At 62.9% G+C, this 97687-nt stretch carries 87 protein-coding genes, 1 tRNA gene and 1 pseudogene; 48 read left to right on the plus strand and 41 right to left on the minus strand.

The window, feature by feature from the left end; translation table 11 throughout:
• On the plus strand, positions 1-258 hold a 258-nt coding region (locus ABE493_RS08865; protein WP_430980739.1), incomplete at its 5' end, for a hypothetical protein.
• A gap of 154 nt (positions 259-412) precedes the next feature.
• On the opposite strand, the gene ABE493_RS08870 is transcribed toward ABE493_RS08865, so the two are convergent.
• The 6 genes from ABE493_RS08870 to ykgO all read right to left on the minus strand — a co-directional run bounded on the left by ABE493_RS08870 (position 413) and on the right by ykgO (position 5229).
• Complete coding sequence (locus ABE493_RS08870) at positions 413-1645, minus strand: TraB/GumN family protein (RefSeq protein WP_430980740.1); 1233 nt, start codon at positions 1643-1645, stop codon at positions 413-415.
• Positions 1638-2168, minus strand: coding sequence for a GNAT family N-acetyltransferase (locus ABE493_RS08875; protein ID WP_346498572.1), 531 nt, complete (start codon positions 2166-2168; stop codon positions 1638-1640). The genes ABE493_RS08870 and ABE493_RS08875 overlap by 8 nt, the downstream gene beginning before the upstream one ends.
• An 11-nt stretch (positions 2169-2179) precedes the next feature.
• Positions 2180-3067 carry a carbon-nitrogen hydrolase gene (locus ABE493_RS08880; RefSeq protein WP_346498573.1) on the minus strand — a complete coding sequence of 296 codons (888 nt, stop codon included), beginning with the start codon at positions 3065-3067 and terminating at the stop codon, positions 2180-2182.
• A gap of 401 nt (positions 3068-3468) precedes the next feature.
• On the minus strand, positions 3469-4506 hold the full coding sequence (locus tag ABE493_RS08885; RefSeq protein ID WP_346498574.1) for an agmatine deiminase family protein: 1038 nt from the start codon (positions 4504-4506) through the stop codon (positions 3469-3471).
• 69 nt (positions 4507-4575) lie between these two features.
• On the minus strand, positions 4576-4905 hold the full coding sequence (locus tag ABE493_RS08890) for a hypothetical protein (RefSeq protein ID WP_346498575.1): 330 nt from the start codon (positions 4903-4905) through the stop codon (positions 4576-4578).
• 198 nt (positions 4906-5103) lie between these two features.
• Complete coding sequence (ykgO, locus tag ABE493_RS08895) at positions 5104-5229, minus strand: type B 50S ribosomal protein L36 (protein ID WP_057628212.1); 126 nt, start codon at positions 5227-5229, stop codon at positions 5104-5106.
• Between the two features lie 192 nt (positions 5230-5421).
• Between ykgO and cmk the strand changes: the two genes are divergently transcribed.
• The 8 genes from cmk to galU all read left to right on the plus strand — a co-directional run bounded on the left by cmk (position 5422) and on the right by galU (position 13735).
• Positions 5422-6096 (plus strand): (d)CMP kinase, encoded by a 675-nt coding sequence (cmk, locus tag ABE493_RS08900; RefSeq protein WP_346498576.1) that lies wholly within the window; start codon positions 5422-5424, stop codon positions 6094-6096.
• 192 nt (positions 6097-6288) lie between these two features.
• Complete coding sequence (rpsA, locus tag ABE493_RS08905; protein ID WP_346498577.1) at positions 6289-7974, plus strand: 30S ribosomal protein S1; 1686 nt, start codon at positions 6289-6291, stop codon at positions 7972-7974.
• Between the two features lie 89 nt (positions 7975-8063).
• On the plus strand, positions 8064-8369 hold the full coding sequence (locus ABE493_RS08910; protein ID WP_057628209.1) for an integration host factor subunit beta: 306 nt from the start codon (positions 8064-8066) through the stop codon (positions 8367-8369).
• Positions 8370-8466: 97 nt separating this feature from the next.
• Positions 8467-8766 (plus strand): hypothetical protein, encoded by a 300-nt coding sequence (locus ABE493_RS08915; protein ID WP_346498578.1) that lies wholly within the window; start codon positions 8467-8469, stop codon positions 8764-8766.
• Between the two features lie 6 nt (positions 8767-8772).
• The gene (gene lapB / locus ABE493_RS08920) at positions 8773-9951 is read left to right on the plus strand and encodes a lipopolysaccharide assembly protein LapB (RefSeq protein ID WP_346498579.1); all 1179 of its coding nucleotides are present in this window, start codon (positions 8773-8775) and stop codon (positions 9949-9951) included.
• Positions 9952-10926, plus strand: a complete 975-nt coding sequence (locus ABE493_RS08925) for a lipopolysaccharide biosynthesis protein (protein WP_346498580.1) — start codon at positions 9952-9954, stop codon at positions 10924-10926.
• Positions 10927-10940: 14 nt separating this feature from the next.
• Positions 10941-12857, plus strand: a complete 1917-nt coding sequence (locus ABE493_RS08930; protein WP_346498581.1) for a polysaccharide biosynthesis protein — start codon at positions 10941-10943, stop codon at positions 12855-12857.
• Positions 12857-13735 carry a UTP--glucose-1-phosphate uridylyltransferase GalU gene (gene galU, locus ABE493_RS08935; protein WP_346498582.1) on the plus strand — a complete coding sequence of 293 codons (879 nt, stop codon included), beginning with the start codon at positions 12857-12859 and terminating at the stop codon, positions 13733-13735. The genes ABE493_RS08930 and galU overlap by 1 nt, the downstream gene beginning before the upstream one ends.
• Before the next feature lie 357 nt (positions 13736-14092).
• Here galU and ABE493_RS08940 read toward each other — a convergent pair whose 3' ends face one another.
• The 3 genes from ABE493_RS08940 to ABE493_RS08950 all read right to left on the minus strand — a co-directional run bounded on the left by ABE493_RS08940 (position 14093) and on the right by ABE493_RS08950 (position 18441).
• Positions 14093-15301, minus strand: coding sequence for an acetyl-CoA C-acyltransferase (locus tag ABE493_RS08940; protein ID WP_346498583.1), 1209 nt, complete (start codon positions 15299-15301; stop codon positions 14093-14095).
• Positions 15302-15380: 79 nt separating this feature from the next.
• A complete protein-coding gene (locus tag ABE493_RS08945; protein ID WP_346498584.1) occupies positions 15381-17753 on the minus strand; it encodes a 3-hydroxyacyl-CoA dehydrogenase/enoyl-CoA hydratase family protein in 2373 nt (790 codons plus the stop codon).
• A gap of 34 nt (positions 17754-17787) precedes the next feature.
• Positions 17788-18441, minus strand: a complete 654-nt coding sequence (locus ABE493_RS08950; protein ID WP_313317469.1) for a TetR/AcrR family transcriptional regulator — start codon at positions 18439-18441, stop codon at positions 17788-17790.
• Between the two features lie 210 nt (positions 18442-18651).
• Between ABE493_RS08950 and ndk the strand changes: the two genes are divergently transcribed.
• The 12 genes from ndk (at position 18652) to guaA (ending at position 32862) form a co-directional block, all read left to right on the plus strand.
• Positions 18652-19077, plus strand: coding sequence for a nucleoside-diphosphate kinase (gene ndk / locus ABE493_RS08955; RefSeq protein ID WP_057628193.1), 426 nt, complete (start codon positions 18652-18654; stop codon positions 19075-19077).
• Positions 19078-19092: 15 nt separating this feature from the next.
• The gene (rlmN, locus tag ABE493_RS08960; RefSeq protein ID WP_346498585.1) at positions 19093-20298 is read left to right on the plus strand and encodes a 23S rRNA (adenine(2503)-C(2))-methyltransferase RlmN; all 1206 of its coding nucleotides are present in this window, start codon (positions 19093-19095) and stop codon (positions 20296-20298) included.
• Positions 20299-20308: 10 nt separating this feature from the next.
• A complete protein-coding gene (gene pilW / locus ABE493_RS08965; protein WP_430980743.1) occupies positions 20309-21076 on the plus strand; it encodes a type IV pilus biogenesis/stability protein PilW in 768 nt (255 codons plus the stop codon).
• Positions 21077-21082: 6 nt separating this feature from the next.
• Positions 21083-21922 (plus strand): helix-turn-helix domain-containing protein, encoded by an 840-nt coding sequence (locus ABE493_RS08970; protein ID WP_346498586.1) that lies wholly within the window; start codon positions 21083-21085, stop codon positions 21920-21922.
• Between the two features lie 55 nt (positions 21923-21977).
• The gene (locus ABE493_RS08975; protein ID WP_346498587.1) at positions 21978-22619 is read left to right on the plus strand and encodes a YfgM family protein; all 642 of its coding nucleotides are present in this window, start codon (positions 21978-21980) and stop codon (positions 22617-22619) included.
• The gene (bamB, locus tag ABE493_RS08980; protein ID WP_346498588.1) at positions 22619-23815 is read left to right on the plus strand and encodes an outer membrane protein assembly factor BamB; all 1197 of its coding nucleotides are present in this window, start codon (positions 22619-22621) and stop codon (positions 23813-23815) included. Before ABE493_RS08975 ends, bamB begins: the two co-directional genes overlap by 1 nt.
• 12 nt (positions 23816-23827) lie before the next feature.
• The gene (der, locus tag ABE493_RS08985) at positions 23828-25228 is read left to right on the plus strand and encodes a ribosome biogenesis GTPase Der (RefSeq protein WP_346498589.1); all 1401 of its coding nucleotides are present in this window, start codon (positions 23828-23830) and stop codon (positions 25226-25228) included.
• Positions 25229-25441: 213 nt separating this feature from the next.
• Complete coding sequence (gene moeB, locus ABE493_RS08990) at positions 25442-26581, plus strand: molybdopterin-synthase adenylyltransferase MoeB (RefSeq protein ID WP_346498590.1); 1140 nt, start codon at positions 25442-25444, stop codon at positions 26579-26581.
• Between the two features lie 77 nt (positions 26582-26658).
• A complete protein-coding gene (locus ABE493_RS08995; RefSeq protein ID WP_346498591.1) occupies positions 26659-28518 on the plus strand; it encodes a monovalent cation:proton antiporter-2 (CPA2) family protein in 1860 nt (619 codons plus the stop codon).
• Between the two features lie 62 nt (positions 28519-28580).
• The gene (folD, locus tag ABE493_RS09000; protein WP_346498592.1) at positions 28581-29480 is read left to right on the plus strand and encodes a bifunctional methylenetetrahydrofolate dehydrogenase/methenyltetrahydrofolate cyclohydrolase FolD; all 900 of its coding nucleotides are present in this window, start codon (positions 28581-28583) and stop codon (positions 29478-29480) included.
• A 238-nt stretch (positions 29481-29718) separates the two neighbouring features.
• The gene (gene guaB / locus ABE493_RS09005; protein ID WP_346498593.1) at positions 29719-31176 is read left to right on the plus strand and encodes an IMP dehydrogenase; all 1458 of its coding nucleotides are present in this window, start codon (positions 29719-29721) and stop codon (positions 31174-31176) included.
• Positions 31177-31296: 120 nt separating this feature from the next.
• Positions 31297-32862 (plus strand): glutamine-hydrolyzing GMP synthase, encoded by a 1566-nt coding sequence (guaA, locus tag ABE493_RS09010; protein WP_346498594.1) that lies wholly within the window; start codon positions 31297-31299, stop codon positions 32860-32862.
• Positions 32863-33157: 295 nt separating this feature from the next.
• Here guaA and ABE493_RS09015 read toward each other — a convergent pair whose 3' ends face one another.
• Complete coding sequence (locus ABE493_RS09015; protein WP_346498595.1) at positions 33158-33955, minus strand: class I SAM-dependent methyltransferase; 798 nt, start codon at positions 33953-33955, stop codon at positions 33158-33160.
• 1 nt (position 33956) lies between these two features.
• Positions 33957-34433 (minus strand): DUF2938 domain-containing protein, encoded by a 477-nt coding sequence (locus tag ABE493_RS09020; protein ID WP_346498596.1) that lies wholly within the window; start codon positions 34431-34433, stop codon positions 33957-33959.
• 94 nt (positions 34434-34527) lie between these two features.
• On the opposite strand from ABE493_RS09020, the gene ABE493_RS09025 reads away from it, so the two are divergent.
• Positions 34528-34971, plus strand: coding sequence for a helix-turn-helix domain-containing protein (locus ABE493_RS09025; protein ID WP_346498597.1), 444 nt, complete (start codon positions 34528-34530; stop codon positions 34969-34971).
• Between the two features lie 117 nt (positions 34972-35088).
• Here the strand turns inward: ABE493_RS09025 and ABE493_RS09030 are convergent, their stop codons facing one another.
• From ABE493_RS09030 to ABE493_RS09040, 3 genes are all read right to left on the minus strand, one after another.
• On the minus strand, positions 35089-35445 hold the full coding sequence (locus tag ABE493_RS09030; protein WP_346498598.1) for a GIY-YIG nuclease family protein: 357 nt from the start codon (positions 35443-35445) through the stop codon (positions 35089-35091).
• Positions 35381-36784 (minus strand): MATE family efflux transporter, encoded by a 1404-nt coding sequence (locus ABE493_RS09035; RefSeq protein WP_346498599.1) that lies wholly within the window; start codon positions 36782-36784, stop codon positions 35381-35383. The genes ABE493_RS09030 and ABE493_RS09035 overlap by 65 nt, the downstream gene beginning before the upstream one ends.
• A gap of 92 nt (positions 36785-36876) precedes the next feature.
• Positions 36877-37449: a DUF2239 family protein gene (locus ABE493_RS09040; protein WP_346498600.1), complete on the minus strand. Its 573-nt coding sequence runs from the start codon at positions 37447-37449 to the stop codon at positions 36877-36879.
• A gap of 374 nt (positions 37450-37823) precedes the next feature.
• Between ABE493_RS09040 and ABE493_RS09045 the strand changes: the two genes are divergently transcribed.
• From ABE493_RS09045 to ABE493_RS09055, 3 genes and pseudogenes are all read left to right on the plus strand, one after another.
• On the plus strand, positions 37824-38645 hold the full coding sequence (locus tag ABE493_RS09045; RefSeq protein WP_346498601.1) for an AraC family transcriptional regulator: 822 nt from the start codon (positions 37824-37826) through the stop codon (positions 38643-38645).
• An 80-nt stretch (positions 38646-38725) separates the two neighbouring features.
• Positions 38726-39382 carry a LysE family translocator gene (locus ABE493_RS09050; protein WP_346498602.1) on the plus strand — a complete coding sequence of 219 codons (657 nt, stop codon included), beginning with the start codon at positions 38726-38728 and terminating at the stop codon, positions 39380-39382.
• Positions 39383-39390: 8 nt separating this feature from the next.
• Positions 39391-39600, plus strand: a pseudogene (locus ABE493_RS09055) (glutamine-hydrolyzing GMP synthase); the annotation flags it as partial.
• Positions 39601-39886: 286 nt separating this feature from the next.
• Here ABE493_RS09055 and ABE493_RS09060 read toward each other — a convergent pair.
• The 5 genes from ABE493_RS09060 to ABE493_RS09080 all read right to left on the minus strand — a co-directional run bounded on the left by ABE493_RS09060 (position 39887) and on the right by ABE493_RS09080 (position 46346).
• Positions 39887-40939, minus strand: coding sequence for a fimbrial protein (locus ABE493_RS09060; RefSeq protein ID WP_346498603.1), 1053 nt, complete (start codon positions 40937-40939; stop codon positions 39887-39889).
• Positions 40936-43545, minus strand: a complete 2610-nt coding sequence (locus ABE493_RS09065) for a fimbria/pilus outer membrane usher protein (protein WP_346498604.1) — start codon at positions 43543-43545, stop codon at positions 40936-40938. The genes ABE493_RS09060 and ABE493_RS09065 overlap by 4 nt, the downstream gene beginning before the upstream one ends.
• Before the next feature lie 59 nt (positions 43546-43604).
• The gene (locus ABE493_RS09070; protein WP_346498605.1) at positions 43605-44339 is read right to left on the minus strand and encodes a fimbrial biogenesis chaperone; all 735 of its coding nucleotides are present in this window, start codon (positions 44337-44339) and stop codon (positions 43605-43607) included.
• A 71-nt stretch (positions 44340-44410) separates the two neighbouring features.
• Positions 44411-44941: a fimbrial protein gene (locus ABE493_RS09075; RefSeq protein WP_346498606.1), complete on the minus strand. Its 531-nt coding sequence runs from the start codon at positions 44939-44941 to the stop codon at positions 44411-44413.
• 508 nt (positions 44942-45449) lie between these two features.
• Positions 45450-46346 (minus strand): LysR family transcriptional regulator, encoded by an 897-nt coding sequence (locus ABE493_RS09080; protein WP_346498607.1) that lies wholly within the window; start codon positions 46344-46346, stop codon positions 45450-45452.
• A 70-nt stretch (positions 46347-46416) separates the two neighbouring features.
• Here ABE493_RS09080 and ABE493_RS09085 point away from each other — a divergent pair, with 70 nt between their 5' ends.
• Together ABE493_RS09085 and ABE493_RS09090 are read left to right on the plus strand one after the other, a co-directional pair.
• A complete protein-coding gene (locus ABE493_RS09085; RefSeq protein ID WP_346498608.1) occupies positions 46417-46836 on the plus strand; it encodes a CidA/LrgA family protein in 420 nt (139 codons plus the stop codon).
• Positions 46826-47539, plus strand: a complete 714-nt coding sequence (locus ABE493_RS09090) for an LrgB family protein (RefSeq protein ID WP_346498609.1) — start codon at positions 46826-46828, stop codon at positions 47537-47539. Before ABE493_RS09085 ends, ABE493_RS09090 begins: the two co-directional genes overlap by 11 nt.
• An 8-nt stretch (positions 47540-47547) precedes the next feature.
• Here the strand turns inward: ABE493_RS09090 and ABE493_RS09095 are convergent, their stop codons facing one another.
• The 6 genes from ABE493_RS09095 to amaB form a co-directional block, all read right to left on the minus strand.
• On the minus strand, positions 47548-48435 hold the full coding sequence (locus tag ABE493_RS09095; protein ID WP_346498651.1) for a DMT family transporter: 888 nt from the start codon (positions 48433-48435) through the stop codon (positions 47548-47550).
• A 32-nt stretch (positions 48436-48467) separates the two neighbouring features.
• Entirely contained in the window at positions 48468-49511 is a 1044-nt protein-coding gene (gene murB / locus ABE493_RS09100; RefSeq protein WP_346498610.1) for a UDP-N-acetylmuramate dehydrogenase, read from the minus strand.
• Positions 49508-50563 (minus strand): quinone-dependent dihydroorotate dehydrogenase, encoded by a 1056-nt coding sequence (locus tag ABE493_RS09105; RefSeq protein WP_346498611.1) that lies wholly within the window; start codon positions 50561-50563, stop codon positions 49508-49510. The genes murB and ABE493_RS09105 overlap by 4 nt, the downstream gene beginning before the upstream one ends.
• Positions 50564-50567: 4 nt before the next feature.
• A complete protein-coding gene (locus ABE493_RS09110) occupies positions 50568-51338 on the minus strand; it encodes a class I SAM-dependent methyltransferase (protein ID WP_346498612.1) in 771 nt (256 codons plus the stop codon).
• A 7-nt stretch (positions 51339-51345) separates the two neighbouring features.
• Positions 51346-51642, minus strand: coding sequence for a DUF4190 domain-containing protein (locus ABE493_RS09115; RefSeq protein WP_346498613.1), 297 nt, complete (start codon positions 51640-51642; stop codon positions 51346-51348).
• A 126-nt stretch (positions 51643-51768) separates the two neighbouring features.
• Positions 51769-53301 carry an L-piperidine-6-carboxylate dehydrogenase gene (gene amaB, locus ABE493_RS09120; RefSeq protein ID WP_346498614.1) on the minus strand — a complete coding sequence of 511 codons (1533 nt, stop codon included), beginning with the start codon at positions 53299-53301 and terminating at the stop codon, positions 51769-51771.
• A gap of 256 nt (positions 53302-53557) precedes the next feature.
• On the opposite strand from amaB, the gene kdsA reads away from it, so the two are divergent.
• Complete coding sequence (kdsA, locus tag ABE493_RS09125) at positions 53558-54403, plus strand: 3-deoxy-8-phosphooctulonate synthase (protein WP_346498615.1); 846 nt, start codon at positions 53558-53560, stop codon at positions 54401-54403.
• A gap of 245 nt (positions 54404-54648) precedes the next feature.
• On the opposite strand, the gene galE is transcribed toward kdsA, so the two are convergent.
• The 8 genes from galE to ABE493_RS09165 all read right to left on the minus strand — a co-directional run bounded on the left by galE (position 54649) and on the right by ABE493_RS09165 (position 63589).
• Positions 54649-55650 carry a UDP-glucose 4-epimerase GalE gene (gene galE / locus ABE493_RS09130; RefSeq protein ID WP_346498616.1) on the minus strand — a complete coding sequence of 334 codons (1002 nt, stop codon included), beginning with the start codon at positions 55648-55650 and terminating at the stop codon, positions 54649-54651.
• Between the two features lie 9 nt (positions 55651-55659).
• Positions 55660-56826, minus strand: coding sequence for a glycosyltransferase family 4 protein (locus ABE493_RS09135; protein ID WP_346498617.1), 1167 nt, complete (start codon positions 56824-56826; stop codon positions 55660-55662).
• Positions 56823-58025, minus strand: coding sequence for a glycosyltransferase (locus tag ABE493_RS09140; protein WP_346498618.1), 1203 nt, complete (start codon positions 58023-58025; stop codon positions 56823-56825). Before ABE493_RS09140 ends, ABE493_RS09135 begins: the two co-directional genes overlap by 4 nt.
• Complete coding sequence (locus ABE493_RS09145; protein WP_346498619.1) at positions 58022-59341, minus strand: hypothetical protein; 1320 nt, start codon at positions 59339-59341, stop codon at positions 58022-58024. The genes ABE493_RS09140 and ABE493_RS09145 overlap by 4 nt, the downstream gene beginning before the upstream one ends.
• Positions 59338-60420 (minus strand): hypothetical protein, encoded by a 1083-nt coding sequence (locus ABE493_RS09150; RefSeq protein WP_346498620.1) that lies wholly within the window; start codon positions 60418-60420, stop codon positions 59338-59340. Before ABE493_RS09150 ends, ABE493_RS09145 begins: the two co-directional genes overlap by 4 nt.
• Entirely contained in the window at positions 60404-60871 is a 468-nt protein-coding gene (locus ABE493_RS09155) for a serine O-acetyltransferase (RefSeq protein ID WP_346498621.1), read from the minus strand. The genes ABE493_RS09150 and ABE493_RS09155 overlap by 17 nt, the downstream gene beginning before the upstream one ends.
• A gap of 78 nt (positions 60872-60949) precedes the next feature.
• Complete coding sequence (locus ABE493_RS09160; protein ID WP_346498652.1) at positions 60950-62113, minus strand: nucleotide sugar dehydrogenase; 1164 nt, start codon at positions 62111-62113, stop codon at positions 60950-60952.
• Positions 62114-62164: 51 nt separating this feature from the next.
• Positions 62165-63589 carry an undecaprenyl-phosphate glucose phosphotransferase gene (locus tag ABE493_RS09165; protein ID WP_346498622.1) on the minus strand — a complete coding sequence of 475 codons (1425 nt, stop codon included), beginning with the start codon at positions 63587-63589 and terminating at the stop codon, positions 62165-62167.
• 301 nt (positions 63590-63890) lie between these two features.
• On the opposite strand from ABE493_RS09165, the gene ABE493_RS09170 reads away from it, so the two are divergent.
• The gene (locus ABE493_RS09170; protein WP_346498623.1) at positions 63891-64328 is read left to right on the plus strand and encodes a low molecular weight protein-tyrosine-phosphatase; all 438 of its coding nucleotides are present in this window, start codon (positions 63891-63893) and stop codon (positions 64326-64328) included.
• Positions 64329-64365: 37 nt separating this feature from the next.
• Positions 64366-66597 carry a polysaccharide biosynthesis tyrosine autokinase gene (locus ABE493_RS09175; protein WP_346498624.1) on the plus strand — a complete coding sequence of 744 codons (2232 nt, stop codon included), beginning with the start codon at positions 64366-64368 and terminating at the stop codon, positions 66595-66597.
• A gap of 77 nt (positions 66598-66674) precedes the next feature.
• Here the strand turns inward: ABE493_RS09175 and ABE493_RS09180 are convergent, their stop codons facing one another.
• The 5 genes from ABE493_RS09180 to ABE493_RS09200 form a co-directional block, all read right to left on the minus strand.
• A complete protein-coding gene (locus tag ABE493_RS09180; protein WP_346498625.1) occupies positions 66675-68816 on the minus strand; it encodes a YjbH domain-containing protein in 2142 nt (713 codons plus the stop codon).
• Positions 68813-69583, minus strand: coding sequence for a capsule biosynthesis GfcC family protein (locus ABE493_RS09185; protein WP_346498626.1), 771 nt, complete (start codon positions 69581-69583; stop codon positions 68813-68815). Before ABE493_RS09185 ends, ABE493_RS09180 begins: the two co-directional genes overlap by 4 nt.
• A complete protein-coding gene (locus ABE493_RS09190) occupies positions 69583-70323 on the minus strand; it encodes a YjbF family lipoprotein (protein WP_346498627.1) in 741 nt (246 codons plus the stop codon). The genes ABE493_RS09185 and ABE493_RS09190 overlap by 1 nt, the downstream gene beginning before the upstream one ends.
• Positions 70286-71389 (minus strand): polysaccharide biosynthesis/export family protein, encoded by a 1104-nt coding sequence (locus tag ABE493_RS09195; RefSeq protein WP_346498628.1) that lies wholly within the window; start codon positions 71387-71389, stop codon positions 70286-70288. The genes ABE493_RS09190 and ABE493_RS09195 overlap by 38 nt, the downstream gene beginning before the upstream one ends.
• Before the next feature lie 88 nt (positions 71390-71477).
• Positions 71478-71966 (minus strand): hypothetical protein, encoded by a 489-nt coding sequence (locus tag ABE493_RS09200; RefSeq protein WP_346498629.1) that lies wholly within the window; start codon positions 71964-71966, stop codon positions 71478-71480.
• Between the two features lie 419 nt (positions 71967-72385).
• Here ABE493_RS09200 and ABE493_RS09205 point away from each other — a divergent pair.
• From ABE493_RS09205 to thrC, 6 genes are all read left to right on the plus strand, one after another.
• A tRNA-Arg gene (locus tag ABE493_RS09205) sits at positions 72386-72462 on the plus strand.
• Between the two features lie 60 nt (positions 72463-72522).
• Positions 72523-73269, plus strand: coding sequence for an AraC family transcriptional regulator (locus ABE493_RS09210; RefSeq protein WP_346498630.1), 747 nt, complete (start codon positions 72523-72525; stop codon positions 73267-73269).
• An 87-nt stretch (positions 73270-73356) separates the two neighbouring features.
• Complete coding sequence (locus ABE493_RS09215) at positions 73357-74301, plus strand: DMT family transporter (protein ID WP_346498631.1); 945 nt, start codon at positions 73357-73359, stop codon at positions 74299-74301.
• Between the two features lie 492 nt (positions 74302-74793).
• Complete coding sequence (gene thrA / locus ABE493_RS09220; RefSeq protein WP_346498632.1) at positions 74794-77298, plus strand: bifunctional aspartate kinase/homoserine dehydrogenase I; 2505 nt, start codon at positions 74794-74796, stop codon at positions 77296-77298.
• Entirely contained in the window at positions 77295-78239 is a 945-nt protein-coding gene (locus tag ABE493_RS09225) for a homoserine kinase (RefSeq protein ID WP_346498633.1), read from the plus strand. The genes thrA and ABE493_RS09225 overlap by 4 nt, the downstream gene beginning before the upstream one ends.
• A 79-nt stretch (positions 78240-78318) precedes the next feature.
• The gene (thrC, locus tag ABE493_RS09230) at positions 78319-79614 is read left to right on the plus strand and encodes a threonine synthase (RefSeq protein WP_346498634.1); all 1296 of its coding nucleotides are present in this window, start codon (positions 78319-78321) and stop codon (positions 79612-79614) included.
• 268 nt (positions 79615-79882) lie between these two features.
• Here the strand turns inward: thrC and ABE493_RS09235 are convergent, their stop codons facing one another.
• A complete protein-coding gene (locus ABE493_RS09235) occupies positions 79883-80641 on the minus strand; it encodes a Crp/Fnr family transcriptional regulator (protein ID WP_346498635.1) in 759 nt (252 codons plus the stop codon).
• A gap of 110 nt (positions 80642-80751) precedes the next feature.
• Between ABE493_RS09235 and hisS the strand changes: the two genes are divergently transcribed.
• The 11 genes from hisS (at position 80752) to ABE493_RS09290 (ending at position 91780) form a co-directional block, all read left to right on the plus strand.
• Complete coding sequence (gene hisS / locus ABE493_RS09240; RefSeq protein WP_346498636.1) at positions 80752-82161, plus strand: histidine--tRNA ligase; 1410 nt, start codon at positions 80752-80754, stop codon at positions 82159-82161.
• 471 nt (positions 82162-82632) lie between these two features.
• On the plus strand, positions 82633-82959 hold the full coding sequence (locus tag ABE493_RS09245; protein ID WP_346498637.1) for a YerC/YecD family TrpR-related protein: 327 nt from the start codon (positions 82633-82635) through the stop codon (positions 82957-82959).
• A gap of 9 nt (positions 82960-82968) precedes the next feature.
• A complete protein-coding gene (gene hisG / locus ABE493_RS09250; RefSeq protein ID WP_346498638.1) occupies positions 82969-83880 on the plus strand; it encodes an ATP phosphoribosyltransferase in 912 nt (303 codons plus the stop codon).
• Positions 83877-85172, plus strand: a complete 1296-nt coding sequence (hisD, locus tag ABE493_RS09255) for a histidinol dehydrogenase (protein ID WP_346498639.1) — start codon at positions 83877-83879, stop codon at positions 85170-85172. The genes hisG and hisD overlap by 4 nt, the downstream gene beginning before the upstream one ends.
• The gene (hisC, locus tag ABE493_RS09260; protein ID WP_346498640.1) at positions 85169-86251 is read left to right on the plus strand and encodes a histidinol-phosphate transaminase; all 1083 of its coding nucleotides are present in this window, start codon (positions 85169-85171) and stop codon (positions 86249-86251) included. Before hisD ends, hisC begins: the two co-directional genes overlap by 4 nt.
• Positions 86248-87321 (plus strand): bifunctional histidinol-phosphatase/imidazoleglycerol-phosphate dehydratase HisB, encoded by a 1074-nt coding sequence (gene hisB, locus ABE493_RS09265; protein WP_346498641.1) that lies wholly within the window; start codon positions 86248-86250, stop codon positions 87319-87321. The genes hisC and hisB overlap by 4 nt, the downstream gene beginning before the upstream one ends.
• Positions 87318-87917, plus strand: coding sequence for an imidazole glycerol phosphate synthase subunit HisH (hisH, locus tag ABE493_RS09270; protein WP_346498642.1), 600 nt, complete (start codon positions 87318-87320; stop codon positions 87915-87917). The genes hisB and hisH overlap by 4 nt, the downstream gene beginning before the upstream one ends.
• Positions 87914-88648, plus strand: coding sequence for a 1-(5-phosphoribosyl)-5-[(5-phosphoribosylamino)methylideneamino]imidazole-4-carboxamide isomerase (gene hisA / locus ABE493_RS09275; RefSeq protein ID WP_346498643.1), 735 nt, complete (start codon positions 87914-87916; stop codon positions 88646-88648). The genes hisH and hisA overlap by 4 nt, the downstream gene beginning before the upstream one ends.
• Positions 88642-89418 (plus strand): imidazole glycerol phosphate synthase subunit HisF, encoded by a 777-nt coding sequence (hisF, locus tag ABE493_RS09280; RefSeq protein WP_346498644.1) that lies wholly within the window; start codon positions 88642-88644, stop codon positions 89416-89418. The genes hisA and hisF overlap by 7 nt, the downstream gene beginning before the upstream one ends.
• Complete coding sequence (hisIE, locus tag ABE493_RS09285; RefSeq protein ID WP_346498645.1) at positions 89408-90046, plus strand: bifunctional phosphoribosyl-AMP cyclohydrolase/phosphoribosyl-ATP diphosphatase HisIE; 639 nt, start codon at positions 89408-89410, stop codon at positions 90044-90046. Before hisF ends, hisIE begins: the two co-directional genes overlap by 11 nt.
• Positions 90047-90256: 210 nt before the next feature.
• Positions 90257-91780, plus strand: a complete 1524-nt coding sequence (locus ABE493_RS09290) for a calcineurin-like phosphoesterase C-terminal domain-containing protein (protein ID WP_346498646.1) — start codon at positions 90257-90259, stop codon at positions 91778-91780.
• A 331-nt stretch (positions 91781-92111) separates the two neighbouring features.
• On the opposite strand, the gene ABE493_RS09295 is transcribed toward ABE493_RS09290, so the two are convergent.
• Positions 92112-93794 (minus strand): long-chain fatty acid--CoA ligase, encoded by a 1683-nt coding sequence (locus ABE493_RS09295; RefSeq protein WP_346498647.1) that lies wholly within the window; start codon positions 93792-93794, stop codon positions 92112-92114.
• A 105-nt stretch (positions 93795-93899) separates the two neighbouring features.
• On the opposite strand from ABE493_RS09295, the gene ABE493_RS09300 reads away from it, so the two are divergent.
• Entirely contained in the window at positions 93900-94349 is a 450-nt protein-coding gene (locus ABE493_RS09300; protein WP_346498648.1) for a nuclear transport factor 2 family protein, read from the plus strand.
• 253 nt (positions 94350-94602) lie between these two features.
• On the opposite strand, the gene acnA is transcribed toward ABE493_RS09300, so the two are convergent.
• The gene (gene acnA, locus ABE493_RS09305; RefSeq protein WP_346498649.1) at positions 94603-97368 is read right to left on the minus strand and encodes an aconitate hydratase AcnA; all 2766 of its coding nucleotides are present in this window, start codon (positions 97366-97368) and stop codon (positions 94603-94605) included.
• Between the last annotated feature and the right edge of the window lie 319 nt (positions 97369-97687).

Below are 97687 nucleotides of genomic sequence, written 5' to 3' on the forward strand. Positions count from 1 at the left end.
AGCAAAGCCCAAGCAAAGCCCAAGCAAAGCCCAAGCAAAGCCCAAGCAAAGCCCAAGCAAAGCCCAAGCAAAGCCCAAGCAAAGCCCAAGCAAAAGCCTGAAGTTTTTTGCGGCCGTGAGCCGAGGTGCAGCGGCAGACGCAGAAGAGTGAAAGCTAAAGCTGCGAAGCCCAAGCCCAAGCCCAAGCCCAAGCCCAAGGCCAAGCCCAAGGCCAAGGCCAAGGCCAAGCAAAAGCCTGAAGTCTTTTTGCGGCCGTAAGCCGAGGTGCCGCAGCAGACGCAGCAGAGTGAGAGCTAATCCCCTCTCCCGCGTGCGGGAGAGGGGTAGGGGTGAGGGGAGCTCTTAAGCCTCTAGAGCTTTTACAGCTTCCAAAGCTTTCGAGGCCTTTACAGCTTCAAAAGCCTCAACTCCATCACCCAGCCAACTTTCCATAAACACTGAAACCCGTGAGCCACAGCCCCAGCATGCTGCCCAGGTTGGTCAGCATGAAGGTCAGCACGATGCGCGTGACCCGGTTGCGATACCAGCCCTTGGCGCTCTGCGCATCATCACGCAGCTGCAGGAAATCCTGGTAGGTCGGCTTGCGCAGGCGGGTTTCCACCAACGCCGCAAACGCGCCAGTAGGAATGCTCAAGCGGAAAGGCTTGAACGGTGCGACAACAATCGCGGTCAAGATGCTCAACGGATGGCTGGCAGCCAACAAGGCCCCCAAACCCGCCAAACCGCCGGTATACATTGCCCAGGTCATCAGCATGTCGGCGCCCATGCCCATGCCGCCCTTCCAGAAACCAAAGCCAATGCCGCCCAGCACGATGGCCAGAATGCCCAGCGTGATCCACGGGACGTTGCGCTTCTTCGGCACCGACTCCAACTGCTCGCGCAGCGAGCCGGGCGCGTCGGTATCGGTTTCCAGGTAACGGGCCAACCCGGCCAGATGGCCTGCGCCAACCACCGCCAACACATTGCGCTGTTCACTGTTGTGTTCTTCGCGCAGGCGCGTGGCCATGTAGCGGTCGCGCTCGCCGATGATGGCCTGGTACAGCGCCGGGCTTTCATTGGCGAACTCGCCAAAGCTCGACTCCAGCATGTCGCCTTGCTTGAGTTTTTCGATCTCGTCTTCGCCGACATCCTCGGAAGAAAACAGCCCCGCACCCAGGCCCATAACCAGCTTGATCTTGCCGAAGAAGCCCAGGCTCTGCGAGGCGCGGCGGAAAGTCAGGCCAACGTCGCGGTCGATCAGGTGCACCGGCAGGTTGTTGGCCTTGGCCAGTTCCACCGCGCGCTTGAGCTCGGCACCGGGCTCGATGCCGAGCTGCTCGGCCAGGCGCCGCTGATATGCGGCTAGTGCCAGGTTGGCGGCAAACAGCGCCACGCGCCCTTTGCGGATTACTTCAACCAGATCCAGCTGCGCCAGGGCGTTGGGATTGGTCAGCGCCTGCAGGCGCTGCGGGTCCAGTTCCACCGCAACGGCGTCGTACTGGCCGGAGGCAATCGCCTGCTCAACGGCCAACACGCTGGCAGCAGAGACGTGGGCGGTGCCCAGCAGGGTGTAGCGCACGCCGTCGCGTTCAACCACGCGCACAGGCTGGCCAGCCAGCAGTTCGCCGGTGGATTCAACAGAGGAGTCAGTCATTGCTTCATTCATTGGAAGGGGCGCTGTCGGCACCGTCGCCGAGTGCGCGTTGCATCTGCACCGTATCCAACCAGCGCCCGTGCTTGCGGCCAAGGCCGCGGAAGATGCCGATCAGCTCGAAGCCGAAGCGTTCGTGCAGCTTGATCGATGCGGTATTGGTCGGCTCGCCGATCACCGCGATCATCTGCCGGAAGCCGCGAGCGGTGCATTCGTCGATCAGCGCCTGCATCAAGGCGCGGCCAACGCCTTGGCCCTGGAAGCGGCCATCCACGTAGACCGAGTTCTCCACGGTCCACTGGTAGGCAATACGCGCACGGTAGCTGTTGGCGTAGGCATAGCCGGCCACCTCGCCGTCAACAGTGGCGACGAGGTAGGGGAAGCCGCGCGTGGTGATGTCCTGCATGCGCTGCGCCATTTCCGCTTCGCTGGGCACCTCGTATTCGTAGGTGTTGACCAGTTCGCGGACTTCCACCGCGTAGATCGCGGTGATGGCCGGGATGTCGGCCGGTGTTGCTTGACGCAGTTGCAGGCTCATCGCAGGTCCAATCAGTCGATGTAACGCTTGAGCAGATCGCCGTAGGCATCGATGCGGCGATCACGCAGGAACGGCCAGATGCGGCGCACGTGCTCGCTGCGCTGCAGGTCGACTTCGCAGACCAGCAGGGTTGCATCGGTACCGGCTTCGGCAATGAACTCACCCTGCGGCCCCAGCACATGGCTGTTGCCCCAGAAGTTGATGCCCGATGCGCCCAGCGGGGAGGCTTCGTGGCCGACGCGGTTGCAGCTCAGTACCGGCACGCCGTTGGCCACGGCGTGGCCGCGATGGCTGAGCACCCAAGCATCGCGCTGGCGATTCTTCTCGTCCTGCATGTCGTCCGGATCCCAGCCGATGGCGGTGGGGTAGAGCAGCAGTTCGGCACCGGCCAGCGCCATCAGGCGCGCGGCTTCCGGATACCACTGGTCCCAGCAGACAAGCACGCCGAGGCGACCCACCGAGGTGTCGATCGGCTTGAAGCCGATGTCGCCCGGGGTGAAGTAGAACTTCTCGTAGAAGCCCGGGTCGTCGGGGATGTGCATCTTGCGGTACTTGCCCAGCAGGGTGCCATCCTTCTCGAATACCACGGCGGTGTTGTGGTACAGGCCGGCGGCACGGCGTTCGAACAGCGAGCCGACGATCACCACGCCATGCTTCCTGGCCAGTGCGCCGAGGTGTTCGGTGCTCGGGCCCGGAATCGGTTCGGCCAGATCGAATTCGTCCACCGACTCGTGCTGGCAGAAGTAAGGGCCGTTATGCAGTTCCTGCAGCAGCACCAGTTTGGCGCCCTGCGCAGCAGCCTCGGCCACACGTGCGTCGATCACCGCCAGATTGGCGGCGGCATCACCGTGGTTACGCTCCTGGACCAGAGCGACGGTAAGGGGGCTGCGCGAGTTCATGCTGCGATCCTGCGGGGGAAAACGCGCATGTTAGCGCGGATGCGCCTCTTCAATGTGGCCAGGGCTGAACAGATGGCGATGCAGGGCGCGTAGGCGCTTCGTGCCGCCTTTGGGTAGAGCCGAGCCATGCTCGGCTGAACATGTATGCGACGGATCCGGTTTGCATGCTGCTGGATCGAAATGCAGCCGGACGTGATTCGGTGCTATGGCTTGAACCCCTCTTCTACTGGCGGAAGAGGGATTGGACTGCGGCGGCTATTTTCGCCGGTGAAGCCACTGCCGAGCATGGCTCGGCACTACGCTTTGAGCCCCTCTCCCGTTTGCGGGAGAGGGGTTGGGGTGAGGGCGGCTTTTCGCTGGTGAAGCCTCTGCCGAGCATGGCTCGGCACTACAGGTGCCGCTTAGTTCTTCAGCAGGCCGGCCGGCAGTTGCATGGTGATGCAGTGCAGGCTGCCGTTCTGCCAGATCAGCGAGCGGCAGGGCACCTGCACGATTTCACGATCCGGGAAGGCCTGGGCCAGAACATCGCGCGCTGCGTCGTCTGCAACGTCACCGTAGGCGGGCATCAGCACCGCGCCGTTGACGATCAGGAAGTTTGCGTAGGACGCGGCCAGGCGGCGGCCTTCGTCCAGCACCGGTTCTGCCCACGGCAGGGGGAACAGGCGGTACGGTTTGCCGTCGCGGGTGCGCAGTGCAGCCAGTTCGGCGCCCATGGCCTGCAGCTCGGCGTAGTGCGAGTCCTGCGGGTCATCGCAGTTCTGGTAGACGATGCTGTCGACCGAGGCGAAACGGGCGAGGGTATCGATGTGGGCGTCGGTGTCGTCGCCTTCCAGGTAACCGTGGTCCAGCCACAGCACGCGTTCCTGCTGCATCCATGCCGCCATGTCGGCGCTCAGCGAGGCGCGGTCACGGTCCGGGTGGCGTTCGTGCAGGCACTTCCAGGTGGTCAGCAAGGTGCCGGCGCCGTCGGTATCGATGGCGCCACCTTCCAGTGCGAACGGAATGCTGCGCACCTGTGCGTTGTTGAACACCTGGGCCTGGTCCAGTACGCCGACCAGTTGGTCGTCGAGGCTGGCTTCGAATTTGCCACCCCAGCCGGTGAAGCGGAAATCCAGCAGCTGGAAGCTGCCGTCGGCGCGCTTGAGGGTGATCGGGCCGGAATCGCGCAGCCAGGTGTCGTCGTAGGCTGCGGTGACGAAACGCACGCGATCCATCTCCACGCGGTTGGAGCGCAGGCGCATTTCCGCGTAGGTCTCGATGTCGTCATCGGCCACGCAGATCAGCACTGGCTGGAAACGGGTGATGGCGCTGACCAGCGCGATGTAGGTTTCCTCGACCTCGGCCAAGCGCTCGGCCCAGTCGGTGTCGGCGTTCGGCCAGGCGATCAATACGCCGGACTGGGTTTCCCATTCGGCTGGAAAGCGGAGCGTTTCGTTCATTCTTCTCGGATGCAGTCGGCCCGGTCGGGCGTTGGGGGCGACAGGCCGGGCCTGCCGCCGGGAAAGGGTTCAGCGGATGGGTGGCTTCGGGCCGACTTCGTCAGGGCTGGCCTGGCGGGCCACCACGTCGATCACGCGCTGCCGTTCGAAGTACACGGTGAATGCAGGGTAGACCCAGCGGTTGATGGTCGGCCACTGGCGCTTCTGGCCGCCGCGCGGATCCATGCGCTCGCTGGGCGCACCGAAACGGGCTTCCACCTGGGCCATGCTCTGGCCGCGGGCGGGGATCGCTTCGGCAGGTTTTTCCTGCGCGCGCTCGATCAACAAGGTGTCGGCCAGTGCTGCCGGTGTGGCAGCCAGTGCGGCGATCAGGCCGAGAATCGTCAAGGTTTGCTTCATTGGTCACATCTCCCCAGAGGACAGGCTGCGATTACAGCAAAAAACGAAGCCGAAAGTACGGGTTCATGTCGTTTTTAGTGAGCACGCTCAGCATTGCGTCAGCGCTGTGTTCGGCCCGGTACGCAAAAAGCCGCCCGAGGGCGGCTTTTTGACGTTGCCCAACCCCTGCGGGTCAGGCGCTGGCTTGCGCCAGTTTGCTCAGCGCTGGCGAGCCTTGAAGCGCGGGTTCGACTTGCAGATCACGAAGATCTTGCCGCGACGGCGCACAACCTTGCAATCACGGTGACGGGTCTTCGCCGACTTCAGGGAGGACAGAACTTTCATGACATACCTCGGCGGATAACTAGTAAGGAGATCTTAGGAGCGTGGCCGCGGATATGCAGGATAACGCCCGTTCAAGCCCGCCATTCTACCGGGTAATTCCACGCCGGTTCAAGTGCTTGCGTGCAAACACCTGCCGGGATGGCGGTGCGGGGCGCTAGAATAGCCTGATTCTCGCTCCAGACAGGCCTCCAGATGAGCCAATTGCCCCCCGTTCTTACCATTGATGGCCCGTCCGGGGCCGGCAAGGGTACTGTCAGTCGCATCGTTGCCCGCCAGCTGGGCTGGCACTATCTGGACTCCGGTGCGCTTTACCGCGCGGTGGGCGTGGCCGCCAGCTGGGCGGATATCGACACTTCCGATGCGTCGGCGCTGGTGCGCTGTACCTTTGATACCAAGGTGCAGTTCGTGGAGCAGGGCGAAAACCTGCGGGTGCTGGTCAATGGTACCGATGCAACCGACGAGCTGCGGCTGGAAACCACCGGGGCGCTGGCCTCGGCCATTGCCGCCATTCCGGAGGTGCGCGCAGCGCTGAAGGAGCGTCAGCGCGCATTCAGGATTTTGCCCGGGTTGGTGGCTGATGGCCGGGACATGGGAACCGTCATCTTTCCCGACGCCCCATTCAAGGTTTTCCTGACTGCCAGCGCCGAGGAACGCGCCCAAAGGCGGCATAAACAGTTGAAAGAGAAAGGGGTTTCGGTTAACTTTGAAGACCTCCTGCGTGAGATCATGGCCCGCGACGCCCGTGATGCACAGCGCGCAGTGGCGCCCCTGAGGCCGGCCGAAGACGCCGTTCTCATCGACACCAGCGGAATTGGCATCGACGACGTCGTTGCCAAGGTGCTGGGTCTGGTTTCCAAGGAAGCCTGACCCTGGCTGCGTTGAGTGCGATCAGTTGACCGATTGCAGTCGCACCAAAGGTGTTGCAACAACCCGCTGCGCAATGGTGCGTGGTGGGCTTTTTCATTCACATGCGGCTGCCTTCATGGAGTCGTTCAACAGGCTGGACAGTACGGGTTTTCGCAACAGATCCGCTGTCCATATGTTCAACTGAGAAATCTAATGACCGAATCATTTGCAGAACTGTTTGAAGCCAGTCAGGCCAATCTGGCCAAGCTGAAGCCCGGTGCCATCGTTATCGGTACCGTCGTTGAGGTCCGCGGCGACGTGGTGATCATCAACGCCGGCCTGAAGTCCGAAGGCATCGTGCCGATCGAACAGTTCCGTAACGACGCTGGTGAGATCGACGTGGGCGTGGGCGACCAGGTGAAGGTTGCCCTCGACTCGATCGAGAACGGCTTCGGCGAAACCGTCCTGTCGCGCGAGAAAGCAAAGCGCGCCATGGTGTGGGACGAGCTGGAAGAAGCGTTGGAAAAGAACGAAACCATCACCGGCCGCATCAGCGGCAAGGTCAAGGGTGGTTTCACCGTGGACATCAAGGATGTCCGCGCATTCCTGCCCGGTTCGCTGGTCGATGTGCGCCCCGTGCGCGACCCGGCCTACCTGGAAGGCAAGGAGCTGGAATTCAAGCTCATCAAGCTGGACCGCAAGCGTAACAACGTGGTCGTGTCGCGTCGTGCAGTTGTCGAGAGCGAGCATTCGGAAGAGCGCGAGCAGCTGATGGACAAGCTGCAGGAAGGCGCCATCCTGAAGGGTGTCGTCAAGAACCTGACCGATTACGGCGCATTCGTGGACCTGGGCGGTATCGACGGCCTGCTGCACATCACCGACATGGCATGGAAGCGCGTGCGCCATCCGTCCGAAGTCGTGAACGTCGGCGACGAGCTGGACGTGCGCGTGCTGAAGTTCGACCGCGAGCGCAACCGCGTTTCGCTGGGCCTGAAGCAGCTGGGCGAAGATCCGTGGGACAACATCGCACGTCGTTACCCGGCCAACAGCCGCGTGTTCGGCAAGGTCTCCAACGTGACCGATTACGGCGCGTTCGTTGAGATCGAGCCGGGCGTTGAAGGCCTGGTGCACGTCTCCGAGATGGATTGGACCAACAAGAACGTCAACCCGTCCAAGGTTGTCCAGGTTGGTGATGAAGTCGAAGTGATGGTGCTGGACGTTGATGAAGAGCGTCGTCGTATCTCGCTGGGCATGAAGCAGGTTGCTGCCAACCCGTGGGAAACCTTCGCCGCCATCTTCAAGAAGGGCGACAAGGTTTCCGGCCAGATCAAGTCGATCACCGATTTCGGTATCTTCATCGGTCTGGACGGCGGCATCGACGGCCTGGTTCACCTGTCGGACATCAGCTGGAACACCACCGGCGAAGACGTCGTTCGCAACTTCAAGAAGGGCGACACCCTGGACGCAGTGGTCCTGGCCGTCGATCCGGAGCGCGAGCGCATCTCGCTGGGCGTCAAGCAGCTTGAGCAGGATCCGTTCGGTCAGTACATGGCTGCCAACCCGAAGGGTTCGAAGGTCGAAGGCGTTGTCAAGGAAGTTGATGCCAAGGGCGCAACCATCGAGCTGGCTGACGGCATCGAAGGTTATGTCTCGGCACGTGACGTCGCCAACGAGCGCGTTGATGACGCGACCCAGTTCCTGAAGGTCGGCGACAAGGTTGAAGCCAAGTTCGTGGGCATGGACCGTAAGGGCCGCACCCTGCAACTGTCGATCAAGGCCAAGGACGATGCCGAAATGCGCGAAGTGCTGGAGGAATACCAGTCCTCTTCGGCATCCAGCGGCACCACCCAGCTGGGCGCGCTGCTGCGTGCACAGCTGAACGGCAACAAGTCCGAGTAATCGGCCTGCTGTAAGTAGTTGTGACCTGAGCGGCCCGGACATCAGTCCGGGCCGCTTCAGGGTAAGACCCTGCCATTGACGAGTACGCAATGACCAAATCCGAATTGATCGAAATCCTCGCGCGCCACCAGGCGCACCTGAAGGCCGATGATGTCGATCTGGCGGTCAAGTCATTGCTGGAAATGATGGGTGGGGCGTTGTCCTCCGGGGATCGCATAGAGATCCGCGGTTTCGGTAGTTTCTCCCTGCATTACCGCCCGCCGCGCCTGGGCCGCAACCCGAAGACGGGTGAGTCGGTCGCGTTGCCGGGCAAGCATGTGCCGCATTTCAAGCCGGGCAAGGAGCTACGCGAGCGCGTCAGTTCGGTGGTGCCGCTGGAAAGCGACCCTGCCTGAGCGAGCTTGCGTGAAGTATCTCGCGGCAGATTGAATGCTGCGAATTCATGCGCTGAACGGTAAGCTACGGGCTCTTGTTACAGGAGTAAGCCGGCGCATGAAGATCGTTCGATTAGTGATCCTGCTGGCGGTGTTGATAGGTGGCCTGGTGATCGGCTCGCTCAACTCCCAGGCCATCGAAATCAGCCTTGCGTTCTGGGTGCTCAAAACCACGTCGGGTATCGCGATCATCGCCTCGCTGCTGCTGGGTGCATTGGTGGGCGGCGGCATGGTGATGGCCGGCCTGGTCGTGCCGATGTACGCCAAACTGCGGCGCGCCAACAAGGCCGCTGCCACCGCAGCGCCCGAACCCGCCACGCCTGCCGCGCAGGCACCTTCTCCCTTTGACGGACGCTGAGTAACGATGGCCTTCATCAGTGAATGGTTCTGGTTTTTCCTGTTCCTGCCGATCGCCGCGCTGGGCGGCTGGGTAATTGGGCGCCGTGGCGGCCAACGCCATAGCGAAAACCAGGTCAGCCGTCTTTCCAGCACCTATTTCCGTGGCTTGAACTATCTGCTCAACGAGCAGCCGGACAAGGCCATCGAGTTGTTCCTGCATATCGCCGAACTGGACAAGGAGACCTTCGAGACGCAGGTCGCCTTGGGTCATCTGTTCCGCCGTCGTGGCGAAGTGGATCGTGCGATCCGCCTGCACCAGGGGCTGGTCAACCGTAATGATCTGAGCGATGCGCAGCGCGTGCAGGCGCTGCTGGCGCTGGGCGAGGACTATATGAAGTCCGGCCTGCTGGACCGTGCCGAAACCGTGTTCACCGAGCTGGCCCAGCTGGACCAGCGTGCGCCGCAGGCCCTGAAGCACCTGATCAGCATCTACCAGGCCGAACGTGACTGGGAAAAGGCGATCGAGAACGCCACCCGCTATGAAGCGGTGACCGATGAGCCGATGGGCAAGTTGATTGGTCAGTTCGAATGCGAGCTGGCGGAGCGCTATCGCGCGGCAGGGCGTCTGGATGATGCCCGTGCGGCCATCAACCGGGCCAATGTGGCCGATGCGATGAGCGTGCGCGCGGGCATCATCGAAGGGCGCCTGGAAAGTGATTTCGGCAATGACGAGGCCGCTGTAAGGGCCTTCGAGCGGGCCGCGCGCAACGACCCGGACTATCTGCCGGAAATCCTGCCGCAGCTGATGAAGAACTACCGCAATGTGGGTGATCTGGCAGGCGCGCGTGCGTTTCTGGCGGAGATGACCGAGCACTATCGTGGGATCGCGCCGGTGCTGGCGCTGACCCATTTGATGGAAGAGCAGGAAGGGACGGCCCCGGCGCGTGCCTATCTTGGGCGCCAGCTCAAGGACCGGCCATCGGTGCGCGGCGAGTCCGCCCTGATCGACCTGACCCTGGCCGAAGGCGCCGATCCGGTTGCGACCTTGCAGGACCTGAAGCACATCACCGACCAGCTGCTGGTACGCAACCCGGCGTATCGCTGCACGCGTTGTGGGTTTGGCGCACGTACCCATCATTGGCAGTGCCCGAGCTGCAAGGAATGGGGCACGGTAAAGCCGCTATTGAACTACGCGGTGCTCTGAGTGCCGGTACTGCATTACTGGCTGTTGCTGTGGGTGTTGATCACCGCAGCCACGGTAACCTGGTTGGCAATCCGCTACGCGCATTGGCGGCGCCTGATCGACCAGCCCGGGGAGCGGCGCAGCCACAACGTATCCACGCCACGCGGCGGCGGTATCGGCATCGTTGTCTCGCAGTTGCTGGCCTGTGTGCTTGGGGCGGTGCTATTGCCGGACTATTCGGCAGCGCTGCTGGTATTCGCGCTGGGACTGCTGCTGGTTGCAGGTATCGGATGGTGGGATGACCACCGCTCTCTGCCGGCGCTGCCGCGCCTGTGTGTGCACCTGCTGGCTGGCCTGCTGCTAGGCGGAATTGTCTGGTTCGGCACTGGGAGTCTGCTCAAGGCCGTGTTCTGCTTTGGCTTGGCGGTGTCGTTGGTGAACATCTGGAATTTCATGGATGGGATCAACGGTCTGGCGACCACCCAGGCGATTCTGGTCGGGGTGGGCGCTGGCTTGCTGTTGCCTGGCAGCTATTCCTTGGCCGGCTGGGCATTGGCGGCGGGGTGTGCGGGTTTTCTGCCTTTCAACTTCCCCCGTGCCCGCATTTTCATGGGCGACGTTGGCAGCGGCGCGCTGGGTTATCTGGTGGCCGGCCTGCTGGCGTTGGGCCTGGGTGTTACCGAGACAGCGCCGGTGTTGTGGTTGGTACTGCCGGCGGTATTTTTGGCTGATGCAGGCTTCACACTTTTATCACGCATGCTCAAAGGGGAGCGCTGGATGCAACCGCATACCCAGCACCTGTATCAAGGTTTCGTGAAGCGTGAATACAGTCACACGGCTGTTACGTTGGGTTATGCCCTCTTCACCCTTGTGGGGCTTACACTTGCAGCGCAATTTTCAAGGCTTCCCCTAGGTTGGGGGTGGGCAGGGGGCGTTACCTGGCTGGCTGTTACGGCAGCGGTGTGGGCGTTCCTGCGTGCCACGGCACTTAAATAAGGACAAGGTTTTCTATGGCTTCTTGGCACGAGCGCTTTGCAGGCGGTGGCCCGCGTTACGCGGTGATGCTGCATGACCTGATGATGGTGTGGCTGTGTTGGCAGTTGTTGCTGATGGCCCGCTTCGCGCTGCTCGACGCCGGCCCTGTGCATCCATGGTTCACGCTGGACGTACTGATCGTCGTCGGCATCCAGGCGGTGGCGTTCTGGAAGGTTGGCCTGTATCGCGGTCTTTGGCGTTTTGCCTCCGTCGCTGATCTGATAAACATCTTCAAAGCCTCATTCATAGGCTTGCTGGCGATTGTGGTTGTGTTCTCCTATCGCCGCCTGGAAGGCATCCCCATCTCGGTGTTGGTGGTTTATCCATTTGCGCTGTCCGCGCTGCTGGGTGGGCCGCGCCTGCTGTACCGCGCCTGGAAGGATTATCAGGCCATGCATTCGGATGCCAGTGCGCGGCGCGTGCTGGTGCTTGGCGCAGGCCAGGCCGCCGAGTCCCTGATAAAGGACCTGCGTCGGTCCGGTGACTATGAGCCGGTGGGGTTGCTGGACGATTCGCCGCACCTGCAGGGCGCCTGGGTACACGGTGCCGCGATTCTGGGAACCTTGGACGAGGTCGCGCTGGTGGCCAAGGAAACCAGTGCCAAGTTGCTGGTGATTGCCATTCCGACGCTGGACGCCGCTGGCATGCAGCGAGTTGTGGGCTTGTGCGAAAGCACGGGTCTGCCGTTCCGTACCGTACCTCGACTTACGGATGTGCTTGAGGGCAGTTCGCTGCCCGGCCAACTCAAGGAAGTGGCCATCGAAGACCTGCTCGGGCGCAAGCCGATCCTGCCGGATTGGGAACTGCTGCGCAGCTGGTTGCGTGGGCGCACGGTGCTGGTTACCGGTGGTGGCGGCTCCATTGGTTCGGAACTGTGCAGGCAGTGTGCACGGCATGGCATATCGCGCATCGTGGTGCTGGAAATCAGCGAACTGCTGATGATCAACATCCAAGCCGAGCTGCGCAGGAGTTTCCCGGACCTGGAAGTGCATGGCGTGCTGGGTGACTGCGGTGATCCGGCCGTCATCCGTCATGCGTTGCGCAGCTACAACCCCGATACGGTGTTCCACGCGGCGGCTTACAAGCAGGTGCCGCTGCTTGAGGCGCAGCTGCGTGAAGCGGTGCGCAACAACACCTTGTCAACAGAGTGCGTCGCCTCGGCTTGCATTGAAGCCAAAGTCGAGAATTTTGTTTTCATCTCAACCGACAAGGCCGTGGATCCGGCCAACGCGCTGGGCGCGACCAAGCGCTACGCCGAGATGATCTGCCAAAGCTTGAACAAGCGCGCACCGCATACGCGCTTCGTCACAGTGCGCTTCGGCAACGTGCTCGGTTCGGTGGGCAGTGTGGTGCCCATGTTCCGCGAGCAGATCCGCAAGGGTGGCCCGATCACCGTCACCCATCCGGATGTAAGCCGCTACTTCATGACCATTCCCGAGGCTTGCCTGCTGATTCTGCAGGCAGCCGCGTCGTCATCGCGCGGGGCCATCTACATGCTGGATATGGGCGAGCCGGTGTTCATCCGCCATCTTGCCGAGCAGATGATCCGCTTGGCAGGCAAGCAGCCGGGGGTCGATATTCCGATCATCTATACCGGCTTGCGGCCCGGTGAAAAGCTGCACGAAAGCCTGTTCTATGAAGATGAGAACTGCCAGCCCACAGCCCACCCCAAGGTGATGGCTGCAGGTGTGCGCGAGTTTTCGCCCGAACTGGTATTGAACAATGTGACCGCGCTACGGAAGGCGGTTGCTGCCTACGATATCGAGGCGATGAGGCATATTCTGGGCACCACCATTCCCGAGTTCATGCCGGCCGATGATGTTGGCGCGCAGACGGGTACTGCCAATGTAGTGCCATTCCCCACCTCCAAAGAAGTCGGAAGAAACCACTGATGCAAGGTCGTATTAAAAAAGCAGTGTTTCCTGTTGCCGGGCTTGGGACGCGTTTCCTTCCTGCAACCAAGACCGTGCCGAAGGAGATGCTGCCGATCATCGATCGGCCGCTGATCCAGTACGCGGTCGATGAAGCCATCGAGGCGGGTTGTGACACCCTGATCTTCATCACCAACCGCTACAAGCATGCGGTGGCGGACTATTTCGACAAGGCCTACGAGCTGGAACAGAAGCTCGAGCGTGCCGGCAAGCACGAGCAGCTGGAGCTGATCCGTCACGTGCTGCCCAAGGGCGTGCGGGCTGTATTTGTAACCCAGACCGAAGCGTTGGGCCTGGGTCACGCAGTGCTCTGCGCAAAGGCGATTGTCGGTGACGAGCCGTTTGCGGTTCTGCTGCCCGATGACCTGATCTGGAACCGTGGCGAAGGTGCGTTGAAGCAGATGGCTGACCTCAACGAGATCAGCGGCGCCAGCGTCATTGCGGTGGAAGACGTGCCGCACGACAAGACTGGCAGCTACGGCATCGTAGCTACCGACAAGTTTGATGGTCGCAAGGGGCATATCACCCAGATCGTCGAGAAGCCCAAGCCGGAAGATGCCCCCAGTGATCTGGCCGTGGTGGGGCGTTACGTGCTCAGCCCGAAGATCTTCGGCCTGCTGGAGGCCACTGGCACCGGTGCAGGCGGCGAGATCCAGTTGACCGATGCGATCGCGCAGCTGCTCAAGACCGAGCAGGTGGATGCGTATCGTTTTGAAGGTACGCGTTTTGACTGCGGTACCCATCTGGGCTTGGTTGAGGCCACGGTGCGCTTTGCGTTGGAAAACGAGAAGCTGGCAGGCCCTGCGCGCGAGATGATGCAGAAGATGCTGGCGGAGTAAGTGCCGCGAAGCAATCTGGAAGCTGGCATTGATGCCTGCTTGGTGGAGTTGAAGGGCAGCCGAAAGGCTGCCTTTCTGCTTTTTTGCGTGGTGCCGCCGTCTTTGGTAGAGCGCAGCGATGCTGCGCTGGGGTTTTATCGGGAAGGCCTCTGTCGAGCATGGCTCGGCACTACGCGGGAAGGCCTCTGCCGAGCATGGCTCGGCACTACGCGGGAAGGCCTTTGCCGAGCATGGCTCGGCACTACGCGGGAAGGCCTTTGCCGAGCATGGCTCGGCAATACATGCTCCTGTTGGGATTGAGTAACAAAGAAGGCGGCCTTGCGGCCGCCTTCTTGAATCAACGTTGCAGCAAACCGCTTACAGCGATTCGAAGATACCCGCAGCGCCCATGCCGGTACCGATGCACATGGTGACCATGCCGTACTTCTGCTGGCGACGGCGCAGGCCGTGCAGCAGGGTGGCGGTACGGATCGCGCCGGTGGCACCCAGCGGATGGCCCAGGGCAATGGCGCCGCCCAGCGGGTTGACCTTGGACGGGTCCAGGCCGCAGTCACGGATGACCGCCAGCGACTGCGCGGCAAAGGCTTCGTTGAGTTCGATCCAATCCAGCTGGTCCTGAGTCAGGCCGGCCTGCTTCAAGGCCTTGGGAATAGCTGCGATCGGGCCGATGCCCATCACTTCCGGGCGCACACCGGCGACCGAGAAGCTGACGAAGCGGGCCAGCGGGGTCAGGCCGTAATCCTTGATCGCCTGCTCCGATGCCAGCAGCACCGCACCGGCACCATCGCTCATCTGCGAGGAGTTGCCGGCGGTAACCGAGCCGCCGAACTGACCGTTGCGAAACACCGGGCGCAGCTTGGCCAGGCCTTCAGCCGAAGAGTCCAGACGCGGGCCTTCATCGGTATCGGCCAGCTTGTTGCGGGTGATGATGCGCTTGCCGTCGGCCAGGTCAGGCAGGTGCGAGACGATGTCGTAGGGACTGATCTCGTCCTTGAACTCGCCGTTCTGGATTGCGGCAATGGCCTTCTGGTGCGAAGCCAGGGCAAAGGCGTCCTGTTCCTCGCGCGAGACCTTCCATTCTTCGGCGACCTTCTCGGCGGTGATGCCCATGCCGTAGGCAATGGCGACGTGGTCGTTGTCGAACACGCTCGGTGCCATCGCGATCTTGTTGCCCATCATCGGCACCATCGACATCGACTCGGTACCGCCGGCCAGCATCAGGTCGCTGTTGCCCAGACGGATCTGGTCAGCGGCCATCGCCACGGCCTGCAGGCCGGACGAGCAGAAGCGGTTCACCGTCTGCGCGGCGATGGTGTTCGGCAGGCCAGCCAGCAGCACGCCGATGCGCGCCACGTTCATGCCTTGCTCTGCTTCTGGCATGGCGCAGCCGATGATGGCGTCGTCGATGCGGTTGACGTCCACGCCCGGAGCCTGCGCGACCACGGAGCGGAGCACGTGGGCGAGCATGTCGTCCGGACGGGTGTTGCGGAACATGCCCTTGGGCGCCTTGCCAACCGGGGTGCGGGTGGCGGCGACGATGTAGGCGTCCTGGATTTGCTTGGTCATTGCAGTGATCTCTTCAATAGGTGTGAGCGTGAGGGCGGGCGAGGGTGGCGCTGGCAGCGCCACCCCGAAGCACGCTCACTCAGTTCCGCAGCGGCTTGCCGGTGGTCAGCATGTGCGCGATGCGGGCCTGGGTCTTTTCCTGCTGGGCCAGTTCAACGAAGTGCTTGCGCTCCAAGGTCAGCAGCCACTCCTCGTCGACCACGGTGTTGCGGTCGACCTTGCCGCCGCACAACACGGTGGCGATGCGCTCGGCAATCTCGTAGTCGTAAGGGCTGATGAAGCGGCCTTCCAACATGTTGACCAGCATCATCTTGAAGGTGGCGATGCCGACGTCGCCGGCCACACGGATGCGGCGTGCCGGCATCGGCGGACGGTAGCCGCCTTCGGCAAGTGCGGTGACTTCGGCCTTGGCGATGTGCAGCAGCTCGAAGCTGTTGAACACGACCTTGTCGGTGCCGCGCATCAGGCCCAGTTCCTTGGCGTTGACCGCCGAGTTGGAGACCTTGGCCATGGCCACGGTTTCGAAGGTCTTCTTCAGCTCGGCGAACACGTCGCCGTCCGGGCCAGCCGCCTGCGAGGCGCGCACGGCGATTTCCTTCAGGCCGCCACCGGCGGGCAGCAGGCCGACGCCGGCTTCCACCAGGCCGATATAGCTTTCCAGCGCAGCAACCGACTTGGCCGCGTGCATCTGGAACTCGCAACCGCCGCCCAGCGCCAGACCGCGGACCGCGGTGACAACCGGAACGGTGGCGTACTTGATGCGCTGGCTGGTGCGCTGGAAGTTGGCCACCATCGCCTCGAACTCGGCGAACTTGCCAGCCTTCAACGCGCCCAGCGCGCCGGACAGATCAGCACCGGCAGAGAAGGGCTCCTTGTTCTGCCAGATGACCACACCCTTGAACTGCTTTTCGGACAGGGCAATCGCGTGCTGGATGCCGTCCAACACCTGGTCGGACACGGTGTTCATCTTGGTCTTGAAGCTGATGACACCGATGCCGTCGCCGTCGGTCCACAGACGGATGCCGTCGTTTTCGAACACGGTTTCGCCCTGCGCGAACTTCTCGCCCAGCAGTGCGTCCGGGAAGCGCTGGCGCTGGTACACCGGCAGCGACGAGCGCGGCACCAGTGCATTCTGCGTCGGGCTGTAGCTACCCTCGGCGGCATGCACGCCGTCACGGCCGTCCAGCACCCAGGCCGGCAGCGGTGCATTGCTCATGCTCTTGCCAGCGGCGATGTCGTCGGCAATCCACTGCGCAACCTGCTTCCAGCCGGCGGCCTGCCAGGTCTCGAACGGGCCCAGCGACCAGCCGTAGCCCCAGCGGATGGCAAGGTCCACGTCGCGCGCGGTTTCTGCGATGTCGGCCAGGTGGTAGGCGCTGTAATGGAACAGGTCGCGGAAGGTCGCCCACAGGAACTGCGCATGCGGGTGCTGGCTCTCGCGCAGCTTGGCGAACTTTTCGGCCGGGTTCTTGATCTTCAGGATCTCGACCACTTCCGGCGCGGCAACGCGATCCGCCGGACGGTAGTCCTGCTTCTCAAGGTCGATGACCATGATGTCCTTGCCGACCTTGCGGAAGATGCCGGCGCCGGTCTTCTGGCCCAGTGCACCCTTGCCGATCAGCGCGCCCAGCCATGCCGGGGCGTTGAAATACTTGTGCCACGGGTCGTCAGGCAGGGTGTCGCCCATGGTCTTGATGACGTGGGCCATGGTGTCCAGGCCAACCACGTCGGAGGTGCGGTAGGTCGCCGACTTGGGGCGGCCGACCAGCGGGCCGGTCAGTCCGTCCACTTCATCAAAGCCCAGGCCGAACTGCTGGGTGTGGTGAATGGTGGACAGGATCGAGAACACGCCGATGCGGTTGCCGATGAAGTTCGGGGTGTCCTTGGCGTAGACCACACCCTTGCCCAGATTGGTGGTCAGGAAGGTTTCCAGGCCTTCCAGCACGGCCTTGTCGGTGGCCTTGGCCGGGATCAGCTCGGCCAGGTGCATGTAGCGCGGCGGGTTGAAGAAATGCACGCCGGTGAAGCGATGGCGCAGTTCTTCCGGCAGCACGTCGGCGAGCTTGTTGATGCCCAGGCCCGAAGTGTTGGAGGCCAGTACCGCGTGTTCGTTCACGAACGGCGCGATCTTCTTGTACAGGTCCTGCTTCCAATCCATGCGTTCAGCGATGGCTTCGATGATCAGGTCGCAGTCGCGCAGCTGCTCCAGGCCGGAGTCGTAGTTGGCCGGGGTGATGGCCTCGGCCAGCGCCTTGCTGGCCAGCGGTGCCGGGCTCAGCTTGCCCAGGTTGGCAATGGCCTTGAGCACGATGCCGTCGGCAGGACCTTCCTTGGCGGCCAGGTCGAACAACACCGTGTCGACGCCGGCATTGGTCAGGTGGGCGGCGATCTGCGCACCCATGACGCCTGCGCCAAGGACGGCGGCGCGGCGGACAAGCAGGGAATTGGACATATCGATAAACCTTTGGTCTGCGATGATGGTTGGATCAGGAAACGGCGGGGGAGGCCGGGTTGCGCACGCTGGCGCGGAAACCGGCTTCGGCGAAATGGATCAGTTCCTGCGCGGCCTTGCTGCGGTGCTCGGCCTCGCTGATGTTGGCTGGGCGCTTGATCAGCCCGAAATCGGCCATGGCGTAGGTCAGGGAACCGGCCAAAAAGTCCAGGCGCCAGTACAGCTCTTCCTTGCTAAGGCCCGGTACGCATGCGCCGATGGCCTTGCCGAACTCGCGCAATACATGGCCGTAGTGGTCGGACAGGAACTTGCGCAGGTTGTCGTTCTTCTCGGCGTAGGCGCGGGCGATGACGCGGACGAAAGCGCCGCCGCTCTGGCGGTCCTGGGCCAAGGCCAGGGCCGGCTCGACGAAGGCGGCCAATACCGCGCGCAAGTCGCCCGGATGGGCGCTGCGGGCCTGTTCCAGCTGGCCCAGGCGGGCGGCGGTCATCTCGTCCATGCGGCGGCGGAACACTTCATTGACCAGGTTGTCCTTGGACCCGAAGTGGTAGTTGACCGCAGCAATGTTTACATCGGCGTGACTGGTCACCTGGCGCAGCGAGGTGCCGGCGAAGCCGTACTGGGCGAACAGTTCCTCGGCCGCGCCGAGGATGCGGTCCTTGGTGGAGAAGCTGGCGGGTTTGCCCATGGCTGGCTCAATCAATCAAACGATTGTTTGGATCCTACGCCCGCCGGCTCGTTCAGGTCATGCTGCGGTGCAGCATCATTCATCTGCCGCTGTGCAAAGGGCAGGGGACACCGGTAGAATTAGCCACCGCAATTCAGGCTAAGCCCGCGTCCGCACGCGGGTTTTTTTAATGTACCCTCGGGCCGACCGGCCCAATATCGGAGAATTCCCATGGCGCTGGAGCGCACTCTTTCCATCATCAAGCCCGACGCCGTTGCCAAGAACGTGATCGGCGAAATCTACGCCCGCTTCGAAAAGGCCGGCCTGAAGGTGGTTGCTGCCAAGTACAAGCAGCTGTCGCGCCGTGAAGCCGAAGGCTTCTACGCCGTGCACCGCGAGCGTCCGTTCTTCAACGCGCTGGTCGAGTTCATGATCTCCGGCCCGGTGATGATCCAGGCCCTGGAAGGCGAGAACGCCGTCCTGGCCCACCGCGACCTGCTGGGCGCCACCAATCCGAAGGACGCAGCGCCGGGCACCATCCGCGCTGATTTCGCTGATTCGATCGATGCCAACGCCGCTCACGGTTCGGATTCGGTCGAGAACGCAGCCAACGAAGTGGCTTACTTCTTTGCTGCTACCGAAGTTGTTTCGCGTTAATTAGAGGTTGAAGTCGTGAACGAGGTCGTACAGACACCCGCCATCCAGCCGTTGCCGAAAACGGCAGCCAAAGCTGGCAAGCAGAACCTGCTCGACCTTGATCGCGCGGGCCTGGAGCATTTCTTCGTCGATATCCTTGGCGAAAAGAAGTTCCGTGCCCATCAGGTGATGAAGTGGATCCACCATCGCTACGTCACCGATTTCGACCAGATGACCGACCTCGGCAAGTCGCTGCGCGCCAAGCTGCAGCAGCATGCCGAGGTCGTCGTCCCGAACATCGTGTTCGACAAGCCCTCCACCGATGGCACCCACAAGTGGTTGCTGGCGATGGGCGTGGATGGCAAGAATGCCATCGAAACCGTCTACATCCCCGACAAAACCCGCGGCACGCTATGCGTGTCCTCGCAGGTTGGTTGTGCGTTGAACTGCACGTTCTGCTCAACCGCTACCCAGGGTTTCAACCGCAACCTCAGCACTGCCGAGATCATCGGCCAGGTGTGGATTGCTGCGCGTCACCTGGGCAATGTGCCGCACCAGATGCGCCGCCTCACCAACGTGGTGATGATGGGCATGGGCGAGCCGTTGATGAATTTCGACAACGTCATCCGCGCGATGAGCATCATGCGCGATGACCTTGGTTATGGCCTGGCCAACAAGCGCGTGACCTTGTCCACCTCGGGCCTGGTGCCGCAGATCGATCGTCTCTCGGTCGAGAGCGATGTGTCGCTGGCGGTGTCGTTGCATGCGCCGAACGACGAGCTGCGCGAAACGCTGGTGCCGCTCAACAAGAAATACCCGATCGCCGAGTTGATGGCTTCCTGCGCGCGCTATCTGCGCGGCAACAAGAAACGTGACTCGGTGACTTTCGAATACACCTTGATGAAGGGCATCAACGATCAGCCCGAGCATGCGCGCCAGCTGGCCCGCTTGATGCGCCAGTTCGACAACGCGGTGCAGGCCAAGGATTCGGGCAAGGTCAATCTGATTCCGTTCAACCCGTTCCCGGGTACCCGCTACGAGCGTTCGGACGAAGAGCAGATCCGCGCCTTCCAGAAGATCCTGCTCGATTCGCAGGTGCTGACCATGGTGCGCCGCACCCGTGGCGATGACATCGATGCCGCCTGCGGCCAGCTCAAGGGCCAGGTGATGGATCGCACGCGTCGCCAGGCTGAGTTCAACCGTCTGCTGCAGGAACAGGAAGGCGGGGATGCGGTCGCCTGATCGCTGGGTATTGTTGCTGGTTCTGGTCGCGCTCACTGCAGCGTGCGGGCGCGGCGATCTCAAGTTGGGCCGGCCGCAGATCGTGGCGCCGGACTACAGCGTCAAGCAGGACAAGGCCGCGCACAAGCGCATGCGCTATCAGGAGTTCCTGCGCCTGTCCGGCGATCGCTTTGGTCGCGGCCAGCTGGACGAGGCGCTGCAGTTCGCGCGCTCGGCGCAGAAGCTGGAGCCCGCTTCGCCTGATGCCTACACCATGCAGGCCGTGATCGAAGGGCATAGTGGCCAGGCCGAGGCGGCCGGTGCGCTTTATCGCAAGGCTGCCGAATTGGCGCCGCAGCAGGGCGATGTACTCAATAATTACGGCGCCTGGCTGTGCGGTAACGGCCACCCCGCAGAGGCGCTGGTCTGGTTTGATCGCGCCTTGGCCGACCCGAACTACGCTGGGCGTGCCGATGCCTTGGCCAATGCCGGCGGCTGCGCACTGGATGCCGGTCAGCGCGAGCGCGCCGAAGAGAATCTTCGTCAGGCCCTGGCCTTGGCCCCGACCAACGCCTATGCGCTGGAGGCGATGACCCGCAATGAAGTGTTGAACGGTCGTTATTTTGAGGCCAGAGCCTTCTACCAGCGGCGTTTGGCGGCTGCGCCGGCCACGGTTTCCGTGTTACAACTTGCCATTCAGATTGAAGAGCGACTCGGCGACAGGATGGCGGCCGGTCGGTTCCAACAGCGGTTGCGCGAAGAGTTTCCTTCAGCGGCAACCTCGAATCCCCAAGGCTGACGCATTGTGATCAATGATCCGGGTGTAAATGCTTTAGAAGGTGTACTGGGTTGCGGTGAGCAGCTTCGCAAGGCGCGAGAGGCCGCCGGTTTGTCGCTGGATCAGGTGGGCGGGCAGTTGCGCATGCCGGTGCAGGTGGTGGCGGCGCTTGAAGCTGAGCAGTGGTCGCGGCTGGGCGCTCCGGTATTCGTGCGCGGCCAGCTGCGCAGTTATGCGCGTCTGTTGAAGGTCGACCTGGGTGGTTTGCTGGAGCAGGCGAAGATCGCGCCGGTCGAGCCGCCCAAGCTGGTCAGTCATACCCATACCCCGCGGCTGCGGCGTGCGGCCGAGAACATCGGCCGGCGCGCGGTCTACGTGGTGATCACCGCCGTCCTGGCCGTGCCGGTCTGGTACGTGATCAGCGGCAATTCCAATAGTGCCCCGCCAAGTACCGCGTCGTTGGACGTGGTACCGGCCACGGATGCTGGTGGCCAGCTGGCTGCGCCCGTCCAGGCGCCGGCGGCGGTGCCGGTCCCGGCGGCTGACAGCGGCCCCTATATCGCCTCGATGGCACCGCTGGCACGGCCCGCGGCGGCTGCACCGTCGGCGCTGACGCTGAATTTCAAGGGCGACAGCTGGGTGGATATTTCGGCCCCGGACGGTGCCACGGTCGAAAAGGCCCTGGTGCGGGCCGGTGAAAGGCGCAGCTTTGCCGCCGGCCAGGTAGGTCGCATGGTGCTGGGTAATGCGGCCGAGGTTGAGGTTCAGCAGGCGGCGGGTAACGTCGACCTGGCTCCGTACAAGCGCGGTAATGTGGCCCGCTTTACGGTATCCTCTGACGGCTCCGTGGCGCCGGTTTCACACTGAAACCAGGCGTCTAACAAAACAACAAGGCTCCCCGCCAGGGTGAGCGAGAGTACGCATGGCGATTGACGACCTGCTCGACGAGCACGAACAAAGCGAACGTGTCCGCACGTGGCTGCGCAAGAATGGCGCCGGGATTATCGGCGGAGTAGTTCTCGGTATTGGCGCTATTGCCGGCTGGCAGTGGTGGCAGAAAGAGCAGGTCGGCAAGCTGGCCGACGCCAATGTCCGTTATGAAGCCGTGTCGCGCAGCCTGCAATCCAAGAACCTGGACGAGGCGGCCAAAGAGGTAGCGGCGCTGGGCGGTGGCAAGGCGGGCATCTATGCCGACCTGGCTTCGCTGGAGCTGGCCAAGGCCCAGGTCGAGGCGGGCAAGAGCGAGGACGCGATCAAGACGCTGCGCGCGCTCAAGGTCGAGGGGGAGTTCAAGACCCTGATCGACCAGCGCATCGCGCGGCTGCTGATTGAAACCGGCAAGCCCCAGGACGCTGCGACCCTGCTGGGTGCGGCCGACGACAGCTCCGGTCTTGAAATCCGTGGTGATGCCTTGATCGCGCAGGGCAAGCGTGATGAAGCGCGTGATCTGTACACCCAAGCGCTGGCCAAGCTGGACGTGGCTGCACCGCAGCGCCGCTTGCTGGAAACCAAATTGATGGACGCCGGCGGCACCGTGGCTGATCCTGCAGCGGAGAAGAATTGATGAAGTTCAAGCATGTTGCAGGCATTGCCTTGATGGCAGTGGCGTTGACCGGTTGTTCAACGGTGAAGGGTTGGTTTGCCGGGAAGGACGCTGCGGCCAAGAAGGCGCTGGAGCCGGCCGAGCTGACCAAGTTCGAGCAGACCGCGCGGGTCGACAAGATCTGGTCGGCCAACGTCGGCAAGGGCGAGGGTCGTATCGGCCTGCGTCAGGGCCCGGTGGTTGCCGATGGCCGCGTCTACGCGGCAGCGGTGCAGGGCGGCGTGCATGCGCTGGACCTGCAGACCGGCAAGGAAGTCTGGGAATACAGCCCGGCCAAGGAAAAGAAGAAGCCCAAGCTGCGTCTTTCCGGTGGTCCGGGCGTTGGCGATGGCCTGGTGGTCATCGGCACGCTGGATGGGCAGGTGATTGCACTGGACGCGGCCAATGGCAGCGAAAAGTGGAAGTCCAAGGTCACCGGCGAAGTGATTGCCGCGCCGGCCGTGGCCCAGGGCCTGGTGTTCGTGCGCAGCAATGATGGCCGCACCACCGCGCTGGATGCCGCCACCGGCGAACAGCGCTGGTTCAATGCGCAGGAACTGCCTTCGCTGACCGTGCGTGGCAACGCGCCGGTGGTGACCGGCCCGGGCGTGCTGTTCATCGGCAACGACGACGGTACCGTCGCCGCGCTGTCGATGCAGGATGGTCGCCCGCTGTGGGAACAGATGGTGGGTACGCCGGAAGGCCGTACCGAGCTGGAGCGCATGGCTGATATTGACGGCGCCCCGGTGCTGGAAGGTAATACGCTGTATGTGACCAGCTTCAAGAACCAGACCATGGCCATCGAAGGCCCGACCGGTCGCCCGATGTGGTCGCGTGACCATGGCGGTGGCGGCGGTGTTGCGGTGTCCTCGGGCAATGTCGTGGTCACCGACGGCAAGGGTTCTGTATACGGGCTGGACAAGAATTCCGGCTCGGCAATGTGGTCACAGCAGGCGCTGGCGCGCCGCTCGCTGACCGGTGCCGCCATCCAGGGTGACTATGCCGTGGTGGGGGATTACAAGGGATATCTGCACTGGCTGCGGTTGAGCGATGGTGAATTGGCTGCGCGTGAGAAGAGCGGTGGTGATGCTCTGCTGGCGCAGCCGGTCGTCGCTGACGGCATCCTGCTGGCGCAGAACGTTGATGGAAAGCTGACCGCATTCCGGTTGGCCCAATAAGGAGTTATAGCGATGCTGCCTTTGGTCGCCCTGGTTGGACGACCGAACGTCGGTAAGTCCACTATTTTCAATCTGTTGACCCGTACGCGCGATGCGCTGGTCCATGACCAGCCGGGTGTTACCCGCGATCGCAATTACGGTGTCTGCCGTCTTGATGAGGACAATCCCTTCCTGATCGTCGATACCGGTGGTATCGCCGGTGAAGAGGAAGGGCTGGCTGGCGCCACCGCGCGCCAAGCCCGAGCCGCCGCCGGTGAGGCGGATCTGATCGTATTTGTTGTTGACGCGCGTGATGGCACGTCGGCCCTGGATGACGAGATCCTGTCTTGGCTGCGCAAACTTGCGCGGCCTACGTTGCTGTTGATCAACAAGATCGACGGCACGGACGAACATTCCGTTCGTTCGGAGTTTTCCCGTTATGGCTTCAGCGAGATGCTGACGGTCTCTGCCGCGCACCGGCAGGGCATCGACGATCTGGTTGAGGAAATTGTCGAGCGCATGCCCGAAGAAGGCACCGCCGAGACCCTCGACAACGATCCGGATCGCATCCGCATTGCCTTCGTTGGCCGCCCGAACGTGGGCAAGTCGACGCTGGTAAACCGCATCCTCGGCGAGGAGCGGATGATTGCGTCCGAAGTGCCCGGTACCACCCGTGACTCGATTGCGGTGGATCTGGAGCGCGAGGGCCAGCTGTACCGCCTGATCGACACCGCCGGTCTGCGTCGCAAGGCGCGGGTCGAGGAAGTGGTCGAGAAGTTCAGCGTGGTCAAAACGCTGCGCTCGATCGAGCAGTGCCAGGTGGCGGTGCTGATGCTGGACGCCCACGAGGGCGTGACCGATCAGGACGCCAGCGTGCTGGGCGCGGTGCTGGATGCCGGCCGTGCGTTGGTCATTGCGATCAACAAGTGGGACGGCTTGAGCGAGTACGACAAGCAGCAGGCTGAAACCCTGTTGTCGCTGAAGCTCGGCTTCGTGCCGTGGGCCGAGAACGTGCGGATTTCCGCACTGCACGGCTCCGGTCTGCGCGAGTTGTTCAAGGCGATTCACCGGGCGCACGCCTCGGCGACGCATGAGTTCAGCACGGCCGAGGTCAACAAGGCGCTGGAAGTGGCCTATGAGGCCAATCCGCCGCCGAGCATCCGTGGCCATGTTTCCAAGCTGCGTTACGTGCACCCGGGTGGCAGCAATCCGCCGACCTTCATCGTGCACGGTACGCGCCTGAAGGAGCTGCCGGATTCGTACAAGCGTTACCTGGAGAACTTCTTCCGCAAGCGCTTCAAGCTGGTGGGTACGCCGGTGACCTTCCTGTTCCGTGAGGGTGCCAACCCGTACGAGGGCAAGAAGAACGTATTGACCGACCGCCAGGTCAAGGCCAAGCGGCGCTTGATGAAGCACGTCAAGGGCAGGAAGTGATTCGCACCCGGGACGCGGTTCAAGTTCCCGGGGCGATGTAGACGAAAGCGGCCGAAAGGCCGCTTTTGTTTTTTGCCGCTTGGCTGTTGCGCGCGGATGGGGCGGCGTTTGCGCCGCTTGATGTCGTCGTCGCATTCGCGGGGTTTGGCGCATACAGGCGGCCCCGGCGCGGTTCGTTTCCGCTGCCCGCTGCGTTTGGCCGATAATCCAGTCATGAGCATCCGCGAACTGACACCACAACAGGCCCGGGCCTGCCACGCCAATGGCGCATTGTTGATCGACGTGCGGGAAGCGCATGAGCGCGCAGGAGGCATGGCTGAAGGTGCGGTCGGTATCGCCAAGGCCGACCTGCTTGCTGCGCCTGCGCAGCACCTGCCAGCGCTGGACCGGGACATCCTGCTCATCTGCCAAAGCGGCAAGCGCTCAGCTGACGCGGCGCAGGCGTTGCTGGGTGCCGGCTACACAAACCTGTCCTCGGTAAGCGGCGGCACCGTCGCCTGGCGCGCGCAGGGTTTGCCGCTGGTGCAGCCGTTGCTGGATGCAGGCGAGCGCGACTTCTACGATCGCTATTCGCGCCATCTGTTGCTGCCGCAGGTCGGCGAAGCGGGCCAGCGTCGCTTGCAGCAGTCCACGGTCCTGGTGTTGGGCGCCGGTGGCCTGGGCTCGCCTGCGGCCTTCTACCTGGCCGCAGCCGGCGTAGGGCGCTTGCGCATCGTCGACGACGATGTGGTCGAACGCAGCAACCTGCAGCGGCAGATCGTCCATACCGAAACGTCGTTGGGTACAGCCAAGGTGGATTCCGCGCGACAGCGGCTGCTGGCGCTGAACCCGCACATCAAGGTGGAGGCGGTCGCCGAGCGTGTGACGTCGGCCAATATCGATGTGCTGTTGCAGGACGTGGACGTGGTGCTGGATGGCTCGGACAATTTTCCGCTGCGATATCTGCTCAATGATGCCTGCATCAAGCACGCCAGACCGCTGGTCTATGCGGCTATCGAGCGTTTTGACGGGCAGGTGAGCGTGTTTGATGCCGGCCGTCAGCGCGGTGTCGCCCCGTGTTATCGCTGTCTGTTCCCGGAGCCGCCGCCGCCTGAATTCGCACCCAACTGTTCCGAGGCGGGTGTGCTTGGTGTGCTGCCCGGCCTGGCCGGGATCATGCAGGCAACCGAAGTGCTCAAGCTGTTGCTGGATATCGGCGAGCCGCTGGTGGGGCGCCTGCTGCGCTTTGATGCGTTGCAGATGCGTTTCCGCGAAACCCGCATACCTGCAGATCCCGCATGCCCGGTGTGTGCTCCTGGTACTCCGTTCCCCGGCTATATCGATTACGCCGCCTTCTGCGCGCACACCGTTTGAACTGAGCGGCGGGCAGTGACCGGATCTGCACGGTTTTTGCTTTATCGTGCGCCTACTCGATTACAAGGCGATGCGGCATGGCAGCGGAATCCTCAGCGGAACTGGTAAAGATAGTCGCCCTGCTCGGCGCAGCGGTGGTGGCCGTGCCTCTGTTCCGGCGGCTGGGGCTGGGTTCCGTGCTGGGCTACTTCGTTGCCGGTCTGGCAATCGGTCCGTTTGGTTTTGGTTGGTTCTCCGATCCGCAGGCCATCCTGCACGTGGCCGAGCTGGGCGTGGTGATGTTCCTGTTCGTGATCGGCCTGGAGATGCGGCCTTCGCATCTGTGGAGCCTGCGCGGGGAGATCTTCGGCCTGGGTACGGCGCAGATTGTTACCTGCGCGCTGGTGCTCACCGGCGTGGCGATCCTGTTTGGTTATCGCCCGCAGATTGCCTTCATCGCTGCCGCTGGTTTCGTGCTGACCTCCACGGCGGTGGTGATGCAGTTGCTTGGCGAGCGTGGTGACCTGACCCTGCCGTCCGGGCAGAAGATCGTTTCCATCCTGCTGTTCGAGGATCTGCTGATCGTGCCGCTGCTGGCGGTTGTCGCATGGATGGCGCCGGTGCAGGCGGGTGCGCACGAGGGTTCGCGCTGGTTGAGCATCGCCATCGGTGCGGGTGCGATCGTTGGCCTGGTATTGGTCGGCCGCTACCTGCTCAATCCCTTGTTCCGCATCCTCGCTGCGGCCAAGGCGCGCGAGGTGATGACGGCGGCTGCCTTGCTGGTGGTGCTGGGCGCGGCGCTGCTGATGCAACTGGGCGGGCTGTCGATGGCGATGGGCGCGTTCCTGGCAGGCGTGCTGCTGTCCGAATCGACTTTCCGGCACCAGATCGAGGCCGATATCGAACCCTTCCGCGGCATCCTGCTCGGCCTGTTCTTCCTCAGCGTGGGCATGGCGCTGGACCTGTCGGTGGTGGCATCGAACTGGAAGGTGATTGCGCTGCTGGTGCCGGCGATGATGCTGGCAAAGGCGCTGTGCATCTACGGTGTGGCGCGGGTAATGGGCAGTGATCACCGCCAGGCATTGGACCGTGGCGTGCTGATGGCCCAGGGCGGCGAGTTTGCCTTTGTGCTGTTTGCCGCTGCTGCGACAACGGGCGTGATCGACGCAAACGTCAACGCCAACCTGACCGCGGTGGTGGTGTTGTCGATGGCGCTGACACCTCTGTGCATGCTGGTGTATCGCCTGCTGGTAAAAGAAGGGCAGGTCTCCACTGAAGGCGTGGATGCGGCCGATGGGCTGACCGGTAGCGTGCTGGTAATTGGGTTTGGTCGCTTCGGTCAGGTGTCCAGCCAATCGCTGCTTGCGCGCGATGTGGACGTGACCATCATCGACAACGATATCGAGATGATCCGCAGTGCTGGCCGTTTCGGCTTCAAGATCTATTACGGTGACGGCACCCGGCTGGACGTGCTGCGCGCTTCTGGCGCCGAAACCGCGCGTGCGATTGCGGTCTGCGTGGATGACCGGGTTGCTGCCGACCGCATCGTCGAGCTGGTAAGGCATGAGTTTCCGCTGGCCAAGCTGCTGGTGCGCTCGTTCGACCGCGAGCATTCGCTGTCGCTGATACATGCCGGTGTTGATTTCCAGATCCGCGAAACCTTCGAGTCGGCGGTGGAGTTTGGCCGTGTGGCACTGATGCAGCTGGGTGTGGATGAAGACGAGGCCGACGTTGTCGCGCGCGAAATCCGCCGCCGTGACGCTGAGCGCTTCGAGCTGGAAATGGCCGGTGGCGGGCTGCAGGCCGACACCGGTCTGATGTACCGCAATACCCCCGGAGCGCCGACACCGACGCCGTTCACCCCGCCGCGGCGTGAGTCGCGCCCCCTCAACCCGGACGCGATTGCCGGGGCAGGGGAGGAGCCGGTTTCCGATTCAGGCGCCACGCCAGGACCATGACAAGGTGTGGCGCTGGCCGTAATCAGGGACAATAGCCGCCCCCGTGTTCATCGCCATGCCCCATGACTGTCCTCGCCGACGCCTCCCCGCAGACCTCCCGCATCCTTGATGGCCGCCGTATCGCCGAGGAACTGCTCGACGATTTGAAGGTGCGCGTCGACGCCCGTCTGGCGGCCGGTGGCACCCGTCCGGGGCTGGCCGTGGTGCTGGTGGGCGGCGACCCCGCCTCATCGGTGTATGTGCGCAACAAGCGTCGCGCCGCCGAGAAGGTCGGCATCGAGGCCTTTGATTACGACCTGCCCGAGGGCACCAGCGAGGCTGAGCTGCTGGATCTGATCGACCAGCTCAATGCCGACCCGAAGATCCACGGCATCCTGATCCAGCTGCCGCTGCCGGGCATTCCCGATGCCAACCGTCTTATCCAGCGCATCGACCCGCGCAAGGATGTGGATGGCTTCCACCCGCAGAACGTAGGCCACCTGGTGCTGCGCGAGTTCGGCCTGCGCCCCTGTACGCCGCGCGGCATCACCACGCTGCTCGGCCACACCGATCAGCCGGTGCGTGGCCGCAACGCCACCATTGTTGGCGTCAGCAATCACGTCGGCCGGCCGATGGGCCTGGAACTGCTGATCGCCGGCTGCACCGTGACCAGCTGCCACAAGTTCACGCCCAAGGACGTGTTGGAGCAGGCCGTGCGCAACGCCGACATCCTGGTGGTGGCGGTGGGTATCCCGCAGCTGATCCCGGGTGAATGGGTGAAGCCGGGCGCGGTGGTGATCGATGTCGGCATCAATCGGCTTGAGGATGGCCGGCTGGTCGGCGATGTCGGTTTCGAGGCCGCAGCCCAGCGCGCCAGCTGGATCACCCCGGTACCGGGCGGTGTCGGTCCGATGACTGTGGCCACGCTGATGCAGAACACGATCGAGGCGGCCGAGGCCAGCGCTGAAGGCTTGAAGTTCTGAAGCCGCGCAGTGCCGAGCCACGCTCGGCAGAGGCAGCATCACTGTAGTGCCGAGCCATGCTCGGCAGAGGCTTTCCTCGTACAGCATCACTGTAGTGCCGAGCATGGCGCGGCACTACATGGCATCCAATCCCTGAACACGTCCCCGCCAGCGCGACACTGCGTCGCACCTGCCCCCTGCCATCGGCGGCCAAATAAGGGTAAAATGTCGCGCTTCCCCACATCTACCGGGCACGCCGATGCTGCGCATCCAGGCTGAAGCACTAACGTACGATGACGTTTCTCTCGTCCCCGCTCACTCCATCGTTCTGCCTAAGGACGTTGACCTCGGCACGCGGCTGACGCGCGACCTGCGGTTGAAGTTGCCGATTGTCTCGGCTGCCATGGATACCGTTACCGAAGCACGTCTTGCCATTGCCATGGCGCAGATCGGCGGCATCGGCATCCTGCACAAGAACCTGAGCGTCGAGCAGCAGGCGGCCGAAGTGGCCAAGGTCAAGAAGTTCGAGTCCGGCGTGATCCGCGACCCGATCACCGTTGGCCCGGAAACCACGATCCGCGACGTACTGGCACTGACGCAGGCGCACAACATCTCCGGCGTGCCGGTGGTGGGCAGCGACGGCCAGCTGGCCGGCATCGTCACCCACCGTGACATGCGCTTTGAAACCGAGCTGGACGATCCGGTCCGCCACATCATGACCAAGAAGGATCGCCTGATCACGGTCAAGGAAGGCGCTGCCTCGGACGAAGTGCTGCAGCTGCTGCACCGCAACCGCATCGAAAAAGTGCTGGTGGTCAATGACGCGTTCGAACTGCGCGGCCTGATCACGGTCAAGGACATCCAGAAGAAGACCGACAACCCCAACGCTGCCAAGGACGCCGCAACGCGTCTGCTGGTGGGTGCTGCGGTTGGCGTGGGTGGCGATACCGATCGTCGCGTCGAAGCGCTGGTTGCTGCCGGTGTTGACGTGTTGGTGGTGGACACCGCGCACGGCCATTCGCAGGGCGTGCTGGACCGCGTGCGCTGGGTGAAGAAGAACTTCCCGAACGTACAGGTCGTCGGCGGCAACATCTGCACCGGCGAAGCCGCTCTGGCACTGCTCGATTGCGGTGCCGATGCGGTCAAGGTCGGCATCGGCCCGGGCTCGATCTGCACCACCCGCGTGGTTGCCGGTGTCGGCGTGCCGCAGATCACCGCGATCGACCTGGTTGCCGAAGCGCTGCAGGATCGCATCCCACTGATCGCTGACGGTGGCATCCGTTATTCCGGTGACATCGGCAAGGCGCTTGCCGCCGGTGCATCGACGGTGATGATCGGCGGCCTGCTGGCCGGTACCGAAGAATCGCCGGGCGAAACCGAACTGTTCCAGGGCCGCTCCTACAAGAGCTACCGTGGCATGGGTTCGCTGGCGGCAATGGAGAAGGGGTCCAAGGACCGCTACTTCCAGGACGCGGCTACCGCTGACAAGCTGGTGCCCGAAGGCATTGAAGGCCGCGTGCCGTATCGCGGCCCGGTCGGTGGCATCATCCATCAGCTCATCGGTGGCCTGCGCGCGACCATGGGTTATGTGGGCTGCGCCACCATCGAAGAAATGCGCACCAAGCCGAACTTCGTGAAAATCAGCGGTGCCGGCCAGCGTGAGAGCCACGTCCACGACGTGCAGATCACCAAAGAGCCGCCGAACTACCGCGCTTGAAGCGGGAGTGAGTGAAGAGGAGTGAGGAGCGAGATCAAGCTCCAAGCTCCTCTTCTTCTATACAGCGCCGGCGATGCCGCCTTTTCTCACTTCTCACTCCTATCTACTTACTTCTCGCTCATGACCAACATCCATAACGACAAGATCCTCATCCTCGATTTCGGCGCACAGTACACGCAGCTGATCGCGCGCCGCATCCGCGAATTTGGCGTGTATTGCGAAATCTGGGCGTGGGACCATGATCCGGCCGAGATCGCCGCCTTTGGTGCCAAGGGCATCATCCTGTCCGGCGGCCCGGAAACCACCACGCTGCCCGGCGCACCCGCCGCGCCGCAGGAAGTGTTCGACAGCGGCCTGCCGCTGCTGGGCATCTGCTACGGCTTGCAGACCATGGCCAAGCAGCTGGGCGGCGGTACCGAAGCCGCTGACCAGCGCGAGTTCGGCCATGCCGAAGTGAAACTGCAGGGCAACGATGCGCTGCTGGGTGGTCTGTCCGACCACAACGGCGAGCCGCGCCTGGATGTGTGGATGAGCCATGGCGACCACGTCACCCACGTGCCGCCGGGCTTCACCATTACTGCCGTTACCGACCGCATTCCGGTCGCCGCGATGGCCAATGAAGACAAGCGCTGGTACGGCGTGCAGTTCCATCCGGAAGTGACCCACACCAAGCAGGGCTCAGCGCTGCTGAAGCGTTTTGTCACCGACATCTGCGGCTGCGCCACCTTGTGGACCGCCGCCAACATCATCGACGACCAGATCGCCCGCGTGCGCGAGCAGGTTGGCAGCGATGAGGTGATCCTGGGCCTGTCCGGCGGCGTTGATTCCTCGGTGGTTGCTGCGCTGCTGCACAAGGCCATCGGTGACAAGCTGACCTGCGTGTTTGTCGACACCGGCCTGCTGCGCTTCCAGGAAGGCGACCAGGTCATGCAGATGATGGCCGACAACATGGGCGTCAAGGTCGTGCGCGTGAACGCTGCCGACCGTTATTTCAAGGCACTGGAAGGCGTCAGCGATCCGGAAGCCAAGCGCAAGGTGATCGGCAACCTGTTCGTCGAGATCTTCGACGAAGAGTCGAACAAGCTCAGCAATGCCAAGTGGCTGGCGCAGGGCACCATCTATCCGGACGTGATCGAGTCGGCCGGCAGCAAGACCGGCAAGGCACACGTCATCAAGAGCCACCACAACGTGGGTGGCCTGCCGGAAGACATGAAGCTCAAGCTTGTCGAACCACTGCGCGAGCTGTTCAAGGACGAAGTGCGTCGCCTCGGCGTCGAGCTTGGCCTGCCGCGTGCAATGGTCTATCGCCATCCGTTCCCGGGCCCGGGCCTGGGTGTGCGCATCCTCGGCGAAGTGAAGCGTGAGTACGCCGAGCTGCTGGGCAAGGCCGACGCGATCTTCATCGAAGAACTGCGCGCCGCTGACCTGTACGACAAGACCAGCCAGGCGTTCGCCGTGTTCCTGCCGGTCAAGTCGGTTGGCGTGGTGGGCGATGCGCGTGCGTATGAGTGGGTGATCGCGCTGCGTGCGGTTGAGACCATCGACTTCATGACCGCGCATTGGGCGCACCTGCCGTACGATTTCCTCGGCCGCGTTTCCAACCGCATCATCAACGAACTGCGCGGCGTCTCGCGCGTGGTCTACGACATCTCCGGCAAGCCGCCGGCGACGATCGAGTGGGAGTGATCGGGCATCTGGTGCCTCCCGGTAGCTGGCAGCAACAAGCCAACCGGCCGCGTAGTGCTTAATGCTGTTCATTTGGTCGATAGTGCGTGACCCAGAATCCGATGCCAGTCCTCTGGCATCGGATTTTGTCTTTTGTAGGAGCGGCGTAAGCCGCGAAGCTCGTACATCCTCGAATGACATGGCTGCTGAGCGGGTAATTGAGCAACGCCAGCTTCGCGGCTGACGCCGCTCCCACAGACAAGCGCCGGGCCAGCGCAGTGAGCTTCGCTACGCGCATTGCAGAAATTCGCCTCACTCAGGGCGCCGGGTTCGCTCTGCGACCTTTCACTGCATTGGCACGGGCGCGACAAGTGATTTGCCCTTCGGCATCCACCGGCAACAGGGCACTGATCCTGGCCTTGAGCAGCGTGTGCTCATCCGCCGCCATCGCGGCAAGCGTTGAACCGACGCTCGGTGCGCCGAGCGCTGTCGACCAGAAGTCCTCAAAATCAGCGAACGTGCGGCTCACTTCGATTGCGCGGGTTTCAATCGCCTCCAAACCAGCGTCGCTCCACAACTCCCGCAATGCCTCAGTGCGTGAAGCCTCCGGGCTGGGCGGCGAGGGGACTGCGTGGCCAAGCCCACGCATCTGTGCCAGCAACATTTCATAGGGAAATCCGCCACCCAGCATGTCCCAGGCGTACGCGGCGACGCTGCCACCGGGACGAACCACGCGCGCCATCTCGGCTACGCCGCGAGCGGGCTCGGGGACAAAGAAAATCACCAGCGGCATCACTGCAATATCGAAGGCAGCGTCCTCGTAGGGCAATGCCATCGCATCGCCTTCGTCAAATACTGCCGCCTGCAGTGCTGGCTGCGCTCGTGCATAGGCCAGCTGTTGCTGGGATGGATCCACACCATGCATCGAGCTTGGCGCGCAGCGCGCGATCACCCTCTCGGTGAAGGCGCCATTACCGCAGCCTACGTCCAGCCAGCGTTGGCCGGCTGCTGGCGCCAGCCAATCGAGAAACACCTCGCCGGCAAGCTGGCTCCAGATTCCCATGTAGCGCTCATAGGCGAGGCCATCGCGAAAGCGGATTTCATTGGTCTTCATATCAAGCCTCACAGAACCTGATCAGCGTAGCCGAAAGATAGAGCCCCAGCCCGAACACGGCATGCGTCGCCAAGCTGCGCAGGCAGTTCTTCAACGGCGTTGCCGTCTTCGATGCCATGAAGCCCGCGCCCATGGCCGGCTGCATGACGAACAGAGGTGCGGCAACGGTTGCCATGCCTACGGCCAAGGCGGGCATCAGCGACGGATCGCCAAGCCATGGCCAGCCTGCAACCGCCACCAATAAAGCCGCGAACGCGATGCCAATGGCGTAATGCATGGTCCAGCCAAGCAGCTGCTCGCCCGGTATCGGCGCGGCCTGTCCGATGTTGGCATGTGCGAATCTGCCCTTGGCCAGGTGTGCTGCCCAGCGCCCAAGCAATGCGTAGTCGAGCGTGGCAACGCCCAGTTGCTTGAGGGCCTGGGTCCACAGATCCATCACCAATGTCGCGCCAATTCCAACCAGCAGCACCCGCGCCATATCCATCCACGTCATAACGCCTCCTTTGCAGTCGATTCATCTGCACACGCGGGCATGGTAAAAGTTGAAGTCAACTTCAAGTCAAGAGACTGCGATGGACATTGCCGAAGTCGCCAGACGAACCGGGCTGCCGTCCTCCACGCTGCGGTATTACGAAAACAAGGGATTGATCACGGCCAGCCGCGCCGCTGGTGGCCGGCGCCACTTTGCGGCCGACGTGCTCGACCAGCTGAGCTTGATCGCGTTGGGCCAGGCCGGCGGGCTGTCGTTGGACGAGATCCGCAGCATGCTCTCGCCGCATGGCGCGCCGAACGTGGATCGGGCACTGCTGCTGAGCAAGGCCGAGGAGATCGACGCGACCATAAAACGCCTGCGGGCCATGAGCGATGGCCTGCGCCACGCCGCCGCATGCCCAGCTGACAATCATCTTCAGTGTCCGACCTTCCAGCGCCTGCTGAAGGCCGCAGCCACCGGCCGGTTGAAGCCGGACGCCGCCCGCTTGACGCCGGGCAAGCGCAGTACACGGGCTGACGTCTGAGCGGATGCGCGTCGAGACGAAGTGGCCTGCGAGGGATGCGGATGGTTGCCTGTTGGTCGTCGAACACGAACACTGAGGCCGCGCGCGTCGACGGCCTCCTCAGGCAAACGGGATGGTTCATCGCTGCAAGCCCTCCAGCTCGCGGTAGCACTGCTCCAGCGCTTTCAGTTCAGCCGCGTAATCGAAGTTTGCGTCTTCGCGCTCCTTCACCAGTTCCAGTACGTCGAAGCGCAGCCCGTCCGCGCCGCTGCGGTTCCACGCGGCTTGCAGCACGCGGTCTGCATACTTGCCCATGCCCAGCTCGAAGCGCGCGCGATTCAACGCCGCGTGCACATTGCGACTCGCGCCGAGCATGCGATATCCGCTTGCCCGGTCGTCAATGGCATAGATGCCCATTGGCGGGAAGGCGTCACGCGCCAGGCGAGCGGCCGCCCGCCGCGCTTGGCGCGATGTCTGGTTGAGGGATGCGTCCATCTTTTTTCTCCTTGTGACGGTAATAGAAGCTGTGCAGCACCAGCATGGTCAGGAATGCAGCGGGGCAGGCCCAGAACACGCCAGTGGGGCCGAAGCGGGCTTCCAGCGCCATCGCAAGCGGCCATTCGACGGCAAGGATTGCAGCCATGCTCAGCAGCGCCGGCACCAACGCGGCACCACTCGCGCGCATTGAGCCGACCAGGATGTTGCTCCAACCAAGCAACACCACGCTCCAGGCAACGGTGCGCACGATGGCGACCGACAGCTCCAGCACTGGCCCGGGCTCCAGGAAAACGCGCAGCGCGAAGGGCGCGAGCAGATGCGCAGCCAGCACGAACAGCACGGTGATTACTGCGTTCAAACGCACTCCCATCGCCACGATTGCCGGCAGCCTTTCACATCGACCCGCGCCTACCGCATGCGCGCTGAAGATGGCTGCGGCAATACCAAAGCTCATCGCCGGGAACTGCACCCAGCTCAAAAGTTGCGTCGCCGCGCCATAGGCGGCGGTCGCTGCCGACCCGTGACGGTTCACCAAGCCGAGCAACACGATCTCGGCAAGCGCCATGGCCAGCATCTGCAGTGCAGCCGGCAGGCCGATGCGCAGCATGCGGTTGGCGGTGGCCGCACTGGGTCTGCAGCCGCGCCAGCCAGCACCTGCAGCCAGCGGATGGCCGCCATGCCGCCAGCGCCGGATCAAAACAGTGAGCGCAGCCAGCTGTGCGCAGAGCGTAGAGGCGGCAACGCCAGCCGCGCCCAACGATATGCCTGCTACGAACAACGGCGTGCACACCGCACCCACCAGCGTCGCCACCAGCAAGGCCCACATCGGCGACTGCACGTCGCCGCTGCCACGGCTCAGCGACAGGCCAGCCCAGGTGACAAACACGAAGGGCATCACCAGCAACATCGCGCGTGCATACAGCACCGCGGCCGGCAGAATGTCCGGCGGCGTGCCCAGCGCCTGCATCAGCCACGGCGCAGCCCATGCCCCGGCCACCGCCACTACAAGCCCGACGCCAAGTGCAGCCACAACAGCCGTCGCAGCCACGCGCCGCAGCTGTGCGGCATCACCGGCGCCCCATGCCTGTCCGGCAAGAATGGTCGCACCGGCGCCCAGCCCGATGATCAGCGACAGCAGCAGGAAGAACACAGGAAAGAACGATGCGGCTGTCGCGATGCCGTGCACGCCCAGCAGGCTCCCCAGCCAGAAGCCATCGAGCAGCCCTCCCGCACTTTGCAGCGCGTGGGTCAGGATCAAGGGCGTCAGCAGTGCCAGATAGTGCATGCGCAGGGTTCGCGCCGGCTTGGAAGAGGAGGGGGTGTCTGGCGTGCTCATGTACGTTCTCGTGGATCGCGGGCATAGCCGTACCCGCAACGCTGCAGCCGGAGCCGCGCGCGGTTTGCAAGATCAGCAGGAAGAGGCCGGGCTTAGCCGGGCGCAGGTTCGGCGAGTTGCAGTACGTAGGCCTGTATGTCTTGCGGCCATGCGGCCATCTGCGCCAGCAGACGCTGCTGGTCGCCGGCGAACAACGCCCGCGCGGCTTCCTCGAAGCCGGCCAGGTCACCGGCCAGCGTGGACATGGCGTTGTAGGCGCGGTCGCGCGCCTGCCGTAGCTGGTCCGCGCCGCTGTCCTTGCGCCGCGCTTCGTGCACGAGCTTGCGCAAGGCTACGGATGCACCGCCGGCCTGCGCCGCCAACCAGTCCCAATGCTCGGGTAGCAGCGTTACTTCCCGCGCGGTCACACCGAGTTTGGGGCGGCCGCGCCCTTTGGGGGGTTGTGCCGGCGCAGCACGTGTGTAGCGCGCAGCGACAGCTTCCTCATCACCGCGCAGATCGAGGTCAGCAGACTGGCCGGTGGCATTGTTGAAAACCAACGGGTTCTCATCAGGCTGCGACTGCTGCGCACGCAGCACCGCCACGGCGACCTCATGCAAAGGACCGGTGGCGAGGCGCTGCCCTTTCAGGAAAGCGGTATAGGTGAGTGCAGGGTTCTGGTCCATGTGGCGAATATTATCCGGGTTAAATTGTCTGGTCAATAATATCCGGGTAAAATAGGGCGGCCGGCGTTGGCCTTTCCGGCAACGTAAGGCAGGTGCTGTCTTCACGCAGCCCGGTAGCCAGTTTGTCGTTGACGTCCATGGCCACTGCGATCCCATCGCATCGATGGTGCTCGCCCATGCGATGGCGCACTGCTCGCCAGGCGCAGGCATTGCTTGGCCGCATGTGAGGCGCTGCTCGCCTGCTTTGGAAAATTGAAAAGACATCTGCTGGCGAAGCTGCGCTTTTGAGATCGCAGCGTCTCCAAGCGAACACCCATCCGCCGCAGTTCGCGATAGATTGGCTGGATTGTGAAACAGGATCCGTTGGAACTGTCTTGAGTGAAGCCGTGAATTCAACCCGCTTCTGGCGCGATCCGGCCATGCCCTTTGTTGAGAGCAGGCGGGCCTGTGACAGCCGCGCCTGCTACCGGGCACATAGCCATCCGACCTTTTCCATCGGTGCGGTGGACAAGGGGGCAAGTGTGTTCACTGGGGCCGCTGGCGGCGCGGTTGCGCTACAGCCTGGATCATTGGTGTTCGTGCCGCCAATGCGCGTGCATGCATGCAATCCAGAAGCGGGCAGCGCCTGGAGTTACCAGATGCTGCATCTGGATGCGCAGTGGCTGACGACGGTGCGGGAAGAGAGCGGTGTTCAGTGGGGTGAGGTGGCAACAGAAACGGTTCGGATCACTCGCCAGCCCGTGCTCTACGCCCGCTTCTGCAGGCTCAACGCGTTGTTGTTCTCCGAGGCCTGCGCCGATGACAAGGAAGCTGCGCTGATCGAATTCATCGGTGATTGCGACAGTGCCGACGCTCAGGTAATTGCCGCAGCATCCAATGCAGCAGCGTACTTGCAGCTGCTGCAGCCATTGCTGGACATGCTGCGCCACGAGGGCGGCGCGGTGCGGCCACTGGCTGAACTCGCGCAGATGGCCGGCATGGGCCGCTATCAGCTGATCCGCGCTTTTCGTGCGGTTACTGGTATGACCCCGCACGCATGGCAGTTGAATCAGCGCATCAACCTCGCACGTGAACAATTACAGCGCGGGGCTGATCTGGCGGAAGTTGCGCTGCGTCTTGGCTTTGCCGACCAGAGTCATTTTCAACGCGTGTTCAAGGCTCACGCGGGTACGACGCCGGGGCGTTACCGCGCCTAGCCGCGCGCAATTTTGTTCAATACACAACGCGGCGATAGCAACACACTTCGCGGAGCCAACATCCCGAGAAGCAAGCTTGCATGCAGCAGTTCCTGTTGATCGCCACCGCGCACTTCCTGGCGCTGCTGTCGCCCGGCCCCGATTTCTTCCTGATCGCACGCAGCTCTGCATCGTCAGGTTGGCGCATTGCCAGCGGAGCATGCCTGGGCATCGCCTTGGCAAATGGGGTGTTCATCGTTGCTGCGTTCGTGGGCTTCTCTGCGTTGAGTGCAGGAAGCCCGTCATTCATCGCCCTGCAGCTTGCCGGTTGCCTTTACCTGCTCTACCTGGGCTGGTTGTTCTTTCGCCATGCGGGCAGTAATTCCCTGCAGTTCGCCCCCGGTGCTGATGTGCAGCGCAGGGAAAGCGTCGCTGCCGTGTTCTGGTTGCGTGCTGCGGGTATGGGCTTCCTGTCGGGGATCCTCAATCCAAAGAACGCGTTGTTCTACGCCAGTTTGGCAGCGATGCTCACCGGTGCCAATGCAGGCACGGGTTGGAAGGCGATCTATGGAATTTGGATGTTCACCGTGGTGCTGTTATGGGATCTGCTGGTAGCGGTGCTGATTGGCAATAAAGCCGTGCTGCGGCGCTTTTCCAACGCACTATCTTGGCTGGAAAGGTTTTCCGGCGTGGTGCTTATCCTGCTGGCCGCAGGCGTCATCACGACGCTGGCGCTGGACTATGGAACGTCACGTTGACTCTGGGGATAGGCGTGGTTGGCGATGCGCGTTCGTATGAGTGGGTGATCGCGCTGCGTGCAGTTGAGACCATCGATTTCATGACCGCGCATTGGGCGCACATGCCGTACGATTTCCTCGGCCGCGTTTCCAACCGCATCATCAACGAATTGCGCGGCGCCTCGCGCGTGGTCTACGACATCTCCGGTAAGCCGCCGGCGACGATCGAGTGGGAGTGAGTCCGCTGCGGCGGTACGGTTCACTGCTGCGCTGAAACAAGGAGCCCACGTCCTGCGTGGGCTCTTTGTTTGTGTGGCGGCACTGGGCTGGCCTGTCAGGGCGCCAGCAAACGCAGCCGCGATCAACGCGCGAGAAGGTCTGTAGTGCCGAGCCATGCTCGGCAAGGTTTTTACCCAGCCATGCTGAGCGAGGTTTTTACCCGTGAACCCCTGCCGAGCATGGCTCGGCACTACATGGATCTGCCGGTTGAACCATCGTCCGTAAGCGGAGCGTTGGTCGCGCGCATCAGCGGAAAGTGACAGTCACCGTGGCTGTCGCCGAGAACGGCCCCCACGCTGGTTTCTCATCCATCCAGAACAGCGCCGTCCTGAATTCGTGACGGTTAATGCCGTGGTTCACCGTGCCGAGGGGGATGGTCTTCTTCATCTGAATATAGCGCTCGCTGCTCGCGGGGTCGGACAACACGATGCCAAAGTTGCCGTTGCTGCGCGGCAGGATGATAGTGCCTTCGTGCACCCCGTTCGCGGTGTCGAAGGTGGCCATCAACATCTTTTGGCTGCATTGGCCGCCGGCGTTCGGGTGGGTCATGTCCACTTCAATCCAGAACGACATCTTGTGGGTCTCGCCTATATGGATGCTGGACGAGGGGATCCGGCCGAAGTCGACGGTGCTGCCGGAATTGGCCACGATCCGGATTTCGGGGTTGCAGGCAATGAAGCGAATGCGGCCCAGCCCGCCGATACCCGCGCGGAAGTTGGAGCCGGGGCTGGTATTCAAGCCGCCATCGCCGTCTACCTGGAACAGATCTAAACTGCGGCTGTTGTTGATCAGGCCATTGGCGGGCGGGGGGAATCCGGTTGCCTTGATGTAGATCGAGAAAGTGACACTCAGCACGTTGGATGTGGCGCAGCGTTCAGCCTTGGAAAGGTTCCAGTGCTTTTTGCAGTTGGCCCGGTTTGCCATAGGCATGGTGCCTGCGCCGACCAGCAGGCGCGCGGCCCCGCCGTTGATGCGGTAGTCGGTATTGGCGATGGTTACCCCGACCTCGATGGAGGGATGGAGCTGCGCGATGGTGTTGTCCGGGTCCCAATAGAAGAACGCGTACTCACCATCGGGCGCGGACTGTGCATCCAGGCAGCGGAAGCTGATGCTGAACTCCTCCGAGCGCCACAACAGCCTGCCGCGCACGGCATCGCCGCGGGAGATGACGATGTCGTTGAGCAGGTTGATCTGTTGATGGACTGTTTCGGAAAACGTTTCCTTGCAGGACATGGCCACCGCTGCCTGCGGTAGAAGCAACACGAGCAGCAGGCACAGGTTTCGAATCAGGTAAGTCATGGTCGATCTCGGGGTTGTGCACCGGATTGGGTGCATTGCAGGTCCACATGGCGATAGCCCTGGCTTTTGATGGCGCTGGCGGACAGCTGCAGCGAGGCCAGGTGCAGTTCACAGGCCTGGTAGGTTTCCTGCCCCCAGCGCACCGACAGGCTGTCGTCGGCACGCACGCCGCTGACGAACAGGGTTCCATCGGGGCCGGCCACGCCGCGCTTGTGGCCGTCGTGATCGAACACTTCCGCGCCCATCGGCACACGCTTGCCGTTGCCGAGCAGGGAATGGATCATCAGGTTGCTGCCACGGCGTGTGTCGAAATCCATGCGTACCAGAGCGCCACGGGTTGGCACCACCGTGCCGTTGATCCGGCTGGCATCGATGTCGGCACCCAGGTCATCGCTGCGCAAGGCCACGCGGTTGTTGCGGTAGGCGGCCACGCCGGAAATGACGCCATAACCGCGCCGGTCAAGGCGCACACCCGACTGGTTTTCCAGGCCGATGCCGGCGCCGTCGGTGGCATGCACCAGCACGTTGCTCGACTGCAAAGACTGCGCCAGGGTGAGGCCGTTGCCGTGCACCACCCAGGCCCCGCTGGCTCCCCAGTTCACCTGCTGGTAGTCACGCGCCCTGGTTGCGCCGAAGCTGAGGCTTCCTTTGCTGCCGGTGTAATTGGCATTGACCGCAGCGGAACCGCCGCGATCGGAACGGCCAAGGTTCAGCCCATAGCCAAGTTTTTCGCTGCGCAAGGCCGTGCCGTTGATGCCCGCCTGGTAGTTGCCACCCGAGTTGCGGGAGTGGCTGTAGGCACTGACGCCATTGGCGCGAACCGCGCCCCTGCGGCCCAGGGGAACGGTAAGCGACACCCCCAGGTTGCGATCGGAGTGTCCGTGGCGGCTGCGCGTATCACGAAAAAAAAGGCTGTAGTTGGCCGCGCCCAGGCGGCCATTGAAACCCAGATGAAGATTTCGTTCGCGTGCATGTGCGGCCCAATAGTTCTGGCTGCTGTAGCTGAAGTTGAGCGAGTAGTCGTCGAAAATGCGCTGGTCAACCGCGACTTCCAGGTGACTGCGCTTGTTCTGGTAGCGCGCGCTTGTTATTGCCTGCCGGGCCGGTGGACGCCAGACCGGCTTGGAGGATGTGGCGCTGTTGCTGGCGTCGAAGTCCTCGTCCCAGCGTTCGTAATGGTCATTGCGCCACTGTTCGCGCTCATTGGCCGCGTCGCTGAAGTCGTAGTAGCCCGAGGTGGAATAGCGGTGGCCGACGAGGCGGAACTCGGTGCCACGCGCGTTCAAGGATTTGGAGTAGAGCACGCGGTAGCTCTGGCCGCTGCGGTCGCCACCGCCGGCCAGCTGGGCGCGCGCGTGGCTGATGTCGATGGATGCCGAGCCGAAACGGCCCAGGTCATGCGCCACGCCCAATGCGATGGATTGGTAGTTCTGCGCCACCAGCAGGCCGCCATAAGGCGTGGCGCTGGAGGGAAGCCCGTGGGCGAGGGTGGCCTGCACAAACCCCGGTTGGTAGCGTTCCTCACCATTGCGCAGCGTGCCTGCGCTGAGCTCGTAGTGGGTCAGGCCTGGCCGGAGCATGGTTTCCACGGCGGAGAACGCCTGGCGATGGCGTTGCACCGCGCCGTCGGCGCCAATCACCGACACCTCCAGCTCGCCACTCATGCGATTGGGGACGATGTCCTTGATCTCGAAAGGCCCAGGGGCGACGTTGATGGAATGGATCAGGTGCCCGTCCTGCCGCACTTCGACGCGGCCGCCATTGATGGCCATGCCGCGAACCACCGGCGCATAGCTGCGTTGACTGAATGCGAGCATGTCATCGTCGTTGGCCAGTTTGGCGCCGCGGAAACGGACGCTGTCGAATACGCCGTAAGCGGTATAGCTGTCGCCGAGCACCAGTCGGCTGCGTTGCGAGCCCAGGTCGGTCTCGGCGCGGAAACTTCGTGATTGCCAGTGCGTGCGGTTGCCGGCGTTGCGGTCACTCGCCGTGCGGTTGAGGTTGGCAGTGTGACGCAGACGCCACATGCCAAGATTCAGCCCACTGTTGATCGAGGCATACAGGTAATTGCCGTTGTCGGCGTGTTCCTGCCGGTCATGCGAACCGTTCAAGGCATATTCGACCAGCAAGGCATTGATACCTTGGTCACGCAGGGCGTGACGGATGTAGCCACGCGGCAGCGTATGCAGATGCACCTGCGGCACCTGCAGGTCGAGTCGCTGCTGATTGCCGTTGTAACTCACCTGGCTCCCTGCCAACAGGGCCGGCAACGATTCACAGTGGGGTTGCCCCTGCGGGTCGCGCTGGCCGCTGGGTAAGCGAATGCTCCAGGCCCGCAAGCGTGCTTGGGTCAGGCAGGGCTGGACCTCGCCGTTGGGCAGGCGCTCGAAGTGGATATCCTCGCGGGCGATTTCATCGCCGTTGAGGTAAACCGAAAACGGGTACGTGCCGGGCAACACCGAGCCTGGGCTCGACAGCATGGCCACGTCGTCTTCGTTTTGCGCACCGCGCAGGAAGTCGAGGTTGAACTGGGGCGCCGCTACCGCAGTGCCGATACCCAGGGTATTGAGCGCGACGGCGAGCGGTGCCAAACGAGGGACAAGCATGTCCCTCCGCAGGGTGGCGCGGATTGTGCGAAGCATGGCTGGACTCTTTGACGCAGACGTCAGCGCGTCACGGCGACGTCTGCAAGTTCGGTGATGCCGCCGAAATCATTGATGTAGGAAAAGCGCAGTGTGCTGCGGCCGTGCAGATCGAGCGCCGCGGCCGGAACGCTCATCGACTGGCCGGGTGCAATCATGTCCAGGTCGACTTTCCTTTCGGGGCCGGCTGTTGCCTGGCCTTGCAGTTCAGCAAAGGTGATATGCAAGGAACTGCGATTTGTCACCTGCAGCTGGTCACCGGCCATGCGCCACTGAAGGGCATGGGCAGCCTCCTCCAGCGTGGTGTCGAGCGCGGCCGGTCGATAGAACAGCTTGATGCGGGTGCGGATGGCAACCTGCAGGACATTGCTGGCCTCGGAGCGCGGCGGTATCTCCTGCACATTTACCCAGAACAGCGATTCCCGGTCCTGCGGCAAACCGGTGCCCGAGTAGATCGCCCTGAGCACGGCCTGTTCGCCTGCGGACAACTGCATCAGCGGCGGCGTCAGCAGCATCGGCAGGTCTTTGCCTTCAGGCATGCCGTCCCCGTCATCAAGCCAGGTCTGCACCATGTAAGGCAGCGTGCTGCGGTTGCTCAGGGTGAGCGCAGCCGATGCCGCGTTGCCACTGTAGATCACGCGCGTGGTCTCAACGTGCACGGCGGCGGATGCGACCTGGCCGCCAATGCCGAAGACGATCAGCAGTGCCGTCAGCAAGTGCAGGGCAGGGCGTTGGAAGGGGAGGAAGTGTGCGGACATGGGAATGCTTGCTACCGGGAGGGACAGGGGACAACAGTGCTGCCGGACGGTGCCGGCAGCACTGGGTCTGCTTAGCGGTACTCGATCGAGAACGTCGAGTTGGCGTCCGCTGCGCCCGCGGTTACCTCTTTGGAGAAGGACTTGTAGCGCGCCTTCAGGTTGACCGTGGCAGTGCCGGTGGTACCGACGGTGACCACGGCCGGGTCCTTGATGTCCTGGTTGATCGGGAACAGGTTTTCGTTGTGGTCGAGGATTTCGATGCCGATGCCGTTCGCTGCGCTGACTGCCAGCAGTTCCGGGTGGCCGGTAGGAACAATGCCGTCAAAGCGCAGGGTGTAAGTGCCGGCGGCGCAATTCTGCAGGCCGATGCTGAAGCTCTTCGGCGCCGAGACATCACCCACGTTCTTGAACAGCGTGGTGGGGAACTTGCCGATGGTGACGGTCTGGTCGATGCTGGCGGTGGTGACGTCACAGGTGGACTGCACGATTTCGCCCTTGAAGGTGATCGAGCCCGACGCAGCCTGTGCGGAAGAGCACAGCAGTGCCGTCAACGCCAGGGCGGCGGCGCCCATCTTCAGAGCCGTGGGGGTGTTGCGCGTCATATGTAGTTCCTTTCAAAGTATTGATGCGAAGGCACGGTGGATCCGTTGCTCCGCGGGGTAGTCAGACGGAAGTGCGCAGGCAATGCCGGCGCAATCCTGTACTGAACAAGGTGATGCGCAAGGAAGGCACCCGGGGGCGGATGATGCAGAGGCCGTCTTGCATACACCCGCCTACGGAATAAGCCCGTCGGGGCAGGTGCGATGCAGTGCAGTGGCGGCGAAACGATGTCCTTGCGGTCGTAATCAGGCTGTAACCAAGCAGGTGCATAGTCTAGAAACGACAGTCGGCTTTGTTCAGCGGGATTGTTCGCCCTGCCTCACTGTGGTTTCACCCTTCTGCTCACTCCCTTCTCATCCATTGGGATGTAGGGAAACTACCCATGGCGCGTGGCCACGGCATACGCGAAAAGCGGATGGCACTCACGCCTTGTGGTCGCCGAATTCGCAGACAGAGCTTGGTGCTGCCCTGCGGTCAGTATGGCCGACGCTTTTTTCGGGCTGTAGGAAACTAGTCCGCTGGCATGGCGTCGCCATGCTGCTCTGCCACCAGTGCCAACCAGGCCTGCGCTGCGGCGGAGAGATAGCCGCCACGGCGCCAGGCCAAGGCCATCTTCCAATCAAGTTCCGGCTCATCCAGCGGCACCAGCACCACATCCGGTCGCAGCCTTGCCTGCGCGATCATCCGCGGCAGCATTGCCACGCCCAAGCCGGCCGCGACCAAGGCCACGATGAAGTCCGGTTGGGCACTACGGCTCACCTCACGCGGAGTGAAGCCGCGCGCCATGCAGGCCTGGATGATGCGGCGGTTGAGCATGAAGCCTTTTTCGAACAACACGAAGGGAACCTCAGCCAGATCCTGCAGTTGCAGGCTGGAGCGTGCTGCCAGCGCATGGTTGCCTGGCAACAGCGCGACCAGCGGCTCGGTGCGCACCGGTTGCCAATCCAGATCGTCGGCTACCGGCAGCAGGCTGGCGGCAAGCTCGATCTCGCCGGCGCGCAGGCTTTCCTCCAGTACCTCGCTGCCGCGTTCGAGCACGCGCAGTTCGATCTGCGGGTAGCGTTGACGGAAGCTGGCGAATACGGGGGCGAACAGCACATCGCTGCCCAACGAGGCCAGGCCCAGGTGAAGTTCGCCGCGCTGCAGGCCGCGCAACTCCTGCAGTTCGCGCAGCATGTCTTCGCGCTCACCCAGCACGGCCAAGGCGCGCCGGTAAACAATCTGGCCGGCCGGGGTCAGCCGCACGCCATGCCGCGAGCGTTCCAACAGTACTTCGCCCAGCTCGTCCTCCAGTTGCCGGACCGCCTTGCTGAGTGTGGGCTGGGTGGCAAAGGCCGCCTCGGCGGCAGCGGAGAAGCCGTCGTGGCGGACCACTTCGACCAACATGCGGAGCTGTCGGATATCCATTCTTAATTGGAATCCATGGGATGAATTGAATTCATTTTAATTATGGATGGCGGCGGCGTACATAGGAGGCATGGAAACGTTTCTGCTCTCGTTGCGCCGCGGTCGCCTGGGTTTGAAGCGCCGCTTGCGCCGCAGCACCTGGCTGCAGATTGGCCTGCTGGTTGGCATCTGGCTGTTGGCTGAGGGGCTGATGCGAACGTTGGGGGTTCCGGTGCCTGGCGGCATTGTCGGGCTGGTGGTGCTGCTGCTGGCGTTTGCGCTGCGCTGGCTGTCGCCGCGCTCGTTTGCGCAGGGCGCGCAATGGCTGGTTGCCGAAATGCTGCTGTTTTTCGTGCCGGCGGCAATGATCCTGCTCGACAACCGGCAGATGTTCGGTTGGCTGGGGCTGAAGTTGTTGCTGGTGGTGGTCGGTGGCACCGTGCTGGTGATGGCGGCCACCGCATTGACCGTGGAATGGTTGTTCCGTCGGAGTCAACGTAGTGAACGTTGAAGCGCTCATCACCCATCCGGCGCAGCTGCTGTGGCCGCTGTTCTGGGCCGTGGTCACGGTGGGCGCCTATGTGCTGGCCAAGGGGCTGTACCGCCGCGTCCAGCAGGGCTGGGCCTCGCCCTTGATCACCGCACCCTTGGTGTTGCTGGCGCTGGCACTGCTGCTGCATGCGAACTATCACGACTACCTGCGCGGCACGCATTGGCTGATGGCCATGCTGGGGCCGGCCACGGTTGCCTTCGCTGTGCCGATCTACGAGCAGCGGGCGTTGATCGCGCGGCATTGGAAGGTGCTCGGCGCCGGCGTGCTGGTGGGCAGTGTTACGGCGATCAGCGCGGCCTGGTTGATGGCCAGCGCGCTGCACCTGTCGCCCGAGTTGCGCCTGAGTCTGGCGCCGCGTTCGGTGACAACACCGTTTGCGATGGACGTGTCCGGACGCATTGGCGGCATCCCCGAATTGACCGCTGTGTTCGTGATCATCACCGGCATCTGCGGCTCCTTGTGCGGCCAGCTTCTGCTGAAGCTGTTGCCAGTGCGCAGTGCGATGGCGCGCGGTGCACTGTTCGGCATGGGTGCGCACGGCATGGGCGTGGCCAAGGCACGCGAGTTGGGCGAAAGCGAAGGGGCAATCGCCGGCCTGGTGATGGTGATGGCGGGCTTGGTGAATGTTGCCGCAGCGCCGTTGTTGGTGGCGCTGCTGTAACTGCTGGCTTACTCGCCGGGCTTGGCGGCGGCGATCGGGGCGTGGGTGGCCGCACGGCGGGACAGCACGGCTTCGCGATGGGCGATATAGGCGTTGGAACCCAGGATGATCAGCGCGCCAATCACCGTCCAGCGATCCAGTGTCTCGCCGAACAGCAGCCAGCCCATGACCACCACCAACGGCAACTGGGTGAAGCTGATCGGCGTGAGCGCGGACACTTCGCCCAGCTTCAGCGCCCGCGTCCAGAACAGCTGGCCGATGGTGCCCAGGACGCCCGTGGCAGCCAGCCACAACCAGGCGATTCCGGTCGGCCAGACCCAGACGAACAGCGCCGGTATCAGGGACAGTGGTACCCAGAACACATAGGTATAGAACACCACGGTATCGGGCCCGTCGATGCGGGTCAGCTGTTTGATCTGGATTGCGACCAGTGCACTGAGCACCGCCGCCAGCACCGCAACCAGACTGCCGAGTTCGAAGCCATGCGCGCCCGGGCGCACGATCACCAGCACGCCGATGAAACCGACGATCACGGCTGCCCAGCGACGGAAGCGGACCTTCTCGCCCAGCCACAGCACCGCGGCGATGGTGACGAACAGTGGCGTGGAATACGACAGCGAAATGGCCTGCGACAGCGGCAGGTGACCGATGGCCCAGAACGCGCACAGCATCGAGGCCAGGCCGATTGCGCTGCGCAGGAAATAGCGCGGCAGTTGCTGGGTTCGCAACGGCGCGTGGCCGGGGCGGATCAGCATGGGCAACAGCGCCAGCAGGCCGAAGCTGTTGCGGAAGAACGCAACCTCTTGTGTAGGCACGTAGCGGGTGGCCAGGCGGATTGCCACGGCCATCAGACCGAAGGCCATGGCGCTGCCGAACATCAGCAGGGCGGCGCGCATGGCGATGGAGCGGGGTGCGGCCAAGGCAGTGTTCACCAGCGGGCGCCGACCAACCTGGGTTCGGGTTCGATCGGTACGCCGAACTTCTCCAGCACGGCGGCTGACACGCGCCGCGCAAACGCCAGCAGTTCGCCACCGCTGGCGTTGCCATGGTTGACCAGCACCAGCGCGTGATTGGGGGACACGCCGGCATCACCGTCGCGCTGGCCCTTGAAGCCGGCCTTTTCAATCATCCATGCCGCCGAAACCTTGCGGTTGCTGTCGCCATTGCCGGGGAAAACCGGCAGCTCGGGATAGTGCTGCAGCAGCACGTCGACCTGTTCGAGCGGCAGGATTGGATTCTTGAAGAAGCTGCCGGCATTGCCCAGCACATCCGGGTCGGGCAGTTTGCGCCGCCGGATGGCGATGACCGCGTTGGCGACATCGGCCGAGACCGGGAATTCAATCCCCATGGCCTGCAGTTCCTCGCGGATGCCGGCGTAGTCCAGCTGCAGCTCGTGCAGCAGCGGCAGGCGGAACTCCACGGCTGTGATCAGGTAACGATCGGCCTCGTGCTTGAACACGCTGTCGCGGTAGGCGAACTGGCAGGCGTCCTGATCCAGGCGTACCCAGCACTGCTCCTGACGGTCCCAGGCTTCGACGGTCTGGATGAACTCGCCAACCTGGACGCCATAGGCACCGATGTTCTGGATCGGCGCGGCGCCGACCGTGCCGGGGATCAGGGCGAGGTTTTCCAGCCCGGACAGGCCTTCGTTCAACGACCACATCACCAGTTCGTGCCAGATCACCGCCGCGCCCGCGCGGACAATGGTGTGATCGGCGCGGTGTTCAAGTGCAGTGATTTCGCGGTTTTCGAATACCAGCACCACGTCTTCGGGGTCGGCGGCCAGCAACACGTTGCTGCCGCTGCCCAGCACCAGCAGGCCGGCGTCGGCTACCGCCGCCAGCGCTTCAGGCAGCGCAGCGGGGTCGGCGACACGCAGCATGCGCGGTGCGTGCGCGTCGACATGGAAGGTGTTGAGGTGGCGCAGCGATGCGTTTTCGGTCAGCGACCAGGCAGGGGTGGCAATCGTCATAGCGGTGCGACGGCGCCTCCGGACGGGGACTCGCGGCGGCGACGGATGGCATCGACGCAGTCGCCGATCAAGCCCGGGCCCTTGAAGATCAGCCCGCTATAGCACTGCACCAGGGCGGCGCCCGCCGCCATCTTTGCAACCGCATCGGCACCGGAGCTGATGCCGCCCACGCCGATCAGCGGCACCGACTCGGGCAGGCGCGCACGCAGGCGGCGCAGCACCAGGGTGGACTGGCCGAGCAAGGGCGCACCGGACAAGCCGCCGATTTCCTTGGCCAGCGGATCGGCCTCCACCGTGGGCCGGCCGATGGTGGTATTGGTGGCGATGACGCCGTCCACACCCAGTTCGCCGAGCACGCGCGCTGCGGCATCGATATCGCGGTCGCTCAGGTCCGGCGCCACCTTGACCAGCATCGGCACGCGGCGGCCATGCTTGGCGGCCAGCTGCTCCTGCGCTTCGCGCAGGCCGGCAACCAGGCGCCGCAATGCCTGCTCTTCCTGCAGCTCACGCAGGCCAGCGGTATTGGGCGAAGAGATGTTGACGGTGATGTAGTCCGCCAGGGGGTAGACCTTTTGCATGCAGATCAGGTAATCGGACAGCGCGTCTTCATTGGGCGTGTCCTTGTTCTTGCCGATATTGATGCCTAGCGGGCCGGGGCGATGCTTGACCGCCTCCACGTTCTTCACCAGCGCATCGACGCCGAGGTTGTTGAACCCCATGCGGTTGATGATGGCGTTGTGGCGCGGCAGGCGGAACAGGCGCGGTTTGGGGCTGCCTGCCTGCGGGCGCGGTGTGATGGTGCCGATTTCGACATAGCCAAAGCCCAGCGCAAACAGGGCTTCAATGTGCTCGCCGTTCTTGTCCAGGCCTGCGGCCAAGCCAACCGGGTTGGGGAAATCCAGGCCAAACACGGTGGTGTGGAGCGGCTTGATGCGGCCGGCAATCAGCGGCGTGGTGCCGGTGCGCCAGGCCAGATCCAGCGCGGACAGGCCCAGGCCGTGCGCGCGCTCGGCATCAAGGGTGAACAGGAAGGGACGGGCAATGGAATACATAAGCTCAGTTCAGCGTGCCGACAAAGGCGCGGGTTTGGTACTCGAAGGCGACCTTGCCATCGGCCGCGTGCGCGTCGAACAGACGCTGCAGGGCCTCCAGCATAGGCGCATGGCGGGGATGACCGGCTTGCGGGGCGTAGGAGGAAGACAGCAGACGACCACGCAATCCGTCGTAGTCCAGATGCTGCACATTGGGCAGATGCACCAGACCGCGCAGGCCGTCGCCGAACCATTCGCGCATGGTCTGATCGTCCTGGTAGCGCTCGGCAACTTCGGTGTAATCGGTGCCGTAATCCAGCAGCAGCTGCTCATAGCCGGCCAGGAAGGGTGAGGCGTCGAGCAGGCGCGAGTTCCAGTACACCAGCGCCAATCCGCCCGGACGCAGAATGCGCGCCCATTCGCGGCGCACGGCAGCGGTGTCGAACCAATGGAAAGCCTGCGCGGCGGAGACCAGGTCGGTGCTTTGGTCGGCCAGCGTGGTGGCCTCGGCGGTGCCGGCAACCAACTGCAGTTGCGGATAATCCGATTGCAGCCTTTGCTGCGCCGCTGTGCGCATCGCGGCATTGGGTTCCACCGCGGTCACCGGATGACCGGCGGCGAGAAACAGCTCGGTGGAAATGCCGGTGCCGGCGCCGATATCGGCGACCAGCGCAGAGCGGGGCAGGCCGATCTCCTCATGCAGCCAGCGCAGCAGTGTGGACGGATAGCCCGGGCGGTAGCGGACATAGTCCGCTACCCGGCTGCTGAAACGTTCGGTTGAATCGGATTGCCCCATGCCGGCCTCAGGAGTTCAGTGCCGCGATGCCAGCCAAGCCACCGAAGAACACGATGATGGCAATGAAGAAGATGATGCCGATCAACCACAGCGCGGTAGCGAGCCAGCCTAGGACCAGCCCGGCCACGGCCAGGCCGTCACCTTCCATCTGGCCGTTGCTGCGGCGGATTTCGCCGCGTGCCATATGGCCGAAGATGATCGCGCAGATGCTGCCGATGGCCGGCAACAGGGTCCAGCCGAGGATGCCGGCGACCAGGCTGATCACGGCGTAGCTGCTGGTCTGGCGAGGTGCAGGAATGCTCATCGGAAGCTCCGTTTCTGCTGTAGAAAGCCCCTCTCCCGCAAGCGGGAGAGGGGTTGGGGTGAGGGCAGCTTTTCAGCTGAGAACTCTCCCGGTTCAACGCCCTAGCCAAGGCCAGGGCAGACAACATCAAAGATCGAACTTGATGCCCTGGGCCAGCGGCAGCGAGTCGGAGTAATTGATGGTGTTGGTCTGGCGACGCATATAGACCTTCCACGCGTCCGAACCGGACTCGCGGCCACCGCCGGTGTCCTTTTCGCCACCGAAAGCGCCACCAATCTCGGCACCGGACGTACCGATGTTGATGTTGGCGATGCCGCAGTCGCTGCCGGCTGCCGACAGGAACTTCTCGGCGGTCTTCAGGTTCTGGGTGAAGATCGACGAGGACAGGCCCTGCGGCACGCCGTTCTGCATGTCGATGGCTTCGTCCAGATTGCTGTACTTCATCACGTACAGGATCGGCGCGAAGGTCTCGTGCTGGACGATTTCATCGCTGTTCTTCAGCCCGGTGACAATGGCCGGCAGCACGAAGTTGCCGGCGCGGTCGATGGCGGTGCCGCCAGTCTCGACGGTACCGCCGGCAGCCTTGGCCTTGGCGATGGAAGCCAGGAACTGCTGCACGGCTTCCGGGCTGTTCAACGGGCCCATCAGGTTGGCCGCATCGGTCGGATCACCGATCTTGCCTTCCACCTGCTTGTAGGCCTTGATCAGCGTGGCCAGCACGTTGTCGTAGATGGATTCGTGCACGATCAGGCGGCGGGTGGTGGTGCAGCGCTGGCCGGCAGTGCCGACGGCGCCGAACACGATGCCCGGCACGGCCAGCTTCTGGTCGGCGGTCTCGTCCATGATGATGGCGTTGTTGCCACCCAGTTCCAGCAGGCAGCGGCCCAGACGCTGGGCGACCTTCTGGTTGACGGCGCGGCCGACCTGGGTGGAGCCGGTGAAGGAGATCAGCGGCACGCGGCGGTCGTCGACCATCTTCTCGGACAGGGCGGTGCCGGCGTCGTTGATCAGGAAGAACAGGTTCGGGAAGCCGGCACCTTCGAGCGCGTCATTGCAGATCTTCATCGTCGCAATGGCGGTCAGCGGGGTCTTGTTGGACGGCTTCCAGATGCAGATATCGCCGCAGATGGCAGCCAGGAACGCATTCCAGCTCCACACCGCAACCGGGAAGTTGAAGGCCGAGATGATGCCGACCAGGCCCAGCGGGTGGTACTGCTCGTACATGCGGTGGCCGGGGCGCTCCGAATGCATGGTGTAGCCGTACAGCATGCGGCTCTGGCCCAGCGCGAAGTCGGCGATGTCGATCATCTCCTGTACTTCGCCGTCGCCTTCCGGCTTGGACTTGCCCATTTCCAGCGCGACCAGCGAGCCCAGCGCGTCCTTGTGCTTGCGCAGTGCTTCACCGCACAGGCGTACGGCTTCGCCACGGCGCGGGGCCGGGGTGGTGCGCCATACCTTGTAGGCTTCCTGCGCACGGGCGATGACGGTTTCGTAATCAGCCTCAGTGGTGGCCTGGACCTCGGCGATTACTTCGCCGGTGGTCGGGTTCTGCGGCTTGAGGACGCCCGCGCCGGTGGCGGCGGACCATTCCCCGTTGCCCATGTAGGTGCCAGCGTTGGTGGCATCCAGAGCCAAGGCCTTGAGCAGCTCGGAAGACATTCAAACTCCTGTTTCTTAACGTGATTTTGGCGCCGTCGGAGACTGCGGGTGGGGCGACGGAGTGAGTGCCACATAGTATCAGAGTGAACCGATTGGCCCCGGGCGCGCTGGTCTGGGGTTTGCCGCAGGCCGCCACGGGCTGCGACGGGGGCCGGCAGGGCTGATTTCGGGACGCCGGGAGCTGTCACTGACGGCCGTTTTCAGCCATATTCGCCACCCTTGGTTGGGGCTTCCCCGGTTTGAACAGGAAAGACAGATGAACGTGAAGATTTCGGATGGGGTAGTGGTTGGCAACAACCTGCCTTTCGTGCTGTTTGGCGGCCTGAATGTGCTGGAGGACCTGGATTCCACGCTGTATGCCGCAGAGCGCTATGTGGAGGTCACCCGCAAGCTGGGTATTCCGTACGTGTTCAAGGCCTCGTTCGACAAGGCCAACCGCTCCTCGATCACCTCCTTCCGCGGCGTCGGCCTGGAAGAAGGCCTACGCATCTTCGAGCAGGTGAAGCAGCGTTTCGGCGTGCCGGTGATCACCGACGTGCATGAAGTTGCCCAGGCCGCACCGGTGGCCGAGGTGGTGGACGTACTGCAGATTCCAGCCTTCCTGGCCCGCCAGACCGATCTGGTGACCGCCATCGCCCGTACCGGCCGTGCGGTCAACATCAAGAAGCCGCAGTTCCTCAGCCCGACCCAGATCAAGCACATCGTCAGCAAGATCCGCGAAGCCGGCAATGAGCAGATCATCCTGTGTGAGCGTGGCGCCCAGTTCGGCTACGACAACCTGGTGGTGGACATGCTCGGCTTCCGCGAGATGATCGAGGCGACCGGCGGCTTGCCGGCCATCTTCGACGTCACCCACAGCCTGCAGCGCCGCGACGCCGGCAGCGAAGCCTCTGGCGGACGTCGCCGCCAAGTGGTGGAACTTGCCCGTGCCGGCATGGCGGTCGGCATCGCCGGCTTGTTCCTGGAAGCCCACCCGGACCCGGACAACGCGCGCTGTGATGGCCCAAGTGCGCTGCCGTTGGATGTGCTGGAGCCGTTCCTGGCGCAGATCAAGGCGCTGGATGAGTTGGTGAAGGGCTTCCCGGTGTTGGATATCGCCTGATCGGCGGCAGTGCCGACCGCCGGTTCTGTCAGAGCGGGTGGTCGGCAGTTTGACCTGTTGCGAGTTTGCGTTCGCGCGATAGGCCGATAGCCACGAGTTTGGTAAATAAGGTTCGTGAAGGTGCAAGCACGGCGCCACTGACAGTTTTCGGCAGCGCTTGCGGGGTGCAGTTGCCCCCTGAGGCAAGAGGGAACAACGGAAATTTCCGGGCGCGCAGTCGTAGATTCCCTGCCAGCAACAACGAGTTATTGCTGCGTCGGGAACCAACTCGGTGGCGCACGGTGCCAGCGCCACGCGCTTTCGATGATGGGAGCCAGTTCAGTCCATTGTGGCTGCCAGCCAAGCAGTTCGCGCGCTTTCTGGCTTGAGGCAACCAGACTCGGCGGGTCGCCTGCACGCCGCGGTGCAATCTCGTAAGGAATGGCCTTGCCAACCACCGACGCTGCGGCACTGATCACCTCGCGTACGGAAAAACCTTGGCCATTACCCAGGTTGAACGCGTGCGCGCCCTCATGTTTGTCCATGAAATCCAATGCCAGCGCATGCGCCTGGGCGAGGTCCTGCACATGCACGTAGTCGCGGATGCAGGTGCCGTCGTGGGTAGCGTAGTCATCACCAAAGATCTTTAGCGCCGGGCCATCGGTCAGTGCAGCGCGTAATACGTTGGGAATGAGGTGAGTTTCGCACGCGTGCGCCTCGCCGATGCCGTGTTCGGGCAGGGCACCCGCCGCATTGAAGTAGCGCAGCGCCACCGAGCGCAGCCCATAGGCATGTGCAGCATCGGCGAAGACGCGTTCTGCCATCAATTTGCTGGCGCCATAGGGGTTGATGGGGAACGTGGGGTGCTCCTCATCAATGACCTCGCGGATAGGGTTGCCGAAAACTGCCGCCGTTGAAGAAAAGACCAGGCGTTGGACGCGATGGCGGCGCATGGCTTCTAGCAGATTAAGTGTACCGGTCACGTTGGCGGCGTAGTAGCGGTAGGGTTTGGTGATGGATTCACCTACCAACGAGCGCGCACAAAAGTGCATGACAGCGTCGAAACGCTGCTGCAGGAAGGCCCGCTCCAGTGATGCCGGGTCGAGCAGGTCGGCTTGGATAAGCTCGCCCCAACGGACTGCATCCTGATGGCCGGTTGAAAGGTTGTCCAGTACGGTGACGACGTGGCCATGTGCGGCTAACCATTGCGCCATATGGCTGCCGATGTAGCCAGCACCGCCACAGATGAGTATTTTTTTTACGTCCATGTGGGTAGCTCAACGTTCGTCGAGAATGTGGCCTTCCTGGTTGTTGCAGGTGGTGCGCTGGAACTGCAGCCAACGTCGTTCCACCAAGCTGCCAAACGCGAGCCGGAATCGCGCCGCGGAAAATGACTCCGCGTGCACGCGACATGCGTCTGCTGTGATCGGTACGGGCAAGGATTCGAAGCGTTCAACCGCCGCGATGATCGAATCGGCACTTTGCTCGCCAAACAGAATTCCGGTCCGCGCGCTGTCAGGCGCTGCGCGGACCGTCTCCAGAGAGCCGCCCTTGCCGTAGGCGATCACTGGCGTTCCACAGGCTTGGGCCTCAACGGGGATGATCCCGAAATCCTCCTCTGCAGCGAATATGAAGGCCTTGGCACGTTGCATATGGCTCTGCAAGGACTCGGAGGATTGGTAGCCCAGAATGGTGACATTGGATGTCGCCATCGATTGCAGTCGGGTGAGCTCCGGCCCGTCACCAATTACCACCAGCCTGCGCTTCGGCATCTTCGAAAAAGCCTCCACGATCAGGTCCATGCGTTTGTATGGGACCAGACGTGACGCGGCCAGGTAGTAGTCCTCCTTATTACGCTGCAGCGTGAAAGCATCCACATCAACTGGCGGATGGATTACCTCCGCGTCGCGACGGTAGACTTTCTGGATGCGACGGCTGATGAAACGGGAGTTGGCGACAAAAAAATCAACGCCAGCAGATGTCCGATAGTCCCAGATCCTTATCTTGTGCAGCAGCCATCTTGCCAGCCAGGACTTCAGTCCATGCTGCAGGTTTGATTCGCGCAGATACTGATGCTGCAGATCCCAGGCATAGCGGATCGGAGAGTGGACGTAGCTTATATGCAACTGATCAGGGCCAGTAAGTACACCTTTTGCGACAGCATGCGAGCTGGAAATTACGATGTCATAGGCGGAAAGATCGAGCTGCTCGATTGCTAAGGGCATCAGTGGCAACAAACTTCTATAGTGCTTTCTGGCGCCGGGCAATTTTTGTATGAATGAGGTCCTTGTGCGCGGGGCACCCAGTAGTGCTCTATCGGCATCGGACAAGAAATCAACTACAGAAAATATGTCTGCGGTCGGGTAAATTTTAATCAACTCAGACAGCACCCGCTCCGAACCGGCATAGGTGACGAGCCATTCGTGGACTATGCAGATTTTCATGGGATGGCCGTCACTGATTCGAACAGCGCCAGAAGACTGGATGCGGCACTCGCTGGGGTATATTCGGCGGCTGAGCTGGCGGCGCCGTGCTCCTGCTGATCTATCAGTTCAGGTTGCTCCTGCAGCAGGCGGATGATCGTTACCAGCGAGCCGTTCCCTGGCGTGTAGACGTAGCCATTTGTGCCCGATCGGATGATTTCCTTCTGGCCACCATGGCTGGATACGACAACGCATTTTCCATACGCCAAGGCTTCATAGGTGATCCTGGAGAGTGGCTCGTTCCAGAGCGATGGGATGACAACTACGTCAACCCGTCGAAAGAACTCAGCGCGATCAACCCGGCCGACGAAAGTTACGTCGTCGCCAGCAAACCTTTCCCGGAGGGAGATTGCATGTTCGCCGGAGACGGTTCCTGCAATCAGGATGCGTATGCCACCTGCGGCGAGCAAAGGTGACACTTCCTGTAGGAAGAGCTCGAATCCCTTTGAGGGTTGAATCTGGCCCATCACCCCGATGCTTAGCCATGGATTGGTGTGACGGGGTGATGGATGTGATTTTCCTTGATCTTCGGGCTGGCCAGCACCTGCATAGATGACCCGCGAGGTGGCGTCAGTGAAAGTTCTCGATGCCTTGAAAGTGTCAAGCAGTGCGGTGCTGTTGGCCGCTATTCCGCTGGCACAGCCGGCAATCGACCTGCGTAGGGAACAGCCAAGCCTGCACTTGACACAAGTGCCAGTGCAGTTTTTCCCCCGTTGAAAGCGCGATTGACGCAGGCAAATCCAAGCGTAGTCGCGTAGTCCGGCCACCACAGGAATGCCCAAGACCTTGGCAAGCAAAACGGACGCTCGGCCGATGCCGGGGAGGTTGTTGACGTAGACGACATCATATTTTTCACGGTACAGCAGGCGGAAGGTATGTAACGCCGCTCCGACCTGGAGGAAGCCGCCGAATTGCCAGCCAATTCGCATGAGAGAGCTGCGCCGTGCATGCAATGGCGATCCGCTTGAGAACAGCGTCCTTAGATAGTGGGTGCTCACGCCGTTGACTCGGGTGGGGTTGCCGCTGAGTTCATGCGCAACGGTCAGTACATCGACCTTCTGACCCAATTTGATCAGTGCCTCACATTGGAGACGGAGCGATTCTTCGGCTCCTCCTACTTCGTAGGGATAATAGAAATTGTTGACTACAAGAATCTTCATCTTGGAAAGCGGAATCTAAGGGTCAGGGAAATCACGATGATCAGGGTAGTCAGCACGAAAACCCTGGCCGTGGTGGAGGGAGAAAGAATGTCCGGTGACAGCAGCAGCAGGAATGGTGCGCCTGCGGCCCACGCGACGCTGTGGCCGGATCTTGTCATTACGTAGGCAAAGAAGAGGCCTGAAATAACGCCAAAAATTGGGATTAGTATCGCGCCCCCGGTGAAGTAGGCCAGCCCGTGAGGGCCGATGGGCAGTCCCCAATTAACGCGGTCCGTATTGGCCAGTAACACCCCAATTGTGGCTGCTTCATCAGTAACCGGTTTTTCTTTCCAGACAGCCCTAGGTACCGGTGCGAGCACAGCAGAAGCAACTATCTCGTTACCGGAGAACGGCACGACATCGCGACGGAGCAGTGAGAGCAGGCTTGGAAAGTTGTCGGCCGCGCCGGTGTCCATCACTAACCTCGATAGCACACCCGCAGAAGCGTGATACTGCGCCGAAAGCTGCGCGGACCGATAGCTTCCCAGCGCACTTACGAACGCCAATGCCAAGGCGGCCATCAGCAGGACTCTGCCGACCGGGATGCGCTTTGAACCCGATATCCACAACATGCATATCGGAATAATTGTCGAGAACAAGGCATAACTGCGGCCTCCGAGAAGTGCAAGTTCGCAGAAAATTATTGTTGCCAGAAACCAGCTGAGTTTCTTTCTCCCACACAGGAACAACAGCGCGGCGCCAATAGCGCCGGCGCCGACGACGACCCGCAGAAATCCGATCCCAAAGTAAACCTCGTGACGGTTGCTCATGCTGGCGAGCATCTTCGCTGCTCCGCCGACCTCTATGGTTATCACGATGAAACCTATCTGGGACAGAGCGACCAGACCGGTAGATACGATTCCGATCCACGTTCTATTTTCATTCGCGACTTGGCTGATCTGCATTCTTAGGTAACGACCTGAGAATGCAGACGCCGTCGCTATGAAGGACGCGGTCCACAGCAACAGCATCAGCAACGCCTGGCCGCGAAGCTGCGCGGCGTCGGAGCCAATTTCCGGCGCATATCGCAAAGGACGCCCGTCGAAGATAGCCAGTGCGATATCCGCAGCGTAGAGCGCCTTCAGCGAAAGAATGATAGCCAGCCAATCGCGAGGGATATCTGATCGGACACAGGCCAATAAGATCGCGAAAAGGAGCGTCGCGCAGAGTGCCGCTGATACTGGTAGCACCAATGGGAACGATGCGGCAAGCGTGCCGACGCCAATGATGGTCGAGCACAAGGCAAGGTTGTATCGGTATCGAAAGTTGCACATCATCGTGCCATCAGCCTGGCAAGCTGCACGCCAATGCTTGTGGAGAATGCGAACAGGAGGTAGGCGAGGTCGGCTGATACTCCGAAGCTCAGTAGTCCGGAAAGAATAAGGAATGCTACGGTTCCAACGCTGTATACATACGCTGATTTTTGATTGATGTGCAGCCGGTAGGCCCACCATTGGCTGCACGCCAGTACAATGGACGCGCAGAGTATCTTTGGCAGGGCACCTTCCAGGCCAAGCCCGGCCGCTCCAGCTACCGCCATCACTCCAAAGCTGGGTCTGTCCAGCTTCCTTGACCACGGCTCAAGTTGCCCTGGATGCTTGATCCTCGGTAAAACCAAGGTAGTCAAAATTGCGCCAGCTGCAGACTGTATCGCGGCCGCCGCAAGCAGTGAATTGTGAATGAGCCCAAACGCTGCGCTAGGCGCAGCGAAGGAACGCACAAGATTCTGATCATTGCGGTAGATCGAAGAGGATGCGATGCCCAACAGCAGTGAGCGCGTCTCTGCTTTGCTCAGCGAGCGAGAAGTGGAACTGCTCCGTCTTATCGCGTTTGCGGCTGAGCGCAGTGTATGAAAGAGGTGGATGCAGCCACCGCAGATGATGATGGTATCGATACCCGGTTTATGGAAAAGGCGAGCAACTGCAACGGATACGGCAAAAATGAATACATTCCTGAGGCACATATTCTGGAAGTAACTGCTACTGTTATCGCGTGTGAGCAGATGCGCGTTCTCAAGGGAGAATCCTGCGCCCACCATCAAGCCCACGATAAAAATAACGGGAACCCCGAGGGTCGAAGAGTTGGCGGGCACGAGCGCGAGCAAGCACGCGATAGTGCCAGCTCCGGTCAGCAGAACACCGGAGACTACTGGGATCTCGTACGTCACTCCTTTTGCCAATGTCGCCTGGAATGCGGCGCTCTGGCCCACTTGGATCGCGGTCAGGAAAAAGCTCATGCCAAGGTAGAAGTCAGTACCAGCGTGCGGAATCAGCCAAGCACCCACGTGAGTGGACTGAAGGAACAAGGGCAATGCGACAGCAGCGCCGTACCAGAGGAGCTTAGCTATTGCTTTCATCGGGCCTGAGAATCGTACCGGGGGGAACTCTAGTGTTCGCAGGAATATGTACGTCGCCAATGACAGTGACGTTTGGGTAAAGGGTGGTTCGGTCGCCGATCGTTGGGTAGTTGTTTTTCAGTCTGCCAAGCGTAGTGCCGTGATACAGCGTGATGTTTGCGCCCATTCGAGTACCTTCGCCAATGACAATGCAGAGTGGATGTGGCAGATAGAGTCCGGGGCCGATTACGGCACCTTTGCCAACATCTATTCCAAAGAAAGAAAGCAGTGCATTGCGGGCGAATGAGTGCAGAAACACGTTTTCGAGCAGCGTAATCCTGATCAGGAATACTGCCCTTATCGAGGGGTTTGCCGCCACGCGAAGAAAAGTTCCGAAGCCCCTGCGCTCGGAGTAGATCCGTTCGACATCGGTTCTCACAATTGAAATTAGTTCTTTGGTGCTGGAAATCAAAGTGAATGCTCGATGTGGGTTGGCGACTGTGGTCCCATCCACTGTCAGGACGTCAGCGAGGGTGCTCCTATAGGCGACTTAGTCCGTTCCGAAAAGGTCACGGGTAAACACTTTGTGAGAGACGGCGGCAAGATCGTTAGTCATCCGGTTGGTGATTATCATGTCTGCCTCATTCGTAAAGGCATCGATGTCGTTCACCACGCGTGAATTGAAGAACGATTCGCAGGCAAGGCCTGGCTCGTAGATAACGACCTCTATGCCTTTTGCCTTCAGGCGTTTCATGACCCCTTGAATGCTTGACGCCCGAAAATTGTCTGAGCCAGCCTTCATGATCAAACGATGGATTCCGACGGTGCTCGGCTTATTGGCGGCGATGCTGTCGGCGATGAAGTCCTTACGCGTTGTATTGGAGTCCACGATCGCGCGGATCAGGTTCTGTGGAACATCGCGATAGTTGGCGAGTAGCTGCTTGGTGTCCTTCGGGAGGCAGTAACCGCCATAGCCAAACGATGGGTTGCTGTAATGCATGCCGATGCGTGGGTCGAGCCCGACACCATCGATGATCTGACGCGTATCCAGGTTGTGACTCGCAGCATAGGTGTCCAGTTCATTGAAGAACGCCACCCGCATTGCCAGATAGGTATTGGCAAACAGCTTGATAGCCTCGGCTTCTGTCGAGTTGGTATGAATCACTGGTGCAGTATCGGAAGCGGCGCCCTGCTGGAGTAGCGCGGCAAAAAGGTACGCTTGCTCGGATGTGTCGCCTATGATAATTCGGCTGGGATGAAGATTGTCGTGCAGCGCTTTCCCTTCGCGTAGGAACTCCGGCGAGAAAAACAGGGCTCCAGGTGTCGATTGGCGAAGTCGTTCAGTGTAGCCAACCGGGACCGTGGACTTGATCACGATCGTTGCCTTTGGATTTATTTCCTTAACGTCGGCGACTACCGCTTCCACCGTGCTCGTATCGAAATAATTGCTGTCCGGATCGTAGTCGGTTGGAGTTGCGATGATTACAAAGGACGCATCGGAATAGGCCTTTGATTTGTCCAGAGTGGCTCGTAAGTTGAGATTGCCCAGCTCAAGGCGGTGCTGGATGTCGGCATCCTCAATTGGAGAGCAGCCGCGGTTGATTGCGTCGACTCGCGCAGGGTCGATATCCAGCGCGGTTACGTGATGATGTTGTGCGAGTAGGACGGCGTTGGAAAGGCCAACGTAGCCTGTTCCTGCAACGGCAATTTTCAGTGGCGTGCGTATGTATTCGTGAATGGTTGTAGCTGGCTTCATGGGTGCGACTCAGTACGCGTTCTTATGTAAAAAGCCCTTGAAAAGGGTCGCAACAATGATTCGAAGGTCAAACCCCAACGACCAGTTCTCGATATAGAAAAGGTCGCACTCGATGCGCTTGTGCAGGTCGGTGGAGCCGCGCCAGCCGTTGACCTGGGCCCAGCCGGTGATGCCCGCTTTCACCATGTGCTTCTTCATGTACGCGGGAATTTCGTGCTTGAACTGGTGCACGAATACCGGCCGCTCCGGTCGCGGGCCCACAATCGACATGTCGCCGCGCAATACATTCAGGAACTGCGGCAGCTCGTCCAGGCTGGTCTTGCGCAGGAAGGCGCCAACCTTGGTCGCGCGATTCTCGCCGGCCTTGGCCCAGACTGCTCCGGTACCGGTTTCAGCATCCACCGGCATCGAGCGGAACTTGAGCATCTGGAAAGTGCTGTTGTTCCAGCTCATGCGCTCCTGGCGGTAGAACACCGGGCCGGGGGAGCTCAGCTTCACGGCGATTGCGATTGCCAGCATCAGCGGCGAAATCATCAGCAGGATCACGGCCGCCAGGAGGCGGTCTTCCAGCGCCTTGAACAGGCGTGCGCGCCCCTGCAGCGGCGTCTGCTGCAGGTTGATGACGGGCAGGCCCGCCAGCTGCTCTATCGAATGATTGAGCAGGTGAATGCCGAACATGTCGGGAACGAACTTGATGTCGGCCGTTGCATGCTGCAGTTGATTCAAGGCCAGCGCTATCTGCGCCTCGTCGCGCATCGGCAGCGCGATCCAGACCTGATCGATGGCATTGCTTTCAACGTAGCTTCCCAGGTCGTCCAGCGTGCCCAGTAGCTCGGTTGGGCCGTCGATGACGCAACGGTCGGCGCGAGTCGAAAACCAGCCGCGGATGGTGATGCCTGCCCAGCTGTTTTCACGCAGTGTGTCGATGATTTTCTGCGCATCAGGGGTGGCGCCGACCAGTACGGCGGTGCGCAGGTCGTTGCCGCGCGCGCGCGCCCACGCCGCAGCGGAACGTACCAGCAGACGTGACAGCAACACGGCGCACGCGCTCAGCCAGAACCACTTCTGTACCCAAAGCATTGCCTGGCTGTCAGCGACCTGGATCGCGATGACGTATGCGAACAAGGCGCCAAAAATCAGCAGCCATTTCAGCAGCAGTTGTGCCAGTTCTGCGAGCAGGCTGCGGCCGCGCCAGCTGGAGTAGAGCGACGAGGTGCCAAGTACGAGCAGGCTCAGCAACATCGTGATGGCGATCAGACGCCAGTAGTTGACCGACAGCAGCAGATCGCCAAATTGCAGCCGGTAAGCCGCCAGTGCGGTGCAGATCAGGAGCAGTGGGTCGCTGATTCTGAGAATGATCCCAAATGTTGTTGTCAGGCGCCCGGAAGGGGCTCTCCATTGCTCAAGATGGGATTGGGAGGAGGCGGTCCACATGGAAATCTTCTTTCTTCCTTGAATTCAACAACGGGCAGAAGTTGCAAGAAATCCAATCAAGGCCTTGATAACGCGAGGAATTTCAATCTTCGCGGGAATGCATGGTTTCACTTGCTCTCTTATTGTATCAGTTTGTTTCAGAGGGTACACTTGCGCGCTTCCCGATCCCGGCGTGCCTGTGTCCACTGCGCTTGTTTCAACACCGGCGCGTTTCAGCGGGCCGGAGGCGGGGAGGCCATGCAGTTGCCGTTTCGGCATTGCGCAACGCGGCGCGTCCGCATAGATGCTCCGAGGTTTGCAGGTGTTCAAAAAACCGTTGCTTGTCTGTGTCGGCAACATCTGTCGCAGCCCTACCGCCGAGATTCTTGTGCGTCACGCGTTGCAGGGACGGGAAGGCGTGCAGGTGGCGTCGGCCGGTCTGCATGCGTTGGCCGGCCACGCCATTGACCCGATGGCGGCGGTGCTGTTGCGCGAGCGTGGCCACGATCCGCAGGCGCATCGGGCCCGGCAGGCAACGGCGTCGATGTTGAGTGCCGCTGACCTGATCCTGGTGATGGAGCGGGCGCACGTGGTGAAGATTGCGCGCGAGTGGCCGCAGGTAAGCGGAAAAACCTTTCTGCTCGGGCATTGGGACAGCAGTGAAGTGCCTGATCCGTATCGGCAGGGGCGCATCGCCTTCGAGCACGCCTATGGCCTGATCGAACAAGGTGTTGCGCGCTGGGGCAAGTACATCGCTTAGGCGCGTGTTGGCGCAGTCATCTATCAGAACGGAAGTCATGGAAAAGGAAAAGCAATTGCGAACTACCCCGCAGGACGACGAGATCGATCTGCGCGATCTGGTGGGTGTCGTGTACGACCGCAGGTGGTGGGTTATCGCAACCACTACCGCATTTGCGGTGCTGAGCGCTGCCTACGTGCTGCTGGCAGAGCCGGTGTATCAGGCCCAGGCAATGATCCAGGTCGAGTCAAAAGTGCCTGCGATTCCAGGTTTGTCGGATCTGACCTCGTTGACTGGCGGTGGTAGTGCGGCTGCGACAACCGAAGTGGCGCTGTTGACCTCACGCATGGTTGTTGGAGCTGCGGTTGATCGCCTGCAGCTGGATATCAAGGCCGAGCCGCGCCGGTTTCCTCTGTTGGGTGGGTATTTCGCTCGACGGCACGAGCGCATGGATGCACAGCGGGTGGCTGGCCCGGCGTTGGGCTTGTCCCGGTATGGTTGGGGCGGCGAGGTGCTGAGCGTGCACCGTCTGGATGTGCCCGAAGGGCTCCTCAATGAGTCGCTTACGCTGGTTGCCGGTCCGGCCGCCGGGGGCTTCTCGCTGCTGGGGCCAGGCGGTGACGAGGTGCTGCACGGTGCTGTGGGCGTGCCTGCGGAAGCAGGCGGCTTCAAGCTTGAAGTAGCCGAGCTGCGTGCCAACCCGGGCACGCACTTCTTGTTGCAGAAGCGCCGCCGTTTGGATGTTCTGGTTGAACTCCAGAAGGAGATAAAAGTCGCCGAGCAGGGCAAGGATTCCGGCATCCTGAAGCTGGCTTACGAAGGTGGGGATGCGTTGGGTGCAGAAGCGCTGTTGCAGAACGTGGCCGAGATCTATGTTCGCCAGAACGTGGAGCGAAGCTCGGCTGAAGCGGCATCCCAGCTGCAGTTTGTAAAGGATCAGCTGCCGACGGTGCGCAAGCAGGTCGAGACCGCCCAGACTGCGATGGCCAGCTATCAGGCACGCTCGAATGCGGTGGATATCACCTTGCAGACCAAGGGGCTGTTGGAGCAGCAGGTAGCAGTGGAAACCAGTATCCAGCAGCTGCAGTTGAAGCAGGCCGAGATGGATAGGACGTTTACCCGCGAGCATCCGGCCTACCGGGCGCTGCTCAAGCAGATTGGCGGCCTGCAGGCGCGCAAGGACGGCTTCCGCAATGACGTCAGCAACCTTCCTGATACGCAGCAGGAGTTGCTGCGCTTCACCCGCGACCTGACCGTCAGCAATGAGTTGTACACCGCACTGTTGAACCAGGCGCAGCAATTGGATGTGGCGCGCGCCGGATCCGTCGGTAACGTTCGAATTGTGGATGCGGCGGTTGCTGATATGAGCAACCCGGTAGCACCGAAGAAAGCGGTGATCGTCCTTGCAATGACCCTGCTTGGCGGGATGTTGTCCATTGCGGGCGTGTTTGTTCTGCGCATGCTGAACCCCGGGATTGAGGATCCTGCCGATATCGAGGAGTTGGGCTTGCCTGTTTATGCGGCTATTCCGCTCAGCAGTGCAGCCAGCCTGGCGCAGGCGCGCAAGGCGGGTCGCGGCAAGCGCAAGGGTGTTGGTGCGGCCGCAGCGGCTCCGCTGCTAGCCAGTGCAGCGCCTGCGGACCTTGCAGTAGAAGCGCTGCGCAGCCTGCGCACCAGCCTGCATTTCGCGATGATGGAGGCCAAGAACAACATTCTGGTGGTATCGGGCCCGCGGCCCGGGATCGGCAAGACTTTCATTGCGGCCAATCTGGCGGCAGTGATCGCGCAGGCCGGCCAGAAGGTTCTTGTGATTGATGCAGATATGCGCAGGGGCACCTTGCATAAGGTGCTGGGCGTCGCGCACAAGACAGGACTGTCGGACGTGCTGTCGGGCAAGGTCGATCTGAATGCTGCAGTCCATGCGGCGCCGGGATTGAATGGCATGCACTACATCGGACGTGGCGAGGTTCCGCCTAGCCCGTCCGAGTTGCTGATGCATCCGCGCTTCGCCCAGGTATTGGAAGAACTTGCGCGCAATTACGACCTGGTCATCATCGATACGCCGCCCGTGCTGGCAGTAACAGATGCGGTGATTGTTGCCAAGCATGCCGGCTCAACGCTGATGGTCACGCGCTTTGGCGTCAATCATCCCAAGGAGATCCGGTTGGCGATGAAGCGTTTCGAGCAGAATGGGGTGCAGGTAAAGGGCGCAATCTTCAACGCGGTGGAAAGGCGCAAGACTGGCTATCACAGCTACGGGTACTACGAGTACGCCTCTGACACGCCTTGATGCCGTTGGCGCGCCACCGCGCTGTTGCGGGTGGCGCGCGGAAGGGCGCTGGATGGCTTCAGGCAGCCGGCGCCCTGTCAGTCACGCATGGCCTCGGGATGCGCGAACACTGCGTCGATGCCGTGCTCGTTGGTCATCGGATACAGCATGTAGCGGCGGCTCAATCTAGCGCCGCCATCACGGCTGAGCGGGCTCCAGGCAAGGTTGGCGCGTGTTCTGCTTGAGCGTGGCAGCATCAGGTCGAACGGCACCGAGACCAGAATCCCCTTGTCGAAACTGCCCTCGCCGAAGTCGCTTGCCGAGACGTTGGTCTTGGTTGCGTATGCGCCCATACTGGCGCCGTTGTCGAACACCCGGTTCAAGGTGAGCGTCGCGCCCCAATCCTTTGCCAGGTAGCGGCCGGCGTTGAGTGTTGCGACGATTTTTCGCGAATCTCCCCAGGTGTAATAGAGGCTGGCGTGGCCGGTGGCCACGCTGTAGTCGCGGAAGTGCAGGCGTTGATCGAAATCGCGCTGCTTGACCAGGTTGATGTCGGCACCAAACGCCCATCGGCCAAGGAATGGCCGGTACAGCACTTCGCCACCTACGCCGCCGTACATCGATTCCAGCATGCCTGCGTACGCCATTGCATAGAGATCCGGGCCCAACCGGCCAGTGGCGGTGAGCTGCAGGTTGGGCAGCGTTGCCTCGGCGGTTGTCAGGTACTGTCGGATGTCGGTGCGCACGCGTGGCAGCTTGCTGGGTGCGTCGTAGCGGAAGCGGTCGTAATTGTTGTAAAGATTGTAGTTGAGCGTGCCGCTCATCCACAGCGAGTGCGTGAACCGCAGCTCGGCGCTGTAGCTGCCGGCAAGCTGGAACAGGATGAAGTTGTCTGGCCCGCCCAGCGTTTGCTGATAGTCGAGATTGAATTCGCCTTCAAAGTGGCGCAGTGGCGCTTCATACATGATGTGTCGGGACGCAGGCGAGGGTGGCTCAAGGCCAACGCGCAGTGCAGCTGCCGCCACGCGATGATCGGAAAACGCCCGGAAAGCGGCCCGCTCAACGCTGGTTTCGATGAGTGCAATGCCCAGCCGGTTGTTCTGAATCGTGAGCCACCGGATATCTCCGGCGGCCGCCTGGTCAAGAATGCGGCTGGCGCGGCCAAAGCCTGTCGCCGGGTCCAGAAATCGCCGCTGCTCGCCGCTTACGACAAGGTCGGGGCCGCGCCGCGCTATGCGCGTCACACGCAGGCCGGCATTTTCCTCGAGCTGGCTTGAGATTGCTGCCCAGTCAGTTGAGGGGAGGTTGGCTTTCGCAGCCAGTTCGCCAGCAGGCCCGGAGCTGGCGGCGTTGTCGATGGCTGGCGGCGGGTCCAGCGGCTTGGCACTGGAGCGGGCGGTAGCCAGGTTGCCATGCAGGGTGAGGCCGAATACCGGCTTGTCACCGCGTTCCCACCCCAGCTGGAACTGGACATTGTCGTTAAACGCGTATGCCGCGCCGATGTTGAAGGGGTGACGTTGCCGTTGCTGGTTGCGCTGCGGCTCGTTGCGATAGTCGTTGCCTTCGTATTCGAGCTTGATCTGCAACGGCTCCCACGGTGTCTGGTACGCAACGCCAGCAAATACGCCGACCGGGCCCCGGAACATGCCGGCGGTGTTGAGCTCTCCGGTATGCGTGGTGTTGTGGGGGCGGTTCTCGAAACGGTCATCGATGTGCCGGAGCGGATTGCTGAAATCGCCCCGATTGCCGATGTAGCCTGTGGCCAGGCCGAGGCTGGCGTCGAACGGGCCAAACCGCTTGTTGGCCACCAGGTATTCGCTGGAGAACAAGCCGGTACCACCAATGTCGCGCGCGCCCAGTGCCAGCTCAGGCCTCCAGCGGCTTTCCTGCAGCAGGCGCAGCTTCAGGTCGATCGATTTGTCCTTGTAGTTCTGGCTGCCGCTGAGCGAGGCCGGGCCATAACGGCGATTGGCGATGGAAATATAGCGGAACGAACCTTCCAGCCACGGCAACGGCTGCAGGGTGACGGTGTAGCGGCTGTAGGGCGAGGTGTGGCTCGCGGTAATGCCCAGTTCGCCTTCGTCGGCCATGCGCGCGGTTGGGGTCTGCAGCAAGCCAATGCCGCCCCAATCGCTGGAGCTGGGAGTTGGTGCCTGTTGTGCCTGAAGGTCAGCACTTATGCCCAGGCACAGCAGGGTCAGGCTCAGGTGCATCAACGCACGCGTGTTTCGATGGGTCACGGTGCAGTTCCGGGCGCGGGCAAGAGTTGGGTGGCGAGAAAGCGGGCGGCATCCTCGTTGAATCGGGGTGCTGCCTTGCGTACCACGGCGGCGGCCAGCGGTACGAAGAGGATGGCGCCGGGTGCCAGGCTGGAAGGCGCGGCGCGGTTCCATGCGGCGATGCCCAGCGTTTCGACATGGCCATCGGCGTGGATGACGTGCACATGGTCAGCGCTGGCGCCGCTGGTCATTGGACATTGGTGTAGATAGCTGGCCGGTGACTGCAAGGCGACGTGCGCTGGGTGGCAGTCATTGGCCACCGCGCCGGTGATGGTGATCGTGGCAGGGCGCGTTGGATAGAAGACCTGATCGCCGGCTTGCACGGGCAGGTCGCGTTCGCGGCTGGCTTCCAGCGCCCGCGGCTCCAGCAGATAGCGGACGCGACCGGTGACCGGCAGCCGTGCGAATGATCGGGTCATCTGGACGAGGGTGGCCGAGAGCTCGGGTGGGTTCGGGTTGTGCCTTGAAAGTTGCTCCAGATCAAACAGGAGCCCAGCCTTCCAGCGGGTTTGTTCGATGCGAGCCTGCTCGCGAAGTAGCGCAGCGCCCAGCATGTAGGCGCCTTCAGTCGGGCCGGCGGTCAATGCCAGCTGGCTCAAGCGGCTATCGGGCGGCAGCACATGGTTGCCCGCGTTGCGAACATTGCCGCTTGCAGCCACCGGCACTGCGGTGGTGCCCGCGATGGCGGGGCTAGAAATCAGCAGGAAGAGCAGGGCGAAGGCGCGCATCATCGGTTGCGCAGATCGGCGGAAAACGGCTTGAGTTGCACAATTTCAAGCGAGGCGTCTGCGCTGATCGCCTGTACGCTTTTCCAGATGAAGCCGTTGTCTGGATCCACCCAGTAGTGGTTGCGCGTCGACCAGCCCGCGCCATGCAGCGCTTCCTCAATATGCAGCAGTTCGCGCGGTTTCCCAAGGATGCTGAGGGTCTCCCGCCCGAGCGGCTGCAAGGTGCCGGTCACGCGCATGCCGTAGTGGTAGCCGGGCATCACGTCATATCGGCGATGCACGGTGGTTCCGGCTTCTATCCTGCGCAGGTCATGGAATGGGTTGCTGCCTTCAAATGACATGCCACGCAGTTCGGACCTGCCGCCGTGGGTTGCTACCACCAAGCCATCCTGCAGGAAGACGATGCTGCGGTCAGTGCTGTACCACGCCTGGCGTTTCCCATCGAGGTTGCCCAGCACCAGGATCGCGCCGCCATCCGCACCGCTTACCTTGATCTGTGCAAAGCGGCTGGCAGCAACAGCATCCGGATCCGGCGTGATGTCGGGCTTGCCGCTGATCGCGAGGCCTAGGCTCTTGAGGCTGGCCTGGGCAAGCGAGCCGCAGCCTGCGATCAGTGCCGCGCTCAGCAGTACGCCCACAGCCCGCAGGTTGCGCAGGGGCAGTGCTGCGGTAACGGCGTCCTTGCTTGTCATGATGTGCTGCTTAGTTGCTGTCCAGGTCGCTGTGCGCGCTGGCGGCATTGCTGAGAATGGCGGTGAAGGGCAGCAACTGGTTCACGAAGCGGCTCCAGCGGGTAACGCCGGCAGCGCCGACAAACACCACATCGCCGGGATGCAGTTCAAACTGGCTGGCCACCGCAAAGGCTGCAGGCGACTTGGCCTGCAGATGGAAGACCTGCGAGGGGATGTTCTGCAGATCGCTTGAGCCACGGATGACATAGATGGCGTTGCCGTTGGCGGTGCTTTGTATCAGCCCGCGTGCACGCCCCAGCGCCTGGCTCAGGGAAATCTGCCCGGTGCGGAAGTTCATGGCGCCAGGCTGGTTCACTTCGCCCACGACAAAAACTTCCTTGCGGTCCAGGTAAGGCACGTGGATGAGGTCGTTGGCTTTCAGGAAAACAGGGCTGCCGCCATTGCGCCCGATGAGATCCAGGTCGATGGTGTAGGTGACGCCATCGCGGCCGAGGCTCACGCCGGAAAGATCTGCCTGTAGTGGGTCAAGGCCGGACTGGGCGATGGCATCGCTCAGCGTCAATGGTGCGACCGTGAGCGGAATGCTCGCCGGCTGCCGCGATGCACCGGTTACCCAGACGCGCTGGCTGGCGTAGCTGAGCATGGAAACATCAACCTGCGGCGTTTCGATGTAACGCGCCAGTTTGGTGCTGAGTTCCTCACGCAGCTCACTCGGCGTCTTGCCGGCAGCATTCAGCTTGCCGATGTAGGGGTAGAACAAGCTGCCATCCGATTGCACAAGGCGACCTGCGGCATTGAGTTGCTGCTGCGGGCCTGCCGGCACGGTGAGCTCAGGGTGGTCCCATACGGTGATATACAGCATGTCGCCCGCACCCACCCGATAAGGACCGGGCCGATAGCTGCTCAGTGCCAGCGGCATGGATTTCGCATCACGCGAAGCCCGCTCCATGGCGATAAGCTTGGGCGTGATCGGCAGAAGCTCGATAGTGCTGTCGCCAACGGAATGACCGGGTTGCGCGATTGCATCGCTGCGCAGGTGTTGGCCCGGCGCCAATACGCAGCCGGGGAGTAACAACGCGAGCGCCAGTGTGGCGACAAGACGCTTGCAGTTCATTTCTTCTTCCTGGCCTTTGCAGGCTATACGCAGCCCTCACCGGCGCGAGGGCCGGTGAGGGAATACTGGCGCTTGATGTGTTTCGAAATCAGTGAGTGCCGGTCGGGCCTGGGGCAACCGGTGCGCTGCCATTGCCACCGTCATCATTGGAGAGCACCGAATACAGCAGCACGCCAGCGGCTACGCCGCCACCAATGGCCAGGCGGCGGTTCAAGGTGCCGCGTGCGCTGTTGCCGGCCTGCTCGGTACCTGCCAATTCGGTGCTGAACTCACCATCGGCGGTGACAAACTCTTCGCTGCCGTGTTGTTCGAACGAGGCGGTTGCCTCTTCGGTGGCAGGTTGTTCGAAGGAAGCCGTTGCTTCCTGGTCGGCAGACGAGGTCAGCTCACTCTGCGCAGCCGATTCCTGCTGTTCGCCGGGGCTCTGTTCCTGGTTCGCAACTGCGTCTTCAAACGCCGGCTGTTCGATTGCTTGCGGGTCCTGGGCGACGACAGGCTGCTCAGCGAGCTGCGCGTCCTGCGCGATGGCCGGAAGCGAAAACGCGGCGAGGGTCAGAGCGTAAAAAGATTTCTTCATTGCTGGTTCTCATCTTCCGCTGGAAGCGGCTGCTTGTGTGGTTGTGCAATCCCGGCAGGCCGAAGGCCTGCGCGGTGAGTGGTGCGCTGCTGAAGCCTGTCGTCATTGGCTAGCAGGAGGCCCCGAGGATTGTAGGCACGCGGCATAGGCGCTTGGATTAGGGTTTGTCTGAAAAACGTGTTGGCGGAAGCCGGTGTCTGTGTCGTTTCGGCCTGTCGATGATTTTCGGTGCACATCAGCAGGCAGTTTGTTGCTGGCAACGGCTGGCGCGCTTGCGAGCAAGCTGATTGCGGTGAGGAGCAGTGCATGGCCTGCCGAAGACCGTTTCCGGCACTGCCACGGCTGAGCGGCAGCTTCAGCCGCAGCCGGAAAAGCTGGCTGGGCGGGGCGCTTGCCTGTAATCTTGGCGTCCATATTTTGGCCCCGTAGCTCAGCTGGATAGAGCGGTCCCCTCCTAAGGGACAGGTCGCACGTTCGAATCGTGTCGGGGTCACCATCTTTCAACGCAGTCTGTGGCAGCTGCTGCAGGTGCCAGCCAGCCCCGGTATTGATGCCGATGCAGTGCGGTGATGCCCTCAGTTTTCGCAGTTATGGCCCCGCAGGTCATTCGCACAGTCACGCTCACCTGCAGCTGGTGCTGCCGGTGCACGGCAGCCTGGAGCTGGAGATCGAGGGGCGCGGCGGTCACTTGGACGCGCAGCGCGGGGCCTTGGTAGTGCCCGGTGCGGCCCATGTGCAGTCCGGCAACGGGCGCAACCGGTTTCTGATCGTGGACTGTGACAGTGCCTTGCTGGCGCGAGCACAGTTGGAGCGGGCACAGCAACGCCCGTTCCTGCAGATTTCCGCTGCTGCCCGCAGCTTGCTCGAATTCATCCATATCCGGACCGGCACGCAGCCCACCGTGACCACCGCACTGGCCCAGCACGCACTGCCGTTGTTGCTGGATGCCTTGTTTGCCGCGCCGGTGGCGGTGGCTCCTGGCCGAGCGGCAATGCAGCGCCTGTGCGCACAGGTTCTGCAGGCGCCGGGCCAGGCTTGGCCGTTGGCGCGAATGGCGCAGGTAGCTGGTATCGGTTTGACCGCCTTGCACGGCCTGTTCAAGCGCGAATACGGGCTTACCCCGGCGCAATGGCTGTTGCAGCAGCGGCTGCTGCTTGCGCAGCGGCAATTGGCGGGCGGTAGCCAGTCGCTGGCGCAGATTGCCCAACAGGTTGGCTTCTCCGACCAGGGCGCCCTGACCCGCGCCATGCGCCGTTCGCTGGGCACCACGCCGGGCCGCTATCGTCGTCGTTTCGATGCGTAGTTTCAGCCCATCGCCGCGTAGGTTGGGACAATACAAACCAGGCCGGCACATGGATGCTGGTGGGGTATCTGGGCGTCGGGTGGCGTGATGAAAGATCGGATGTGGTTCGGTATCGGCAATGGCGTGGCGTCCGGTGCGCTTTGGGGCCTGGTGTTCCTGGCACCGGCGGTGTTGGCGGATTTTTCGCCGATGCAGTTGGCGGCGGCGCGTTACCTGATTTACGGCCTGGTTGCGGTGATCCTGCTGGTACCGCGTTGGCCGGCGCTGCGCGCGCGCATCGGCAAGGCCGAGTGGACCGCGCTGACCTGGTTGAGCTTGCTGGGCAATCTGCTCTATTTCGTCATGCTTTCCATCTGCGTGCAGTGGAGCGGGGGCGGGGCCGCCGCGTTGATCGTCGGCATGGTGCCGGTATTGGTGGCGGTGGTGGGCGCGCGTGAGCCGGGCGCGGTGCCCTTGTCCCGGCTGGCACCGGCGCTGGCCTTGTGCATGGCCGGGGTGGTGCTGATGGGCTATGAGGCCATCGTTTCGTCACATGTACAGGCCAGCACCACGCAGCGCTTGCTTGGCCTGCTGTGCGGAGTGGGCGCGCTGCTGTCCTGGACGGCTTATTCGGTGGGTAATACACGTTGGTTGGCCAAGGTGCCGGATGTGTCCGGGCATGATTGGTCACTGCTGACCGGAGTGGCAACCGGTGGCTTGGCCCTGCTGCTGGCGCCGGTGGCCTTCGCCGACGGTGGAGCAGGGCATACGGGCCGCGAATGGAGCGGCTTCTGGATGATGGCCGCGGCGGTGGCGGTGTTCGCCTCGATCCTGGGCAATGCCTGCTGGAACCGCGCCAGCCGCGCCCTGCCATTGACCCTGGGCGGGCAGATGATCGTGTTCGAGACCTTGTTTGGTCTGCTCTACGGCTTTGTCTGGCAGCAGCGCTGGCCGGTGGCCATCGAGGTGATTGCCGCGCTGTGCCTGATTGCCGGGGTTGCATGGAGTGCGGCGGCACACCGCCCGGCGGCGCCGGCCGCGGATCCGGCCTGAGCGATTCCGCGCAGTCAGCTGGCGAAAGGCCGCTTGCGGCGATTCTTTCGAATGCTTTGGAAACCGGCACGCCGGTATCCACGGGCAACTGCCTGCCCTGCACCGGGCAAGGCATTGGCAGCTGCTTAGCCGTGAAATGCACGACGTTCGTGCTTGGTGACATTTGCAACTTTTAACTGCCGCTTCGGCGACGTTGCCTTCAATTGGGTTTTTGCATCGCAGCACTTGACAGTCTGATCCCGGCTGTTGTCTCTTGAAGGCCATGAGCAGCCCCCAGTCCATCGCCACCACCTCGCAGACGCCCTTGGGCGCTCGGGGCAGCGCGTCTGGCTGCGGCGGCACCATTACCACCACCACTATTACCGTCACCATTCGTCCGGTGCGGTCCGTCGTCTTCGCGTAATTTCCGAAAACCACGGCCCCGCACCCGGATCAGGATGCGGGGGAACTCCATCCAGATGCGTGTCGGGGCCTCCAGCCGAGGTTCTTCCGATGTCGTCAGTTGCTGCTCCACTCGCCGATCCTGCCGCGGACGCTGCCGTCCGTACCGTCGTGCACAAATTCGGCGGCACGTCCGTCGCTGACGCCGAGCGTTACCGCCATGTCGCCAAGCTGCTGCTTGACCGCGACGAGCAGCAGCAGGTGACCGTGGTATCGGCAATGAAGGGCGTGACCGATGCGCTGATCGATCTGGCCAGGGCTGCAGCTGCCGCCGATCCCGCCTGGGATGAGCGCTGGCACGACTTGCGGGCGCGACATCGCGGCGCGGCCGCTGCGCTGCTGGGCGAGCATTCCGGGGCGACCATCGAATGGCTGGATGCGCGTTTCGAACGTCTGCGCGAAATCCTTGCCGCATTGGCGGTGATCGGTGAGCTGCCGCAGGAAGTGCTGGACCGCGTGCAGGGCCTGGGCGAGGTTTTCTCCGCACATCTGTTGGGCCATCACCTGCAGATCCTGGGCGAAGATGCTGATGTACTGGACGCCCGCGATGTGCTGGTGGTCAATCATGGCGAGCTGGGTGTGGATGTGGACTGGAAGTCCAGCGCGGCCAACCTGGCGTTGTGGCGTGAAACGCACCCGGCGCGGCGATTGGTCGTGACCGGTTTTGTCGCCCGTGATCGCAAGGGCAACATCACCACCCTGGGCCGCAACGGCAGTGATTTCTCCGGCGCTATCTTTGCTGCCTTGTTTGCCGCCGACGAGCTGCATATCTGGACCGATGTTGATGGCGTGCTTTCGGCCGACCCGCGGGTGGTGCCCGAAGCGGTGCAGCTGGATGCGCTCAGCTATGACGAAGCCTGCGAATTGGCGTATTTCGGTGCAAAGGTCGTGCATCCGCAGACCATGTCGCCGGCAATCGAACGTGGCCTGCCCATCATCATCCGCAACACCTTCCAGCCCGATCATCCGGGTACCCGCATCACCGCCGAAAGTTCCAGCAGTGGCCCGATCAAAGGCTTGACGCTGAGCTCGGAGCTGGCCGTGCTGAACCTGGAAGGTACCGGCCTGATGGGTGTGCCGGGCACCGCCGAGCGTGTCTTCGCCGCGCTGCGCAATGCGCATGTATCGGTGGTGATGATCTCGCAAGGCTCGTCCGAACATTCAATCTGTTGCGTGGTCAAACAGGCCGAGTGCGAGCGCGCACGCGATGCCTTGTTGCAGGGCTTCTCTCACGAGCTGGCGGCCGGCCAGGTGCAGCGGGTGCAGCTGACCGAGCAGGTGAGCGTGCTCGCTGCGGTCGGCGACGGCATGGCCGGGCAGCCGGGCGTGGCCGCACGCCTGTTCGAGGCGCTGGGCCGGGCCCAGGTCAATATTCTCGCCATCGCGCAGGGTTCGTCCGAGCGCAATATCTCGGTTGCGATCGAGGCGCGCGATGCTACCAAGGCCTTGCGCGCTGCACATGCCGGTTTCTGGCTGTCGCCGCAGACCTTCTCGGTAGGCGTGATCGGGCCAGGCAACGTAGGTGCGGCTTTGCTGGAGCAGCTGTATGCGTCCGAAGCGGCGCTGCTGGCCAGGGCGAAACTGGACTTGCGTCTGCGTGCGGTAGCCTCGCGCAACCGCATGGTGCTCGACCAGCGCGGCATGCACGGCAACTGGAAGGCGGCATTCGATTCGGCCGCGCTGCCCAACGATCTGGACCTGTTCACCGAGCATCTGTTGTCGGCGCGGCTGCCGCATACCTTGATCATCGATTGCAGTGGCAGCGCCGAAGTGGCTGACCGCTACGCGGGCTGGCTGGCTGCGGGCATCCATGTGGTGACGCCGAACAAACAGGCCGGTTCCGGGCCATTGGCGCGCTATCAGGCCATCCGCGAGGCGGCCGCATCGACCGGCGCGCGCTTCCGCTATGAGGCCACGGTGGGCGCTGGCCTGCCGGTGATCACCACCTTGCGGGATCTCGTTGATACCGGTGATGAAGTGACTGCGATAGCCGGCATTTTCTCCGGCACGCTGGCGTGGTTGTTCAACAAATACGATGGCAGCGTACCGTTCTCCGAGCTGGTCACGCAGGCGCGCGGCATGGGGTATACCGAGCCGGATCCGCGCGATGATCTGTCCGGTGTGGACGTGGCGCGCAAGCTGGTCATCCTGGCGCGCGAGGCCGGTTACGCGCTGAGCCTTGAAGACGTGGCCGTGGAAAGTCTGGTGCCGGCAGCGCTGCAGCAGGCCAGTGTTGAAGACTTCATGGCGCGACTGTCCGAAGTGGATGCCGGCTTTGCGCAGCGCTTGGAAGAAGCCCGGGCGCGCGGCAACGTGCTGCGCTACGTGGCCCAGTTCAGGCCCGGCCAGCAGCCCAGCGTGGGCCTGGTTGAATTGCCGGGCGACCATGCGTTCGCCAACCTGCGCCTGACTGACAATGTCGTGCAGTTCACCACCCGTCGCTACTGCGACAACCCCTTGGTGGTGCAAGGTCCGGGCGCAGGCCCGGAGGTGACGGCGGCCGGTGTGTTTGCTGATGTGCTGCGGGTTGCAGCGGGCGAGGGAGCGCGATTGTGAGTGATGGTTTGAAGGATTCAGGACGGCGTGAAGCACGGGCGTTCTCTCCGGCATCGGTAGCCAATGTGGCAGTCGGTTTTGATCTGCTCGGTTATGCGGTGCCGGATGTCGGCGACACCGTAACCGTACGCCGCATAGACGCGCCGGAAGTGCGCATCGCCGCCATTCGTGGCGCTGCGGTGGAGCTGCCGTTGGATGCACCCAGCAATACTGCCGGTGCGGCATTGATCGCATTGCGCCAGGCGTTGGGGCTGACGTACGGCTTCGAAGTGGAGATCGACAAGGGCATTCCGCTCAGTTCCGGAATGGGCGGGTCGGCGGCCTCGTGCGTGGCCGCGCTGGTGGCGGCCAATGCGCTGCTGGATGTGCCTTTGAGTCGCGAGCAGCTGTATCTGTATTCGTTGGAAGGCGAAGCCGTGGCCAGTGGCAGCCGCCACGGCGACAACCTGGGGCCGATGTTTCTTGGCGGCTTGGTGCTGTCCACTTTGGAGCGGCTGGTGCCGGTGCCGGTGCCTGCACAATGGCATAGCCTGCTGGTGCATCCGGACGCCTTGCTGGAAACGCGCCGCGCCCGCGCCGCCTTGCAGGGAAGTTATGCATTGAAGGAGTTCGTCGCACAGAGCAGCAATCTGGCCTTGGTGCTGGCTGGTTGCCATGCCGGCGATGCCGCCTTGGTGCGGGCTGGCCTGGCCGACGTGCTGATCGAGCCGCGGCGTGCGCCGCTGATCATCGGTTTTGATGCCGCCAAGGCGGCGGCGCTGGCAGGCGGGGCGATGGGCGCCAGCATCTCCGGTGCCGGCCCCAGCGTGTTTGCCTGGTTTGAGGACCCTGACACCGCGCTTGCGGCCGCGCCCAAGGTGCAGGCGGCATTTGCTGCGGCAGGATTCGACAGCCAGAGCTGGGTGAGCCCGGTCAACAGCCCCGGCGCACGCTTGCTATGAGCCAGCAGCGGCCTGGGTGCGCGGCCTCTCATTACGCTTGCGTCGCATGCAGCACTTCAACCCTTTCGCGGATTTTCGAATGAACTTCATCTCCACCCGCAACGCTTCCCCCGCCGTCACCTTGAGCCAGGCCATCGCCGCCGGGTTGGCACCGGACGGTGGCCTGTACGTGCCGCAGCAGATGCCTGCAGCACGCACCCTGCAGCCCGGCGCTACGCTGGCGGCGAGCGCTGCCGAGCTGCTGCAGCCGTTCTTCGCAGCCGATGCATTGGCGCCAGAACTGCCGGCGATCTGCGCCGAGGCTTTTGATTTCCCAGCGCCGCTGCAGGCCTTGGCTACGCCCAATGATCATGTGCTGGAGCTGTTTCACGGCCCCACTGCAGCGTTCAAGGATTTCGGTGCGCGCTTCCTCGCGGCCAGCCTTTCGCGTGTGCGGGCAGGGCAGGAGCGGCCGCTGACGATCGTGGTTGCGACCTCCGGTGATACCGGCGCCGCGGTCGCGGCGGCCTTCCATAACCAGCCCAATCTGCAAGTGGTGGTGCTGTACCCGGATGGGCGCGTATCGCCGCGGCAGGCGCATCAGCTGGGTTGCCTGGGTGGCAATATCCGCGCACTGCGCGTGGCCGGATCGTTTGATGATTGCCAGGCCATGGCCAAGCAGGCGCTGGGCGACACCGAGCTGCAGGCACGTGTGCCGTTGAGCTCGGCCAACAGCATCAGCCTGGGCAGATTGCTGCCGCAGATGAGCTATTACGCGCATGCGGCGCTAAGCCATCGGGCCGTGCACGGCGGCGTGCTGAACTTCGTCATTCCCACCGGCAACCTGGGCAACGCGATGGCGGCGGTGATGGCGCGAGCGCTGGGTGTGCCATTGGGGCGGATCGTATTGGCGACCAATGCAAATCGTGTGTTGCCGGATTACTTCAGTGGCGCCGACTACACGCCCAAGGCCAGCGTTGCCACCTTGGCCAACGCCATGGACGTTGGCGCTCCGAGCAACTTCGAGCGGCTGCGTTGGCTGTACAGGGGCGATGATGCGGCCTTGCGCACGGCATTCACCGCGCAGGCGGTGAGCGACGCCACCATCCGCGACACGATTGCTGCGCGCTATCGTGATCATGGTGAAGTGTTCTGTCCGCACACCGCAACGGCGGTGCATGTGCTGGAGCAGCTGCGCGCCAGTGGCAATGCGGCAGCCAACGAACATTGGGCGGTTGCGGCGACCGCACACCCGGCCAAGTTCGAATCCGTAGTCGAGCCGCTGATAGGCCGCGAGGTAGAGATGCCGCCAGCCCTGGCCGAACTGCTCCAGCGCCCGGCCCATGCCGAACCCTGCGCCCCGGCATACACCGCCCTGCGCGAAAAACTGCTGTAACCCACCGCCCGTAGTGCCGAGCCACGCTCGGCAGGGGCGTCACCGATAGACCAGATGCAGGAGCGGCGTAAGCCGCGAAGCCCGCATCGCTTCGCGGCCAGCACCTTCTGCAATCTGGAAATGCACCAGCTTCGCGGCTGACGCCGCTCCCACAGACAAGCCTCAACCGCATTTGTAGTGCCGTGCCATGCTCGGCAGAGGCGTTACCGGTAACGCATCGGCCGAGCATGGCTCGGCTCTACAGGTGATCAGGTGATCAGCTTCTGAGTCAGAACTCGTCGTTGGCCAGCTGCTGCAACTCGGCGAAATCCAGTATCTCCACCACATTCAGGTGGGGCAGAGCGATCAGGCCCTGCTGGCGCAGCTTGGTGAATGTGCGGCTCACCGTTTCCATGGTCAGGCCGAGATGGTCGGCGATATCGCCGCGGCCCATCGGCAACGAGACCCGGTTGCTGCTGCGGCCATTCAAGGTGACCTCGCGTGCGGCCAAACGCAGGAGGAAATCCGCCAGCCGTTCCGGTGGCTGCAGACGAGCCAGCGCCAGTGCATTGTCCTGTGCGGCGTCCAGTTCCTGGCAGGCGCGCTGTAACAGCTTGCGCTCCAGGTGTGGGTAGCGTTGGCGCAGGTCGCGCATCTGTGTGGTCGGCACCCGGCAGACGCGGCTGTCCGCAATTGCCTCGATGTCGTAACGGTGGTGATCGCTGCCACTGAGCCCCAGGTAATCACCTGGCAGAACGAAGCCGTTCACCTGCCGGCGGCCATCGGCCAGGGTCCGGACCAGGCGCAGCGCGCCCTCGGTTACTGTATAGACATAAGTGCGCGGCTCGCCGGCACGGGCCAGCGTAGTGCCCATTGCCACTGCAGTGGAGACGGTGATCTGCTCCAGCGCATGTACTTCATCACAGGACAGGGCCGAGCACACCGACAGGTGACGGACCGAGCATTGCAGGCACTCGCGCCCGCCATTGCCTTCTGCCGCAATGGACGAAACGGGGGATTGCTCGGTGCCTTGGGCTGGCCGGGACATGTCTTGGATGGGCGAGAAGTTGTCCTAAATGATACTTCATGCGGCCAGACGGGCGGTGTGCGGCTAGAATTGGCAATCGTTTCCCACATTGAGTTGCAGGAGTTTTGCCCGTGATCAAGCCCCGTACCCCGCCCGGCATCATGGAATTGTTGCCGCGCGAGCAGATCGCGTTCCAGCGCATGCTGGACGTCATCCGCCGCAATTACGAGCGCTTCGGGTTCCTGCCGGTGGAGACCCCGGTGTTTGAACTGTCCGATGTATTGCTGACCAAGTCCGGCGGCGAGACCGAGCGCCAGGTGTATTTCGTGCAGTCCACCGGTGCGCTGGCCAATGCCGCCGAATCGGCCGACAAGGGCGGGCTGCCGGAAATGGCGCTGCGTTTCGACCTGACCGTGCCGCTGGCCCGTTACGTGGCCGAGCACGAGCATGACCTGACTTTCCCGTTCCGCCGCTATCAGATGCAGCGCGTCTACCGGGGTGAGCGTGCCCAGCGCGGCCGCTTCCGCGAGTTCTATCAGTGCGACGTCGATGTGATCGGCAAGGACAGCTTGAGCATCCGCTACGACGCCGAGGTGCTGGCGGTGATCCATGCGGTGTTCTCCGAGCTGCGCATCGGCAACTTTGCCGTGCAGCTGAACAACCGCAAGTTGATGCGCGGTTTCTTTGAAGCGCAGGGCGTGGTGGATGCCGAGCAGCAGGCGCTGGTGCTGCGCGAGGTCGACAAGCTCGACAAGCGTGGCCCCGACTACGTGCGTGAGACCCTGGTTGGCCCGGATTTCGGTCTGCCTGCCGATGCGGTTGAGCGCATCCTGTCCTTTGTCGAAGTGCGCTCCAGCTCGCACGCCGATGCGCTGGCGCAGATCGACGCGGTGTTGGCGGCGGCCGGGGAATCGGCCAGCGAGTCGCTGCGCACCGGTGCAACCGAGCTGCGTGAAGTGCTTGAGCTGGTGAAGGCGCTGGGCGTGCCGGAAACCGCCTATTGCCTGAATTTCTCCATCGCCCGCGGCCTGGACTACTACACCGGCACGGTTTACGAGACCAGCCTGGTCGACCACCCGCAGATCGGCTCCATCTGCTCGGGCGGCCGCTACGAGGACCTGGCCAGCCACTACACCAAGTCCAAGCTGCCGGGCGTGGGCATTTCCATTGGCCTGACCCGCCTGTTCTGGCAGTTGCGCGAGGCCAATCTGATCGATGGCATCGCCGAAAGCAGCGTGCACGCGATGGTGGCCTTGATGGACGAGGCGGCCATGCCGCAGTCGCTGGATATCGCCCGCCGCCTGCGTGCTGGCGGCATCAATACCGAAGTGCAGATGGAGCCGAAGAAGATCGGCAAGCAGTTCCAGTACGCCGCCAAGGCAGGCATCCGCTTCGTGGTGCTGGCCGGTGAGGATGAGTTGGCGCGTGGGGTGGTTGCGGTCAAGGACCTGCTGCGTGAACAGCAGTTCGAAGTAGCCAGGGATGAACTTGCATCTACCCTCCAGGTAGAGCTGGAACAGACCCGCGCAATGGCGCGCTGATTGAAAAGCCCCGCATAGCGGGGCTTTTTTTATGCCTTCGCGATGAAGGCGGCCAGCGAGGTAGTGGGGGGGCCTCCTCCGCACGCGGGGGGAAAAGGCCACCCCCCCCCCCCCCAAACGCAGGCCCAAAAAATGCTCGGCAAGGGGCGTTACCGGGCAAGCCCCAGCCGCGCATGGCTCGGCACTACTGCTTCTGCCCCCTCCCTTTTCCCGCAGCGAAGGGGAGGGCTGGGGAGGGGTAAGCCTTTCGCGATAGCAGCAGGCGGCTGACACCGCGCCCACACGCGAACCCTTGTAGAGCCGAGCCATGCTCGGCAGAAGCCTTCCCGGTAATGCCTCAGCCGAGCATGTTTGGGCAGAAGCCTTCCCGGTAAACCCCCAGCCGAGCATGGCTCGGCACTACGGGCCAGCGGGTTTGACTCGGGGCCTGTTTCGCACTAATGTATTAGCACGCTATTACATTGATGCATGATGAAGCCACGTCCCGACATTGAACGCGAAAAGCCCTCCGACGCCCCATTGAAGGCGCTGGCACGTGCTTTGGCCGCTTTGGACAAGCCGCAGGATGTGCAGGCCTTCCTGCGCGATCTGTGCACACCAGCCGAGCTGGAAGCCATGGCGGACCGCTGGCGGGTGGTGCCGCTGCTGCGCAAGGGCGTCCCCTACCGTGAGATCTACGACCTGACCGGGGTGAGCGTCACCACCATCGGCCGGGTCGCGCGCTCGCTCGAGCACGGTGCCGGTGGCTATGCCGCCGCCATCGAACGCCTCGCCACGCGCAAAACCGAATCCAACTGAGATAACCGCATGAGTGCTTCAACCACCGCCCCGGCACGTGACCGGCTGCGTATCGCCATCCAGAAAAGCGGCCGCTTGGCCGACCCCGCGCGCAGCTTGTTGGCGGCCTGTGGTCTGAGCTGGCGGCAGAGCCGCGACAAGCTGTTCTGCTTCGGCGAATCGCTGCCGGTGGACCTGCTGCTGGTGCGCGACGACGACATCCCGGGGCTGATCGCCGACGGTGTCTGCGATCTGGGCGTGGTTGGCCTGAACGAACTGGACGAGCAGGCCAAGGCGCGCCGCCAGATCGGCCTGCCGGATGCCTACCAGCCCTTGCGCGGCCTCGGCTTCGGTTCCTGCCGGCTGATGATCGCGGTGCCGGAAGAATGGGATTGGCAGGGCGTGCAGATGCTGCAGGGCAAGCGCATCGCCACCAGCTACCCGGCCATCCTGGCCGCATGGCTGAAGGAAAAGGGCGTGGATGCGCAGGTCGTCGAGCTGTCCGGTTCGGTGGAAATCGCGCCGAAGCTGGGCACCGCCGAGCTGATCTGCGATCTGGTCTCCAGCGGCGCCACGCTGGCCGCCAACCAGCTCAAGCCGGTGGAAGTGTTGCTTGAAAGCGAGGCCGTGCTGGCTGGCCCGGTCCGGGAGTTGGATGACGCCCGCGCCGGCCTGATGGCGATGCTGCTGCGTCGTCTGGATGGGCTGAGCAAGGTGCAGGACCAGAAGCTGCTGATGTTCAGCGCCAGCGAAGACCGCGTGGAAGCGCTGGCCAGTCTGCTGCCCGACGCCGAGCCGCTGCTGCGGCTGCCGGGGCAGGGTGGTGCGGTGCGCCTGCAGACCATGTGCAGCGGTGCGCTCAGCTGGCAGCGCCTGGAAGAACTGGAACGTGCCGGTGCCCAAGGCCTGATGGTATTGGCGGTGGAGAAGTCGCTGGTATGAACATCCTCGATTGGAACGCGCTCGACGCCGATGCACAGGGGCGTGCATTGACCCGCCCGGTGCAGACCGTTGCCGCCCAGACCCGCGATTCGGTCGCTGGCCTGATCGAGCAGGTACGCAGCCGTGGCGACGCCGCATTGCGTGAAATCACCGAGCGTTTCGACGGCATCGCGCCGGAGCGCTTTGAAGTCGGCGAAGCCGAATTTGCCGCCGCCGAGCTGGCGGTGCCGGCGGAACTGCGCATCGCCATGCAGCAGGCTGCCGATCGCATCGACCGCTTCCACCGCGCCGGCATGGCCCAGCCCTATAGCGTGGAAACCGCGCCGGGCGTGGTCTGCGAAAAGGTCATCCGCCCGATCTCCCGCGTGGGCCTGTATGTGCCAGCAGGCAGCGCACCGTTGCCTTCAACCGCACTGATGTTGGGCGTGCCGGCCAAGCTGGCCGGCTGTCGCGAAGTGGTGCTGTGCACGCCGCCACGCAAGGACGGCACTGCCGATCCGGCCGTATTGGTGGCCGCGCGCCTGACTGGCGTGCACCGCGTGTTCAAGATCGGTGGTGCGCAGGCCATTGCCGCCATGGCATATGGCACCGAATCGGTCCCGGCCTGCGACAAGATTTTCGGGCCGGGCAATAGCTTCGTGACCGAGGCCAAGCAGCAGGTTGCCCAGTCCGGCGCCGCTGCCATCGACATGCCGGCCGGCCCATCGGAAGTGCTGGTGATCGCCGATGCCGGCGCCAACGCCGCCTTCGTTGCCGCCGACCTGCTGTCGCAGGCCGAGCACGGCCCCGATTCGCAGGTACTGCTGCTGTGCGATGACGTCTCAATGATTGCCGCCGTGCAGGACGAAGTGGAAGCACAGGTCGCGCAGCTCGCGCGTGAGTCCATCGCCCGCCAGGCATTGACGGCCTCGTTGCTGGTCAAGGTTGAATCGATCGCGCAGGCATTTGAAATTTCCAATCGCTATGCGCCTGAACACCTGATCCTGGCCCTGCGCGAGCCGCGCCAGTGGCTGGACAAGGTGGAAGCCGCTGGTTCGGTATTCCTGGGTGATTACACGCCTGAGGCACTGGGTGACTACTGCTCCGGCACCAACCACGTGTTGCCCACTGCCGGTGCTGCCCGCGCCTACAGCGGCGTCAGCGTGGCCAGTTACCAGAACCAGATCAGCGTGCAGGCTGCCAGCCGCGCCGGTATCGCCGCCATCGGCCCGTGTGCGCTGACCATGGCGCGCGCCGAGGGCCTGGGTGCGCATGCCAACGCGGTTGCACTGCGGCTGGGGGTTGCGCCGTGAGCAGCTTGCTTGATCTGGTCCGCGATGATCTGCGTGACTTCGGTGGTTACTCGTCTGCGCGCAGCGCCAAGCTGCAGGGCGAAATCTGGCTCAATGCCAATGAATCGGCGTGGGGCAATCCAGGCGACACCCAGGCCAGTTGCCGCCGTTATCCCGACCCGCAACCGCAGGCGCTGCGCGAGCGGCTGGCCAGCCTTTATGGCTGCCAGCCCGAACAGTTGTTGATCGGTCGCGGCAGTGATGAAGCCATCGATCTGCTGGTGCGCGCCCTGTGCGTACCCGGCCGCGATGCGGTGCTGTACACGCCACCGGTGTTCGGCATGTACGCAGTCAGTGCACGGCTGCAGAACGCGGCGGCGCTGGAAGTGCCGCTGCTCGACACCGAGGCAGGCTTGGTGCCGGATATCGATCGCATCATCGCCACGGCGAAGCAGGGCAGCGCCAAGCTGGTGTTCCTGTGCTCACCTTCCAATCCCGGCGGCCTGAGCATCACGTTGGATCAGGTCGAAACCGTGGCCCAGGCGCTGCGCGGCCAAGCCTTGGTGGTGGTGGACGAAGCCTATGCCGAATTTGCCGATGAACCCTCTGCCACCAGCCTTATGACGCGGTTCGACAATGTCGCCGTACTGCGAACCTTGTCGAAGGCGCATGCGCTGGCGGCCGCACGCATTGGCTGCGTGATTGCCGATGCGGCGCTGGTCAGCGTGCTGCGCTGCTGCCAGGCGCCGTATCCGATCCCCACGCCGTGCTCCACGCTTGCACTTGCAGGCTTGGACGCCGCCGCGCTGGTGCAGACCCGGGCACGTATCGCCACCGTACGCAGTGAACGCGACCGCCTGCGCATTGCTTTGTCGCTGCTGCGCTGTGTACGCCATGTTTATGGCTCGGATGCGAACTTCCTGCTGGTGCGCTTCAACGATGCCGAAGCGGCCTTCCAGGCCTTGCTGAAAGCTGGCGTGGTGGTGCGCGATCAGCGTGCCGCGCCGCAGTTGCACGACGCCCTGCGTATCACCTTGGGCACCCCCGAACAAAACGACCGCGTCCTTGACGCACTTGCCACGCTGGAGCCGTCCGCATGACCCCCATCCTGTTTGTCGATCGCGATGGCACCCTGATCGAGGAGCCGGCCGACTTCCAGATCGACGCCTACGAGAAGATCCGCTTCGTCAAGAACGTGATCCCGGCCATGCTCAAGCTGCGGGATGCCGGCTACCAGTTCGTCATCGTCTCCAACCAGGACGGGCTGGGCGGCGAAGGCTATCCGCAGGCCAGTTTTGACGGCCCCAATGACCTGATGCTGCAGATCTTCGCCAGCCAGGGCATCCGCTTCCGCGACGTGCTGATCGACCCGAGCTGGCCGCAGGACAACAGCCCCAACCGCAAACCGGGCATCGGCATGATGGTGCCCTACCTGCAGGACCGCAGCATCGACTGGGCGCGTTCGGGCATGGTGGGTGATCGCCCGACCGACATCCAGTTCGCCGACAACATGAAGATCCGTGGCTTCCAGCTGCGCACCGAACAATTCGGCGGCGAGTGGGACTGGGACGCGATTGCCCACGAGTTGGCCGACGCCCCGCGCCGCGCCACCGTGCAGCGCGATACCAAGGAAACCCAGATCCGTGTCTTCGTCGACCTGGACAAGGTGGCCAGCTCCAGGATCAATACCGGCCTCCCATTCTTCGACCACATGCTGGACCAGATCGGCCGCCATGGCGGTTTCGCGCTGGAGGTGGAAGCCAAGGGCGACCTGCATATCGACGAACACCACACCATCGAAGACACCGGCCTTGCGCTGGGCCAGGCATTGCGCGAGGCGCTGGGCGACAAGCGCGGCATCGGCCGCTACGGCTTTACTTTGCCAATGGATGAAACCCTGGCCAGCGCCGCGCTGGATTTCAGTGGCCGGCCGTACTTCGTGTTCGATGGCGAATTCAAGCGCGAGCGCGTGGGTGACATGCCGACCGAGCTGGTGCCGCATTTCTTCCGTTCGCTATGCGATGCCAGCGGGCTGAACCTCAACCTCAAGGTGGAAGGCGAGAACGACCACCACAAGGTAGAAGCCTGCTTCAAGGCACTGGCCCGCGCACTGCGCCAGGCCATCCGCAAGGAAGGCACCGAGCTGCCGTCCACCAAGGGGGCCTTGTGAGCAAGGTCGGTCTGGTTGATGCCGGTGGTGCCAATCTGGGCTCGGTGCGCTATGCATTGGAGCGGCTGCAGGTCGAGGTGCAGATGGTGCGCGAAGCGGGCGATCTGGTCGGTCTGGAGCGGGTGATACTGCCAGGTGTGGGGGCTGCAGCCGAGGGTATGCGGCGCCTGCATGCACAGGGCCTGGTGCAACCGCTGCGCGAGCTGCAGGTGCCGTTGATCGGCATCTGCCTGGGCATGCAGTTGCTGTTCGAGCGCTCGGAAGAGGGCGATGTGGAATGCCTGGGACTGCTGCCGGGCATCGTCCGCCGCCTGCACCCTGGTGTGGGCGTACGCGTGCCGCATATGGGTTGGAACAAGCTGCTGGCGCTGCGTGAGTCGCCCCTGCTTGATGGCGTGCCGCTCGGTTCCAGTGCTTACTTCGTGCACAGCTATGCAGCACCGGTCACCTCCGACACGGTTGCCGCCTGCCACCACGGGGGCCTGTTTACTGCGGTGGTACAGCGGGGCCGTTTGTGCGGCGCGCAGTTCCACCCCGAGCGTTCGGCCGGCCCGGGCGCACGCATTCTGCAGAACTTTCTTGAGATCGCCGCATGAGCTTTACCGTTTACCCCGCGCTGGATATCCGTGACGGCCGTGTAGTGCGCCTGCTGCAGGGCGACTATGCCAAGCAGACCACCTACGGCGACGACGCCCTGCCGCGTGCGCAGGTATTTGCTGCCACCGGCGCCAGCTGGATGCATTTGGTCGATCTGGATGCGGCCAAGGCCGGCGGCTACACACTGGCGCCGTTGCTGCAACAGATAACCTCGACCACCGCGTTGAAGGTGCAGACCGGCGGCGGCGTGCGTGGCCGCGATGACGTCGCCCGCATCCTTGATGCAGGCGCCAGCCGCGTGGTGATCGGCTCGCTGGCGGTGCGTGAGCCTGAGCAGGTGCTGGCATGGCTGGCCGAGTTTGGTGCCGAGCGGCTGACCATTGCATTGGATACCCGGCAGGGCGAAGACGGCGTCTGGCGCCTGCCGGTACACGGCTGGACCGAAACCGCTGATGTCACCCTGGATGCGCTGGCCAGCCGCTACGCGCAGGCAGGCATGAAGCACCTGTTATGCACCGATATTTCCCGCGACGGCATGCTGTCCGGCCCGAATGTGGAGCTCTACGCGCACCTGGCCAAGCTGCTGCCTGGTGTTGCCGTGCAGGCTTCCGGCGGTGTGCGTGATGCTGCGGACATCCGCGCTGCCAAGGCCGCCGGCTGCGGCGGTGCGGTACTGGGCAAGGCGCTGCTGGAAGGGCGCCTGCAACTGGACGAGGCCTTGTCATGTTGAGCCGTCGCATCATTCCCTGTCTGGACGTGCGCGAAGGGCGGGTGGTCAAGGGCGTCAAGTTCCGCGACCACATCGACATGGGCGATATCACCGAACTGGCACTGCGTTACCGCGACCAGGGCGCTGACGAACTGGTGTTCTATGACATTTCCGCCAGCCCGGAAGGCCGTTCGGTGGACCGCGCCTGGATCGAAAGGGTGGCGCGGCTGATCGATATTCCGTTCTGCGTGGCCGGCGGCATCCGTGATGTGGAAACCGCACGTGCCGTGCTCAATGCCGGTGCCGACAAGATTTCAATCAATACTCCGGCGCTTGAACGCCCCCACCTGATTGCCGAGCTGGCCGAGGCGTTTGGCCAGCAATGCGTGGTGGTCGGCATCGACTCCATCGCCGAGCCCGACGGGCAGTGGCGGGTGCGCTCGTATACCGGCGATCCGAGCAAGACCCGCGCCGAGGCCCGGCTGACCTTGAACTGGGTGCGTGAAGTACAGGCTCACGGCGCAGGTGAAATAGTGCTGAACTGCATGGACAGCGACGGGGTGCGCAAGGGGTACGATATCGCACAGTTGCGCCAGGCCCGGGCGCTGTGCACGGTTCCGTTGGTCGCCTCTGGCGGCGCGGGCACGCCGCAGCATTTCGCCGATGTATTCGTACAGGCTGACGTTGACGGGGCTTTGGCTGCCAGTGTTTTCCATTCCGGCGCCATTGCAATTCCGGAACTGAAGCAGTTCCTGCGCGAACAACAAATCGAGGTTAGGGATGTCTACTGAATTCAAACCGGTTGATCCGGCCGCACTGGACTGGGACAAGGTCAACGGGATGATGCCTGTCATCATCCAGGACCAGGCCACGCTGCGCGTGCTGATGCTGGGCTATATGGACCGCGAGGCGCTGGACACCACCCGCGCCAGCGGCAAGGTCACCTTCTTCAGCCGTAGCAAGAAGCGCCTGTGGATGAAGGGCGAGACCTCGGGCAATCACCTGGATCTGGTCGATATCCGCAGCGATTGCGACAACGACACGCTGCTGGTCACCGTGCGCCCGCACGGCCCGACCTGCCATACCGGCAGCAGCAGCTGCTTCAGCGCGGCGCCGGGCAATTTCCTCGGTGCGCTGGATGCCTTGATCAAGCAGCGCGAGCATGATCGCCCGCTCAACAGTTACACCACCAAGTTGTTCGAGAAAGGCGCACGCCATATCGCGCAGAAAGTGGGCGAAGAGGGCGTGGAAACGGCTCTCGCCGGGGTCGTACAGCGTGACGACGAACTGCTGGGCGAATCGGCGGATCTGCTGTTCCACCTGATCGTATTGCTGCGCGCCCGTGGCCTGTCGCTGGACGATGCCATCGCCGTGCTGGAAGACCGCCACGCCAAGGCCGCAGAAAAAGCCGCCAGCTGAGCAACTGTAGTGCCGAGCCATGCTCGGCAAGGGGCTTTACAGGGGTTCTCTGTAGTGCCGAGCCTTGCTCGGCAAGGGGCTGTACCGGTATGCCCAGCCGAGCATGGCTCGGCTCTACAGGTATCGCTGGTGCCGCCCGCCACCTGCCGCAATGCCTTTGCAGCATCCCGCGGCGATAATGGGCACCTGCCCATCGTTGCCGAGGAACCCATGCGCCCATCCCTGCTGACCGCCGTGCTGCTGGCCTGCGCGCCGTTTGCTGCCAGCGCTTCGTGCCTTGAAGGTGCGGTCTTCCTCGACCGCAACGGCAATGGTCAGCAGGACGCAGGCGAGAAGCCCTTGGCGGACATCCGCGTCTCCGATGGCGAGCATATTGTCAGCACCGGCAAGGACGGCCGCTATCAGCTGCCCGCATCCAGCCAGCCGAATGTCTTCCTCATCAAGCCGGCCGGCTATAGCGCTGCAAAGCGCGCCGATGGCCTGCCGGATATCTGGCGGCCGCAGACGGGCGAGGGCGATGCGCAGTGCCGCCCGTTCGCGCTGACGCCGGACAAGAACGCACCCAGCAGCTTCCAGGCCTTGCTTGTAGCTGACAGCCAGACCAGCAACGCGCTGGACGTGAGCTACTTCGAGCGCGACATCATCGAACCGCTGCGCGGCAAACATCAGGCGCGCCTGGGCATGACCCTGGGCGATATCACCAACGATGACCCCGCTCTGTACCCGGCGTTGACCAAGGCGGTCACCTCGCTGGGCGTGCCGTGGCTGCACGTACCGGGCAACCACGACATGGATCTGGCAGCCAGCAGCGATGCCAACTCGCTGGACAGCTACCATCGTGCGCTGGGCCCGGATACCTATGCCTGGGAAGAGGCGTCGATGGTCTTCATCGGAATGGACGACATCCTCGCCCAGCCCGGGCAGAAGCCCGCCTATATCGGCGGCCTGCGCGAGGATCAATTCGCCTTCCTTGAGGCCTACCTGCCAACCGTCCCGAAGGACAAACTGGTGGTGCTCGGCTTCCATATCCCGCTGTTCGACCACGTCTATCGCGCCGAAGACCGGGCCCGGCTGTTCAAGCTGCTGGAGCAGCTGCCGCACCCCTTGATCGTCAGTGGCCACACCCACAACCAGAGCCAGAAGTTCTGGGGAGCGCAGGACGGTTGGAACGGTGCCAAGCCGCTGCACGAATACAATGTCGGCGCAGCCTGCGGTGCCTTCTGGTCGGGGGTGAAGGATGCGCAGGGCATTCCGGATACCACCATGGCGGACGGCACTCCCAATGGTTATGGCTTGCTCAACATCCGCCCGCAGGGCCAGTACAGCGTCGAGTACCGCGTTGCCCGCGCCCCGGCCGACCAGCAGATCGCGTTGCATGCACCCAAGGTGCTGCGACAGGGCGCGTACCCGGCCTGGGGCATCTACGCCAATGTGTTCATGGGCTACGAGGGCTTGCCGGTGGAGTTCCGCGTCGATGGCGGTGAATGGCAGGCGATGAAGCAGGTCAAGCAGGCTGATCCGCGCTTGTTGGTGGAAAACATCGCCGATGATCTGGCCAGTGAGCTACGTGGCTACGACCGTTCGCCGGAAGCCGTGCCATCCAGCCATCTGTGGCGCGCTGCATTGCCGACCAAGCTCGCCGAAGGCGAACATGCGGTGGAAGTACGTACCGTGTTGAATGGCGTGGAGTACCGCAGCCAGGCCAGCTACCGGCTGCAAAGCGCTACGCCGTAACGGCAAGCGCCGTTGTTGTAGGAGCGGCGTAAGCCGCGAAGCTGACAATGCTTCGCGGCCCCAAATTTCGGCAACCTGAAAATCTACGAGCTTCGCGGCTTACGCCGCTCCCACATTGCGGGGTGGCCGGCTGTTTTTTTGTAGGAGCGGCGTCAGCCGCGAAGCTCGCGGTGCTTGGCGGCCAGAGATTTCTGCAGCCTGACAATCCATGAGCTTCGCGGCTTACGCCGCTCCTACATGCTGATGTTGTCGCGCTGAAGATGCATAAAAAAACCTCCCTGTTGCCAGGGAGGTTTGTGGGTGTCACGCAGCCTGTGTCAGGCCGCCGGAATCAAGCTTCCGGCTTGGCGTCGCGCAGTTCGCGGCGCAGGATCTTGCCGACGTTGGTTTTGGGCAGTTCCTTTCGGAACTCGACGATGCGCGGGTGCTTGTAGCCGGTGAGGTTGGCGCGGGCGAATTCCTTCACCTGCTCCTCGGTGAGGTTGGGGTCCTTCTTTACGATGACCACCTTCACCACTTCGCCCGACTTCTCGTTGGGTGCGCCAACGGCAGCCACTTCCAGAATGCCCGGCATCATCGCCAGCACGTCTTCGATTTCATTCGGGTAGACGTTGAAGCCGGAGACCAGAATCATGTCCTTCTTGCGGTCGACGATATAGAAGAAGCCGTTCTCGTCCATCCGCGCCATGTCGCCGGTATGCAGCCAGCCTTCGGCGTCCATGACCTTGTCGGTCTCGTCCTGGCGGTGCCAGTAGCCTTTCATCACCTGCGGGCCGCGGATGCACAGCTCGCCCACTTCGCCCATTGCCACCATCTGGCCGTCGTCGTTCTTGACGCAGGCGTCGGTGGAGGGAATCGGCAGGCCGATGGCACCGTTGTATTCCTTCAGGTCCAGCGGATTGATGCAGGCCGCCGGCGAGGTTTCGGTCAGGCCGTAGGCTTCCACCAGGGTGACGCCGGTGACCTTCTTCCACTTGTCGGCAACGGCGCGCTGCACAGCCATGCCGCCACCGAGCGCGACCTTCAAATTGGAGAAGTCGACCTCATCGAAACCTTCGGTATTGAGCAGGCCGTTGAACAAGGTGTTGACGCCGGTGATGGCGGTGAAGCGGTTGTTCTTCAGCTCCTTGACGAAGCCCTTCATGTCACGCGGGTTGGTGATCAGGTAGTTCAGGCCGCCGAGCTTCATGAAGACCAGGCCGTTCGCCGTCAACGCGAAGATGTGGTACAGCGGCAGCGCGGTGATGATCACTTCCTCGCCGGGCTTGACGCCCGAGGCGCTGATCCAGGCCGAGGCCTGCTGCATGTTGGCGATCAGGTTGCGGTGGGTCAGCATCGCACCCTTGGCCACGCCGGTGGTACCGCCGGTGTACTGCAGGAAGGCGATGTCTTCGTGGTCGACTTCAACCACCGGCATGCTGTGGCGCTTGCCAAGGTTCAACGCATCCTTGAAGCGGATGGCGTTGGGCAGATCGTAATCCGGCACCATCTTCTTCACGTACTTCAGTACGAAGTTGACGATGGCGCCCTTGGGGAAGCCGAGCATGTCGCCCAGGCCGGTGGTGATGACCTGCTTGACCGGCGTATCGGCAATCACCTGCTGCACGGTATCGCCGAAGTTGTCGACCACCAGCAGCACGGCGACGCCGGCATCCACCAGCTGATGCTTGAGCTCACGCGCGGTGTACAGCGGGTTGACGTTCACCACGGTCAGGCCAGCGCGCAGGATGCCGAAGATGGCAATCGGGTACTGCAGGCAGTTGGGCATCATGATCGCAACGCGGTCGCCCTTCTTCAGCTGCAGCTCGCCCAGCAGGTAGGCGGCGAACTGGGTGACCAGCACGTCGGCTTCGCCATAGGTCAGGACCTTGCCGAAGTTGGAATAGGCCGGGCGATCACGGAACTTGGTAACCGAGGCATTGAAGACGTCGGCGACGGAGTGGAATTCGTTGACGTCGATTTCAGCTGGTACGCCAGCCGGGTAGCTCTGCAGCCAAGGACGTTCTTGAGTCATCTTCCCCTCCAGGAAATGGGATGTTCTAGTGGTCAGGCCCGTTTCGCGGGCGCCGGCGTTATTGTTGCCAGCATACCGTTCCGAATTGAAAAGGCGAAGGGATAGATGATCCGATCAGTCTTCAACTGCATGCTTTGTGCGGTGATCATGCTTTTGCTGGCCGCTTGTGGCCGTGAGCCGCCGGAGCAGCGCCTGCGTACAACTTTTGCTGCAATGCAGGAAAACGTCGAGGCGGGCAGGCCGGGTGACTTCATGGATGCGGTCGCCGTGGATTTCGTTGGTAATGGCGGTTTGGACCGGCCTGGCCTGGAGCGGTTGCTGAAAGGGCAGCTGCTGCTCAATGCCAAGGTGGGTATCCAGACCGGACCGTTGCGGGTGGAGATGGGCGAGGGTGGAACCGCAACCGTGCGCTTCACTGTGTTGTTGACTGGCGGCAATCGCGGGCTGCTGCCTGAGCGCGGGCAGATGCAGGAAGTAGTTACCGGCTGGCGTGAGCAGGACGGGGAGTGGCAGGTGTACAGCGCGGATTGGGAGCCGGTGGGTGGGGATGGGTGAGATTTGGCGGCACGTTGGGTGGTTGAGGGTTTTGAAGCCTTGGAGCTTGAAGGCACCCCTCCCCAACCCTCCCCTTGGTTACGCCAAAGGGAGGGAGACAAGCGAGGCTGCAGCTCTGCCCCCTCCCTTTGGCGTAGCCAAGGGGAGGGCTGGGGAGGGGTGCTGTTACTCTGGCTGTAAAAACTCCAGCCCTCCCGCCAAAAAAAACGCCCCAAAAGGGGCGTTCTTTATGTTCAACACTCAACGCAGCAAATCAAGCGACCTTCTTCGCCGCCAACTGCCGCAGCACGTACTGCAGCAGGCCACCATTGCGGAAGTACTCCACTTCCTTCGGCGTGAGCAGCAATACCTTGGTGGTGAACACCTTCTTGCTGCCGTCGGCCTTGGTGGCGGTGACGGTGGCGCGCTTGGCCTTGCCGTCGTCCAGGCCGGTGATGTCGAACACTTCGGAGCCATCCAGGCCCAGGGTCTGGGCGTTCTCGCCGTCATGGAACTGCAGCGGCAGCACGCCCATGCCGACCAGGTTGGAGCGGTGGATGCGCTCGAAGCTCTCGGCGATGACCGCCTTGACGCCCAGCAGGTTGGTGCCCTTGGCCGCCCAGTCACGCGAGGAGCCTGTGCCGTATTCCTTGCCCGCCATCACCACCAGCGGCACGCCATCGGCCTTGTACTTCATCGCCGCGTCGTAGATGGCCAGCTTCTCGCCGGTGCTGCTGCCCGGTGGGTAATACAGCGTATTACCACCTTCTTCACCGCCAAACATCAGGTTCTTGATGCGGATGTTGGCGAAGGTGCCGCGCACCATCACATCGTCGTTGCCGCGACGGCTGCCGTAGCTGTTGAAGTCGGCCGGCTGCACGCCGCGCGACTGCAGGAAGCGGCCTGCCGGCGAATCCTTCTTGATGTTGCCGGCCGGGGAAATATGGTCGGTGGTGATCGAGTCACCAAACAAGCCCATTACCCGTGCGCCGTGGATGTCGCTGATGTTGCCGACCTGCATGGTCATGCCGTCGAAGTAGGGCGGGTTCTTGATGTAGGTCGAGTCGCCACTCCAGGCATAGGCCTGGCCTTCCGGCGATTCGATCTGCGCCCAGCGGCTGTCGCCCTTGAACACATCGGCGTAGTTCTGCTTGAACATCTCCGGGCCGACGGTGGCGGCGATGGTGTCGCCGATTTCCTTGTTGCTCGGCCAGATGTCGCGCAGGTAGACATCCTTGCCATCGCTGCCCTTGCCAAGCGGTTCCTTGGTCAGGTCGATGTTGACCGTGCCGGCAATGGCATAGGCCACCACCAGCGGCGGCGAGGCCAGGTAGTTGGCCTTCACTTCCGGGTGCACGCGGCCTTCGAAGTTGCGGTTGCCGGACAGCACCGACGCCACCACCAGTTCGTTCTCGGCGATGCCGGCGGACACGGCTTCCGGCAGCGGGCCGGAGTTGCCGATACAGGTGGTACAGCCGTAGCCGACGACGAAGAAGCCCAGCTTCTCCAGGTCGGTCAGCACGCCGGCCTTTTCAAGATAGTCGGTAACCACGCGCGAGCCTGGGCCGAGCGAGGTCTTCACCCACGGCTTGGCCTTCAGGCCGATGCGCGCGGCATTGCGCGCGAGCAGGCCGGCGCCCAGCATCACCGCCGGGTTGGAGGTGTTGGTGCACGAGGTGATGGCGGCGATCACCACCGAGCCGTCGGACAGTTCGGTGTCTTCGTCGTTGATGCGGATCTTGGAGATGGGCTTGGCTGCCAGGCGCTTGGCCTGCGGCTGATCGCCACCTTCCTCGTCGAACTCCTGCACCGCGCAGCCAACCTTGGATTTACGGTTGGCTGTGAGGGTGGTCAGGGCCTCGGCGAAGTTGCTGTGCACGTCTTCCAGCAGCACGCGGTCCTGCGGGCGCTTGGGGCCGGCCATCGACGGTTTGACGTCGGCCATGTCCAGTTCCAGCGTGGCGCTGTATTGCGCATGCGCGCTGTTGGCGTCGTGCCACAGGCCCTGGGCCTTGGCATAGGCTTCGACCAGGTTGATCTGCGCCTCGCTGCGGCCGGACAGGCGCAGGTAGGTCAGTGACTCGGCATCGATCGGGAAAATGCCGCAGGTGGCGCCGTATTCCGGGGCCATGTTGGCAATGGTGGCGCGGTCGGCCAATGGCAGATGCTGCAGGCCCTCGCCGTAGAACTCGACGAACTTGCCGACCACGCCGAGCTTGCGCAGCATCTGCGTGACGGTCAGCACCAGATCAGTGGCGGTGGTGCCTTCGGGCAGCTTGCCGGTCAGCTTGAAACCCACCACCTGCGGGATCAGCATAGACGAGGGCTGGCCCAGCATCGCGGCCTCGGCCTCGATGCCACCCACGCCCCAGCCCAGCACGCCGATGCCGTTGATCATGGTGGTGTGCGAGTCGGTGCCGAACACGGTGTCCGGGAAGGCCCAGTTGGTGCCGTCGATCTGCCGCTCCATCACCACGCGGGCGAGGTTTTCCAGGTTCACCTGGTGGACGATGCCGGTGTTCGGCGGCACCACCTTGAAGTTCTCGAAGGCCTTCTGGCCCCAGCGCAGGAAGCTGTAGCGCTCCTGGTTGCGCTCGAATTCGATCTTGCCGTTGAGGTCCAGCGCATCGGGGCGGCCGAACACGTCCACCTGCACGGAGTGGTCGATGACCAGCTCGGAGGGGATCAGCGGGTTGATCTGTGCGGCATTGCCGCCCAGCTTGGTCACCGCATCGCGCATTGCGGCCAGGTCAACCACGCAGGGCACGCCGGTGAAATCCTGCAGTACGACGCGGGCCGGCATGAAGGCGATTTCGGTATCGGGCTCGGCCTTGGGGTTCCAGCGGGCTACCGCTTCGATGTGGTCCGGGCCAACGGTCTGGCCGCCGTCCTCGTGCCGGAGCAGGTTCTCCAGCAGGATCTTCATCGAATAGGGAAGGTGGGAGATGTCGAACTTCTCGCTGAGCTTGGGAAGGCTGCAGTACGTGTACTGCTGGCCGCCAACCTCCAGTTGGCTACGGGTGGAGAATGTATCGCTCATATGGCTGACTCCTCTTGGTGCAGATGGCTTGCGGCGGTGCGTGGGCATCGCGCGGGCTTTGCAGAGCCATGGGCCCTGTCAGTGAATGCCATCCGAGTATGGACGAAGCACCCACCTTCCGGCGCACGGCGGCTGGGGCCAGTTTAGGCAACGGCATGTTGCGCCCATGTACATGCGCCGGTGTTGAGTGAGGTGAGGGGTACAAGCAGCAGCGGCTGTGCCGAGCCACGCTCGGCACAGGCTTTAATATGTCGTGCCGAGCAATGCTCGGCACAGGCTGCACGTGTAGTGCCGAGCCATGCTCGGCTGGGGCTCTACC

The sequence above is a fragment of the Stenotrophomonas terrae genome, from assembly GCF_039674165.1.
GTDB lineage: Bacteria > Pseudomonadota > Gammaproteobacteria > Xanthomonadales > Xanthomonadaceae > Stenotrophomonas > Stenotrophomonas terrae_A.

Bases quoted from the DNA above. Each gene is read 5' to 3' on its own strand.
- ABE493_RS08870 (WP_430980740.1), bottom strand. From the start codon at position 1,645: ATGAATGAAGCAATGACTGACTCCTCTGTTGAATCCACCGGCGAACTG.
- ABE493_RS08875 (WP_346498572.1), bottom strand. From the start codon at position 2,168: ATGAGCCTGCAACTGCGTCAAGCAACACCGGCCGACATCCCGGCCATC.
- ABE493_RS08880 (WP_346498573.1), bottom strand. From the start codon at position 3,067: ATGAACTCGCGCAGCCCCCTTACCGTCGCTCTGGTCCAGGAGCGTAAC.
- ABE493_RS08885 (WP_346498574.1), bottom strand. From the start codon at position 4,506: ATGAACGAAACGCTCCGCTTTCCAGCCGAATGGGAAACCCAGTCCGGC.
- ABE493_RS08890 (WP_346498575.1), bottom strand. From the start codon at position 4,905: ATGAAGCAAACCTTGACGATTCTCGGCCTGATCGCCGCACTGGCTGCC.
- ykgO (WP_057628212.1), bottom strand. From the start codon at position 5,229: ATGAAAGTTCTGTCCTCCCTGAAGTCGGCGAAGACCCGTCACCGTGAT.
- cmk (WP_346498576.1), top strand. From the start codon at position 5,422: ATGAGCCAATTGCCCCCCGTTCTTACCATTGATGGCCCGTCCGGGGCC.
- rpsA (WP_346498577.1), top strand. From the start codon at position 6,289: ATGACCGAATCATTTGCAGAACTGTTTGAAGCCAGTCAGGCCAATCTG.
- ABE493_RS08910 (WP_057628209.1), top strand. From the start codon at position 8,064: ATGACCAAATCCGAATTGATCGAAATCCTCGCGCGCCACCAGGCGCAC.
- ABE493_RS08915 (WP_346498578.1), top strand. From the start codon at position 8,467: ATGAAGATCGTTCGATTAGTGATCCTGCTGGCGGTGTTGATAGGTGGC.
- lapB (WP_346498579.1), top strand. From the start codon at position 8,773: ATGGCCTTCATCAGTGAATGGTTCTGGTTTTTCCTGTTCCTGCCGATC.
- ABE493_RS08930 (WP_346498581.1), top strand. From the start codon at position 10,941: ATGGCTTCTTGGCACGAGCGCTTTGCAGGCGGTGGCCCGCGTTACGCG.
- galU (WP_346498582.1), top strand. From the start codon at position 12,857: ATGCAAGGTCGTATTAAAAAAGCAGTGTTTCCTGTTGCCGGGCTTGGG.
- ABE493_RS08940 (WP_346498583.1), bottom strand. From the start codon at position 15,301: ATGACCAAGCAAATCCAGGACGCCTACATCGTCGCCGCCACCCGCACC.
- ABE493_RS08945 (WP_346498584.1), bottom strand. From the start codon at position 17,753: ATGTCCAATTCCCTGCTTGTCCGCCGCGCCGCCGTCCTTGGCGCAGGC.
- ABE493_RS08950 (WP_313317469.1), bottom strand. From the start codon at position 18,441: ATGGGCAAACCCGCCAGCTTCTCCACCAAGGACCGCATCCTCGGCGCG.
- ndk (WP_057628193.1), top strand. From the start codon at position 18,652: ATGGCGCTGGAGCGCACTCTTTCCATCATCAAGCCCGACGCCGTTGCC.
- ABE493_RS08975 (WP_346498587.1), top strand. From the start codon at position 21,978: ATGGCGATTGACGACCTGCTCGACGAGCACGAACAAAGCGAACGTGTC.
- bamB (WP_346498588.1), top strand. From the start codon at position 22,619: ATGAAGTTCAAGCATGTTGCAGGCATTGCCTTGATGGCAGTGGCGTTG.
- der (WP_346498589.1), top strand. From the start codon at position 23,828: ATGCTGCCTTTGGTCGCCCTGGTTGGACGACCGAACGTCGGTAAGTCC.
- moeB (WP_346498590.1), top strand. From the start codon at position 25,442: ATGAGCATCCGCGAACTGACACCACAACAGGCCCGGGCCTGCCACGCC.
- ABE493_RS08995 (WP_346498591.1), top strand. From the start codon at position 26,659: ATGGCAGCGGAATCCTCAGCGGAACTGGTAAAGATAGTCGCCCTGCTC.
- folD (WP_346498592.1), top strand. From the start codon at position 28,581: ATGACTGTCCTCGCCGACGCCTCCCCGCAGACCTCCCGCATCCTTGAT.
- guaB (WP_346498593.1), top strand. From the start codon at position 29,719: ATGCTGCGCATCCAGGCTGAAGCACTAACGTACGATGACGTTTCTCTC.
- guaA (WP_346498594.1), top strand. From the start codon at position 31,297: ATGACCAACATCCATAACGACAAGATCCTCATCCTCGATTTCGGCGCA.
- ABE493_RS09015 (WP_346498595.1), bottom strand. From the start codon at position 33,955: ATGAAGACCAATGAAATCCGCTTTCGCGATGGCCTCGCCTATGAGCGC.
- ABE493_RS09020 (WP_346498596.1), bottom strand. From the start codon at position 34,433: ATGGCGCGGGTGCTGCTGGTTGGAATTGGCGCGACATTGGTGATGGAT.
- ABE493_RS09025 (WP_346498597.1), top strand. From the start codon at position 34,528: ATGGACATTGCCGAAGTCGCCAGACGAACCGGGCTGCCGTCCTCCACG.
- ABE493_RS09030 (WP_346498598.1), bottom strand. From the start codon at position 35,445: ATGGACGCATCCCTCAACCAGACATCGCGCCAAGCGCGGCGGGCGGCC.
- ABE493_RS09035 (WP_346498599.1), bottom strand. From the start codon at position 36,784: ATGAGCACGCCAGACACCCCCTCCTCTTCCAAGCCGGCGCGAACCCTG.
- ABE493_RS09040 (WP_346498600.1), bottom strand. From the start codon at position 37,449: ATGGACCAGAACCCTGCACTCACCTATACCGCTTTCCTGAAAGGGCAG.
- ABE493_RS09050 (WP_346498602.1), top strand. From the start codon at position 38,726: ATGCAGCAGTTCCTGTTGATCGCCACCGCGCACTTCCTGGCGCTGCTG.
- ABE493_RS09060 (WP_346498603.1), bottom strand. From the start codon at position 40,939: ATGACTTACCTGATTCGAAACCTGTGCCTGCTGCTCGTGTTGCTTCTA.
- ABE493_RS09065 (WP_346498604.1), bottom strand. From the start codon at position 43,545: ATGCTTGTCCCTCGTTTGGCACCGCTCGCCGTCGCGCTCAATACCCTG.
- ABE493_RS09070 (WP_346498605.1), bottom strand. From the start codon at position 44,339: ATGTCCGCACACTTCCTCCCCTTCCAACGCCCTGCCCTGCACTTGCTG.
- ABE493_RS09075 (WP_346498606.1), bottom strand. From the start codon at position 44,941: ATGACGCGCAACACCCCCACGGCTCTGAAGATGGGCGCCGCCGCCCTG.
- ABE493_RS09080 (WP_346498607.1), bottom strand. From the start codon at position 46,346: ATGGATATCCGACAGCTCCGCATGTTGGTCGAAGTGGTCCGCCACGAC.
- ABE493_RS09085 (WP_346498608.1), top strand. From the start codon at position 46,417: ATGGAAACGTTTCTGCTCTCGTTGCGCCGCGGTCGCCTGGGTTTGAAG.
- ABE493_RS09095 (WP_346498651.1), bottom strand. From the start codon at position 48,435: ATGCGCGCCGCCCTGCTGATGTTCGGCAGCGCCATGGCCTTCGGTCTG.
- murB (WP_346498610.1), bottom strand. From the start codon at position 49,511: ATGACGATTGCCACCCCTGCCTGGTCGCTGACCGAAAACGCATCGCTG.
- ABE493_RS09105 (WP_346498611.1), bottom strand. From the start codon at position 50,563: ATGTATTCCATTGCCCGTCCCTTCCTGTTCACCCTTGATGCCGAGCGC.
- ABE493_RS09110 (WP_346498612.1), bottom strand. From the start codon at position 51,338: ATGGGGCAATCCGATTCAACCGAACGTTTCAGCAGCCGGGTAGCGGAC.
- ABE493_RS09115 (WP_346498613.1), bottom strand. From the start codon at position 51,642: ATGAGCATTCCTGCACCTCGCCAGACCAGCAGCTACGCCGTGATCAGC.
- amaB (WP_346498614.1), bottom strand. From the start codon at position 53,301: ATGTCTTCCGAGCTGCTCAAGGCCTTGGCTCTGGATGCCACCAACGCT.
- kdsA (WP_346498615.1), top strand. From the start codon at position 53,558: ATGAACGTGAAGATTTCGGATGGGGTAGTGGTTGGCAACAACCTGCCT.
- galE (WP_346498616.1), bottom strand. From the start codon at position 55,650: ATGGACGTAAAAAAAATACTCATCTGTGGCGGTGCTGGCTACATCGGC.
- ABE493_RS09135 (WP_346498617.1), bottom strand. From the start codon at position 56,826: ATGAAAATCTGCATAGTCCACGAATGGCTCGTCACCTATGCCGGTTCG.
- ABE493_RS09140 (WP_346498618.1), bottom strand. From the start codon at position 58,025: ATGAAGATTCTTGTAGTCAACAATTTCTATTATCCCTACGAAGTAGGA.
- ABE493_RS09145 (WP_346498619.1), bottom strand. From the start codon at position 59,341: ATGATGTGCAACTTTCGATACCGATACAACCTTGCCTTGTGCTCGACC.
- ABE493_RS09150 (WP_346498620.1), bottom strand. From the start codon at position 60,420: ATGAAAGCAATAGCTAAGCTCCTCTGGTACGGCGCTGCTGTCGCATTG.
- ABE493_RS09165 (WP_346498622.1), bottom strand. From the start codon at position 63,589: ATGTGGACCGCCTCCTCCCAATCCCATCTTGAGCAATGGAGAGCCCCT.
- ABE493_RS09175 (WP_346498624.1), top strand. From the start codon at position 64,366: ATGGAAAAGGAAAAGCAATTGCGAACTACCCCGCAGGACGACGAGATC.
- ABE493_RS09185 (WP_346498626.1), bottom strand. From the start codon at position 69,583: ATGCGCGCCTTCGCCCTGCTCTTCCTGCTGATTTCTAGCCCCGCCATC.
- ABE493_RS09190 (WP_346498627.1), bottom strand. From the start codon at position 70,323: ATGCCGCCAGCGCGCACAGCGACCTGGACAGCAACTAAGCAGCACATC.
- ABE493_RS09195 (WP_346498628.1), bottom strand. From the start codon at position 71,389: ATGAACTGCAAGCGTCTTGTCGCCACACTGGCGCTCGCGTTGTTACTC.
- ABE493_RS09200 (WP_346498629.1), bottom strand. From the start codon at position 71,966: ATGAAGAAATCTTTTTACGCTCTGACCCTCGCCGCGTTTTCGCTTCCG.
- ABE493_RS09210 (WP_346498630.1), top strand. From the start codon at position 72,523: ATGCAGTGCGGTGATGCCCTCAGTTTTCGCAGTTATGGCCCCGCAGGT.
- ABE493_RS09215 (WP_346498631.1), top strand. From the start codon at position 73,357: ATGAAAGATCGGATGTGGTTCGGTATCGGCAATGGCGTGGCGTCCGGT.
- thrA (WP_346498632.1), top strand. From the start codon at position 74,794: ATGTCGTCAGTTGCTGCTCCACTCGCCGATCCTGCCGCGGACGCTGCC.
- thrC (WP_346498634.1), top strand. From the start codon at position 78,319: ATGAACTTCATCTCCACCCGCAACGCTTCCCCCGCCGTCACCTTGAGC.
- ABE493_RS09235 (WP_346498635.1), bottom strand. From the start codon at position 80,641: ATGTCCCGGCCAGCCCAAGGCACCGAGCAATCCCCCGTTTCGTCCATT.
- ABE493_RS09245 (WP_346498637.1), top strand. From the start codon at position 82,633: ATGAAGCCACGTCCCGACATTGAACGCGAAAAGCCCTCCGACGCCCCA.
- hisG (WP_346498638.1), top strand. From the start codon at position 82,969: ATGAGTGCTTCAACCACCGCCCCGGCACGTGACCGGCTGCGTATCGCC.
- hisD (WP_346498639.1), top strand. From the start codon at position 83,877: ATGAACATCCTCGATTGGAACGCGCTCGACGCCGATGCACAGGGGCGT.
- hisB (WP_346498641.1), top strand. From the start codon at position 86,248: ATGACCCCCATCCTGTTTGTCGATCGCGATGGCACCCTGATCGAGGAG.
- hisA (WP_346498643.1), top strand. From the start codon at position 87,914: ATGAGCTTTACCGTTTACCCCGCGCTGGATATCCGTGACGGCCGTGTA.
- hisF (WP_346498644.1), top strand. From the start codon at position 88,642: ATGTTGAGCCGTCGCATCATTCCCTGTCTGGACGTGCGCGAAGGGCGG.
- hisIE (WP_346498645.1), top strand. From the start codon at position 89,408: ATGTCTACTGAATTCAAACCGGTTGATCCGGCCGCACTGGACTGGGAC.
- ABE493_RS09290 (WP_346498646.1), top strand. From the start codon at position 90,257: ATGCGCCCATCCCTGCTGACCGCCGTGCTGCTGGCCTGCGCGCCGTTT.
- ABE493_RS09295 (WP_346498647.1), bottom strand. From the start codon at position 93,794: ATGACTCAAGAACGTCCTTGGCTGCAGAGCTACCCGGCTGGCGTACCA.
- ABE493_RS09300 (WP_346498648.1), top strand. From the start codon at position 93,900: ATGATCCGATCAGTCTTCAACTGCATGCTTTGTGCGGTGATCATGCTT.
- acnA (WP_346498649.1), bottom strand. From the start codon at position 97,368: ATGAGCGATACATTCTCCACCCGTAGCCAACTGGAGGTTGGCGGCCAG.